General features: G+C 58.8%; 105 protein-coding genes, 19 pseudogenes and 1 riboswitch (2 of these 125 only partly in view). Of the genes and pseudogenes, 77 read left to right on the top strand and 47 right to left on the bottom strand.

What is annotated here, in order from left to right; genetic code table 11:
• The 3 genes in view from LPU83_RS66500 to LPU83_RS66490 are tightly spaced (at most 14 nt apart) and all read right to left on the bottom strand, a layout consistent with a single transcriptional unit that may run on beyond the window.
• Positions 1–345, bottom strand: partial view of a response regulator gene (locus LPU83_RS66500; protein WP_024319028.1) — the 5' portion only. The gene continues 21 nt to the left of window position 1, outside the view; only the first 345 of its 366 coding nucleotides appear in the window; it begins with the start codon at positions 343–345; its stop codon lies off the left edge, out of view.
• Positions 346–359: 14 nt separating this feature from the next.
• On the bottom strand, positions 360–3,074 hold the full coding sequence (locus tag LPU83_RS66495) for a response regulator (RefSeq protein WP_024319027.1): 2,715 nt from the start codon (positions 3,072–3,074) through the stop codon (positions 360–362).
• On the bottom strand, positions 3,071–3,817 hold the full coding sequence (locus LPU83_RS66490; RefSeq protein WP_024319026.1) for a Tll0287-like domain-containing protein: 747 nt from the start codon (positions 3,815–3,817) through the stop codon (positions 3,071–3,073). The genes LPU83_RS66495 and LPU83_RS66490 overlap by 4 nt, the downstream gene beginning before the upstream one ends.
• 161 nt (positions 3,818–3,978) lie before the next feature.
• On the opposite strand from LPU83_RS66490, the pseudogene LPU83_RS74785 reads away from it, so the two are divergent.
• Positions 3,979–4,099 (top strand): annotated as a pseudogene (locus LPU83_RS74785) (IS6 family transposase); the annotation flags it as partial.
• A 197-nt stretch (positions 4,100–4,296) separates the two neighbouring features.
• On the opposite strand, the gene LPU83_RS66485 reads toward LPU83_RS74785, so the two are convergent.
• The gene (locus LPU83_RS66485) at positions 4,297–5,220 is read right to left on the bottom strand and encodes an ArdC family protein (protein ID WP_040680907.1); all 924 of its coding nucleotides are present in this window, start codon (positions 5,218–5,220) and stop codon (positions 4,297–4,299) included.
• A 295-nt stretch (positions 5,221–5,515) separates the two neighbouring features.
• Here LPU83_RS66485 and LPU83_RS74780 point away from each other — a divergent pair.
• Positions 5,516–5,882 (top strand): annotated as a pseudogene (locus tag LPU83_RS74780) (helix-turn-helix domain-containing protein).
• A pseudogene (locus LPU83_RS75490) lies at positions 5,879–6,075 on the top strand (mobile mystery protein B); the annotation flags it as partial. The pseudogenes LPU83_RS74780 and LPU83_RS75490, both read left to right, overlap by 4 nt.
• A gap of 714 nt (positions 6,076–6,789) precedes the next feature.
• On the opposite strand, the gene LPU83_RS66475 reads toward LPU83_RS75490, so the two are convergent.
• The gene (locus tag LPU83_RS66475) at positions 6,790–7,689 is read right to left on the bottom strand and encodes a LysR family transcriptional regulator (RefSeq protein ID WP_024318481.1); all 900 of its coding nucleotides are present in this window, start codon (positions 7,687–7,689) and stop codon (positions 6,790–6,792) included.
• A 120-nt stretch (positions 7,690–7,809) separates the two neighbouring features.
• Between LPU83_RS66475 and LPU83_RS66470 the strand changes: the two genes are divergently transcribed.
• The 7 genes and pseudogenes from LPU83_RS66470 to LPU83_RS66440 form a co-directional block, all read left to right on the top strand.
• A complete protein-coding gene (locus LPU83_RS66470; RefSeq protein ID WP_024318482.1) occupies positions 7,810–8,742 on the top strand; it encodes a VOC family protein in 933 nt (310 codons plus the stop codon).
• A gap of 95 nt (positions 8,743–8,837) precedes the next feature.
• Positions 8,838–9,527, top strand: a complete 690-nt coding sequence (locus LPU83_RS66465) for a hydrolase (protein WP_024318483.1) — start codon at positions 8,838–8,840, stop codon at positions 9,525–9,527.
• Positions 9,528–9,596: 69 nt separating this feature from the next.
• The gene (locus LPU83_RS66460) at positions 9,597–9,887 is read left to right on the top strand and encodes a XapX domain-containing protein (RefSeq protein WP_024318484.1); all 291 of its coding nucleotides are present in this window, start codon (positions 9,597–9,599) and stop codon (positions 9,885–9,887) included.
• On the top strand, positions 9,887–11,869 hold the full coding sequence (locus tag LPU83_RS66455; protein ID WP_024318485.1) for an amidohydrolase: 1,983 nt from the start codon (positions 9,887–9,889) through the stop codon (positions 11,867–11,869). The genes LPU83_RS66460 and LPU83_RS66455 overlap by 1 nt, the downstream gene beginning before the upstream one ends.
• 10 nt (positions 11,870–11,879) lie before the next feature.
• A complete protein-coding gene (locus LPU83_RS66450) occupies positions 11,880–12,311 on the top strand; it encodes a DoxX family protein (protein ID WP_024318486.1) in 432 nt (143 codons plus the stop codon).
• Complete coding sequence (locus LPU83_RS66445; RefSeq protein WP_024318487.1) at positions 12,308–13,909, top strand: MFS transporter; 1,602 nt, start codon at positions 12,308–12,310, stop codon at positions 13,907–13,909. Before LPU83_RS66450 ends, LPU83_RS66445 begins: the two co-directional genes overlap by 4 nt.
• Before the next feature lie 23 nt (positions 13,910–13,932).
• A pseudogene (locus LPU83_RS66440) lies at positions 13,933–14,139 on the top strand (aldolase); the annotation flags it as partial.
• 27 nt (positions 14,140–14,166) lie between these two features.
• Here LPU83_RS66440 and LPU83_RS66435 read toward each other — a convergent pair.
• The 8 genes from LPU83_RS66435 to LPU83_RS66400 form a co-directional block, all read right to left on the bottom strand.
• Positions 14,167–15,066: a carbohydrate ABC transporter permease gene (locus tag LPU83_RS66435; RefSeq protein WP_024318489.1), complete on the bottom strand. Its 900-nt coding sequence runs from the start codon at positions 15,064–15,066 to the stop codon at positions 14,167–14,169.
• Between the two features lie 16 nt (positions 15,067–15,082).
• A complete protein-coding gene (locus LPU83_RS66430) occupies positions 15,083–16,015 on the bottom strand; it encodes a carbohydrate ABC transporter permease (RefSeq protein ID WP_024318490.1) in 933 nt (310 codons plus the stop codon).
• A gap of 93 nt (positions 16,016–16,108) precedes the next feature.
• Entirely contained in the window at positions 16,109–17,425 is a 1,317-nt protein-coding gene (locus LPU83_RS66425) for an ABC transporter substrate-binding protein (RefSeq protein WP_024318491.1), read from the bottom strand.
• Positions 17,426–17,584: 159 nt separating this feature from the next.
• A complete protein-coding gene (locus tag LPU83_RS66420) occupies positions 17,585–18,652 on the bottom strand; it encodes an ABC transporter ATP-binding protein (protein ID WP_024318492.1) in 1,068 nt (355 codons plus the stop codon).
• A gap of 98 nt (positions 18,653–18,750) precedes the next feature.
• Positions 18,751–19,527: an SDR family oxidoreductase gene (locus LPU83_RS66415; RefSeq protein WP_024318493.1), complete on the bottom strand. Its 777-nt coding sequence runs from the start codon at positions 19,525–19,527 to the stop codon at positions 18,751–18,753.
• A 1-nt stretch (position 19,528) separates the two neighbouring features.
• Positions 19,529–20,512, bottom strand: a complete 984-nt coding sequence (denD, locus tag LPU83_RS66410) for a D-erythronate dehydrogenase (RefSeq protein ID WP_024318494.1) — start codon at positions 20,510–20,512, stop codon at positions 19,529–19,531.
• A 40-nt stretch (positions 20,513–20,552) separates the two neighbouring features.
• Entirely contained in the window at positions 20,553–21,329 is a 777-nt protein-coding gene (locus LPU83_RS66405) for a FadR/GntR family transcriptional regulator (RefSeq protein ID WP_024318495.1), read from the bottom strand.
• Positions 21,330–22,732: 1,403 nt separating this feature from the next.
• Positions 22,733–22,879, bottom strand: a complete 147-nt coding sequence (locus tag LPU83_RS66400; protein WP_003552150.1) for a DUF1127 domain-containing protein — start codon at positions 22,877–22,879, stop codon at positions 22,733–22,735.
• Positions 22,880–23,384: 505 nt separating this feature from the next.
• Here LPU83_RS66400 and LPU83_RS66395 point away from each other — a divergent pair.
• The 13 genes and pseudogenes from LPU83_RS66395 to LPU83_RS72870 form a co-directional block, all read left to right on the top strand.
• Positions 23,385–23,795: pseudogene (locus tag LPU83_RS66395) on the top strand (GSU2403 family nucleotidyltransferase fold protein); the annotation flags it as partial.
• A gap of 14 nt (positions 23,796–23,809) precedes the next feature.
• The gene (locus tag LPU83_RS75995; RefSeq protein WP_112334139.1) at positions 23,810–24,172 is read left to right on the top strand and encodes a helix-turn-helix domain-containing protein; all 363 of its coding nucleotides are present in this window, start codon (positions 23,810–23,812) and stop codon (positions 24,170–24,172) included.
• 246 nt (positions 24,173–24,418) lie between these two features.
• A complete protein-coding gene (locus tag LPU83_RS66385; protein WP_024316055.1) occupies positions 24,419–25,564 on the top strand; it encodes a M24 family metallopeptidase in 1,146 nt (381 codons plus the stop codon).
• 159 nt (positions 25,565–25,723) lie between these two features.
• Positions 25,724–26,236, top strand: coding sequence for a GrpB family protein (locus tag LPU83_RS66380; RefSeq protein WP_024316054.1), 513 nt, complete (start codon positions 25,724–25,726; stop codon positions 26,234–26,236).
• A gap of 782 nt (positions 26,237–27,018) precedes the next feature.
• Positions 27,019–27,127, top strand: a riboswitch (guanidine-I (ykkC/yxkD leader).
• Positions 27,128–27,203: 76 nt separating this feature from the next.
• Positions 27,204–28,277 (top strand): putative urea ABC transporter substrate-binding protein, encoded by a 1,074-nt coding sequence (locus LPU83_RS66375; protein ID WP_024316053.1) that lies wholly within the window; start codon positions 27,204–27,206, stop codon positions 28,275–28,277.
• A gap of 63 nt (positions 28,278–28,340) precedes the next feature.
• On the top strand, positions 28,341–29,159 hold the full coding sequence (locus LPU83_RS66370) for an ABC transporter permease (RefSeq protein ID WP_024316052.1): 819 nt from the start codon (positions 28,341–28,343) through the stop codon (positions 29,157–29,159).
• Positions 29,156–29,983 carry an ABC transporter ATP-binding protein gene (locus tag LPU83_RS66365; RefSeq protein ID WP_024316051.1) on the top strand — a complete coding sequence of 276 codons (828 nt, stop codon included), beginning with the start codon at positions 29,156–29,158 and terminating at the stop codon, positions 29,981–29,983. Before LPU83_RS66370 ends, LPU83_RS66365 begins: the two co-directional genes overlap by 4 nt.
• Positions 29,980–30,798: an urea amidolyase associated protein UAAP1 gene (locus LPU83_RS66360; protein ID WP_024316050.1), complete on the top strand. Its 819-nt coding sequence runs from the start codon at positions 29,980–29,982 to the stop codon at positions 30,796–30,798. Before LPU83_RS66365 ends, LPU83_RS66360 begins: the two co-directional genes overlap by 4 nt.
• Positions 30,799–30,811: 13 nt before the next feature.
• Positions 30,812–31,462 (top strand): urea amidolyase associated protein UAAP2, encoded by a 651-nt coding sequence (locus tag LPU83_RS66355; protein ID WP_024316049.1) that lies wholly within the window; start codon positions 30,812–30,814, stop codon positions 31,460–31,462.
• 1 nt (position 31,463) lies between these two features.
• The gene (gene uca / locus LPU83_RS66350) at positions 31,464–35,003 is read left to right on the top strand and encodes an urea carboxylase (protein WP_024316048.1); all 3,540 of its coding nucleotides are present in this window, start codon (positions 31,464–31,466) and stop codon (positions 35,001–35,003) included.
• Entirely contained in the window at positions 35,003–36,820 is a 1,818-nt protein-coding gene (atzF, locus tag LPU83_RS66345; protein ID WP_024316047.1) for an allophanate hydrolase, read from the top strand. Before uca ends, atzF begins: the two co-directional genes overlap by 1 nt.
• 466 nt (positions 36,821–37,286) lie before the next feature.
• Positions 37,287–38,819 carry an FAD-dependent oxidoreductase gene (locus LPU83_RS66340; RefSeq protein ID WP_024316046.1) on the top strand — a complete coding sequence of 511 codons (1,533 nt, stop codon included), beginning with the start codon at positions 37,287–37,289 and terminating at the stop codon, positions 38,817–38,819.
• Positions 38,820–39,186: 367 nt separating this feature from the next.
• On the top strand, positions 39,187–39,429 hold the full coding sequence (locus LPU83_RS72870; RefSeq protein WP_162392088.1) for a hypothetical protein: 243 nt from the start codon (positions 39,187–39,189) through the stop codon (positions 39,427–39,429).
• A gap of 210 nt (positions 39,430–39,639) precedes the next feature.
• Here the strand turns inward: LPU83_RS72870 and LPU83_RS66325 are convergent, their stop codons facing one another.
• Positions 39,640–39,810 carry a hypothetical protein gene (locus LPU83_RS66325; RefSeq protein ID WP_176703589.1) on the bottom strand — a complete coding sequence of 57 codons (171 nt, stop codon included), beginning with the start codon at positions 39,808–39,810 and terminating at the stop codon, positions 39,640–39,642.
• Positions 39,811–39,844: 34 nt separating this feature from the next.
• Entirely contained in the window at positions 39,845–41,173 is a 1,329-nt protein-coding gene (locus tag LPU83_RS66320) for an aminotransferase-like domain-containing protein (RefSeq protein ID WP_024316044.1), read from the bottom strand.
• Between the two features lie 100 nt (positions 41,174–41,273).
• Between LPU83_RS66320 and LPU83_RS66315 the strand changes: the two genes are divergently transcribed.
• The 6 genes and pseudogenes from LPU83_RS66315 to LPU83_RS74770 form a co-directional block, all read left to right on the top strand.
• Positions 41,274–42,245: a substrate-binding domain-containing protein gene (locus LPU83_RS66315; protein WP_024316043.1), complete on the top strand. Its 972-nt coding sequence runs from the start codon at positions 41,274–41,276 to the stop codon at positions 42,243–42,245.
• Between the two features lie 47 nt (positions 42,246–42,292).
• Positions 42,293–43,184, top strand: a pseudogene (locus tag LPU83_RS66310) (ABC transporter substrate-binding protein).
• A complete protein-coding gene (locus tag LPU83_RS66305) occupies positions 43,181–44,122 on the top strand; it encodes an amino acid ABC transporter permease (RefSeq protein WP_024316042.1) in 942 nt (313 codons plus the stop codon). The pseudogene LPU83_RS66310 and the gene LPU83_RS66305 overlap by 4 nt, the downstream one beginning before the upstream one ends.
• The gene (locus LPU83_RS66300; RefSeq protein ID WP_024316041.1) at positions 44,119–44,898 is read left to right on the top strand and encodes an amino acid ABC transporter ATP-binding protein; all 780 of its coding nucleotides are present in this window, start codon (positions 44,119–44,121) and stop codon (positions 44,896–44,898) included. Before LPU83_RS66305 ends, LPU83_RS66300 begins: the two co-directional genes overlap by 4 nt.
• Before the next feature lie 86 nt (positions 44,899–44,984).
• Positions 44,985–46,167 (top strand): annotated as a pseudogene (locus LPU83_RS66295) (M20 aminoacylase family protein).
• Positions 46,168–46,297: 130 nt separating this feature from the next.
• A pseudogene (locus LPU83_RS74770) lies at positions 46,298–46,458 on the top strand (hypothetical protein); the annotation flags it as partial.
• On the opposite strand, the gene LPU83_RS66290 reads toward LPU83_RS74770, so the two are convergent.
• Positions 46,454–46,693: a ribbon-helix-helix domain-containing protein gene (locus tag LPU83_RS66290; protein WP_029710161.1), complete on the bottom strand. Its 240-nt coding sequence runs from the start codon at positions 46,691–46,693 to the stop codon at positions 46,454–46,456. The pseudogene LPU83_RS74770 and the gene LPU83_RS66290 overlap by 5 nt on opposite strands.
• Positions 46,694–46,971: 278 nt before the next feature.
• Here LPU83_RS66290 and LPU83_RS66285 point away from each other — a divergent pair.
• The 6 genes and pseudogenes from LPU83_RS66285 to LPU83_RS66265 all read left to right on the top strand — a co-directional run.
• A pseudogene (locus tag LPU83_RS66285) lies at positions 46,972–47,780 on the top strand (MmgE/PrpD family protein); the annotation flags it as partial.
• A gap of 72 nt (positions 47,781–47,852) precedes the next feature.
• Positions 47,853–48,485: pseudogene (locus LPU83_RS66280) on the top strand (LLM class oxidoreductase); the annotation flags it as partial.
• A gap of 573 nt (positions 48,486–49,058) precedes the next feature.
• Positions 49,059–49,313, top strand: a complete 255-nt coding sequence (locus LPU83_RS66275) for an AbrB/MazE/SpoVT family DNA-binding domain-containing protein (RefSeq protein WP_024316035.1) — start codon at positions 49,059–49,061, stop codon at positions 49,311–49,313.
• A pseudogene (locus LPU83_RS66270) lies at positions 49,307–49,628 on the top strand (type II toxin-antitoxin system PemK/MazF family toxin). The gene LPU83_RS66275 and the pseudogene LPU83_RS66270 overlap by 7 nt, the downstream one beginning before the upstream one ends.
• A gap of 71 nt (positions 49,629–49,699) precedes the next feature.
• A pseudogene (locus tag LPU83_RS74765) lies at positions 49,700–49,896 on the top strand (IS6 family transposase); the annotation flags it as partial.
• A 57-nt stretch (positions 49,897–49,953) separates the two neighbouring features.
• Positions 49,954–50,128 (top strand): annotated as a pseudogene (locus LPU83_RS66265) (chemotaxis protein CheD); the annotation flags it as partial.
• Between the two features lie 669 nt (positions 50,129–50,797).
• Here LPU83_RS66265 and LPU83_RS66260 read toward each other — a convergent pair.
• The 4 genes from LPU83_RS66260 to LPU83_RS66245 form a co-directional block, all read right to left on the bottom strand.
• Positions 50,798–51,073, bottom strand: a complete 276-nt coding sequence (locus LPU83_RS66260) for a hypothetical protein (RefSeq protein WP_024316032.1) — start codon at positions 51,071–51,073, stop codon at positions 50,798–50,800.
• An 80-nt stretch (positions 51,074–51,153) separates the two neighbouring features.
• Positions 51,154–51,534 (bottom strand): DUF6481 family protein, encoded by a 381-nt coding sequence (locus LPU83_RS66255; RefSeq protein ID WP_024316031.1) that lies wholly within the window; start codon positions 51,532–51,534, stop codon positions 51,154–51,156.
• Positions 51,535–51,568: 34 nt separating this feature from the next.
• On the bottom strand, positions 51,569–51,793 hold the full coding sequence (locus tag LPU83_RS74760; RefSeq protein ID WP_024316030.1) for a hypothetical protein: 225 nt from the start codon (positions 51,791–51,793) through the stop codon (positions 51,569–51,571).
• A 126-nt stretch (positions 51,794–51,919) separates the two neighbouring features.
• Positions 51,920–52,129: a cold-shock protein gene (locus LPU83_RS66245; protein ID WP_003567907.1), complete on the bottom strand. Its 210-nt coding sequence runs from the start codon at positions 52,127–52,129 to the stop codon at positions 51,920–51,922.
• 505 nt (positions 52,130–52,634) lie between these two features.
• Between LPU83_RS66245 and LPU83_RS66240 the strand changes: the two are divergent.
• The 3 genes and pseudogenes from LPU83_RS66240 to rsgA all read left to right on the top strand — a co-directional run.
• Positions 52,635–52,903 (top strand): annotated as a pseudogene (locus LPU83_RS66240) (IS110 family transposase); the annotation flags it as partial.
• A gap of 424 nt (positions 52,904–53,327) precedes the next feature.
• Positions 53,328–53,504, top strand: a complete 177-nt coding sequence (locus tag LPU83_RS73280; protein WP_167546229.1) for a hypothetical protein — start codon at positions 53,328–53,330, stop codon at positions 53,502–53,504.
• Positions 53,505–53,539: 35 nt separating this feature from the next.
• Positions 53,540–54,592: a ribosome small subunit-dependent GTPase A gene (rsgA, locus tag LPU83_RS66235; protein ID WP_024316028.1), complete on the top strand. Its 1,053-nt coding sequence runs from the start codon at positions 53,540–53,542 to the stop codon at positions 54,590–54,592.
• Positions 54,593–54,683: 91 nt separating this feature from the next.
• Here rsgA and LPU83_RS74755 read toward each other — a convergent pair whose 3' ends face one another.
• Entirely contained in the window at positions 54,684–54,932 is a 249-nt protein-coding gene (locus tag LPU83_RS74755; protein WP_024316027.1) for a hypothetical protein, read from the bottom strand.
• Between the two features lie 407 nt (positions 54,933–55,339).
• Here LPU83_RS74755 and LPU83_RS66225 point away from each other — a divergent pair, with 407 nt between their 5' ends.
• The 3 genes from LPU83_RS66225 (at position 55,340) to LPU83_RS66215 (ending at position 57,049) form a co-directional block, all read left to right on the top strand.
• Positions 55,340–55,648: a type II toxin-antitoxin system TacA family antitoxin gene (locus LPU83_RS66225; RefSeq protein ID WP_024316026.1), complete on the top strand. Its 309-nt coding sequence runs from the start codon at positions 55,340–55,342 to the stop codon at positions 55,646–55,648.
• Positions 55,648–56,193 (top strand): GNAT family N-acetyltransferase, encoded by a 546-nt coding sequence (locus LPU83_RS66220; RefSeq protein ID WP_024316025.1) that lies wholly within the window; start codon positions 55,648–55,650, stop codon positions 56,191–56,193. Before LPU83_RS66225 ends, LPU83_RS66220 begins: the two co-directional genes overlap by 1 nt.
• 232 nt (positions 56,194–56,425) lie before the next feature.
• On the top strand, positions 56,426–57,049 hold the full coding sequence (locus LPU83_RS66215) for a plasmid pRiA4b ORF-3 family protein (RefSeq protein ID WP_024316024.1): 624 nt from the start codon (positions 56,426–56,428) through the stop codon (positions 57,047–57,049).
• A gap of 132 nt (positions 57,050–57,181) precedes the next feature.
• Here the strand turns inward: LPU83_RS66215 and vapC are convergent, their stop codons facing one another.
• Complete coding sequence (gene vapC / locus LPU83_RS66210; protein ID WP_024316023.1) at positions 57,182–57,592, bottom strand: type II toxin-antitoxin system tRNA(fMet)-specific endonuclease VapC; 411 nt, start codon at positions 57,590–57,592, stop codon at positions 57,182–57,184.
• A complete protein-coding gene (vapB, locus tag LPU83_RS66205; protein WP_024316022.1) occupies positions 57,592–57,822 on the bottom strand; it encodes a type II toxin-antitoxin system VapB family antitoxin in 231 nt (76 codons plus the stop codon). Before vapB ends, vapC begins: the two co-directional genes overlap by 1 nt.
• Before the next feature lie 684 nt (positions 57,823–58,506).
• Between vapB and LPU83_RS66200 the strand changes: the two genes are divergently transcribed.
• Complete coding sequence (locus LPU83_RS66200; protein ID WP_210163836.1) at positions 58,507–58,653, top strand: SDR family oxidoreductase; 147 nt, start codon at positions 58,507–58,509, stop codon at positions 58,651–58,653.
• A gap of 258 nt (positions 58,654–58,911) precedes the next feature.
• Here the strand turns inward: LPU83_RS66200 and LPU83_RS66195 are convergent, their stop codons facing one another.
• Positions 58,912–61,029 carry a carboxy terminal-processing peptidase gene (locus LPU83_RS66195; protein ID WP_024316021.1) on the bottom strand — a complete coding sequence of 706 codons (2,118 nt, stop codon included), beginning with the start codon at positions 61,027–61,029 and terminating at the stop codon, positions 58,912–58,914.
• A 373-nt stretch (positions 61,030–61,402) separates the two neighbouring features.
• Here LPU83_RS66195 and LPU83_RS66190 point away from each other — a divergent pair, with 373 nt between their 5' ends.
• The 3 genes and pseudogenes from LPU83_RS66190 to LPU83_RS75990 all read left to right on the top strand — a co-directional run.
• Positions 61,403–61,552 (top strand): hypothetical protein, encoded by a 150-nt coding sequence (locus tag LPU83_RS66190; protein ID WP_157997392.1) that lies wholly within the window; start codon positions 61,403–61,405, stop codon positions 61,550–61,552.
• A 648-nt stretch (positions 61,553–62,200) separates the two neighbouring features.
• Positions 62,201–63,970 (top strand): adenylate/guanylate cyclase domain-containing protein, encoded by a 1,770-nt coding sequence (locus LPU83_RS66185; protein ID WP_024316019.1) that lies wholly within the window; start codon positions 62,201–62,203, stop codon positions 63,968–63,970.
• A gap of 160 nt (positions 63,971–64,130) precedes the next feature.
• Positions 64,131–64,284, top strand: a pseudogene (locus tag LPU83_RS75990) (IS30 family transposase); the annotation flags it as partial.
• Between the two features lie 154 nt (positions 64,285–64,438).
• Here the strand turns inward: LPU83_RS75990 and LPU83_RS66180 are convergent.
• Complete coding sequence (locus LPU83_RS66180) at positions 64,439–64,765, bottom strand: hypothetical protein (protein ID WP_024316018.1); 327 nt, start codon at positions 64,763–64,765, stop codon at positions 64,439–64,441.
• Between the two features lie 66 nt (positions 64,766–64,831).
• On the opposite strand from LPU83_RS66180, the pseudogene LPU83_RS74750 reads away from it, so the two are divergent.
• The 3 genes and pseudogenes from LPU83_RS74750 to eco all read left to right on the top strand — a co-directional run.
• Positions 64,832–64,950 (top strand): annotated as a pseudogene (locus LPU83_RS74750) (aldo/keto reductase); the annotation flags it as partial.
• A 199-nt stretch (positions 64,951–65,149) separates the two neighbouring features.
• On the top strand, positions 65,150–65,941 hold the full coding sequence (locus tag LPU83_RS66170; protein ID WP_024316017.1) for an SDR family NAD(P)-dependent oxidoreductase: 792 nt from the start codon (positions 65,150–65,152) through the stop codon (positions 65,939–65,941).
• A 244-nt stretch (positions 65,942–66,185) separates the two neighbouring features.
• Positions 66,186–66,686, top strand: a complete 501-nt coding sequence (gene eco / locus LPU83_RS66165) for a serine protease inhibitor ecotin (RefSeq protein WP_024316016.1) — start codon at positions 66,186–66,188, stop codon at positions 66,684–66,686.
• A 442-nt stretch (positions 66,687–67,128) separates the two neighbouring features.
• Here the strand turns inward: eco and LPU83_RS66160 are convergent, their stop codons facing one another.
• Positions 67,129–69,018 carry an adenylate/guanylate cyclase domain-containing protein gene (locus LPU83_RS66160; protein WP_024316015.1) on the bottom strand — a complete coding sequence of 630 codons (1,890 nt, stop codon included), beginning with the start codon at positions 69,016–69,018 and terminating at the stop codon, positions 67,129–67,131.
• Positions 69,019–69,370: 352 nt separating this feature from the next.
• Between LPU83_RS66160 and LPU83_RS66155 the strand changes: the two genes are divergently transcribed.
• On the top strand, positions 69,371–69,961 hold the full coding sequence (locus LPU83_RS66155; protein WP_210163835.1) for an IS30 family transposase: 591 nt from the start codon (positions 69,371–69,373) through the stop codon (positions 69,959–69,961).
• On the opposite strand, the gene LPU83_RS66150 is transcribed toward LPU83_RS66155, so the two are convergent.
• The gene (locus LPU83_RS66150; RefSeq protein WP_024316013.1) at positions 69,954–70,217 is read right to left on the bottom strand and encodes a hypothetical protein; all 264 of its coding nucleotides are present in this window, start codon (positions 70,215–70,217) and stop codon (positions 69,954–69,956) included. The two genes, LPU83_RS66155 and LPU83_RS66150, sit on opposite strands and share 8 nt — an antisense overlap.
• A gap of 71 nt (positions 70,218–70,288) precedes the next feature.
• Positions 70,289–70,452, bottom strand: a pseudogene (locus LPU83_RS75985) (RHE_PE00001 family protein); the annotation flags it as partial.
• Between the two features lie 107 nt (positions 70,453–70,559).
• Here LPU83_RS75985 and LPU83_RS66145 point away from each other — a divergent pair.
• On the top strand, positions 70,560–70,865 hold the full coding sequence (locus LPU83_RS66145; protein WP_024316012.1) for a hypothetical protein: 306 nt from the start codon (positions 70,560–70,562) through the stop codon (positions 70,863–70,865).
• A 129-nt stretch (positions 70,866–70,994) separates the two neighbouring features.
• Positions 70,995–71,123, top strand: a complete 129-nt coding sequence (locus LPU83_RS75230) for a hypothetical protein (protein WP_258579700.1) — start codon at positions 70,995–70,997, stop codon at positions 71,121–71,123.
• Positions 71,124–71,135: 12 nt separating this feature from the next.
• Here LPU83_RS75230 and LPU83_RS66140 read toward each other — a convergent pair whose 3' ends face one another.
• The gene (locus LPU83_RS66140; protein ID WP_258579701.1) at positions 71,136–71,537 is read right to left on the bottom strand and encodes a DUF4143 domain-containing protein; all 402 of its coding nucleotides are present in this window, start codon (positions 71,535–71,537) and stop codon (positions 71,136–71,138) included.
• Positions 71,538–71,606: 69 nt separating this feature from the next.
• Between LPU83_RS66140 and LPU83_RS66135 the strand changes: the two genes are divergently transcribed.
• Entirely contained in the window at positions 71,607–71,933 is a 327-nt protein-coding gene (locus LPU83_RS66135; protein ID WP_225039972.1) for a hypothetical protein, read from the top strand.
• Here the strand turns inward: LPU83_RS66135 and LPU83_RS76085 are convergent.
• The gene (locus LPU83_RS76085; protein ID WP_024316010.1) at positions 71,899–72,123 is read right to left on the bottom strand and encodes a hypothetical protein; all 225 of its coding nucleotides are present in this window, start codon (positions 72,121–72,123) and stop codon (positions 71,899–71,901) included. The genes LPU83_RS66135 and LPU83_RS76085 overlap by 35 nt on opposite strands.
• Before the next feature lie 64 nt (positions 72,124–72,187).
• Here LPU83_RS76085 and LPU83_RS76080 point away from each other — a divergent pair, with 64 nt between their 5' ends.
• Positions 72,188–72,655, top strand: a complete 468-nt coding sequence (locus LPU83_RS76080; protein WP_245272555.1) for a nucleotidyl transferase AbiEii/AbiGii toxin family protein — start codon at positions 72,188–72,190, stop codon at positions 72,653–72,655.
• On the opposite strand, the pseudogene LPU83_RS66125 reads toward LPU83_RS76080, so the two are convergent.
• Positions 72,546–72,850 (bottom strand): annotated as a pseudogene (locus LPU83_RS66125) (tripartite tricarboxylate transporter substrate-binding protein); the annotation flags it as partial. The gene LPU83_RS76080 and the pseudogene LPU83_RS66125 overlap by 110 nt on opposite strands.
• Positions 72,851–73,076: 226 nt before the next feature.
• Between LPU83_RS66125 and LPU83_RS66120 the strand changes: the two are divergent.
• The 6 genes and pseudogenes from LPU83_RS66120 (at position 73,077) to LPU83_RS66095 (ending at position 79,420) form a co-directional block, all read left to right on the top strand.
• Positions 73,077–74,375: an ABC transporter substrate-binding protein gene (locus LPU83_RS66120; RefSeq protein WP_024316007.1), complete on the top strand. Its 1,299-nt coding sequence runs from the start codon at positions 73,077–73,079 to the stop codon at positions 74,373–74,375.
• Between the two features lie 112 nt (positions 74,376–74,487).
• Positions 74,488–75,414, top strand: coding sequence for a carbohydrate ABC transporter permease (locus LPU83_RS66115; protein ID WP_024316006.1), 927 nt, complete (start codon positions 74,488–74,490; stop codon positions 75,412–75,414).
• Positions 75,407–76,270 (top strand): carbohydrate ABC transporter permease, encoded by an 864-nt coding sequence (locus tag LPU83_RS66110; protein ID WP_024316005.1) that lies wholly within the window; start codon positions 75,407–75,409, stop codon positions 76,268–76,270. The genes LPU83_RS66115 and LPU83_RS66110 overlap by 8 nt, the downstream gene beginning before the upstream one ends.
• 35 nt (positions 76,271–76,305) lie before the next feature.
• Positions 76,306–77,406 carry an ABC transporter ATP-binding protein gene (locus LPU83_RS66105; protein WP_024316004.1) on the top strand — a complete coding sequence of 367 codons (1,101 nt, stop codon included), beginning with the start codon at positions 76,306–76,308 and terminating at the stop codon, positions 77,404–77,406.
• Between the two features lie 78 nt (positions 77,407–77,484).
• On the top strand, positions 77,485–78,489 hold the full coding sequence (locus tag LPU83_RS66100) for a LacI family DNA-binding transcriptional regulator (RefSeq protein ID WP_024316003.1): 1,005 nt from the start codon (positions 77,485–77,487) through the stop codon (positions 78,487–78,489).
• Between the two features lie 180 nt (positions 78,490–78,669).
• Positions 78,670–79,420: pseudogene (locus LPU83_RS66095) on the top strand (IS6 family transposase).
• 139 nt (positions 79,421–79,559) lie between these two features.
• Here the strand turns inward: LPU83_RS66095 and LPU83_RS66090 are convergent.
• The 3 genes from LPU83_RS66090 to LPU83_RS66080 are packed head-to-tail and all read right to left on the bottom strand — an operon-like array spanning position 79,560 to position 81,566.
• Positions 79,560–80,402, bottom strand: a complete 843-nt coding sequence (locus LPU83_RS66090; protein WP_024316002.1) for a type 1 glutamine amidotransferase domain-containing protein — start codon at positions 80,400–80,402, stop codon at positions 79,560–79,562.
• Between the two features lie 56 nt (positions 80,403–80,458).
• Positions 80,459–80,761, bottom strand: coding sequence for a putative quinol monooxygenase (locus LPU83_RS66085; protein ID WP_024316001.1), 303 nt, complete (start codon positions 80,759–80,761; stop codon positions 80,459–80,461).
• Between the two features lie 13 nt (positions 80,762–80,774).
• The gene (locus LPU83_RS66080; protein WP_024316000.1) at positions 80,775–81,566 is read right to left on the bottom strand and encodes an SDR family NAD(P)-dependent oxidoreductase; all 792 of its coding nucleotides are present in this window, start codon (positions 81,564–81,566) and stop codon (positions 80,775–80,777) included.
• Between the two features lie 96 nt (positions 81,567–81,662).
• On the opposite strand from LPU83_RS66080, the gene LPU83_RS66075 reads away from it, so the two are divergent.
• The 3 genes from LPU83_RS66075 (at position 81,663) to LPU83_RS66065 (ending at position 84,450) form a co-directional block, all read left to right on the top strand.
• Positions 81,663–82,598 (top strand): LysR family transcriptional regulator, encoded by a 936-nt coding sequence (locus tag LPU83_RS66075; RefSeq protein ID WP_040680904.1) that lies wholly within the window; start codon positions 81,663–81,665, stop codon positions 82,596–82,598.
• A gap of 850 nt (positions 82,599–83,448) precedes the next feature.
• Complete coding sequence (locus LPU83_RS66070) at positions 83,449–83,646, top strand: hypothetical protein (RefSeq protein ID WP_024315998.1); 198 nt, start codon at positions 83,449–83,451, stop codon at positions 83,644–83,646.
• Between the two features lie 204 nt (positions 83,647–83,850).
• Positions 83,851–84,450 carry an HAD family hydrolase gene (locus LPU83_RS66065; protein WP_024315997.1) on the top strand — a complete coding sequence of 200 codons (600 nt, stop codon included), beginning with the start codon at positions 83,851–83,853 and terminating at the stop codon, positions 84,448–84,450.
• Between the two features lie 1,413 nt (positions 84,451–85,863).
• On the opposite strand, the gene fsa is transcribed toward LPU83_RS66065, so the two are convergent.
• Entirely contained in the window at positions 85,864–86,520 is a 657-nt protein-coding gene (gene fsa, locus LPU83_RS66055) for a fructose-6-phosphate aldolase (RefSeq protein WP_024315994.1), read from the bottom strand.
• A gap of 623 nt (positions 86,521–87,143) precedes the next feature.
• Here fsa and LPU83_RS66050 point away from each other — a divergent pair.
• Positions 87,144–87,995 (top strand): LysR family transcriptional regulator, encoded by an 852-nt coding sequence (locus LPU83_RS66050; RefSeq protein WP_024315993.1) that lies wholly within the window; start codon positions 87,144–87,146, stop codon positions 87,993–87,995.
• Here the strand turns inward: LPU83_RS66050 and LPU83_RS66045 are convergent.
• The 3 genes from LPU83_RS66045 to LPU83_RS66035 form a co-directional block, all read right to left on the bottom strand.
• Positions 87,992–88,798 carry a two-component system sensor histidine kinase NtrB gene (locus LPU83_RS66045; RefSeq protein ID WP_231052130.1) on the bottom strand — a complete coding sequence of 269 codons (807 nt, stop codon included), beginning with the start codon at positions 88,796–88,798 and terminating at the stop codon, positions 87,992–87,994. The two genes, LPU83_RS66050 and LPU83_RS66045, sit on opposite strands and share 4 nt — an antisense overlap.
• Positions 88,799–88,908: 110 nt before the next feature.
• The gene (locus tag LPU83_RS66040; RefSeq protein WP_082321381.1) at positions 88,909–89,331 is read right to left on the bottom strand and encodes a plastocyanin/azurin family copper-binding protein; all 423 of its coding nucleotides are present in this window, start codon (positions 89,329–89,331) and stop codon (positions 88,909–88,911) included.
• Positions 89,332–89,432: 101 nt separating this feature from the next.
• Positions 89,433–89,846 carry a DUF5602 domain-containing protein gene (locus tag LPU83_RS66035; RefSeq protein WP_024315990.1) on the bottom strand — a complete coding sequence of 138 codons (414 nt, stop codon included), beginning with the start codon at positions 89,844–89,846 and terminating at the stop codon, positions 89,433–89,435.
• Between the two features lie 497 nt (positions 89,847–90,343).
• On the opposite strand from LPU83_RS66035, the gene LPU83_RS66030 reads away from it, so the two are divergent.
• The 4 genes from LPU83_RS66030 (at position 90,344) to LPU83_RS66015 (ending at position 93,167) form a co-directional block, all read left to right on the top strand.
• Complete coding sequence (locus tag LPU83_RS66030; RefSeq protein ID WP_024315989.1) at positions 90,344–90,850, top strand: PTS sugar transporter subunit IIA; 507 nt, start codon at positions 90,344–90,346, stop codon at positions 90,848–90,850.
• A 25-nt stretch (positions 90,851–90,875) separates the two neighbouring features.
• Positions 90,876–91,280: a nucleoside diphosphate kinase regulator gene (rnk, locus tag LPU83_RS66025; protein ID WP_024315988.1), complete on the top strand. Its 405-nt coding sequence runs from the start codon at positions 90,876–90,878 to the stop codon at positions 91,278–91,280.
• Between the two features lie 118 nt (positions 91,281–91,398).
• Positions 91,399–91,698, top strand: coding sequence for a helix-turn-helix domain-containing protein (locus LPU83_RS66020; protein ID WP_024315987.1), 300 nt, complete (start codon positions 91,399–91,401; stop codon positions 91,696–91,698).
• A gap of 515 nt (positions 91,699–92,213) precedes the next feature.
• Complete coding sequence (locus LPU83_RS66015; RefSeq protein WP_024315986.1) at positions 92,214–93,167, top strand: ABC transporter ATP-binding protein; 954 nt, start codon at positions 92,214–92,216, stop codon at positions 93,165–93,167.
• Positions 93,168–93,601: 434 nt separating this feature from the next.
• Here LPU83_RS66015 and LPU83_RS66010 read toward each other — a convergent pair whose 3' ends face one another.
• The 3 genes from LPU83_RS66010 to LPU83_RS66000 form a co-directional block, all read right to left on the bottom strand.
• Complete coding sequence (locus LPU83_RS66010) at positions 93,602–93,892, bottom strand: hypothetical protein (RefSeq protein WP_024315984.1); 291 nt, start codon at positions 93,890–93,892, stop codon at positions 93,602–93,604.
• Between the two features lie 231 nt (positions 93,893–94,123).
• The gene (locus tag LPU83_RS66005; protein ID WP_024315983.1) at positions 94,124–94,471 is read right to left on the bottom strand and encodes a carboxymuconolactone decarboxylase family protein; all 348 of its coding nucleotides are present in this window, start codon (positions 94,469–94,471) and stop codon (positions 94,124–94,126) included.
• A 95-nt stretch (positions 94,472–94,566) separates the two neighbouring features.
• Positions 94,567–95,214 (bottom strand): BON domain-containing protein, encoded by a 648-nt coding sequence (locus LPU83_RS66000; protein ID WP_024315982.1) that lies wholly within the window; start codon positions 95,212–95,214, stop codon positions 94,567–94,569.
• 1,090 nt (positions 95,215–96,304) lie between these two features.
• Between LPU83_RS66000 and ctaD the strand changes: the two genes are divergently transcribed.
• Entirely contained in the window at positions 96,305–97,900 is a 1,596-nt protein-coding gene (ctaD, locus tag LPU83_RS65995; RefSeq protein ID WP_024315980.1) for a cytochrome c oxidase subunit I, read from the top strand.
• Positions 97,901–98,046: 146 nt separating this feature from the next.
• On the top strand, positions 98,047–98,682 hold the full coding sequence (locus tag LPU83_RS65990) for a uracil-DNA glycosylase family protein (RefSeq protein ID WP_112334170.1): 636 nt from the start codon (positions 98,047–98,049) through the stop codon (positions 98,680–98,682).
• A gap of 409 nt (positions 98,683–99,091) precedes the next feature.
• Here the strand turns inward: LPU83_RS65990 and LPU83_RS65985 are convergent, their stop codons facing one another.
• The 6 genes from LPU83_RS65985 to LPU83_RS65960 all read right to left on the bottom strand — a co-directional run bounded on the left by LPU83_RS65985 (position 99,092) and on the right by LPU83_RS65960 (position 106,317).
• Entirely contained in the window at positions 99,092–99,913 is an 822-nt protein-coding gene (locus tag LPU83_RS65985; RefSeq protein ID WP_024315979.1) for a universal stress protein, read from the bottom strand.
• Between the two features lie 437 nt (positions 99,914–100,350).
• Positions 100,351–101,886, bottom strand: a complete 1,536-nt coding sequence (locus LPU83_RS65980; protein ID WP_024315978.1) for an FAD-dependent oxidoreductase — start codon at positions 101,884–101,886, stop codon at positions 100,351–100,353.
• 264 nt (positions 101,887–102,150) lie between these two features.
• Positions 102,151–102,528, bottom strand: a complete 378-nt coding sequence (locus tag LPU83_RS65975; protein WP_024315977.1) for a DUF488 domain-containing protein — start codon at positions 102,526–102,528, stop codon at positions 102,151–102,153.
• A 31-nt stretch (positions 102,529–102,559) separates the two neighbouring features.
• On the bottom strand, positions 102,560–102,967 hold the full coding sequence (locus LPU83_RS65970; protein ID WP_024315976.1) for a c-type cytochrome: 408 nt from the start codon (positions 102,965–102,967) through the stop codon (positions 102,560–102,562).
• A 116-nt stretch (positions 102,968–103,083) separates the two neighbouring features.
• On the bottom strand, positions 103,084–104,853 hold the full coding sequence (locus LPU83_RS65965; protein WP_024315975.1) for a GMC family oxidoreductase: 1,770 nt from the start codon (positions 104,851–104,853) through the stop codon (positions 103,084–103,086).
• Positions 104,854–104,934: 81 nt separating this feature from the next.
• Positions 104,935–106,317, bottom strand: a complete 1,383-nt coding sequence (locus LPU83_RS65960; RefSeq protein ID WP_037068948.1) for an IS701 family transposase — start codon at positions 106,315–106,317, stop codon at positions 104,935–104,937.
• A gap of 200 nt (positions 106,318–106,517) precedes the next feature.
• Here LPU83_RS65960 and LPU83_RS65955 point away from each other — a divergent pair, with 200 nt between their 5' ends.
• From LPU83_RS65955 to LPU83_RS65920, 8 genes are all read left to right on the top strand, one after another.
• The gene (locus tag LPU83_RS65955; RefSeq protein WP_037070297.1) at positions 106,518–107,351 is read left to right on the top strand and encodes an IS5 family transposase; all 834 of its coding nucleotides are present in this window, start codon (positions 106,518–106,520) and stop codon (positions 107,349–107,351) included.
• Positions 107,305–107,571 carry a UTRA domain-containing protein gene (locus tag LPU83_RS65950; protein WP_425301976.1) on the top strand — a complete coding sequence of 89 codons (267 nt, stop codon included), beginning with the start codon at positions 107,305–107,307 and terminating at the stop codon, positions 107,569–107,571. Before LPU83_RS65955 ends, LPU83_RS65950 begins: the two co-directional genes overlap by 47 nt.
• A gap of 32 nt (positions 107,572–107,603) precedes the next feature.
• Positions 107,604–108,893: a hypothetical protein gene (locus LPU83_RS65945; RefSeq protein ID WP_024319079.1), complete on the top strand. Its 1,290-nt coding sequence runs from the start codon at positions 107,604–107,606 to the stop codon at positions 108,891–108,893.
• A 3-nt stretch (positions 108,894–108,896) separates the two neighbouring features.
• Positions 108,897–109,301, top strand: a complete 405-nt coding sequence (locus LPU83_RS65940; RefSeq protein ID WP_024319080.1) for an alpha-hydroxy acid oxidase — start codon at positions 108,897–108,899, stop codon at positions 109,299–109,301.
• 131 nt (positions 109,302–109,432) lie between these two features.
• Positions 109,433–110,449, top strand: a complete 1,017-nt coding sequence (locus LPU83_RS65935) for an ABC transporter substrate-binding protein (RefSeq protein WP_024319081.1) — start codon at positions 109,433–109,435, stop codon at positions 110,447–110,449.
• 24 nt (positions 110,450–110,473) lie between these two features.
• Entirely contained in the window at positions 110,474–111,334 is an 861-nt protein-coding gene (locus tag LPU83_RS65930; RefSeq protein WP_024319082.1) for an ABC transporter permease, read from the top strand.
• Position 111,335: 1 nt separating this feature from the next.
• Positions 111,336–112,118 carry an ABC transporter ATP-binding protein gene (locus tag LPU83_RS65925; protein WP_040680901.1) on the top strand — a complete coding sequence of 261 codons (783 nt, stop codon included), beginning with the start codon at positions 111,336–111,338 and terminating at the stop codon, positions 112,116–112,118.
• 61 nt (positions 112,119–112,179) lie between these two features.
• Positions 112,180–112,232 carry the 5' portion of an amino acid aminotransferase gene (locus LPU83_RS65920; protein WP_040680899.1) on the top strand. Its footprint extends 1,129 nt past the window's final position, so 53 of the gene's 1,182 nt are visible here — the first part of the coding sequence; the start codon lies at positions 112,180–112,182; its stop codon lies beyond the right edge, outside the window.

Here is a 112,232-nt window from a genome sequence, read left to right as displayed (position 1 = left end):
GATCTTATCGAGCAGACCCGGTAGTTCGATCGGTTTGGTGTCGTAGTCGTCACAACCGGCCTCGATTGCCTTTTCACGATCGCCGGCCATAGCATGAGCGGTAAGTGCGATCACCGGTATGGCAGCGGTGATGGGATTTCTTTTGATCCGCTTCGTTGCTTCCCAGCCGTCGATGACAGGAAGGCTCATATCCATCAAAACCAAGTCCGGCTTCGTGGTCACGGCCGCCTCGACCCCGGCGAGCCCGTCCGTTGCGCTGACAACTTCGTAACCACGTTTCTCCAAGCGGCGGGAAAGCATATCGCGGTTCATCTCATTGTCCTCGACGAGGAGAATCTTGACCATCCGAACCTCTCCCCTCACGCCTCTTCCTTTTGCGGAAGATGCCGCTTTAAAGCTGCAATCAGATCGGTGCGGCCTTCGGTTCCTTTTCTGACGACTTCATTCGCGCGAACGCCCAACCAATCCATCTCTTCTCGCGTCAAATCTTTCGACGTGACGATAACGACTGGGATATCTGCCAAGTCGCGCCTGTCTTTGATCGCCTGAAGGAGCGTGAAACCGTCCATGTTCGGCATCATCAGGTCGAGAACCATAATCGTCGGCCGTGCGGCCTCGAGTTGATCAAGACCATGGCGACCGTCGGCTGCCTCCCGCACCCGCCAACCCTCGCGGACAAGCACCCTGCGGAAAAGATCGCGGGTTGCGGGGTCGTCGTCAACGATAAGCACATCATGACGTGCTTCGCCGGCGACTGCATTTAGGGTATCGACGAGTTGCCGGGGGTCGATCGGCTTGATCAGATGGTCCACGGCACCGAAGGCCAGGCCCATCTCGCGATCGGCGACAACCGTTGCGAGGATGACGGGAATATCGCAGATCGCCTTGTCCGACTTGATTTCACGCAGGACGGACCAACCGTCTTGACCCGGCATGATCACGTCAAGGACGATTGCGTCCGGGTGCAATCGACGGATTTTTGCCAAGCCCTCTTCTCCACCCGTCGCCTCGATGACGCTAAAGCCTGCGCCGCGAACGGCGTCGGAGACGAAATTGCGAGCCCGCGCCTCATCATCAATCACGAGAACCGTTGGATGCGCGCTCGCACCTTCCAGGATATCGCTTTGCGGCGTATTTCCCTGGAGAATATCTGTTTTCGTGATCGCAGGGATTGTGAAGCGGAAGGTCGAGCCCTTTCCGAATTCGCTCTCGACGGCAATGGCACCACCCATCATCTTGACGAAATGTTGCGTGATGGTCAGCCCGAGGCCGGTGCCGCCGTAATTCCGCGTCGTCGACGAATCCACCTGTACGAATGCTTGGAAGAGCTTTTGCTGCTGCTCCTTCGTCATGCCGATTCCACTATCACTGACGGCAAATTCGAGCCATTCACCAACTCCGTCCTCGTAACGTCGCACCGCAAGCTTGATCTCGCCGTTCTCCGTAAATTTGGCGGCATTGGAGAGAAGATTAAACAGATTTTGCCGCAGCTTGGTCTTATCGGTCTCGATCTGGTCCTGCTCGACGGAGACACTCACCATCAGACGGTTGCCCTTCTTGGCGATCAGCGGCGCTACGGTATTTTGAACGTCGGCAAGAAGCTGTCTTAGACTGAGGCGCTCGACGTAGAGCTCCATCTTGCCCGCCTCGATCTTGGAGAGATCGAGAACGTCGTTGATGAGCGCCAGGAGATGGCGTCCCGAGCCCATAATCTTGTTGAGATCCGCAATGAACCCGGTCTGTCCGAGATCGCCGGCATCCTCGATGAGCATTTCGCTATAACCGATGATCGCATTCAAAGGAGTGCGCAGCTCGTGGCTCATGGAGGCGAGGAAACGGCTCTTTTCTTCGCTGGCGACCTCTGCGCCACGCCTTGCCTCCTCCAGCTCCGCCTGTCGGTTCTTCAAATCCGATATATCCGTGTAGACCGCCACGGTGGCGCCCTCCGGCGTCTTTCGCTTGGCGATGCGCAGCCATGTTCCATTGGCGAATTGCCGCTCGATCATGCCCTGCGGATCACGGTGACGCTGCATGGCCTCAGCGACCCAACTCTCTATCCCGCCGCTTCCGATATCGGTCGTGCCGCGTTCTGCCTGCGCACGTACAATATCTTCAAAGGCCCTTCCAGGCGTCATCAGGTCCGCAGTCTCCGGAAACAGTTGAAGATAGCGTTGGTTGACCAAAACCAGCCGGTCGCTCGCGTCAAAAAACGCGAACCCATCGGGAATGGTCTCGATTGCTGTCATCACCGTATTGCGCTGGCGCTCGGCAATCGCTTCTAGCTCTCGACGCTCAGCCTGGCTGTCACGCAGCAATCGCAACGTCTTTGAAACTTTTCCGAATTCATCGCTGCCTTCTGGCGGCAGTTCGACATCCTCCTGCCCCCTCGTCAACTGCGTCATCGCCCTGTCGATCCGGCCGAGTGGCACGAGGATGGAGCGCAGCACCAGCCAGGTCATCAGAATACAGGCCAGCGTCGTCACGCCGGCTGCGATCAGAGCTCGCATATAGGTGTTGCGCGCCGTCGCATCGGCAGCGTCGCGCGCCAGATCGGCTTCGTTCTCGAGGCGTTGTTCGAGCGACATGAGAACGGAATCGATTTGATCGCTATAGCTTCTGGCGGCCGCCAGCCGGGAGTTGCCTATGACCCTGTTGTCATTGGTGTAGGCGTCAACGGCCTCCATCGCCTTTTCAAAGTAGGCGTTCGAACCCTGTAGGATCGTGTTCGCTTCATCGGGCGCGAAGACCTTGATGCGGGCCAGATCTTGTTCCAGCGCTTGGCGGGCTTCTTGCGCGCGCCGTTCCGAGAGGGTCAACAGGCTGACCGACAGATCCGTCAGCCAATAGCGGACCTCGCCAAAATGGCGATGCGCCTTGGCAGCATCGTCGAACATATGAAAGCGCCCATTCGCCTCCTCAACACGCCGCTGATTTTCACGCAGATCATGCGCCATGAAGGCGACGCTGAGGAGCAACGCGCCCAAAAGCGCGGCCGAAAGACAGATAAGGCGAAGCGGTATCTTTCGATCCGTCAGGCGGCCGATCCGCATTGGAATGGTGACGAAGGCGCTCATTTGAACAGCGTAATGCTGATCGCACCTGCCAAATCGCCTTCAGCTTTACCCTCCTTTGGGTAGCCTGTCACGTCGACCTCGCCTTTGGGTCCGCCGTGACACGTCAGGCAGGATGCCGAGTAATATTCAGGGATCAGCATGCGAAAAGACTGGCGGCCGTTTACCCCCACCTCCTCGGTGAAGGATTTGCCTTTTGGCCAATCGGGAGACAGAAAATTGTTCTCTATGACGTGCTGCTCCCAATCATCCGGGCGCGCCTTGCGATTGCGGATCAGCTCCTCCGGCGCCGTCACCTTCATCTTCGCCTTATCGCCGACCTTTTCCTCGAAACGTTCATTGACCAATCGGGCGAAGGTCGAGGGAATGAACCCCTTGAAGCCCACACCCTTCATATCGATCATGCTTTGATGTTCGTCGACAACTTCCTTTATCGCGGCGACCTGCGCATCGAACAATTGCTTATCGAGAAGGCTGAAATTCTGATCCGATACGGCATCGCCCTTGCGCTGGGCAAAGATCTGCAGCGCTTCGTTGACGACACGTTGACCCGTGAGATCCTTTTTTCCTAGAGATTCGTCGTTGATGAGCTTTTGATGACCCGAGATGACAGTCCGGCCGGCGCGCAACAATGCAGAGAGCCGTTCACCTGTGGTCATGTCATCTTCGTCGGCAACAACAAAGCCCGCCAAAATACAAATCGCGGCCCATCCCAAAAAGACACCAGATATCGCGCCGAGCCGCATGTTGAGCCTCGTAGTATAGTACCCGCGCCGCGATAGTATCAGCTTGCGCTAATTTACAAAAGCATTAGTAACAGTCGGCGACGCCTAGGGCCCCTTTGGCCCTGTTGCAAAACGCGATTGTTGGGCCATCTGGCTCAGATGTATTCGCAGCAGGTTTTTCGATGAGCGATTTCAAGTGTCGGCATTTTCGCGGAGATGTGACCCTGGGCGGTTTTCTGGTACTGCAAATACGGTATCAGCTATCTTGAAACGATGCTGTGCGAACGCGGCGTCAATCTTGATCAGAGGATGATGTCGACGGTTCCTAACGAGGAACCTTAAAGGCGCAGAGACTGAAATGGCGCTCTCGGTCCTGGCATCCAGCATCATGCGCGCCCTCAGTATCAAGGCATGCCACGCACAGCTCTGAAAAACCAAAGAGAGGGCCCCGGTCAAACCAGGTCAAACCAGGGCCCGAAGGCGTTTTCACACAGGCGGCTTTACGCCGCCTCCCCGTCGTCTATCTGATCGGGCTGCAGGTAGTGCAGGTAGCTGACAGCGCGCTGCTCATGGCCGGCGGCGACAAAGATTGCCCGCTTGTCGCCGGAGAGAACCTTGAGCCAGGCGGCAAGGTAGCTTGCATGATCGGGCCGCGGGGCGAGTTCGGGAACGATGCCGAGATCGGCGCAGAGGAAGCAGCTGCCGAGTTCGGCGATCAGTTCCTCGCGGGCGCGCTCGCTTTGGTCCTTGGCATAGCGGCTGAGATCACGATCCAGTCGGTGTGGCGCCGCCGTCCAGTGGGTCAGTTCATGACTGAGGATCGCAACATAGGAGGCAGCGTCGCGGAAGGCTTCGAAGGCGGGCATCTGGATGTGATCGCGGACCGGGGCATAGTAGGCCGTCGATCCACCATGGCGGATCAGGGCGCCGGTGTTGGCAAAGAAGCGGTCGGCATGGCCGATACGCACCAGCGGATCCTGAACGGCGGCGAGCTGATGGAAGCGCGCGTCCAGTCCGGCAATCTGCTCGGCATTGAAGACCGTGTAGGCCTTGAGAAACGGGATATCGTGCTCGACCGCTTCGCCGGTGTCGCTGGTTTCGGTGCGGATGAAGGAACTGGCAAAGACGACCGTGGTGCCGGTCTCGCCCTTGCGCACCGCCGCCCCCAGTTGAAGGGCCTGGCGAAACGTCATCCAGGTTGGCGCCGTGAAGCCGCGGGCGATCGCTTCGGACCATAAAAGCAGAACGTTGATGCCGGAATAGGGTTGGCCGTTGTGGCGCAAGGGCCGGGTGATCCGGTCGGTCGCCTGGGCTGAGCTCCACGGCTGCATCCAGGGCCGCACGCCCTGCTCGAGCTCGGCGATGATCTTGTCGGTGATGCGGCTATAGAGATCGGCTCGTTGGTGGGTTTGTTGCCGGCTCATGTTGAAACCTCCGTTTTGAGGTCGCGACCATCGCGACCTGCTACGGCGGTCCGAATGCCGGGCTGCAAGGGCCGGCCCGCACCCGATAGGGCCGCAACGCAGGTGGAGGACGGCAACGCCGTTGCGGGGCGGCGCGGGGCCCGGCAGGACCTGAAGCCGGGGCAGGACGCAATGGTCGCTGGCAAGGCGGGGATTGTTCGACGGCTGGCGGGCACCACTAACCGCAGCGCTCAACAGCGGAGCCGGTGACGGGTTAGCAGCGCCCTCGCCGCCTCGGCCTTGCCAGCGACCAGGGATGAAGAGCGACAGTCGAAAGAGGGGGCGCTTGCGCCTCGATGAAGGATTGCAGGGGCTCCAACCGATTTTGACCGGTTCACAGCACCGCCAAAGGGATAGGTGCGGGCACTGCGCGACGCGCTCGCGATGACAGGCGCGCAGCGCAGGCGCTGGATTGTGCGCTCGTCTACGCCCTCGTCCCAAACAGTTCACTCGAGGATGTCATCGATGCCCGCGCACGGAAACTCGCAAAGCGCGGGCTTCGACGCGTCACGCATACGATGCGCCTCGAAGCGCAGGGCACGGACGATGTGGATTTCGAATCCCATGTCCAGGCATACATTCGCGACAAACTCTCTGAGAGCGACCTCTGGAACGAGACATGACGGACCTATTTCAGGAGCCTGAGGGACGCAACACTCCTTGAGCGGCAAGAGCGAGATGGACTGCTTCAGACATGGATCTCGCACCGCCGTGACCTTAACGAGGGGAAGAGGAAAACATTGTCGAGGACACCGCATGGGCGCGCGCCGCCGGCGTGTTTCGCTTGAGCGGATGCTCAGCGATGACTTCGAGCGGATGCATGTCCCGACCAATTTAAAGTGAAGATGCGTCCAATCTTAATTCATGGCCCGTCGATTTAAACCAAACGTTCGATTCTGAGGTGGTCGCCTCCATCACCGAGTCGCCTTTCCATTGACCTTACTGTCTCTAGGCCCAGTACAGTGGACAGAGAAACCACAAGTAGGAGCGACTGCAGCACTGCAGTCGCAATCAATTGCCCCACCGGAAACGCGAGAAAAATCGGTTCGTAGGTCCCGGCCTTCTCGGCACCTCCGGCCGCATCCTCATGCTCTGCCCTCTGTCTCGTCGCCAACATCATCAGCTTGTTACGCGACGGAAACCGAATAATTGAAGAAGGGGACACCGAGAACGAGGATGTCAGCGGCGAGGAATTCAGCCAGCGCCTTCCTGCTCTCGACGATATCATCTAGCGCGGTCTGGTCGTGGTCCGAAACGTCCGCGCTTGGGCATGTGCCGAAAAGACGGACGCTGAAATGGGCGACAGCGGCTCCACCGCGAAATCCTTGTACTGAACTTCAATGCCTGCGATGCCCTTCTTGAGCCGCTCGACCGCAGCGAGACATCTCGCGGGTCAGCGAACCGACCGTTTGAATGTTTGTGTCGATGTGCAACAACCTCATTTCATTCCCCTCCTTTGCGCCCAGGGTGCTGTGATATCGTCTTCGCAGACGTTGTAACGGCAGCGGCACCTCCTCTATCGGCGATAGTTCATTCGATCGCTGATATAAACGCCGGGATTTGTTGTTCGAAGAACTTCGAGAACGAGGCGATACGCGGCGGCAGCGCCTGGTACGGGGGGTAGTACAGGGTCAGCCATAAGTCCGGCGGCGACCAGTCCCGCAGGACGTGAACGAGCCGTCCGGTACGCAGATACTCGGCCACATGGAACTTGGGCAGCATGGCGACCCCGACTCCGTCGGCAGCCATGCTCGCCAGTACCTCCCCACTATTGGCGCTGAATGCGCGGCCCGCAGAAATCGTAGCGCTGCCACTGCCGTCCGATAGCGTCCAGGTCTCCCGTTTGCTGTCGCCGCTGTAGGCCAGGCAATCGTCAGGAATGAGTTCATTGGCGTGCTTCATGTCGGAAAACCGGCTGCCCGGCGCGGCGACGAGAATACGGCGAACGATGCTGATCTTGCGCCAGATCGTGAACTTGTCTGAGGGGGCCGCGGAAATACGGATCGCCAGATCATAGTCGTCATCGATGATGTTCACGAGCCCATCCGCGAGCGAGATTTCGAAGCTGATCTTCGGGTAGCGTTCCTTGAATGCGGAGAGGATGGGTGGCAGGACCTGCTGCCCGAACCAGGTCGGCGCGCTGATCCGCAGGCGGCCATGATCCGCCTTGTGGGTATTCATCACATCCTTGCGTGCGTTGTCGAGCACCTGCACCGCCGGCTGTATCTGAGCGGCGAAGATCGCGCCATCGGTCGTCAGCGACACCTGACGCGTGGTCCGCACAAAGAGTTGCACACCAAGGTCTTCTTCCAAGGCAGCGATCGCCCGCGTGACGGCTGCTGGAGTCATATCGAGCTCGCGCGCGACCTGCGCGAAATTCCGCTTCTCGGCGGCCAGCAGAAAGGTTCGAAGCAGCTTGTAGTCGTTCATTTATTATTTCACCCAGAGCAATTCACTGAGAATTATTATTGCAATTCCGGCCGCCGATCAACGGGCGTAAGTTTCCAATCACACCAGACAAACGAAAGCAGCCGCGGAAGGGCAAACGTCATGATCAAGGATATCAAAGGACTGCATCACATCACGTCGATGGCATCGGATGCCCGCCAGAACAACGCGTTTTTCACGGACACACTTGGCCTGCGCCGCGTGAAGAAGACCGTGAATTTCGACGACCCCAACGTCTACCACCTCTACTACGGTGATGAGGCCGGCACCCCCGGCTCCGTCATGACCTACTTCCCTTTTCCCGACGTGATGCGCGGCCGCCCCGGCGTCGGCGAAGTCAGCGAAACGCAGTTCGCAGTTCCCAAGGGCTCACTCTCCTACTGGCAGGATCGCCTGTCAGCAAAGGGAGCCAGCAACCTGCATGCCGACATTGCCTTCGGTGCTGACCGCCTCCTGTTCAAAGGGACGGACGGCGAAGCGTTCGCCCTTGTCGAATCAGACGACGATGGCCGCAAAGCCTGGAACGGTGCCGGCATCGACGAAAGCGTCGGTATCCGCGGCTTTTCCGGTGCCAAGTTCCGCCTGCATGACACCGCCGCCACTTCCGAACTGCTAGGCTTCATGGGCTACCAGCGCGCCGAGACTGATGGGGATGTTACCCGCTTCATCATCCCAGGCGGCAACGGCGCTGATACCATAGACCTCGAGGTGCTTTCGAAAACGCCTTTCGCAAGGCAGGGCGCAGGTTCGGTGCATCACATCGCTTTCGCTGTCGACAACCGCGCAAAGCAGCTCGAAGTTCGCAAGGCCCTGATGGATACGGGATACCAGGTGACTCCGGTGATCGACCGCGATTACTTCTGGGCCATCTACTTCAGGACACCCGGCGGCGTACTGTTCGAAATCGCCACGAACGAACCCGGTTTCGACCGCGACGAAGACACGGCACACCTCGGCGAGGTTTTGAAACTGCCAACACGCTACGAGCCTTATCGTGACCAGATCGAGGCCGGGCTGACACCACTGGCGGCCTGACGTCGCTTTCCAACAATAGGGCGGCATAACGTTCAAGACGTGCCGCTTTGCCTGCCCCATTACCTTGCTTCAACCCAACCAAAGGAAGACACGAGATGTCCAGCAAGCTTCAGGTCCTCACCCCGCAGAACAGCCAGATCATCTTCATCGACCAGCAACCGCAGATGGCTTTCGGCGTTCAGTCGATCGACCGCCAGGTCTTGAAGAACAACGTCGTCGGCCTTGCCAAGGCGGCCAGGATCTTCAACGTCCCGACCACCATCACCACTGTCGAGACCGATAGCTTCTCGGGCAACACTTTCCCGGAACTGCTCGCCGTCGTCCCCGACAATGATATCCTCGAGCGCACATCGATGAATTCCTGGGACGACCAGAACGTCCGCGACGCGCTTGCCAAAAATGCTGTTGACGGCCGCAAGAAGGTCGTCGTCGCCGGCCTGTGGACCGAGGTTTGCAACACGACCTTCGCCCTCTCCTGCATGAACGACACCGACTACGAAATTTACATGGTTGCGGATGCTTCCGGTGGCACGTCCGCCGATGCGCACAAATATGCGATGGACCGCATGGTGCAGGCGGGTGTCGTTCCGGTCACCTGGCAGCAGGTCCTGCTCGAATGGCAGCGCGACTGGGCCCGCAAGGAAACCTATGACGCGGTCACGTCGCTGGTGAAGGAGCATTCCGGCGCCTACGGCATGGGCATCGACTATGCCGTCACCCACGTTCACGGCGGCGCCGAGCGGGTCAGCCATGGCAAGCGGATCGGCCCGAACCCCGCGAAGTAAAACCGTCATCGCTCCGGCAGGCCGCCATCTGCCGGAGTGAATGCTTCCCCCAAGCGAAGGTCATCCTCGATGAAAATCTATCTCCTGTCACTCGGTGCCGGCCTGCTGGTGGGCGTGATCTACAGCCTGCTCAATGTCCGTTCGCCCGCCCCGCCCGTTGTCGCTCTTATCGGTCTGCTTGGAATCCTTGTCGGCGAGCAGCTGGTGCCGCTGGCAAAAAGCATCTGGGCTCGCGAGCCTGCTGCCGCCTCCTGGCTTCATCAGGTAAAGCCTCACATGTTCGGGCACCTCCCGAAAGGCGCGACAAACGTGGTGGAGGTGAGCCCGCCCCATGAAGATCCGACATCGGGGAAAAGCTGATGACCACGCGCCGCACATTCCTGGGCGCAGCATCGACCTTCGCCTTTTCAAATCTTTTTTCTCCGGCCAATGCCGGCGATCCCACCAAGACCGGAGCCGCTTCCATGCGCGCAGACATCGTTTTTCACAACGGATTAATCACGACGCTTGATCGCGCAAATCCAAACGCCACCGCGGTCGCCATCAAGGACGGCCTGTTCATGGATGTGGGAACCGACAGCGAAATAATGGCGCTCGCCGGACCGGATACGACGATCATCGACCTGAAGGGCAAGCGGATGTTGCCGGGCCTCATCGACAACCACACCCACGTCGTGCGCGGTGGCCTCAACTTCAACATGGAGCTTCGCTGGGATGGCATTCGGTCACTCGCCGATGCGATGGACATGCTGAAGCGACAGGTGGCGATCACGCCGGCCCCGCAATGGGTCCGCGTGGTCGGCGGTTTCACCGAGCACCAGTTTGCCGAAAAACGCCTGCCGACGATCGACGAAATCAACGCTATTGCACCCGATACCCCTGTCTTCCTGCTCCACCTTTATGACCGCGCGCTGCTGAACGGCGCAGCCCTTCGCGCCGTCGGCTATACCAAGGACACTCCAAACCCTCCGGGCGGAGAGATCACCCGCGATTCCAACGGCAATCCGACAGGCCTTCTGCTCGCCAAGCCGAATGCGGGCATTCTCTATTCGACTTTGTCGAAGGGGCCTAAGCTTCCGTTTGAATACCAGGTCAATTCCACCCGCCACTTCATGCGCGAGCTCAACCGGCTGGGCATCACCGGCGTGATCGACGCTGGCGGCGGCTTTCAGAACTACCCGGACGACTATGCCGTAATCCAGAAATTGTCGGATGAGGATCAGCTCACTGTGCGCCTGGCCTACAATCTGTTCACGCAGAAGCCGAAGGAAGAAAAACAGGACTTCCTCAACTGGACGCAGTCGGTCAAATACAAGCAGGGAAACGATTACTTCCGGCACAACGGCGCTGGCGAAATGCTCGTCTTCTCGGCGGCAGACTTTGAGGATTTCCGTCAGCCAAGGCCCGAGATGGCGCCGGAGATGGAAGGCGAGCTCGAGGAGGTGGTTCGCGTGCTTGCCGAAAACCGCTGGCCCTGGCGGATGCACGCCACCTATGACGAGACCATCTCTCGTTCCCTCGATGTCTTCGAAAAGGTCAACAAGGACATCCCGCTCGAGGGTCTCAACTGGTTCTTCGACCATGCCGAGACTATCTCGGATCGTTCGATCGACCGGATCGCGGCGCTCGGCGGCGGCATCGCGACACAGCACCGAATGGCCTATCAGGGCGAATATTTTGTCGAGCGCTACGGTCATGGTGTCGCTGAAGCAACGCCCCCGATCAAGCGCATGCTTGAGAAGGGCGTCAACGTATCGGCAGGTACGGATGCGACACGCGTCGCTTCCTACAATCCATGGGTTTCTCTCGCCTGGATGGTGACCGGAAAGACGGTTGGCGGCATGCAGCTCTACCCGCGCGCCAACTGCCTCGACCGCGAGACGGCGCTGCGCATGTGGACAGAGAAGGTCACCTGGTTCTCCAATGAGGAAGGCAAGAAAGGTCGGATCGAAAAAGGCCAGTTCGCCGACCTCGTCGTGCCGGACAAGGACTTCTTTGCCTGCGCCGAAGACGAGATCTCGTTCCTGTCCTCGCAGTTGACCATGGTCGGCGGCAAGATCGTCTATGGTGCGGGCGACTTCTCAGCGCTCGACGACAACGACGTACCGCCCGCCATGCCGGACTGGTCTCCCGTTCGCACGTTCGGCGGCTATGCGGCATGGGGTGAACCGCAAGGCGCAGGCATGAACTCTCTGCGCCGGACCGCGATCTCGACCTGCAGCTGCACCAGCTCCTGCAACGTCCACGGCCACGACCACGCCGGAGCCTGGACATCGAACCTGCCGATCGCCGATCTCAAGGGCTTTTTCGGCGCGCTCGGTTGCGCATGCTGGGCCGTGTGAGGACAAGATCATGATTTCCGTAACCCAACGCCGTAACGGCCTCGCTTCGCTCGCCGCCTCCCCCGTGGTCGCTTTCGTGGCGCTCCTTGGCCTGTGCGCGGCCTATATCCAGGGACCGCTTGCCAAGCTTTTCGATTTCCAGAGTGCGATTGGTGAGATGGAGCATTTCGGTCTTCATCCGGCCGCCCTCTTCGCGGTCGCCGTCATCGTGTTCGAACTGGCAGCTTCGGCAATGATCCTGTCTGGCTTCCTTCGATGGCTTGGCGCACTGGCGCTCGCCGTCTTCACGCTTCTTGCGACGTTCGTCGCCGTCCGGTTCTGGGAGATGCCCTCCGGCATGGAACGGATGATGGCGACCAACGCCTTCTTTGAGCATCTTGGTCTTGTCGGCGCCTTCGTCATTGTCGCCATCACCGACCTCACTAAGGGAGCGGGCAAATGAGCGCCGCAAAATCTTCAGGCGGCAGTTTCGCGCCGCTACGCCAGCCTGTCTTCGCTGTCCTCTGGACGGCAACGGTCCTGGGCAACACCGGCAGCTTCATGCGCGATGTGGCCAGTTCCTGGCTGATGACCGATCTCTCGGCGGCACCCGCGACCGTCGCCATGGTTCAGGCAGCCGGCACCCTGCCGATCTTCCTTCTGGCGATCCCGGCGGGCGTGCTCTCGGACATCCTCGACCGACGCAAGTTCCTGATCGCTGTCCAGCTCCTGCTCGCCACCGTCAGCATATCGCTGATGGTACTGTCCTACATGGGTATGCTTTCGGTCAGCGCTTTGATCGGGTTGACCTTTCTGGGCGGTATCGGAGCCGCCCTGATGGGCCCGACATGGCAGGCGATCGTGCCTGAACTGGTAGCGCGCGAGGACGTGAAGAGCGCGGTTGCCCTGAACTCGCTTGGGATCAACATCGCACGCTCGATCGGCCCCGCTGCCGGTGGCCTGCTGCTCGCCGCGTTCGGAGCTGCCTTGACCTACGGCGCAGACGTTGCAAGTTACATCGTCGTCATCGCGGCGCTCGTCTGGTGGCCGCGTGCCAAAGACGCCGATGACGCATTGTCGGAGAACTTCTTCGGCGGGTTCCGTGCCGGACTGCGCTACACCCGAGCCAGCAAGCCGCTTCACGTCGTGCTTTTGCGGGCGGCGATTTTCTTCGCCTTTGCCAGCGCGGTCTGGGCGCTTCTTCCGCTGGTCGCCCGTCAGCTTCTGGGCGGGGATGCAGGCTTCTACGGACTTCTGCTCGGTTCGGTCGGTGCAGGCGCCATCGGTGGGGCTCTGGTGATGCCGCGTTTGCGTCAGCGCTTCGATTCCGACGGTCTTCTTCTGGGCTCGGCACTCGTGACGGCTCTCGTCATGGCCGCACTCTCGCTCGCTCCGCCGCAATGGCTGGCAGTCGTCGTCCTTCTTTTCCTTGGTGCTGCCTGGATTACCGCCCTTACCACCCTGAACGGGGCGGCGCAGGCTGTCCTGCCGAATTGGGTACGGGGCCGTGGCCTTGCCGTCTATCTGACCGTGTTCAACGGTGCGATGACGGCCGGCAGTCTCGGATGGGGTGCCGTCGGGGAAGCGGCCGGCGTGCCTGGCACGCTGTTAGTCGGTGCCGCCGGATTGCTCGTCGCAGGCTTCATCATGCACCGGATCAAGCTTCCGTCCGGCGAGGCCGATCTGGTATCGTCCAACCATTGGCCGGAGCCTCTCGTTGCCCAGCCGGTCGCAAACGACCGCGGCCCCGTGCTCATCCTGATCGACTACCGCGTCGAGAAACACAACCGCGCCAAATTCCTGCATGCTCTCGACGACATGTCCTCGGAGCGTCGACGGGACGGAGCTTATGGCTGGGGCGTGACGGAAGACTCTGCCGATCCTGAAAAAATCACGGAGTGGTTCATGGTCGAATCCTGGGCTGAACACCTTAGGCAGCACAAGCGCGTCTCGAATGCGGATGCCGACCTGCAGAGCAAGGTCCTGGCTTTCCACAGCGGCCCTGACAAGCCTGTCGTTCGACATCTGCTGTCGATCAACAAGCCTGGAATGGCGGTCTGAAGCTGGACATGACGGGATATCCATCCAATCACGGACCGGTCGTCGCCGGTGACAGCCTGGAGGCTGGGTTTTTCGTAACCGAGGAGTTGGAGGAGACGGCGAAGCTCTATCTGCTGCTGCGCAACCTCAACCCCCGTTGTCTCAGCCCGGCGCAGGTAAATGATCTCATCAAGATCGTCGGCCTCGACCTTCCATCTCATCACGACCACGACCACGACCATCACGATTGAGTGCGGCGCTGCCCGCGCAACGGACATTTATTCCTTCACCGCACCGGTCATGGATGACACGTAATAATCGACGAAGAAGGAATAGAGGATCACCACCGGCAGCGAGCCGAACAGCGCGCCCGCCATCAGTGCGCCCCATTCGAACACGTCGCCGCGGACCAGTTCCGTCAGAACGCCAACCGGCACGGTCTTGTTTTCCGAAGACTGGATGAAGGTCAGCGCATAGATGAACTCGTTCCAGGATAGCGTGAAGGCAAAGATGCCGGCTGATATCAGTCCGGGAACGGCAAGCGGCAGGATGATCTTGATCAGAATCTGCCAGCGCGTCGCGCCATCCACCAGCGCGCTCTCCTCGAGCTCGAACGGGATCGACCGGAAATAGCCCATCAGCAGCCAGGTGCAGAAGGGAATGAGGAACGTCGGATAGGTGAAGATCAGCGCCAGCCTGGAATCGTAGATGCCGAACTTGAAGACGATGAAGGCGAGCGGAATGAACAGGATTGACGGCGGCACGAGGTAGGCGAGAAAGATCATCAGCCCCACCGGCCGCGAGCCCGAGAACCGCACGCGCTCGATCGCGTAGGCCGCAAAGACCGATGCCGCCAGCGACAGGAACGTCGCGCAGGTGGCCACCAGCATCGTGTTCCACAGCCAGCCCGGATAGGAGGTCTCAAACAGCAGGTACTTGATATGATCGAGCGTCGGGCCGACCACCCAGAAGGGGCTGTAGTTCGTATAGTCGGTCAGCTGCGAATTTGGCTTTATCGCCGTGATCGCCATCCAGTAGAACGGAAAGAGCAGCACGAAGACGAACACCGCCATCGGCAGATAAACCATCACGATCCGGCGCGGCAGGCGATTGAGATAGCTCATGCCCTGTACATCGTCGGTCAGAACGGCGTTTTCGGATTTCGCGGTCGTGGTCATCGTCATTTTCCCCTCATCAATCCTGGCCGCCCTGCTGCCATTTGCGGCGTTGCAGGCCGAAGAAGCTGAACATGATGGCGGCAAGCAGGAAGGGGATCATCGCCACGGCGATCGCCGCCCCCTCGCCCAGTTGTCCGCCGGGAATGCCGCGCTGGAAGGAGAGCGTCGCCATCAGATGCGTCGCATTCACCGGCCCGCCCTTGGTGAGCACATAGATCAGCTGGAAGTCCGTGAACGTGAACAGCACCGAGAAGGTCATGACGACGGCGATGATCGGTGTCAGCATCGGCAACGTCACATAGCGAAAGCGCTGCCAGCTCGTCGCGCCGTCTAGCGACGCCGCCTCGTGCAGTGAGGCCGGAATGGTCTGGAGACCAGCCAGCAACGAAATGGCGACGAAGGGAATGCCGCGCCAGACATTGGCGGCGATCACCGAGGCGCGGGCATTTGTTGGATCGCCGAGGAAATTAATCGGGCTGTCGATCACGCCGAGCTGCATCAGCGACCAGGAGATGATCGAGAACTGTGCATCGTAGATCCACCAGAAGGCCAGCGCCGAAAGCACCGTCGGAACGACCCAGGGCAAAAGCACGATCGCCCGGAAGAAGGATTTGAACGGCAGGTTCTCGTTCAACAGCAGCGCCAGCCAGAGCCCGAAGACGAATTTCAGGATTGATGCGACGATCGTGTAGAGAAGCGTGTTGAAGACCGAGAGCCAGAAGACCGAGTCCTCGGAAAGGAAGATGTAATTTTCGAGCCCGATGAATACTCCGTCACGGCCGATGCGCGTATCGGTGAAGCCGAGCCAGACGCCGAGGCCGAGCGGATAGGTCAGGAAGCAGACAAGGAAGACGGCGGCCGGCAGCATGAAGAGGAAGCCGATCATATTCCTGTTCTGCATGAGCGAAGCCATCGCCGAAGGCGGCTTCCTGGACGATACTGTGGGCATCGGTCATCTCCCGTATGACGAATTGGGGAATGGGGACCGGCGGGAGCAATTCCGCCGATACCCTATCTGGGCGGCCATGCGGCTGCCGCCGGTTCAGACCCGGTAATAGCGGTTTGCCCGGCGCTCAGCCTCGGCTATCGCCTCTTCCGGTGTCTTCTGCCCCGTGACGGCGGTCGCGAACATGTCGACCAGCACATAGTCGGCCATCACACCGGCGGAGGCATAGCCGAGCGGCCCGGCATAGCCGTTGGGACGCAGCGTTTCGGAAGCGCGCGCATAGGGCGCGTGGATCGGGTCGGACGTCCAGACGGGATTGCTGGCGAAGGCCTTGAGCGGCTGGCAGCAATAGGCGCTGGAACCTGTGATCCAGGCATTCATCTGGTCGGCCTCCATCATGAACTTGATGTAGGCCTTGGCCGCCTCGGGATATTTCGTGTGGTTGAACAAAAGCAGCGAGCTCGTCTGATGCAGTTCGACGCTCTGGCCGACCGGACCGACGGGGAAGTTCGTGGTACGGATGTCGGCGGAGAGTTCCGCCATTGCCGGATCCTTCTTCGACGCATAGTAGAGCGAGACGCCGTTGGCCGTCAGCGATACCTGGCCTGCGAGGAAAGCGCGGTTGTTGTTGATGTCGAGCCAGCTCTCGGTGCCGGGAATGAAGGTCTCGTAAAGCGCCTTGGCGTAGTTGACCGCCTTCACCGTTTCGGGACTGTTGATAACGACCTTGCCGCCCTCGTCGACCATCTTGCCGCCATGGCTCCAGAGCAGCCAATGGGCATAATTGTTGCCGTCGCCGACGGCCTTGCCGTGCGGAAATCCGGCGGGCGTTCCCTTGGCCTTCATGGCCTTGCAGAGTTCGAGGAAGCCATCGGTATCCTTCGGGAAGTCGCTGAAGCCGGCCGCCTTCATATGACTGTCGCGGTAGCACACCGCGTTGCCGATGGCCGTCAGCGGCATGGCGATGAACTTGTCGCCGCGTGAAGCATAGCCCTTCACGCCATCGTACCATCCGCCATATTTGCCGCCGAGATAGTTGGCGAGCTCGGTCAGATCGACAAGTTTATCCGGGTATTGGTGGGCGTCGTCAAACCAGCACATCACCAGATCCGGCCCGGACCCGACATTCGCGGCGACCGCGGCCTTCGGGCGAATGTCCTCCCAGCTTTCCTTGTCGATGCGGACCGCAACCCCGGTCGTTTCCGTGAATTTCGCGGTATTGGCAAGCCATGCATCCTCGTCGCCCTTGACGAAGGGCGTCCAGCGCAACAGCCTCAGGCTTGCGCCTTCCTCCGGCTTGTAAGCCGGTTCCGCCCCTTGAGCGAAAGACGGACGGATGCCGAAAGGCGAAAGACCGGCCATGCCCGCGACCGCGGCGGATGCGGTAAGAAAATCACGTCTCTTGAAAGTCATCATGCTCCTCCTTCGTGGCACGGGACATGTCCGTACCGGCACCCGCCGTCCCGTTTGGCGAATGCGGCGGCAATGGCTTCCGGCACTGCCGGAAACGCCGGCCCCGAAACCGGATGCGTCAGGGCTCCTCTTCCCTCGCGCAGCGGAAACGGGGCGGTATCAGTCGATCAGCCGGGCTCCGGTTTCGGCATCGAACAGGTGAACGTGATTGGCATCGATCGACAGGTGGATTGCCTCTCCCGGCCGCACGTTCACGCGTTCGCGGAAAATACAGGTGACGTCGGTTCCGCCGAAGCGCACGATCATCTGCGTTTCGTAGCCGGTGGGCTCGATAACCGCGACACTGGCGGCAAACCCGTTCGGGTCGAGCGACATATATTCCGGCCGCAGGCCGTAAATGAGATCGCGCCCTCGTCCCGCCGAGGGCGGCCGCGCGACCGGCAGCGCCGTGCCATCGGTTGCGATGAAGCTGTTTGGATTTTGCGGATCGAGCCGGCCCTTGATCATGTTCATCGCCGGCGAGCCAATAAAACCGGCGACGAAAAGATTGGCGGGGCTGTCATAGAGATCAAGCGGGGAACCGATCTGCTCGACAATGCCGTCATGCATGACGACGATCTTGTCGGCCATGGTCATCGCCTCGATCTGGTCATGCGTGACGTAGACGGTCGTCGTTTTCAGCCGCTGGTGCAGTTCCTTGATCTCGGCGCGCATTGCTACGCGCAGTTTCGCATCGAGGTTGGACAGCGGTTCGTCGAAGAGAAACACCTGCGGATCACGCACGATCGCCCTGCCCATGGCCACGCGCTGGCGCTGGCCGCCGGAGAGCTGGCGCGGATAGCGGTCGAGCAGCTTGGAAAGTCCCAAAATTCCGGCCGCGGTACCGACGCGCTTCTCGATCTCGGCTTTCGGCGAGCCGTTCAGCATCAGGGAGAAAGCCATATTGTCGGCGACCGTCATATGCGGGTAGAGCGCATAGTTCTGGAACACCATGGCGATATCCCGATTTTTGGGCGGCAGGGCGTTGACCACCTTGTCGCCGATGAGGATCTCGCCTGCCGAAATGTTTTCAAGCCCGGCCAGCATTCGCAGAAGCGTCGATTTCCCGCAGCCCGAGGGGCCGACAAGGATGACGAATTCGCCATCCTCGATTTCGATGTTCACGCCCTTGATGACGGGAATGGCTCCGAATGATTTTCTGACATCGACGAAGTCAACGCCTGCCATATGCTTTCCTCCCTGTGAATTTCATCTGCAATCGGCGGATTGTCCGGCGGCTTCCTCATGCCGTTCTCAGACACCGTCCGGTTCCCTCTCGACTGCCCTTACCCTCGCCCCACCAACGGCATCTTCGTCGCCATGACCGTCATCGTCAGCACATTCGCTTCGAGCGGCAGGCTTGCCATGTAGACAACGGCCTCGGCGATATGCGCGACCGGGATCGTCGGCTCACTGGCGGTCTCGCCATTGGCCTGCAACACCCCGGAATTCATCTTCGACGTCATGTCGGTTGCGGCATTGCCGATATCGATCTGGCCGCAGGCGATGTCATATTTGCGCCCGTCGAGTGCGGTCGACTTGGTCAGCCCGGTGATCGCATGTTTGGTTGCGGTGTAAGGCGCGGAGTTCGGCCGTGGCGTCTGGGCCGAAATCGAGCCGTTATTGATAATCCGCCCGCCGCGCGGCGCCTGCGCCTTCATCAGCCGGAACGCCTGCTGTGTGCAGAGAAAGGCACCCGTGAGGTTGGCGGCAAGAATACCGCTCCATTGCTCGAAGGTCACATCTTCCAGCGACACTGGCGGCACGGTGGAACCGGCATTGTTGACCAAGAGGTCGAGCCGGCCGAACTGCGTGCGGATCGCTTCGAAAAGGCGAGCGACCGCAGCCGGGTCGCCGATATCTGCGACTATCGCCTGCACGGCTCCTCCCGTTTGCGCTGCTATGTCGCCAGCGGCTTTATCGAGCACGTCGGCGCGCCGGCCGGTGATGACGACGGTATACCCCTCCGCGCTTAAGGCCTCGGCGATGCCGCGTCCCACGCCCGTGCCGCCGCCCGTCACCAATGCGATCTTGCCTTCGCCGGATTTCAAAGCGCGGACCATCTCAGATATCTCCTGCGAGTTCGTCTTCGATATGTATCCTGATGATCTCGTCGAAGTTGGTTTCGGCTTTGAAACCCAGTTCGCAAGCACGCCGCGCGTCGAAATCGGTCGCCCAGCCTGAAACAATCGAGCGGATAACCGGGTCGGGCTCACGGCGGATGAGCTTGACCGCCTTCTCACCGGCCACACGCCGGAGCGCCTCGATCTCTTCACCAACAAGGGCAGAAAGGCCAGGCATAGTCAGATTGCGTCTCGGGCCGATCGCGGACGTATCCATCCGCGCGGCATGAATGAAGAAATCGACCGCCGAACGCGGGCTTGCAAACCAGTGGCGCACGTTCTCGTCCACCGGCAATACCGCCTCCTGACCTGCCAGCGGCTCGCGGAGAATATTGGAAAAGAAGCCGGACGCCGCCTTGTTGGGTTTGCCGGGGCGGATGCAGATCGTCGGCAGGCGGATGCCGACGCCATCGAAAATGCCGCGCCTCGAATAGTCGGCGAGAAGCAGTTCGCAGATCGCCTTTTGCGTGCCGTAGCTCGTCAGTGGCGTGGTAAAGAACTCGTCGCCGATCTTTTCAGGGAAAGGCTTTCCGAAAACGGCGATCGACGAGGCGAAGATGACGCGCGGAACATAGGGCTCTCGCAAACCCTCATGGCGGATCGCCTCGAAGAGCGCCCGCGTTCCGTCAAGATTGACCTTGTAGCCCTTGTCGAAATCAGCCTCGGCCTCACCGGAAACGATCGCCGCGAGATGGAAGATCACGTCGGGGCGCAAAGCGACCAGTTTCCCGGCGGCGTCCTCGGTTGAAAGATCAAGCGCGAGTGCCTTCGCGACCGGCGACAGCCCTTGAGGCACTGGCGGCTCGATCACATCCACCAGCGTTAGCCTGGAAATATCGTAGCCAAGCGCGCCTTCCTCTGAGGCGAACTTCTCCACCAGCTTGCGGCCGACCATCCCGGCCGCTCCAATCACCATCACATGCATTTCCGGCGAACCTCCCCGTCTGCTGCCCGGCTCAGCCGCATCAGCCTGCCGTCCCGCTCTTGTTCTTTTCCCGTTTTTTCTGCGCACTGCCGCCAACCAGTTCCTTCGTCGTGTCGTAGATCCGGGTGAGATGCTGGCGAAATGCGGCGATCACCGTCTCCCGGTCGCGCCGCTCCAGTGCCTTCACGATCTCGGCGTGGTCGTCATAGCTGGCATCGATAGCGCCCGGCCGTGACATCGCGCTGCGCCGGTAGTCCATCATGTACGTGTAGAGATCGGTGACGAAATCGGAGAGCAGCGGGTTTCCGCAAGCCCGATAGATCCCGATGTGGAATTCGCGGTCGCAGATCAGGAAGCGCATGGCGTCATCGCCACAAAGCTTCTGCGCTTCGAGCAGGCTTTTGAGCTTGCCCAGCGTCTCTTCATCAATCCGATCGGCCGCATCGCCGACGACCTTCAGCTCGATATGCAGCCGGGCCGCATGAACATCGTCGAGATCATAGCTGTCGATGGCGTTGGGCGAAGCGATGGTAACGGTCAGATGGCTCAGATCGACATCGCAGACCCGCGTGCGGCTGCCCTGAGACACCTCGACGAAGCCGCGCGCGGCGAGCGTCTGGATGGCACCGCGCACAGTCTCGCGGCTGACATGAAGCACATTGGCGAGTTCCCGTTCACCCGGCAAGACGTCGCCGGGGCGCAGCATGTTGGTGGCGATTAGCACCATCAGCTTGTCGGCGATGAGGTCACGAGCCGTGCGCCGGTCGAGACTCTGCCCGACCTTTGGCATCTGCGTGAGTATCGGGCTGTCGTCCATCACCGTCTTCACCCCCAACTGACCCACTGGTTGGTCCAGCAGATCAGTTCTCATGGAGCCGCGAAAAATATGACCAGTCAAGACAGGTTCGTTGCTGCACCGCATCAAAAATCGGCCCTGGAACGGCGCCGCTGCCCGTCACCTTGCGCTTCGGTGGTCGACGGGAGCGGCAGCGATGACGATCGGGCGCGGCGTAGCAATGGCTGATTCAAAAATGACCGAGCATCGGCGGATCGCCCCTCGATGCGCTCAAGGCAGAATCGATGAAGTCATTGAGGCTGCTCCGCGGGATTTCGATCAGTCGTGAAGCTCGATCCGAAGATCGTCAACGCACTCGCCCTCCAGTTCCAGCCGCAATCTTATCTTCGCGCAATGCCCCTTGCTTATATGGCGAGTCCGCTGGGCATGGGCTTCGGAAACACGCGATTTCAAGTCCCGATCGCAAATTTCGACTCAATTACGCTCTCCTTTCGCTATTAGGGAAGTCGATCCTTGATGATCTTGCCAGAAGGACTAGCCAACCAGCGCAGCTTCAAACGCGTAGTCGAAAAGAGCACCGCGCTCCTCCGCCGAATGTCCCGACTCTCGGTACAACGGCTTAACGTTTCCAGATTGCTTCAATGGTCTCTCCGCTGAAGGTTCTTGCGACGGCCGAGCCGGCGACATGATGCAAAGCCATGAGGGTGTTTGATGACCGATCATATCATCACGTAAATGGATTATAGCGATCTGCTGCGCTGACAAGGCTTGAGCGGCCAGGCCCGTCGCTGGGCAAGCGCAATCCCTCGATTTATTGAACAGCGCTTGGCAGGGCAAACGGCCGCTTGCTTTTGACGGCTCCCGAAAATAGCGCTTTCCGATTGGCCTTGAGTGAAAGGTTTGGAAAGCCTCACGAGATAACGATCGGCTCCGGGTGGCCGATCGGCATAGCCGGGACCCAGAATAATCTGCAGATCCGAATGCGCTTTCCGAACACACAACCTCAGCCCGCGACGCGACGCAGGAACAGCGACAACTCGATCGCAACCTAGTGCGGGAACCAAGGCTCCGAAAACGAAAAAGCCTGCCGCGGGAGGAGGTGCGGCAGGCTTTTCGAAAAGAACCGAACAGCGACTGGGAGGAGGAGTGCCGCCGTTCCTACAGACGCCCTTGGGAGGAGGAGTGGGCCGTCTGAAACTCGAAGCTTTGCGGGAGGAGGTGCATCGCTTCGATGGCTGTCATCATACACCGACCATAAACCGTGCCAATGCCTTATGCTGCACTGCAGCTATGCAAAAAATACAAGTCGGAAAGGCTGACGAACAGAGCAAGGATCCAACCGATCTTAGACGCGGACGATCAACGCAAAAACGCCCGCGTCATCAGCGGGCGTCGAGCAGTCTTAAAGACCAAATGCTGTGCGGTTAGCGCGCGATCGATGCGCGGGCAACGCTGCGGATGTCGGCGCGGTCAATACCGAGGTCCTGCAGTTCGCGGCTGGACATGCGGCCAAGTTCGGTAACGGTCTGACGGAACTTGCGCCAGTTGTTGAAAGAGCGTGCTACGTTCATGATGATCCCCTTTCCTGAGGCTTGTCTGACGCCAGCAACCTTGCTTGGTTCCGGCGTCGTTTCGATGATTCGAATATAGATGTTTCAATCGGTTCAAAACAGCGACAATCCCTCACCCCACCTATGCGCACAACGCATAGGATCTTCCTTTTTCGCGGGGAAATGCCTGTTTTTAAGCCCGGAGCGATCAAAAGCTGGCGGGCGCGCAGTTGTTGGCATCTGCGCCCAGCATGGAAACGCGATCCGCGACGACCTGCGTGCCGGCCTCGCCGCGTTGCCCATCTGGATGCAGAAGTTTTTACGAGGCTTGCTTGGACAAGCCGATAGGAGCGCTCAATCAATGACCACACTCGCCTACACCTCTACCAGTGCTGGAGCGGCAGGCGGAAAGTATTCCACGAGCGGCAATTCCCAACCCGTCATACGACGCCAGCCTCCTATGACCGCCTCGTTGTACGGTGCAGTCCGTCAAGCAGATCTCCGCACGATGCTCGACTTCGACAACATGCCCACCCTCGGCGGGGCGTCGGCGGAAAACCTCCGGTTCCTCGATTACCTGATCTACGAGCCTGTGAGGACCGTCCTGCTGCACAGGGAAGGCGTGAGCGTAATTGTCCCGGCTCCCGAACGGTATGCCGTCCACGAGCTCATCGTGGCCTCCAGACGGCTCCCAGACGCGCTCGGGCGGGCAAAGCGGGAAAAGGACCTCCTGCAAGCCTCGCTGCTCACACAGGCGCTCGCAGAGACGCGGCAAAGCGGCCTCCTTGCCGATGCCTACAAAGAGGCATGGGATCGCGGGAAAGCGTGGCAGGAGGCCATTATCGCCGGACGGTCGGCCATGCCCGACCATGGCAAGGCGGCACTGGCGGCGGCCATGAGCGTTCCGGTAGAAGAACTCGGCAAGGTCAAGGCGTAGCACGCGTGTGAGACATGAATGACCGTGGAATCAGGAAAACGAAGGGTGGGGCAATCCATCCCCAGATCGAACGCGTCATGCGGAAGATCGGGGAGGACATCTCCGTTGCCCGTCGCATCAGGAGGATCGCGGCCGACGACTTTGCACGACGTATCGGAATCTCTCGGGCCACCTTGCACCGATTGGAGAACGGGGACCCCAGGTATCGCGTTCAACACTCTGGCGATGGCGCTGCGCGCGCTTGGCCGACTGGATGCCTTGGCGAACATCGCAGATGCGGCGAACGATCATGTTACGATGATGCAGATGAAAGACGCTGCCCCCAAGCGGATCACCAAGCCACGCCCCTTGCGGCCGCCCCCCGAAGAGTCCGGTGACACGAACAAGGCCGACAACGCAGCTCAGAAAGCCCCGAGCAAATGCGTTGGTTTCTGACCGAATTTCGCCTGATAGCCGCGTTCGAAGTCGGTTCTCGTCTGGCTACCGATAAGGACACCGGGGATGGTGTATTGGCCGATGAGGATGTTGCAACCCGGGATAAGCTTGTCGACAATTTGCCTACAATTGACCTATGCTTGGAATCGAGTGTCTCATTTCGGCATTGATTGCAGGTAGATAATAGCGTGTTACATTCGGTCTGGTCTCATCCCGTCGCAGCAATTAAGGAAGGCGAGCGTCACAGTCGCCTGTCGCGCCTTCGTGACCGCATGCAGGCGAATGGCGTTGCGGCTACCTTCCTTGGGCCAGGTGAGAGCCTGCGTTACTTCACCGGCCTCGTCTGGCATCTTAGCGAGAGGCTGCTCGGTGCAGTTGTGACGGACGAGAAACTCACCTACATCGTCCCCGGCTTCGAACGTAGTCGCGTTGAAGCACTGCCCCACCTGCCCGGCGACATCCTCAGTTGGGAAGAGGAAGAAAATAGCGTTGGGCTCGTTGCGCGATTGGTCGGCCCATCCGGCAAGCTTTCACTCGACGACGCACTCCCCTTGGCCTTCTATCACGCATTCGCCGAAGAGATGGGTGCAGCACGGCTTATCGACGGCGGGCCCATCCTGCGCACGCTACGGGCGGTCAAGTCGCCGGGCGAGATTGCGCTGATACAGTATGCGATGAACATTACTTTGGGCGTCCACCGTGAAGTCCGCGACACAATCACGCCCGGCATTGCCGCGTCGGAAGTCGCCCGCTTCATCGACCAAAAGCATCGCGATGCGGGTGCCGACAATGGCTCCAATTTCTGCATAGTGTCATTTGGATCGGCGACATCGCTGCCGCATGGCGCCGATGGTGAGCAGATCTTGGAGCCGGGAGACGTCATCCTCGTCGATACAGGCTGCCGCATTGACGGATATCACTCCGATCTGACGCGCACTTACATGCTTGACGGCGGCGATGGCGAATTCGAGCGTGCCTGGGCAATAGAGCGTGAGGGGCAGGAGGCTGTGTTCGAGGCAGCAAAGCTGGAGGCACCCTGCGAAAGCCTTGACGCTGCCGCTCGCAACGCATTTGCCCAGCATGGCCTTGGCCCGGATTATCGCCTGCCCGGCTTGCCGCACCGCGCCGGTCATGGCCTTGGCCTCGAAATCCATGAGGCTCCGTTCATCGTCCGCGGTAACAGAACACCACTTGCTCCCGGCATGTGCTTTTCGAACGAGCCAATGATCGTCTTTCCCGGTGCATTCGGCATTCGACTAGAGGATCACATCTATATGACCGAAGACGGTCCACATTGGTTCACGACGCCGGCAAAAGGTCCAACGGAGATCTGAGGTGGCACTTGCGGCCGTACGAACTCCTCCTCGCAGTGCCGACCTTTGCCGATAGGTCGGCGCGCCATCTTCCATTGGCGGCATTGCATCAACCAGTATCAAGGCGGCGGTGGTTAAGGACGCTCACAATCGCACTTTCGCCGGAAAAGGGAAGCGGATATGCCCGAATTGGTCGAACTGGTACCTTACGACGCCAGCTGGCCTGATCATTTCTTGAGGATCGCGGACGCTCTGAAGAGCCTGTTGGGGAGTGCTGTTATCGCTATCGAGCACATCGGCAGCACGGCAATCCCTGGCTTATCAGCCAAGCCCATGATCGACGTCGATGTTATCTTGCCAACGGTTGGCGATGTGCTTCAAGCGAACAGCCTAATGGTCATTGCAGGATATGAGCCTCGAGGCAACCGCTACGACAAGGATGTATTCGCGTTCATGAAGCGAGCCACCGTCCCGAAACAGCGCATCTATCTATGCCCTGAAGGAAGCGAGACGCACCGCCGTCGAATCGTGTTTCGAAATTACTTGATCGCGCATCCGGAAACGTCAGCCGCCTACGAAGCGCTGAAACTTAGTCTGGCCAAGGAGTTCGCCTATGACGGCGATGGTTACACGGCAGCGAAAGCCTCGTTTGTTAGCAATGTCGTGGACACTGCCCGCGCGGTTAAACAGTGAGCCCGCATCCCTTTGCTCGAGCTTTCAAGCAACCGAGAGTTACGCCATAGCTCCTTGTCCTTTCGTTCGCAAACAGCACTTCAAATCAGAGCAGGCAGGCATACCGATTCTATGAACGGGCCTCATTGTGCAACGAACCTCGCCTCCTGCCCCGACTTTTATGTCCTGATCTCGCCGTCCTTGAGCTCGGCGAGCGTCCTGGCCGGGACGATCTGGCAGTCGGTAGCATCGAATTGCAAGGGCATTGTTCGCGATCCTCACGCAGGCTTGATCATTTCGCGGGCATAGTCGAGGCCGATGCCATAGCCACCCGCCGTGGTCTACGACGATGCCGCAGGCGGCCTCTTATTCTTCGGACCAACGATATTGTGGAGTCCCTTAAAATGGTGACGGGCCAGTTAGTGGCACGAAGGCCGCGCTTCGAGTTTACGCTCTCCACTTTGGCCCCCGATAGTACCCTGCGGAGTTTAGTCAACGACCTTAAGAATCCCGAGGAATGTCGCCATCCCGGTGTCGGGGTCGCTTAAAGCGCATAGCCGCGTCCATTCCCCGATGTCACCTCCGCGAGGCGGAGAGCGGCCTTGCATCAATTCGGGATATATTGATCTGAACCCTTCAAACTGGACCGTTTTTGGTTAGAGTTTTCCGGTTACATCCTCGCCGATCAGTGCTCAAACATTGAGCAGATGCTATCAACTGTAGACAGTCCTAGATTCTTGCGCGAACAGAAATGATAGAAATCAATAGTTTATAATTTGGCACGCCTCTTGCTTCGAAATTGCTGAGTTGGTGGCTAGGGTTCCGGCGCTTCAAAAAGCGTGCTGGTCCGAGAGCTGCCGCTGGTGGGGAGAAATCCCACTGGATGCACGGCGGGACAAAAGCCCGGGAGACCTCGTAAGCCAAGGGATTGGCGGCGCGATGGTCTTTGCCGATCCCTTTTTGAAAAAAAGCAAAAGGGGAATTTCAAATGCAGACTTTTTCGAAGCTTCTTTCCATCACCGCCCTGTCAGCTTCCCTGATGCTTGGCTTTGGCACCTCCGCCGATGCCGCGCAGAAGACCGAGTTCAAGGTTGCCTGGTCGATCTATGTCGGATGGATGCCCTGGGGTTATGCGGCCGATCACGGCATCGTCAAGAAATGGGCCGATAAATACGGCATCAAGATCGAGGTCACGCAGTTCAACGACTACGTCGAATCGATGAACCAGTATACGGCCGGCGCCTTCGATGCTGTGACGCTCACCAATATGGACGGTCTCTCGATCCCGGCCGCCGGCGGCGTCGATACGACGGCCGTCATTGTCGGCGACTTCTCGAACGGCAATGATGCCGTCATTCTCAAGGACAAGAGCGCGCTTGCCGACATCAAGGGCCAGAACGTCAATCTCGTCGAATTTTCCGTCTCGCACTATCTGCTTGCCCGCGCGCTCGAGAGCAGCAAGATGACCGAGCGCGACGTGAAGGTGGTCAACACCTCCGATGCCGACATGGTCGCCGCCTATAAGACAGCTGACGTGACCGCAGTCGTTACCTGGAACCCGCTGGTCTCGACCATTCTCGAGGACCCCTCCGCCAAGAAGGTGTTCGATAGTTCGCAGGTGCCGGGCGAGATCATCGACCTGATGGCCGCCAATACGGGCGTGCTGAAGGACAATCCGAATTTCGGCAAGGCGCTTGCCGGTATCTGGTATGAGACCGCAGCCCTCCTGACTGCCGACAGCGCCGACGGCAAAGCCGCGCGCGAGGCGATGGGTTCGGCATCGGGCACCGATCTCAAGGGTTTCGAGTCCCAGCTTGCGGCCACCAAACTGTTTGCCAAGCCGGCCGATGCTGTCGCTTTTACCGCATCTGGGAGCCTGCCGAAGACGATGGATCTCGTCCGCAACTTCCTGTTCGAGAAGGGCTTGCTTGGCAATGGCGCGCCGTCCGCGGACGTGATCGGCATCGAAATGCCGGACGGCAAGATTCTCGGCGACAGTGGCAACGTCAAGCTGCGCTTCACCGAGACCTACATGAAAGCAGCCGCCGACGGTTCGCTCTGAGCGACGTTTAAGCAACGGCGTGGCCTTGCCCGCGCCGCCATTCTTCATCTGCGGAGCTTCCCTATGCGTTGGATCAACACGAGGCCGAGCCGAGGTGCGCAGCTTGCCTTGATGCTGCTGCCCTTCTTGCTGCTGATCGTCAGCTACACTTTTGGCTCGGCGGCGCGGCTGGCGGAAAACGCCAATGACAAGCTGCTGCCCGGTCTTACAGGTTTTGCCGAGGCGATCGATCGCCTGGCCTTCGTCGCTGATCCGCGCACAGGCGAATACCTGCTCTGGTCCGATACGGGGGCGAGCCTGGTGCGCCTGTTTGCAGGCCTCGGCATTTCGACCGTCACTGCGCTCGTCATTGGCATGCTGATCGGCATGCTGCCTTATCTGCGAGCGCTGCTTTCGCCTTTCATCGCCGTGATCTCCATGGTGCCGCCGCTGGCGCTGCTGCCGATCCTCTTCATCGCCATGGGGCTTGGGGAAGCCTCCAAGATCGCGCTCATCGTCATCGGCGTTGCGCCGACGATGATCCGCGACCTTGCGCTGAAGGCGCTGGAACTGCCGCGCGAACAGATCGTCAAGGCTGAATCGCTCGGCGGCTCTTCCTGGCAGATCGGCCTTCGCGTCGTTCTGCCGCAGATCCTTCCGCGACTGATCACCTGCCTCAGACTTCAGCTCGGTCCCGCCTGGCTATTCCTGATTGCAGCCGAGGCAATCTCGTCGGATTCCGGCCTCGGCTACCGTATCTTCCTCGTGCGCCGTTATCTCTCGATGGACATCATCTTTCCCTATGTCGTCTGGATCACGCTGCTCGCCGTGGTCATGAATTATATCCTCGATCGCATCCGGATCGCTCTCTTCCCTTGGTCGGAGTTGGAGAAGCAGGCATGAGCGAACTTGTGATCGAAAAGGTCTGGAAGGAATATGGCGACCAGATCGTGCTTGAGGATGTGTCGCTGACAGTTGCCTCGCGTGCCTTCGTCGCCCTCGTCGGTCCGTCCGGCTGTGGGAAGACGACGTTCCTGCGCATGCTGCTCGGCCAGGAGCGGCCGACCCGGGGCGCAATCCTGCTCGACGGCGAACCGCTGCCGCCCGAGCCCGGGCCGGACCGCGGCGTTGTCTTCCAGCGCTACTCGGTGTTTCCGCATCTGAGCGTACTCGGCAACGTACTGCTCGGTCGCGAATTCTCCGCTTCCCGCTATAAGGCTAAGCTTTTCGGTACTGCCCGTAGCCGCGCGGTCGACGAAGCCCGGCGGCTGATCGGCGAAGTCGGCCTTTCCGGCGCCGAGGACAAATATCCGGCGCAGCTTTCGGGCGGCATGCAGCAGCGCCTGGCGCTGGCGCAGGCCCTTATCATGAAGCCGAAGGTGTTGCTACTCGACGAGCCTTTCGGCGCGCTTGATCCGGGCATCCGCGCCGAAATCCACGCACTGATGAAGCGGCTCTGGCACGAAACGCAGATGACCGTCGTCATGGTGACGCACGACATGCGCGAGGCCTTCACGCTTGCGACGCGCGTCGTCGCCTTCGAGCGTCGCCGCGACCGTCCAGAGGAAAAGGAGCGCTACGGCGCAACCATCACCAAGGACATTTCCATCTGGCCGCCACGCCTTGCCGGCACGCCATCGATCTTCAGCCCCGACCGGGACGGCCCGGTCGCTTCCCTGGGGCATTGCCGGGACGACCTGGCTTCGTCAGGAGAAATCCAACTGTGACACATGTCAGACGTTCGCCGGAAGAAATAGCCGCCAACCGCGCGCGCTACGAGGAACATCAAAGGAAGGGGCTCGAATTCGCGCCGAAGGCCTTACCGGGAGCAAGCCGATTGCCTGCGCCCGAGATCGCGCCCGACAAGATCGTCCACCGCGAAGTGATCCCCGGGGGCTGGTACTGGTCGACCCGTGTCAAGAAGAACGAAGTGTTACGCGTCAGCCTCGATCACGGCTTCTCGACGATCTCCCTCGTCGCCTGGAGCGCTGCCGATACGAGCGAGCGGCTGAATCTGCCTGACACGGTGAAGGTGCAGTGGACGACTGCTCTCGGCAAGGGCCGGGTGATCTTCTCCGACATGGGCCGGGTGATGTTTTCGGTGACGGAAGACTCCTGCGGCGCCCATGATGGACTGATGGGCGGCTCGACCTCTGCGTCGAACGCGGCAAAATACGCAGACGGCACGCGCAATACCCGTGACAACTTGATCCTGCTTGCGACCAAGGCCGGGTTCGACAAGCGTGACATTCCGCCGGCGCTGGCGCTCTTTGCCCCCGTCCGCGTCGATCAGGACGGCGCCTTCCTGTGGAAGCCGGAACTTCTGCATGGAGGCGATTATGTCGAGCTGCGCGCCGAGATGGATATGATCGTCGGCTTTTCCAACTGCCCTCACCCGTTCGATCCGGACAAGGTTTACCGGCCGAATCCGGTGACCGTCACCCGCGTCGCAGCGGTCGAGCCTCCTGCCGACGACCTTTGCCGGACCGCGACTGCTGAAGCCGTACGCGGTTTTGAAAACAACACGCTGGCGGCATTGTGAGGGGAGCAAGACCATGACCGATTTCATCCAGACAGCACCCTTCCGCACGCTCGAGAACGCCGTGCAGGATCACTTCATTGCCGCCGAAGCACCGTTCTCGACGGTTATCCGCAAGGGCCAGATGTTGCGCATCGAGGACACATACGGCCAGCAGGCGATCGACACGCTCTTCTATAGCGCGGAAGACTATTGCGAGCGCTATTCCAACCAGGACACGATGCGCGAACAGGGCGCGGCCTATATCTCGACCGGCACCAAAATCATCTCCAATGAAGGCCGGGTGATGCTGACCATGGCCGCCGACAGTTGCGGTCGCCACGATACCTCAGCCGGCGCCTGCTCCTGCGAGAGTAATACAGTCCGCTTCGGCAATGGCACCAAATATCTCCATGCCTGCCGGGACAATTTCGTTCTCGAAGTATGCAGGCACGGCATGAGCAAGCGCGATGTCGTCCCCAACATCAATTTCTTCATGAACGTACCCATCGAGCCGAGCGGCGAGATGACGATCGTCGACGGGATTTCCGCACCGGGCGACTATGTGGAGCTGAAAGCGGAAATGGATGTCCTGCTCGTCATCTCCAATTGCCCGCAGATCAACAATCCTTGCAACGGTTTTGATCCGACACCGATCCGAGTGCTGGTCTGGGACAGCGAGGTCTGACATGTTCAAGAAGGTTCTGATCGCAAACCGGGGCGAAATCGCTGTCCGGATCATCAAGACGTTGCAGCGCATGGGTATTGCCTCCGTCGCCGTCTATTCGGATGCCGACCGCTTTTCCAAGGCTGTACTGATGGCGGACGAGGCGGTACGGCTCGGTCCGGCACCGGCGTCCGAAAGCTACCTCGACGTCGACGCCGTCATCGCTGCCTGCAAGGCGACCGGTGCCGAAGCCGTGCATCCGGGCTACGGCTTCCTGTCGGAGAATATCGGCTTTGCCGAGCGGCTGGCGAAGGAAGGCATTGCCTTCATCGGCCCGACGCCCGGCAATATCGCCGCCTTCGGGCTGAAACATACTGCCCGCGAGCTGGCGCGCGAAAGCGGTGTGCCGCTACTTCGCGGCAGCACACTGTTGGAGACGAGCGACGACGCGCTCACGGCCGCGACCGACATCGGCTATCCGCTGATGCTGAAATCGACCGCCGGCGGCGGTGGCATCGGCATGCAGCTTTGCGACAACCCCGAAAGCCTGAAGGCAGCCTTCGAGAGCGTGCAGCGTACCGCGCGCGCAAGCTTCGGCGATGCCCGCGTCTATCTTGAACGCTTTGTCGCCAGGGCCCGCCATGTCGAAGTGCAGATTTTCGGCGACGGCAATGGCCGGGTGATCGCGCTTGGCGAACGCGACTGCTCTTTGCAGCGCCGGAACCAGAAGGTGATCGAGGAGACGCCAGCGCCGGGGTTGTCCGACGCCGTTCGAACCCGCCTGCATGCAGCGGCCGTCGCCCTCGGCGCCTCCGCCCACTACCGGTCGGCGGGAACGGTCGAATTCATCTATGATCCGGCTGGCGAGGAATTTTATTTCCTTGAGGTCAACACCCGGCTGCAGGTCGAGCATCCGGTCACCGAAGCGGTCTTCGGCATCGATCTCGTCGAGTGGATGATCCGCCAGGCCGCGGGCGAAGACGTGCTCGCCGGCAAGGAGAATCTCGTTCCCAAGGGTGCTGCCATCGAGGCGCGCATCTATGCCGAAATGCCGCATGCCGGGTTCAGGCCAAGTGCTGGACTTCTGACCGAGGTTGTCTTTCCCGAAAACGTGCGTGTCGACGGTTGGATCGAGACGGGCACAGAGGTAAGCTCCTATTACGATCCCATGCTCGCCAAGGTGATCGTGAAGGCTAAGGATCGCCCCGCCGCAATCGAGGCACTCGGCAAGGCGCTCGAGGACAGCGCGATTTCCGGGATCGAGACCAATCTCGATTATCTGAAAGCGATCGCGGCTTCCGATCTGCTGGCGAGCGGCAATGTGGCAACGACGGCACTCAAGGATTTTGTCTTCGTGCCGGATGTCGTCGAAGTAATAGCGCCGGGCGCTCAATCGAGCCTGCAGGAACTGCCCGGACGGCTGGGTCTCTGGCATGTCGGGGTGCCGCCAAGCGGACCGATGGACGAACGATCCTTCCGCCATGCCAACCGGGTGCTCGGAAACGCCGACGAAACGGCGGCACTCGAGATTACCGTCTCCGGCCCTGTGCTCAAATTCTTCTCGGATGTCACGGTCGCACTGGCCGGCGCACAAATGCCGATGACACTCGACGGCACGCCGGTTCAGCACGGCATGGCAATCCTCGTAAAGGCGGGCCAAACGCTTGCGATCGGGGCGATCGCCGGTGCCGGGCAGCGCTCCTATCTCGCCGTCGCGGGCGGGTTCGCGGCCCCGGAAGTGCTCGGTTCGCGCGCAACCTTCGGCCTGGGCAAGTTCGGTGGTCATGCCACGGGAACGCTTCGCGCCGGACATGTGCTGCGGCTGGCGCGTGTTCCGCAGTCAGTATCAAAGCCGGCTAATGAGCCAGTCCGGCTCACGCGCGACTGGGAGGTCGGCGTGCTCTACGGTCCCCATGGCGCTCCCGATTTCTTTCTGGAGGAAGATATCGAAACGCTGTTTGCCACCGAATACGAGGTTCATTTCAACAGCGCCCGCACCGGCGTGCGCCTGATCGGCCCCGCGCCAAAATGGGCGCGCGCCGACGGCGGCGAAGCGGGACTTCATCCATCCAACCTGCACGATAATGCCTATGCGGTGGGCGCAATCGACTTCACCGGCGACATGCCGATCATTCTCGGCCCCGACGGCCCAAGCCTCGGCGGCTTCGTCTGCCCGGCGGTGATTGCTCGCGACGAGCAATGGAAGATGGGTCAGTTCAAACCGGGCGACAAGATCCGCTTCCGTGCTCTAAAACGCGCCGAGGACCCGATCGCCGGGCCGATGGTGAAGCGCATCGGCGACGATGCCGGTGCCGCGATCATCGGACGCAACGAGGTGGGACCGGTCCCCGTGGTCTATCGCCGCCAGGGCGACGACAATCTGCTGGTCGAGTACGGACCGATGCAGCTCGATATCGCGCTGCGCCTGCGCGTGCATCTGCTGATGCAGGCGATCACGGACGCGAAGCTTCCGGGGCTCGTCGATCTCACGCCCGGCATACGGTCGCTGCAGATCCACTATGATGGAACCGGTCTTACCCGCACGCGCCTCGTTGGCCTCTTGACCGAGATCGAGGCTTGCCTGCCGCCGGCGCAGGCGGTGAAGGTCCCGAGCCGGGTCGTGCATCTGCCGCTCTCCTGGAACGATCCCGACGCCGAACTTGCGATGCGCAAATACCAGGAGCTTGTCCGCCCCAATGCGCCATGGTGCCCGTCGAATATCGAGTTCATCCGCCGCATCAACGGCCTGGCCGACGAACAGGCGGTGCGCAACATCGTCTTCGACGCCAGCTATATCGTCCTCGGGCTCGGCGACGTCTATCTCGGCGCGCCGGTGGCCACACCGATGGACCCGCGCCATCGTCTGGTGACGACCAAATATAATCCGGCCCGAACCTGGACGCCGGAAAACGCCGTCGGCATCGGCGGCGCCTATATGTGTATCTACGGCATGGAAGGTCCGGGCGGCTATCAGCTTTTCGGCCGCACGATCCAGGTCTGGAACACCTGGCACCAGACGCCAGTCTTTTCCAAGGAAAAGCCCTGGCTGCTCGACTTCTTCGATCAGATCCGCTTCTTCCCCGTGAGCCATGAGGAACTGACCGAGGCGCGCGCCGCCTTCCCTCACGGCGGCTATCCGATCCGCATCGAGGAGACCGAATTCAGCTATGCGGCCTATGAAGCGGAGCTTGCCGTCAACGCGCAGGCCATCGGCGCCTTTAAGGCCAACCAGCAATTGGCCTTCGAGGCCGAACGCCAGCGCTGGAAGGATTTCGGCCTCGACAGTTTTGTCGTCGACGAGGCCGGCACCGGTCCTGGGCTTGGGGGCGATATTCCAGAAGGCTGCTTCGGCATCGAAAGCGCCGTGCCCGGCAACGTCTGGAAGATCCTCGTCGAAGAAGGCCAGCCGGTCGCCTCCGGCGAGACGCTTGCCATCATCGAATCCATGAAGATGGAAATCAATGTGACCGCCCATGCCGCCGGGCGCGTCCGCGATCTGCGCGCGGGCCCCGGCCGCAACGTGAAAGCCGGCGATGTCCTCGTCGTCTTGGAGGAAATCTGATGCTCCCTGCTATTCTCGATCTCGCTTCGCTCAAATCCACCTATGCATCGGGATTGTCACCTCTCGATCTCGTCGAGGAAGTGATCATCCGCCGCAATGCTTCCGACGATCCGGCGATCTTCATCATGCCGACGCCGGACGATATGCTGCGCGACGCCGCCAAGGCGCTGATGGCCCGCGCGCCCAATCCCAACAGTCTTCCGCTCTGGGGCATCCCTTTTGCGGTCAAGGACAATATCGATGTGGCCGGGCTTCCGACGACGGCCGCCTGCCCGGCCTTCGCCTATCATCCCGACATGGACGCAACGGTGGTGGCACGGCTCAAAGCCGCCGGCGCGCTGGTGATCGGCAAGACCAATCTCGACCAGTTCGCCACCGGCCTCAACGGCACGCGCTCGCCCCACGGCGCGCCGCGCTCGGTTTTCGACAAGGACTATGTGTCGGGCGGCTCGAGTTCCGGCTCGGCGGTTGCCGTCGCTTCGGGCCTGGCGAGCTTCGCGCTCGGCACCGACACGGCCGGTTCCGGCCGCGTGCCGGCGGCCTTCAACAATCTCGTTGGCATCAAGCCGACGCCTGGGCTGGTGCCGAACGTCGGCGTCGTGCCTGCCTGCCGCAGCGTCGACGTCGTCACCATTTTTGCCGCGACGGTTGGCGATGGCGTTGCGATCCGCAAGGTGATGGAAGGCTATGACGCCGCCGATCCGTTCTCGCGCAAAGCGGCTCCCGCCAGCCTGCCCGCCTCGGGCCTCCGGATCGGCGTGCTTGACGGGGCCGAGCGGGAATTCTTCGGCAACAGGCAGGTCGAAGCCCTCTATGACGCCGCAATCGAAAGAGCACGCGTGCTCGGCGCCACCATCGTTGCCTTCGACTATGCGCCGTTCCGGCAGGCGGCCGAACTGCTCTACAACGGCCCCTGGGTCGCCGAACGGCTGGCGGCCGTGAAGGATTTTCTCGCAACGAACGCCGGCGACTTCGATCCCACCGTGCACACCATCATCGAGGGCGCCAAAGCCTACGACGCCGTTGACGCCTTCGAGGGCCGATACAAGCTCGAAGCGCTACGCCAGAAGACCAGGGAAGAGTGGGGGAAGGCGGATATCCTGATGCTGCCGACCTCGCCGACCACCTACACGGTCGAAGAGATGAAGGCGGATCCAATCGTGAAAAACGGTCATTTCGGGCGATACACCAACTTCGTCAATCTGCTCGATTGCGCGGCAATCGCCGTTCCGGCCGGTTTTGACGCGCACGGCCACCTGCCGGCCGGTGTGACACTGATCGGCCCGGCGTTTACCGACGATGCCCTTGCCTCATTCGCCGACGCCATGCACCGGACGTTGAATGCGGGAATGGGCAAGGATCGTGTGGCCAAAATACCCGAGGCAAGTCGTGTGCCGCAAGCCGATGACGGCTCGGTGCCGATTGTCGTCGTCGGGGCACATCTGAGCGGCATGCCGCTCAACCACGAACTCGCCTCTTCGGGCGGATACCGGCTGAAAACTTGCCGAACGGCGGGCGACTACCGTCTCTTCGCGCTGTCTGGAACCGTCCCCCCCAAACCAGGATTGGTGCGCGATCCAAGCTTTGCGGGCAAGGGTGTGGAGGTCGAGGTCTGGGCACTGTCACCCGAAGCCTTCGGTCGCTTCGTCCAGAAAATCCCTGCACCGCTTGGCATCGGCAAGATCTCACTGGATGACGGCACCGCGGTCTCGGGCTTCCTGTGCGAAGCCCATGCCATTGTTGATGCGCTGGATATCACCGACTTCGGCGGTTGGCGAAACTATCTCCGTGCCAAGGCCAAAACAACAGCTTCCTGAGACAAGAGCGGTAAAATGAAGGCATTTCTACTGACGACGTTCCATGTGATCCGCGATGGTGTCGTTGCCCGAAAGCTCGCTATCGGGCTGCCTCCTTTGGCCGCCTCCGACAGCCGTAAGGGGGACGAAAGATGCTGTCGCGGTAATTGGTGATCTTGATTGGACGGGTGGCGGTGCGATGGCACAAACATTGCGACCACCGACCATTTCGCCGAGCCTACACTTTTCGCGGCGTTGTCGCTGGATCGCGGCAGTGTAGGGACGGCTCCCTCAGCCCGAAATCGATGCCGTTCATTTGTACTGCGAGAGCGACCGCACCTGACTTCATCAGGAAAATTCCACTCAACTGCACACCAAATTCATTTGCCTAAGAGTTGGAATAGCGGAAAATTGAAGGGAAGCTTGCTTCTGGGCAGCCGAGTGTCGCAAGGGACGACACCGGCAGCCGCCTTTGAGGGAGAAGAATATGGCGGATAACCGTTCAGACCCGAGCGGGCCCGATCTTGCCCTCGGCATTGCGCTCACCGATCTTCCTGATGGCGGCAAGCTGGTCGGCCATCGCGACGGCGAGCCCGTGCTTCTGGTGCGTCGCGGCGCAGAGATATTCGCCGTCGCTGCCACCTGTTCGCACTATGGCGGGCCGCTGGTCGACGGTCTCGTGGCCGAGTACGGCGTCCGCTGCCCCTGGCATCACGCCTGCTTCGACTTGCGCACCGGAGAGGCCCTGGGTGCGCCTGCGCTATCACCGCTCGCTTGCTGGCCCGTCGAGCAGCGCGGCGAAAGGATTCTCGTTGGCGAGAAGCGAAAGAAACAGTCGCCCGCCCCGCGCCAAAACAATGCCGGGCTGCTCCCAGAAAGGATCGTCCTCGTCGGCGGTGGCGCGGCAGGCTTTGCCGCAGCCGAGAGATTGCGGCGTGTACAATATCAGGGCGCCATCGTCATGATTAGCGACGACGAGGCACTGCCCGTCGACCGCCCAAACCTTTCGAAGGACTATCTCGCGGGCAAGGCGCCCGAAGACTGGATCCCGCTGCGCAAGGAAGGCTTTTATGCCAGGAACGGCATCGACCTGCGCCTCGGAACCAAGGTTGCCGCCATCGATGTCCGTGCCAGCGAGGTCGTGCTCGCCGATGGAGCTCGGGTCGCCTTCGACAAATTGCTGCTCGCGACCGGCGCCGAACCGGTGCGCCTGACCATCCCCGGCGCCGGCCAGCCTCATGTCCACACGTTGCGCTCGCTTGCCGACAGCCGCAGGATTATCGCGCAGACCGGCGCGGCGCGGCACGCTGTCGTGCTCGGCGCCAGCTTCATCGGCCTCGAGGTTGCCGCCGCTCTTCGGACCCGCGGTGTTAAAGTGCATGTGGTGGCGCCCGACGAACGCCCGATGGGACGGGTTCTGGGCCCCCAGATGGGCGACTTCATCCGCGCCCTGCATGAGGAAAATGGCGTCGTCTTCCACCTCGGGGATACTGCGGCGAGCATCGACGCGAGCGAGGTCCGGCTGAGCAGCGGCGGCACCCTGGCCGCCGACATCGTCGTTGCTGGTATCGGCGTGCGGCCGCGGGTCGATCTCGCCAAAGCAGCCGGTCTCGCCACCGATCGGGGCGTCCTGGTCGATGCCTATCTCGAGACCAGCGTGCCAGGGATATATGCGGCCGGCGATATCGCGCGGTGGCCCGACCCTCACAGCGGCGAGAACATCAGGGTGGAGCACTGGGTGGTGGCGCAGCGGCAGGGGGCTGCCGCGGCCCTCAATATGCTCGGACGCCGGAAGAAGTTCACGGATGTGCCGTTCTTCTGGAGCCAGCATTACGACATTCCGATCAACTATGTCGGCCATGCCGAGGAATGGGACGCGATCGAGGTCGAGGGGGACGTTGCCGCGAGGGACTGCCTCCTGCGCTTCAAGCGCGGCGGACGCGTTCTGGCGGTTGCCACGATCTTCCGCGATACCGAAAGCCTCCAGGCAGAACTGGCGATGGAGCAGAACAAAGCCTAGAGTGATGGGATCATGCAGCATGACCTCTGATCAGGGGCCGGTCGGACGGCTGCTCCCCTGAATGTGCCACACGAGAATGCCGGCAAGCCCCATGAGGTTGATCAGGACGAGCGGTAGGAAATGATCTTCGCCGAACATAGCAGAGCTCACCAGCAGTGACTTTCAACGATCAGGAAAAGGGCCGGATGCCGCAGGCGGCAGCTGGCCCTTTCGCCTACTTCTTGATCGGGAAGGTCAGGTCCATCAGATCGGAATCGACGACGAGACCGCCGGTAGCTTCGCCGGTTCGGTCTCGCTGGCATTCTCGCTGACGCCGTGGCGGTCTCCCGGTATTTCAGAGAAGCTTTCGCCCGATGGCGTTATGTTGATGCCCTGGCTGGTTTTTGTCGACCGTCCCGCTCTAGGTCTGGTCGCAGGCGAAGTTGTCGATGAAGTTGCTCCACTCGCTGCTCGTTCCGCTACCCTGCCAGTAGGAATGAAATACCTGCAACGGAGCGACAGGTTCGGCGTAGCTTGGCAAATTCGCGGTTTTGTAGCCCTTCCTTTTGTCGCGATCCTTGCTCGCGACAATATGGCGATAAAAGGCAATTTCATCGACATTTCAGCATGACATGTCGACAAATCTGCGGAACGCGGACATGTCATTGGATCCTAAACGGCCCTATCGCTGGTGATGCAATTTTGGCCTCTCGGCGAATGTAGATCACCGCTGGGATTGGAAGTGTGCTGCGTCCAGGTTCAGCCTGTCAGGCTCGGCTGCTCGCGCTTGCCAATGGAGCCACGATCAGTCTCGCTGGCTCCATCCGCACGACAACGCTTGTCAGAGATTTGGCGATAAAAAGGCGTCGTCGCAGCTATAGCCGATGTTTTTCGTCAGATCGTGTCCCTCGAACTTCTCGGCGAAATAGCGCTCGCTGTAGGAGAGGTTGTGGCGGGACGATGAGATGATCTCTTCCGAGCGCAGATTCTGGATATCGATCTCGCTCTTCAAGGACAGTCGACTCCTTCGCAGGACGATCACGAAGCTAACCTGGTTTGGCCGCCAGGGCGATCGATTCCGCCACGTCGTTTACCCGATCAGACAACATGGCCGTCGCTACGCGAAGATGTGCGCTTGGAAGAATAGAAAATTTGGCGCCGGGATGAACCGCAATGCCTCGCGCCGCCAGGGTGACCATCCCAAAAGGTTCCGATGCGACCGGGACCCAGGCGCACAGGCCGCTGCCGTGCTGCGCTTCGATCCCACGCTCTACCAGGGCATCAACCAGATCGGCCCGACGCTGGAAGTAGATGTCGCGAGAGCGTTGCAGCGAGGTTTGCGTCGCGGGATCCCGCAGAAGCCACGCGGTGGCCGCCTGAAGGATGCGGCTTGTCCAGCCGGCGCTGAAGCTACGGTAAGACTGGATCTGTTCAACGATCGCACGCGAGCTCGACATGACGGCAAGTCTGAGATCCGGACCATGCGTCTTTGAATAGGAGAGAATGTGAATTGTCCGGTCGGCAAACCGGCCGCCGAGCGAGTGACGTGGAGCCGTGGAAATATCGGCTATGCCGTCATCCTCGACGATCAACGTGTCCGTGCCCTCGAGAATGTCTCCGAGACGTTGCAACCGCTCGCTGCTGAGGCTCTGACCGGTCACCGAGTGAAGCCTCGGCTGAAAAATGAAGGCGACAGGCCGCAGCTTCATTGCAGCTTCCAGCGACGAAGGCAGCGGTCCTTCCCGATCGCACTGGACCGGAATGATCCGCACGCCGCGGTCTTCCAGAATATCAAGAAGGCGCATGGCGGTCGGATCTTCGATTGCAACAGATGCACCGGGCATGACGAGCGCCTGGATGAGTGTGTAGACCGCGTTATACCCCCCGTTCGTCGCCAGGTATGCCTCAGGCTCGTATGGCCACGTCTTTCGGACAGCCTCTTCGAGTTCCGGAAGTATGCGGCTTCGCTCGTAGCTGTTGAGATTTTCCGCTGAGGCTCCATAGGCCATGGCTTCCGCAAGTTTCGGCAAAAGCCGAACATCCGGCACTGCCGATGTGAGGTCGAGGACATCGGCTCCATAACGGCCGGAACTGCCGAGCCGTTCAGGCTTCGCCACGAAACGGTCGCCGCTCACCCAAGTGCCATTCCGTCCCCTGCCGGTAATGATTTTCTGACGTCTTAGCTCGCTCCAGGCCTCGGAGATCGTCGCCGGACTGATCCCCAGCGCAAAGGCGAGATCGCGGATCGGCGGCAGCTTCGTTCCGACGGGAAGTGCCCCGGCCCGGATTAAGGCACTGGTTTCAATCGCAATTCCTCGAATTGTCCGATCGGTCAATGTTTGAGCAAACCAAGCCGCATCAACAGTATCGCTCATTTAATCGCCACTTTTAATGTTCAATAACATAATAACATTTGATCGGAGAAATTTGAACATTTAATTATTCAGAAAACAAGGTCTTTGCGAGTGACTGCCAATGCCCCTTAGTCTCCGACTTGCCCTCCGCGACTGGGATTACATGACGCCCCTGGTTCTCGGCGATGTCTCCTCTCCCAAGCTTGACATCAAGGTCGACCGGGTCGGCACATTGCTCACGCATCTCGGCAAGAGCGAAGACTACGATGTCGCCGAAATGTCCTTCAGCCGCTATACGCAGCTGCGCATTGACGGCGACGTGAGCATCGTCGGCATTCCGAACTTCATCATGCGCGGCTTCCGTCACCGCTGCATCATTACCCGCAAGGACGGCCCCATCACCGAACTCGGCCAGCTGGCCGGAAAGCGCATCGGCGTGACCGGATGGCGCGACTCCGGAAATACCTGGACCAGAGCGGCTCTGCGTCGCGAGGGCGTCGGCGTCGAGGATGCCATGTGGTATGCAGGCCGCCTGACAGAAGCGCATCCAATCGTCGATCGCCTCGACGGCTTCGGCCGGCCCGGCCGTATCGAAGCGGCTCCTGGCGAGCGTCCCATGGTCGATCTGCTCAAGGAAGGCTCCCTCGATGCGATCTTCACCCCTTTCATGCCAGACGGCTACTTCGGTGGAGGACTGCCGTTCCGGCAAGTCATTTCCGATTTCAGAGGCGCCGAACGTCGATATTTCGATGATGTGGGCTATGTTCCCGGCATGCATCTGATCGGCATCAAAGCGGGCATCGTCGCGCAGAACCCGTGGGTGATCGAGGAACTCAGCAAGCTGATCGATGAATCGCAGCGCCTATGGCTGAGCAAACGCCGCAAATATGCGGACACCTCGCCCTTCATGATGGACGAGCTGTTGAAGTCGGCGGCCGAGCTTCCAGTCGGCTGGGAGGCCAGCGGCTTTGCGGTCAATCGCAAGATGATCGCTGACTTCGCCAACGAGCTTCACGTCCAGGGCATCCTGCCGCAGCTGATCACCCCGGAAGACCTCTTCTCCTTCGATGTGGACGGTAGCCGCATCGGGTGAGCGCAACACGAAACGCATCAGTCGAACCAAACAGGGGAAATGGAAAAATGTCGATCAGGAAAATTGCATGCCTTGCTCTGACGAGCGTGGTGATCTCGGGAACGGTCTTCGCTGAAGATGCGGCCCTGCCCAAGCTTTCCGTCAACGACGCGCTTCATGCGCAATTGCCCGAAGCGATCCGCACGTCCGGCAAGATGATCTCCGTCAACAACGGCTCATTTCCCCCTTATGAAATCGTCACAGGCACCGAGATGAGCGGCGCCAGCGCCGATCTGACCGACGCACTCGGCCAGGTTCTCGGCGTCAAGATCGAGCATGAGACTGTGGGTGGTCTGCCGGCGCTGCTGGCCGGCGTCAACTCCGGCCGTTACCAGTTTGCCTTCGGTCCCGTCGGCGATTTCAAGAGCCGAGAAGAATCCAACGACTTCGTCGACTGGGTGCAGGAATTTGTTGTCTTTTCGGTGCAAAAGGGCAATCCCAAGGGCATCACCTCGCTCGACACCGCCTGCGGCAACCGCCTCGCGGTCATGGCTGGAGGCTCGGCTGAAAAGGTCATCCAGGTGCAGGCCGAAAAGTGCAAGGCCGACGGCAAGGGCGCGATCGAGGTGCAGTCCTTCACCGACCAGCCGAGCTCGATCCTTGCCGTCCGCTCCAAGCGTTCGGATGCCTTCTTCTCCTCCCAGGCGCCGCTCACCTATTTCGTTTCGCAGGCTAACGGCCAGCTGGAACTGACCGGCGTCGGGCAGAAGAACGGCTTCGAGGATCTCTATCAGGGCGCCGTCGTGGCGAAGGGCTCTCGGCTTGGCCCGGTCCTGCGCGATGCGATCAAGGTGTTGATGGACAACGGCACCTATGCCGCGATCATGAAGAAGTGGGGCCTTTGAGAACAACATGATCAAGGAGCCCGGCATCAACCTCGGTGGGACGCTTCCGAAATGAGCACACAAACGCAAATACTCGCATCGCCCTCCGGCGATGTGAGAAGCCGGGACGTGGCCCACGCCCACAAGCCCTTCCCCAAGGGTCGCGTCGCGGCTTGGGTCATCACGCTCGCGATCGCCGCCTACTGGGCCTTTTCGGTCGCGCATAACGAGAATTTCGGCTGGCCGGTCGTCGCTCAATATTTCTTCGACCCGACCGTCATCAGCGGCCTTTATGTCTCGCTCGGCCTGACGGTCGTCGCGATGATCATCGGCATCGCGCTCGGCCTCGTGCTGGCCATCGCGAGAATGTCTAGCGATCGGCTGGCGAGTTCGCTCGCCTCGCTGTTCATCTGGTTCTTCCGCGGAACGCCGCTCTTGGTGCAGCTGATCTTTTGGTACAATCTTTCCACTCTGTTTCCGACGCTGTCGGTCGGCATTCCCTTCGGCCCAACCTTCATGAGTTGGGATACAAACTCTGTGATCAGCCCGATGACGGCCGCGATCGCCGGTCTTGCGCTCAATGAGTCCGCCTACATGGCGGAAATCATCCGCGGTGGCCTGCTTTCGGTGGACAAGGGCCAGTTCGAGACGGCGGAGGCCTTCGGCATGACGCGCATCCGCGCGCTTCGCCGCATCATCATTCCGCAGGCCATGCGCTCGATCGTTCCGCCGACCGGGAACCAGCTGATCAGCATGATCAAGGCGACCTCGCTTGTCAGCGTCATCGCCATGGCCGATCTGCTCTATTCGGTTCAGTCGATCTACAACCGCACCTTCGAGATCGTGCCGATGCTGCTCGTCGCGGTCCTCTGGTACCTGCTCATCACGTCGGTCCTGAACGTCGGCCAGGCCTATATCGAGCGCTACTACAGCCGCGGCGATCGCCGCACGGGCGCCGCCAAGGCTGCAAAGGAAGCGGCTGTCATGGCACAGGCAACGGAGGCAGGCGCATGAACGAGATCTCCACCATCGAGCCTCTCGTCAAGGCACGCAATGTCCATAAGTCCTTCGCAGACCTGGAAGTGCTGAGGGGCATCGATCTCGACGTCGCGCCTGGTGAGGTCGTCGTCGTCCTTGGACCCTCCGGCTCCGGCAAGTCGACGTTCCTGCGCTGTATCAACCACCTCGAATCCATCAACCAGGGTTCGATCGAAGTGGATGGCGAGCAGATCGGCTACCGCCTGCACAAGGACCGGCTGCTGCAGCTGTCGAACCAAGCGATCGCCCTGCAGCGCCGCAAGATCGGCATGGTCTTTCAGCAGTTCAACCTCTACCCGCATATGACAGCGCTGCAGAACATCATCGAGGCGCCGGTCGGTGTCCATGGCGAAAGCCGCAAGGCGGCGACCGAAAATGCGCTGAGGCTTTTGGAACGGGTTGGCCTTTCGATCAAGGCCGACAACTACCCGCGCCAGCTTTCCGGCGGCCAGCAACAGCGCGTGGCGATTGCCCGCGCGCTGGCCATCAAGCCGAAGCTGATGCTCTTCGACGAGCCGACCTCGGCACTCGACCCCGAGCTGGTCGGCGAGGTACTCGCCACCATGCGGGATCTTGCAAATCAGGGTTTGACGATGATCGTCGTCACCCACGAGATCGGATTTGCTCGGGAAGCGGCCGACCGCGTCGTCTTCATGGATGGCGGCAAGGTCGTGGAACAGGGCAAGCCGGAGGACGTAATCGGCAACCCGCAGCACCCTCGCACCAGAAGCTTCCTGTCGCGCTACATCTAGCGCGGCGGTCCCCCTGCCCTTGCCCCTGCGGGCTGGCTTTACCGTAAGCCGGCCGGCGATACCGCGCCCGTAAAACTGGAACTGCCATGCCCCTCGACAATGATTTTGCCCGCCTCTCCGATTTCGAACCGATGGAAGCAGAGTTGACGGCCATCCGCCGGCATCTCCACGCCCATCCCGAGCTCTCCTTCGAAGAGGCCGAGACCGCGCGTTTCGTTGCCGAAAAGCTCGAATCCTGGGGCTATGAGGTGACCCGCAACGTCGGCGGCCATGGCGTGGTTGCGCGTATGACGGTCGGCGCCGGAAAAAAGAGCATTGCCATCCGCGCAGACATGGACGCCCTGCCGATCACCGAGGAGACCGGCCGCCCCTATGCCAGCACGGTTACCGGCAAGATGCATGCGTGCGGACAATGACGGCCACACGACGATACTTCTCGGTGCGGCCGAATATCTGGCCCGCACGCGCCGCTTCAATGGTACCGTCAGTCTCATTTTCCAACCGGCCGAAGAAGCGGGTGCGCTGAGTGGCGCGCCCGCGATGATCGCCGACGGGCTGTTCGAACGCTTTCCCTTCGACGTTATCTTCGGTCTGCACAATCATCCCGGCGCGCCCGAGGGCACCTGGCTGATACGCTCGGGACCGCTGATGGCAGCTGCCGACAGCGCCGAGATCATCATCAAGGGCAAAGGTGGCCACGCCTCGCGGCCGCATCTCACCGTGGATCCGGTGGTCGTTGCGTGCAACCTCGTCGTCAGCCTGCAATCGGTCGTCTCCCGCAGCATCGATCCGACGCAGACCGCCGTCGTCACGGTCGGGGCGATCCATGCCGGCGAAGCCGCAAACGTCATCCCCGAAAGCGCAAAACTACTGCTCAGCATCCGATCATTCGACCCAAAGGTGCGCGAGACGTTAGAGGCCAGGATCCGCAGGCTCGCCGAAACGATTGCCGATGGTTACGGCGCAACCACGGAAATCGAATACGCCCACGGACACCCCGTGGTTGTCAATTCGGAAGCGGAAACCGAATTCGCTCGCACGGTCGCCGAGGAACTCGTCGGTCCAGAGAAGGTGGCCTTGTGCAACCTCATCCCCGGCAGTGAGGACTTCTCGCATTTCCTCGAGCACAAGCCCGGCAGCTTCCTGCGGCTCGGCAACGGTGTGGAATCCGCGATCCTGCACAGTGCGAAATACGACTTTGCCGACAAATCCCTGACGGTCGGTGCTGCGATGTGGGCACGCTTGACCGAACGCTATCTCGACGGCTGAGCCACCACAAAGCCTCAATAACGTAGTCGGCACGAGAAGCGGAACCGAATGGCCCACGGCCGCGTGTTCCGCTTCTCGTGCTGTCTCGGCCGAGTCGCCAACCTCTCGGTCGACGGACGACAGGCTCCCTGATCGGGCCGCTTTTTTTGTTAAGACCGTAAAGGCTACGAGCAAAGACGCCGCATATGACCAGACGACTTTTACGAGACGTGGAATTTACAATCCGATCGTGGAGCCATCGTTGGACTTCTACCTCATGGTTCCCATAACGTTCGAGACGTTCTTGCTACGTTTCCGCGCGCGCGACTGCCGCGGCAAAGGGTTCGTCCGTCGACCGGCCGCCAGCACCACTTTTGAGACCGTCATCGTCGAAACGTTGCATGGCGGGAATCTTATCACTGCGCGCTTGGTCGCTCCCAATCAGGTCGCGCACATAGTCACCAGCATTGGAATATAGCCCGGTCATCGCTTGCGCCTCGACCCACTCTTTCATTGGGTCCGGTAAAGATGCGTTCATCATAGCCATTCGAGCTCCATATTGCGCGGAAGTTGGCTCAACTTGGCAAAGTTTGTCAAACTCGATCACTTTGGACACGGAGGTACGGCCCGGGCAGGTTTATTCACCACACATGACGCACCACGCACTCGATCGCGTAGATCGTGGTCGAGTAGCTATGCCATTCGGCTTCGCCCTCACAGATCCGGGCGGGCGGATTTCCCGCACCCGGCTCTTCCCGAGAGTAACCCGCGTCATCTCCCTGGCCTGCGCCCAAGTTCGAGTAACACGTGGGACTGGCAGCGCGAAGCGTCGCGCTCGGCCTGGCGGCGACGCAATCGTCGGGTCTGCGGTTGCAGTTCGGTTATGACGCCAAACCCTATCATGCCGGCATGGCGGCGCGATCCGGGTTCCTCTCTGCTCGGCTGGCGGCGGCGGACTTTGGCGGCGCACCGGATTTCCTCGGCAATCAGATCGGCTTCCACGCGGCTTATGCTTTTGGCGCGGAACGTCTCTCTGCCGTAACGCAAGACTGGGGCGTACCGTGGCAGATCGTTTCGCCCGGCCTGACGCTGAAGGCTTACCCCTGTTGCACAGCCGGCCATCCCGTCGCTTCACTCGGCATCGACTACACCGGGCCGGTCTTCGCGCGGATGAGATCGAAACGATCACATTCACCTATCCACCCGGCGCCGATGCCGCACTGGTGGTGAGCACGTCGAACAATGGCATCGAGGCCCGCTTCAGCCCGGAATACGTCTTTTCCGCTGCCCTGATCGATGGCGGGCTTCGGCTCGACCATTTTGACGAGCGGCCGGTGGAGCCGCGCTTGATGGCGACCGCCGAACGCGCCAGCCGTCGCCACGACGATAGCGCGCCGCGCATGTCGAGCGACCCAAAGACCCGTTTCGTGATCCTCGATATTGCGCTACGCGACGGCAGCGCGATCACGCGGCGCTTCGATGGTCTGCCCGGCGTTACGGATCCGACCGAGAAGTTTCGCGACGCAACCAACCGCAATCCTGCCTGTGCCGATATTCCTCTACTCATCCGCCGCATGAGCAGCGCCGACGATCTTCGCCAGCTTCTGGCGCTGTTGAACCAGAACGTGGTTTAAACCGAATTGACGAAAGATCCTTGCCATGAGCACTAAAAGACAAATCCACCTGGGCCTGTTCCTGCAGGGTGGGAGGCGCGGGCCTTTTATAAGAGCCTGAAGGAACGCGTCGTACGTGCTGGTCGGCGGGCTGACGACGTCGCGGTGATGCCAGGTTTCCTGCCGGTGATCGGGCGCACGGTCAAGGAAGCTGCGGACAAGCTGGCCGAACTCGACCAGTGGACGGAACTGAAGAGCGCCATGCCGCTGCTGGAAGAACGGATCGGTCATCCCCTTGCCGACTACGACCTAGATGGCCCGCTCCCGCACCTGCCGATTTCCGACCAGTTGCGTAGCCGCGCCGACCTTCTGACAGCGCTCGCGCGGCGCGAGAACCTGACCATCCGCCAGCTGGCATTGCGTGTTGCGGCCGGCCGCGGCCATCACATCATGCTCGGCACGCCGGTTGAGATTGCCGATCGAATGGAGCAATGGTTCGAGGGACGTGCCGCCGACGGTTTCAACGTCATGCCGCCGTTCTTCCCGGACGGCCTCGAAGACTTCACGCATTTGGTCGTACCGGTCCTGCAGGAACGCGGCCTATTCCGCACTGAATACAGCGACTCAACCTTGCGTGACCATCTTGGCCTGATACGTCCTGCTATGCTAGATGTAGCCTTGGCATGGTCGGGTGCGGCGAACCGGCCGACCCATCATCGCTCGTGAATGCTTCAGCAACAAAACGCCCTCGTCGATGCGCCCGTTTTTCAAGCATGGACAGGGCCGGGAAGGCGATCTCAGCGCGATAGGGCCGATTGTCAGGCGTTTGGGATTGCCGTTGCTGAAATCTTTTGTTTCTCTCTGATTGCTCGGACTGTCAGAAAGCGCGCGATAACGACAACTTTTGTTCTCTTCATCCAGACCACGCTCTATTTCGCTGGCTTGCTAAGCGTCCGGAACCCTGACCGGTTTCCGCGCACTTGCGTGACCATCCTTCCGCAACCGGGAGATATGCTCGCCTTGAAGGCGATCTGAACCGGCGGCGCCTTAACTCAGATAAGCTAAGTGCCTGATAAACCCAAATTCACGGCATAACGCCTGTTTATGCCATTTTGTTGTTGCGATCTCTGGTCCAAGTAGCTCGATGGCATTGGGCAAATCCACCTTATAACGTGGACGGCCCCTGATGTTGCTTCTTCAAAGCGCTATTTGCGTGAGATGAGCGCCCTCAGATTGTACTAACATTGTTGTAACGCTTCTGCCGATACTTATAGGTTGATCATCCTGAAGGAGTCGCTGATGTTGAGCGCAGTCAAGAAGTTCGGCAATTCTGCCGGCGTGATAATTCCCAAGCCTTTGCTTTCCGAGCTAGGCGCGCAAGCCGGCGACGATGTCGATCTGCGCGTCGAAAACGGCAGGATCGTGATCGAGCGCGTGGCACGACCTATGCGGAAAGGCTGGGCCGCGGACGCGCAGCGTCTTGCTGCTGAGCGCGACGATGGTCTGGTCTGGCCCGAGTTCGGCAATGACGAGGACGAGACGATCGCATGGTAAAGCGCGGTGATGTGTGGCTTGCCGCGCTTGATCCAACGGTTGGCATGTGAGATCCAGAAGACCAGGCCCTGCCTGATCGTTTCGCCCCCTGAGATCCATGATCATCTGCGTACCGTCATCGCCGCGCCGATGACATCAGGAAGCCGTCCGGCCGGTTTCAGAGTCTCTGTGTCGTTTCAGGGGGTGGCCGGCCTCATCCTGCTAGAGCAGACGCGCGCCCTTGAGAAGCGCCGCCTGGTGAAGCATCTCCGGCAGGTGCCTGATGCCGTTTTGAAGGATGCGCTAAGGGTTCTACGGGAGCTCTCTGAGGAATGAAGACAATGGGACCTACACGCCGGAATTGATCGACAATCGTCGATTTCAATCGACGCCCCCCGCGCGAGGGAATACCCAATCGACGACGAGAGCGAGGCAGGATGCGTTCAAGTCGGCACGACAATGCCAGCGCTTCGTCTCCATCCATGGCCCGATCGCCAACCTTTTCCATCTTCTTCGCAGCCCGAAGAGCACTACTGAACATCGCAAACTGCGAAACGCCGCCATGAACACGTGGCGCGAAATCACCCTGTCGACCGCAGCATAAACCGGCCCCATCGTGGCCATCCTGTGTCCGACCCAAGTTAAGGCGACGCTACCGCAAATACCCATCATTGGCGCAAGCATCGGTGGCGACCATGGTCGTAAACTTGAGTACTGGCCCGTGTCTGGCCGCGCCCGTCAATATGACCCGTGACGAGACTCGACGACCGGTTACTTTGGAGCAGCGTCCCTGTCCCGGCCTGAGACCGGCTGCAAACAGCACCGAGTTCTTTTAATCGGCCGGGGAGACGCGGCGGGCGGCTCCTTCCGGTTTCGACGCAGCAGGTGCTAACGTACAAGGCAGAGCGACTTGCTGGTAATAGTGAAAACTCCGGCGACGATCACCAGCATGATCACCTACGTCCGCGGCCCGCACATTTTCGGGAGAAAAGCGGCGAGGCGCTTTGGCTGGCAATCAATGGCGCCCGATGACGTCCACGGCAGAGGTCAGCTTGGAGGCCGACATGCGCGCTCTCCGCGCTGCGACACGCGAGGAGTAGAAAAATGCCCGGGATTCAGACACAGGTTTTCGCAAGCGCGAATGGCGGCATATGGCGCGGCGATCAGGATAAGACGAATCTCACCTTGATTGTCGCCGCGCAGGCGGCAGATGATTTCTCGAGCAGGATGAGGCTACCGGGGAACACATCGTCATGCACCGCGCCAACCCCGAACCTGGAGGAACGGAGCGAGGTGGGCAATCGCCAGTTTTCTTAAGATCGCCGGCGATCACCCCCAGGACAGGCTCTTCGCGATGTTCTGCACCGCCGTCTGCCTATCGAAGACGCGTCAAAGAGCGACAATCCACCTGTTGATCTCACGCCGTTGAACCCGTTTCCGTGGTCCATCAGACGCGAGGGCGCTGAGAACTGAGTGAGGTTGTTCAGTCCCGCTCGACAGCAGGGTCAAGCTCGGTCGTAGGTGAATGACGTCAGCAGCGTGGTCACGAAATTGCTCGCCCTTTCCTTGACGAGCACTTCCGTCCATTCATCCGTGCCCCGGAGCCTCAGGTCCGTATAGATGCTATCGACGGCTGCTTCTTCGATGCGTTTGATATGCGCCTTGAAGGTAGCCTCGCCGCCGGCATGGTACATGTCACGGATGACCATGCGCAGGATTTCCTGGATCGCGATTTGCCAGGACGTGTTGATCGACTGGAGTTCGTTCGTATCCGGTGCCATGGAGGCTCCTAGGTGTAAGCGAACCTCAGCATGACGTTGTCACGCTGCGGAATCGGGGTGCCGACAACCGATGCCGGAGGCTAAGCTTGTCGCGCCTTGCGGTTGGCGTAGCGCCGGTCGCGCTCGGCCTTTCGCGCCGCCTCATCTTCGATCACGCGCGCTATACGGGCCTTTTCGGCGCCCTCGCGGGCTTCAGTTTCGGCCAGCGCTTCGGCCTCCGCGGCTGCTCGCTGCTCTGCCGCCTGGGTCTCAACGCGCACGCGCTCCCCGTGCTTCAGGCGCTCGCGTTCAACGCGTCGTTCCTCGCGAGCCGAGACAATAGCCGTGCGTTCTGCCTGCCTTGCCATTCTAGCAGGTTCCGCCCCGGTTTTTGCTGCACGGTAGGCGTTGAGCAGAGAAGTCTTGGCGTCTGCGGATGCGGCTCGTCGGTCAGAGAGCTGATTGTTTCTAGCGTTCTTCAAATCTTTATCCTGATAATCGGTGTTGGCGCAGTGATCAGCGCGTTTTGGCCCGTTTGGCGAGGAGGGCAGAAGTTGCTGAGGTTCGGTCGGCCAGTTCCTTCGCCAGACGAGCCTCTCGCAGCCTGGCCGTCTTGGCATCTCGGCGCTCGGCCTCAGATTCGAGCTCTTCAACTGCGTTATTCTTCGCAAAGAACTGCATCTGGACGTTGCCGAATGCGATTTCAGCCTGTTGGCGGGATCTACTATATGTTTCAGTCATTGAAACTCCTGACGGCTTCGACCGGTGACCCGGAACGAAAAAAGCCAGGCAAGATGCCTGGCCTCGATTGAATATGCGCTTCCGGCAGTGCCAGTACATCCGTGGTCAAAGGGAAGCAGATATCAATTAAGCGGACTGCAGATTGCAGGCCGACATTTTGCCCGACTTCATGTCGCGCTCAAGGTCGTAGCCGATCTTCTGGCCTTCGACGATTTCGCGCATACCAGCGCGTTCGACAGCCGAGATATGCACGAAAGCGTCTGCGCCGCCGTTATCAGGCTGGATAAAGCCGAAGCCTTTGGTGGAATTGAACCATTTTACTGTGCCAGTGGTCATGATGAACCCTTTCAAAGCATAGAGTGAAGAACCGCGGAAGCGACGCTTTGCGGACGGTGGTAACGACTATTTTGAAAGGAAGTTCGTTTAGAGCGCGGTGCCAATCGCGCGGTAGACAAAGCTCGGCAAGCAAAAGATCGATAAACCATCAATAGCGACATGGGCGAGGAAGTCAACCGATAGTTTTGGCTGCGCAGGTTCGCCGTCTTCGACCGCGTGACCATCTCCATCGTCTGGGCTGCGTCTTGGAGCTTCGACCGTAGCCGGGAATGCGCCGGCTCGTGTCCGATGGTGCCAGACCATCTGCAAAGGTGTCGGCGGTGACGCCCACCGCAGCTCCGAACGGCAGCCGACCCGCCCTCGCGAATACGTCCGCCAGTCGTCCCGGAGCAATCGCCGTGGCATGGATGCCGGCAGGCAGCGTAAGAAGCGTTGAGACAACCTGCGCGAGATCGAGCAAGACATTGAGAGGGCAGCGCTCCGAAAGAGCGTGTGAGTAATCGCTTGGCAAAGCGGCAACATCAATCGCGAGCCAGGTGTCTCGAGGGCGGGCAATCCGGACTGCGAGCGACATGGTCGAACTCGCCTGGCGATGGTTGCGCGGCATCAACCGAAATCGACGTTAACGTAATGGTTCAAAGAGCGCGGCGCACGCAACGCCGGCCGTCCAAAAGACCGATGATCGTGGCGCTGGCCCGCAAGCTGCTCGTCGCACTCTGGAAGTATGTGAACTCCGGCGTCGTGATCGAAGGCGCAATCATGAGAGTCGCCTGAGCCAACAACCGCTGAGAAACACAGTTTCTAAAGGGCCTGATCAGTCCTGACGGATCCAGGTGAACGGACTGGGAATCCTTTTGCCTTTAGCTGCCGATCTTGAGTTTGGTCCCGTTCTCTTGAACCCGTTCCCGTCGAAAGCGGGTTAGTGGTGCAGCCGTAACAAGCGGCGACCGGATGTGAGATTGTACAGGCCCGGGACGGGCCGGTAAATGCTATGGGCTCAGACCGTGGATCCACTTACGAAGGAGCAATTCGATACCACGTGAATGAACCATTGACAAAAATCCTGATGTGAACGGGATCGAACCGGCGTTGGCTAATCGCATTTTGCGTAAGCAAGTGATAGATCACAGCCTGCTGAGTATGAGCTGTCGAGCATCATCTTCAGAGAGAAACCTCGGACCGGACTGGAGAGCTTTTGATGGGCTGGAAAACACCGAAGATCGAATACGTGAATGGTTATAAGATCGTTGAAGTTGATGGGCCTACCTTCAAAGTCTACGATGGTGACCGTCAGCGCGGGGATAATTTCTCCTATCCCGGCGAGGCTGCTGCTTACGCCACCTCATTGCCAAAGCGGGATCCTTCACGCCGCTAGGCGAGAAGCCGCGAAAAATCATTGAGAAACCCGTTATGGCAACCTTACCGGATGCGGATCAAGATTTGACCAGCTCCCCCCTTTTTTCACCGCTGGAACTGCTTGGGTGGTCTGAATTCTTCGCGGACCAGGTCCAACCCGGCGAAGCGGACCTGATCCCCAGACGCGTCGCTTCAGTTCACCGGGCACGCATCGAGGCGATCGATGTTACCGGGCCGGTCGGACTGGAACTTCCAGCCAATCCCAATACTGCTGACTTCGCGGTGGGCGACTGGGTTCTTGCGGATCCGCTGACCGACATGCTTATGAGCCGTCTCGACCGAAAAAGCGTCTTTCAACGACGCACGGAAGGGGGGCGTGGCCAGCAACTTGTTGCCGCCAACGTCGACACCCTGTTGATCGTGACCTCGTGCAACGCCGATTTTAATCTTGCTCGGCTGGAACGTTACCTGATCATGGCCAACCAGGCCGGAAGCAATCCCGTAATTGTGCTGACGAAGGCTGACACCGCCGAAGATGCTGGCCTGTTCCAGGGGCAAGCTGAGGCTTTGCAACGGGACCTGCCTGTCATTGCCTTGAATGGGCGTTCCGCGGACGCCGTGTCCCTGTTGAGGCCCTGGTGCGGCATCGGCCAGACGGTTGCGCTGGTGGGATCCTCCGGTGTCGGAAAATCGACGCTTGTGAACACAATGACCGGGCCTGAATCTGACACAAAGCAAAAAACAGGCACCATCCGCCAATACGACGCGCAAGGCCGACACACAACCACGGCGCGATCGCTGCATGCAATTTCAGGCGGCGGCTGGGTCATCGATACACCGGGAATAAGAACGCTTTACGTGAGTGATGTTGTCGACGGCATAGACACCCTCTTTGCTGAAATAATCGAACTGGCGCCGCTATGCCGCTTTCGCGATTGCACCCACGCCCATGAACCGGGCTGCGCCGTCCAGGCAGCTGTCGCAAGCGGTGCCCTGGTTGCCGATCGCGTGGAACGCTGGCGGAACCTGCTCGCAGAAAACCGCGACCGAACACCGGTCGTGAGTGGACCACGTGGCAACAAGATCGTTCGCAAGAAGAAATATTGAAAGTTTTGAGCGCTTGCGACGGTGCTCATCGGCGTTAGCCACGATCCGCCGCCTTGGTGAACTGGCTGGGCTGCGGTCACCGCGTCAGAACTCAATGATTGGGATTGCGGTCAAGAAGAAGACCCTGCAAGCGGCCGCTCCCGCTTGTGAGGGATATGTCTTTGAACAACCGCGATACGAGGCGCGGTCGCAATCCTTGCCTCTCATCGATGAGGAGGAATGACATCCTCTTTATCTCGATGGTGATCACGCCTGTATTGTCATGGCGACGATAATTCCGCGAATCGATCGCATGAAATCCGTTCTCCACCGCCCAGGCGGCTATCATATCCGCGTTCATCAAGGTCCTGCTTCAGGAGATGCGGACCTGCTTTCCTAGCGGTCCCGCTCGTGCAAATCGCTTTGCAGTCCTACGATACCGTAACTGAAAAGCTCTAATCCAGCCAAATCCGTCGAAGATTACGGTTCCCGCTCAGGTGTTGCGAGAAAGACTCGCAGCAATCGGTACGCATGGCCCCACCCGTCTGGTGCTCTTGATGGGGATCGAACCGTCGACCCACGCGTGTTAGCAAAAGGTTGATGTTTCAAATGCACCAAGGGCGGACCTCCATTCGCGCTGCAAGGTCTTCTCGCCGCACCTCATGGTTCCCACCGTGTACGTCGCACCGACGTACGCATACGATTAAACTTGACGTGTACGTCGATGAGGCGTACAAAGCTGTCTAATTTCTAGTGCAGGAGGCGACTATGCTTGCTTTCAAAGACATCACTCTCGATATCGATGAGCCGAGCAACGCGCGGATGAATTTCCGTACGAAGCCTCGTATCAAGGATGCCATTCACCGGGCGGCTGCGCTTTCTGGCATGGACGATTCCGCCTTTACGATCAATGCAGCCTACAAGTCTGCAATCGAAACAATCGCGGCCCACGAAGCGACCGGTCTTAATGCTGTTGATCACACGGCATTTTTCAAGGCTCTCGACAATCCGCCTGCGCCGACGAACAGCCTGAAGGACGCTTTCAGGCGTCATCGCGAGACTGTCGTTTCCAAGTAATGGCAGAAGACGTAAAGCCAAAACTCCTCATCGAGCCGCTCGATCCTTCCAAACACGATCGGGCGGCTTTTTCGTGTGGCGTTAGACAAGTCGATAACTTTATCAAGAAGACGGCCAACAAGCTCACGAAGGCAGATAATCTTCGTGTTTGGGTGCTGACGGCGGAGGACGAGAAGTCGATCATCGGCTTCTACGCGATCAACGCTCATTCGATCAATTACGACGAACTACCGGAAAAATTCGCCCGCAATCGTCCGGAGCACGGCGCGATCCCTGCCGCGTACATCTCCATGATCGGTCACGACGAGCGATTTAGAGGCGGTGGATACGGCGGCATTCTTCTTGCCGATTGCCTCCAACGGATAGCCCGGATTGCGGAGCAGATCGGCACGGCCGTCGGCGTCCTGGATGTACCCGATTGCGGAGACCCCGGAAAAACGCAGCAGCGCAAGGAGCTCTACATCGGATACGGGTTTCAGCCCTTTCCCTCTATGCCGATGCGAATGTTCCTGCCTATTGCAACGATCAAGGATCTCGTCGGTTGAGGTCGCTTGCCATCCGAGCTTGAATCTCAGTCGCGGTATAGGACAGCTTGGGAGAACTGCCGGGTTGTCAGAGGTTGGCCATCAGCCACCGTATTCGGGTGCCCCCAAGTTCGTTTGATATTGCTGGACGAAGCTCTTGATGTGAGACGAACACACGACGCCGCAAAATATCCTGGCATGTTGCGCGAGCGACCGCCTTGACGATCTTCCACCAACCCAGTTCATTCGGACAATGTTCAAAGCCGCAAACGCTGTACAGATCAGAGTTTCCATCGATGAGATCAAGCCGGACGTCTGGCGCCGTCTGGTCCTGCCGGTCCAATGGAATCTGGAGCATCTGCATCTCGGAATTCAGGCCGCATTCAACTGGTGGAACTATCATCTCTATGAGTTCCGGATCGGTGGCCTGCGGTATGGGGACGTCGAGATCCTGACGGAGGATGCGACCGACGACGATCCTCGGGTCTTCGATCAGAGAGAGGTTCGCTTGCTGGACTTCGAGCAAGGTGCTGTCTTCAGCTACCACTATGATTTCGGGGATGGCTGGCGGCACACCGTCACGGTCGAGGAGTTCTTAACGCTCACTGCTTCGCCCAAACACGGGACCTGCGTCGCTGGCGAGAGAGCCCGACCGCCCGAGGATGTCGGCGGCGTGTCGGGTTATGAGCGGTTTCTGGAGATCATCGCCAACCAGGAAGATCCCGAATATGCCGAAACCATTCGGTGGTGCGGTGGCTACTTTGAGGGGGAATGGTTTGACCTTTCTACTGCAGACAAGGATCTTCACAATGCTCTGCGATCGAACGTCAAACGGCGATTGTATCAACCGAAGCCGAAAGCCGTTCCGAAGAAATGAGTTCGCTAGGATTTAAGGTGAACGCCTTGATGAGATGTGAAGCTATGACCACGTTATTCAGGCCACTCGATAGCGACAATTTATGGAGCTGGCCATTGCTTGTCGCGTGCGCAACTGAGTGTGGCGGCCAATTCAAGGCGCCGAAACTGTCCAGTCTTCGACGCGTAGGCCAGGTACTCGATCGAACTCACGTCGGTTGTTTGTGACCAATATCAGCCCCCTCGAGCGGGCGTGACCGGCAATCAGCTGGTCGTATGGTCCGATCGGAGTTCCGCCGCGCGCGAGCTCGGCACGCAATTGGCCCGTATGGCTCGCTGCCATTTGATCGTAGGCAAGCACCTCAAGCCGTGCGGCAAAGCCCTCGACTACGGAGAGGTTTCGTTCTGGATTGGCCGACTTTTCCGCACCGTAGACCAGCTCCATCAAGGTGACTGAGCTGATGCACAGTTGACCATGGTGGCGGTTGAATGCTTCGCGGACCTGCGGCGGACGACTCTTCACGGTGAAAATGCAGATGTTCGTGTCGAGCATGTACTTTAGCACTAGAACGCCTCGCGCTCCTGCAAGGTCGGCTGATCGCGTTCGTTCATGAAGTCGGACGTCGCACCTTCACCATCGAACCAGCTGTCCCAGACTTCACCCGCGGGTGCTATAATCCTCGTGCGCCCGACTGCAACGATATCAACCCGCTTTACATCCTCGGGAAGCGCGACGGCCTTCGGTAGTCGAACGGCTTGGCTACGATTGCTCTGAAACACGGCTCCTTGCTCCATCTTAGTCCCTCCAAGCTACGTGTGAATGACATTCTCCTATCGCGGCAGACGGGATATGTCAATGGGATATACATCGCACTCTGCCTGCGCGCCTCGTGGCGGGCTCAACCTGACAGAATGCCTGCTCTTGATGGGATACGAACCGCCGACTCTGGGGGACTTTCATTCCTGTGACTTGCTACATATTGCTGAACAAGCGCCTCCATACCCCGGATACGCTTTGAAAAACGGGCCAGACCGGGTCTAACGAATACGCGGGATCCGATGTCCCATATATTTGTCGCTCACAAGCTCGACACGTGTGCAGAGGTATCTGACCTGCCACTGCGACTAATCGGTCAGCCCGTCCGAAGGCGTCGTAGAACACCGAAACAAAACAAAACAAAATCGAATGCCACTCCTAATTTTCCGATCTTATGATTGCGGAAATGAAGGAGCCTCTCGATGTTAACCTCGTTGGCTTGTCGTCGCTGCGGCGAATTTGTATCTACCTGCCGGATACACAGACCATCAATTTGCTCGAAACCGCTTTAACCGCAGAGGGTCTTGCGGCCGCAACCGTCACTAGCCTTGCGCAGTTCGAGACGACGATAAGCCGTGGTCACTACACTGCAATCATCACGATATCCTCCTGCATTGACGGAATTCGGGAGTTTTCGGACCTAATGGCCGCGGACGTTGCCGGTGAGCTTCCGGACCGTGAACATGCATCCGATCCGTCGCATTGCAACCCTCGAAGAAGTGGCGGAAACCATCTGCTTCCTTGCCGGACCACATGCGGGCTACATCAACGGAGAGACCGTGAATATAGCCGCTGGTCTCGGAATCTGAGCGTCGAGGCCAAAGCGCCCGAAACACAATCCGGATCAGACCACCTGTGCAAGATCCTGAGCTTCAAAAGAAGCTCAGGATCTTTCTTTCGACGCCGACGGCCGCCTCGGGCTCCAAAGGAGTCATCCAGCTCTTGATGGGAATCGAACCGAAGACTTTTTGCCGGGTTCAGCGTTGGTTGAAATCTCGTTTTGAACGAACATCCCACCAGAAGGGCTCTTCAAGTCTGATGTAAGCCACAGCGCCGGTCGGGCATGACTATTTTCCGTCTGTGTTTCCCGATTGTTTTGTGGCTGCCTTTAGCACGCCTTCCTGCAAAACCGCCTCATCGGCAAGAATGGTGGCGGCCTCGTCCAGCAAGACGTCTTTTGCCTTCTTGCGGGCATTTTCAATGGCAATATCAGCACTCAGGCTGCGCTCGTTTGCCTGCAGGCCATCATCTCCACCAGGATCTTCGGCATCGCTTACTTGCGCTCGAGACTTGAGTCGATCTTCTCGAGCAGTCGCTTCTTTACGACGTTCGGCTTCATTGAGGGAGACAACCCCTTTCTGGCGCTGCGCCTTCAGGTCGGCAATGTCCTCTAAAATGCGTTGGAAGTCCGGATCTCTCTGCACCCGAGCATCATGGCGGCTTTGCAGAGTCGGCAGCAACGTCATCATATTACCGGTGGGCGCATAGTTCGCAGGCTCGACCTGCGTCCACGGCAGGGCATTGTCATAACTCATCTCACCAAAGCTCGTCGGATCCGCAAATCCCGGCAAGCTGATATCAGGCGTCACGCCGCGCAGCTGTGTCGTACCGCCATTGACGCGAAAAAACTGGGCAATCGTCACTTTCAGCTCACCGAATTCGGGTTTGCTGTTGCGAACCATCTGGTCAAGATTGACAACAGTTTGAACGGTACCCTTACCGAAACTGGGTTCGCCGACGATCACGCCTCGACCGTAATCTTGGATAGCCGCGGCAAAAATCTCCGAAGCCGACGCCGACCCGCGATTGATCAGGACACCCACCGGGCCTGTCCAGACAGGCGCGGGAAAATCAGCGCTTTTTACCGCGACCTTACCGTCGCTACCGCGTTGCTGAACGACCGGGCCATTGCCGATGAACAGACCGGTCAAATCAATCGCCTCGTTCAATGAACCGCCGCCATTGTTGCGCACGTCAATGAGAACGCTGTCGACCTTTTCTTGCTTCAGTTCGCCGAGAATCTTGGCGACATCGCGGCTTGCGCTTCTGTAGTCCTTGTCTCCTTTGCGCCGGGCTTCAAAATCCTCATAAAATGCCGGCAGAGTAATCACCCCGATTTTGCGCGTGGCTTCGCCCACTTTCACGGACAGCACGGCCTTCCTGGCAGCCTGCTTTTCGAGGTTGATTTTATCGCGCACCAGGCTGACAACGCGATGGGTGCCGTCTGCTCCGGCATCTGCCGGCAGGATATCCAAGCGCACGACGGAGCCTTTTTTCCCTCGTATCATTTGCACGACTTCATCAAGGCGTGTGCCCATCACATCTTTTATCGCCCCATCCCTGCCTTGACCAACGCCGGTAACGCGATCTCCGACCGAGAGCTTGCCGGACAACTGCGCCGGCCCGCCAGGCACGAACTCACGGACCGTCGTGTAGTCGTCGCGTTCCTGCAGTACCGCACCGATACCAACCAGCGAAAGCTTCATCGAGATATCGAAGTCGGCCGAAGCGGTCGCGCCGAAATAGTCCGTGTGCGGGTCGATAGACGCTGTATAGGCGTCCATGAACGACTGGAAAACGTCGTCGCTTTTATACTTATAAGCGCGCTCGAGAGCGCTTGCATAACGTTTGTCGAGCGTTTCGCGAACAGCCGCGTCGGTTTTGCCGCCCAGTTTCAACCGCAGCCAGTCGCTTTTGGCGCGCTTGCGCCAAAGTTCATTGCTCTCGGATTCCGACTGCGGCCAAGGCGCTTTATCGCGCAGCGCGGAATAATCTTCCTGCGCACCGAAATCGAAGTCCTGCTTAAGCAAGTTGCGCGCGTAATTCATGCGGTCGACAACGCGCCGTTCATATAGGTTGAAGATCTCAAACGGGATCCTCAAGTCCTCCCGTTCGATGGCATCGTCGATCTCGCTGCGGTGAGACATGAACCTGTCGATGTCCGCTTGCAGGAAGAGCACGCGGTCCGGATCGAGCGATTTGATGAACCGGTTCATGATCCTGGCCGACAAGGCGTCGTCAAGTGGAACGGGCCTGTAGCTAAAGCGCGCCAGAAAGTTTGCACTCAACTGAGCGGCTTGTGCCTGTTGCTTTAGCGGCGCCAAAACAGGTGGTGATGCGACTTCAGCATTTGCGGACTGTACGATTGCAAGAAGTGCACCAAGGAAAACGTATGGTATGCGCATTCAGCGTTGATCCAATTCTTAATGCCGAGCGTCGATGTGCGATCTAGGTGGAGCAATTATGGTTTTTTGGCAACCAGGTGCATCGTCCCCGCGAATTCTTACGGCCGAAAAATCCGTTCAAACGACAGACTGGAAGAATCCGCGCCGGCGAGATCTTCGTGATCATGGGCCTCTCGGGCTCGGGCAAAGGGCTGCTCAGAGTTCACTCCTTGCCCATTTTCGCATCGACGCTGAGGGGCCGCCCCTGAGGTCACAAAGTACAGGAAGACAAAGCAAAACACGGCCGCTGCGTAACCGCCATCTTCTGTCGAACCGTCTTGTCATCGAGGCGGAGTTGACCGCCGAGCTTCGAGACGTTCGTGAGTTGACTTGCATGGCTGGCGAAAGCTCGCGACAACTGCGGCATCTGTTCAAGCTTGTCGACCTCGATGAGGTCTCGAACGTCTCGTTCGACGATCGCCGGTATTCTCTCGTCCTTGCCCGCCCGACGCCGGCTGTCGCGGCGGGCAAAACCTCTGGGTAACCTCGCGTTACGACAACGTCGCCCGCGCAAGCTGGTCGAGGGTCTGGGAAAAGCCGTTGCCGATCTGGCCGAGCCTGGCGTCGTCTTCGCCAAATCCAGTCTCGCGGGCGAAAGTTTGGGCACATTGCGCAGTTGAGATCGGACGCCCAGCCTCGCGCAGCGTGCGCAGGATGAAACCACGTCGGTCGAAATCCTTCAAAAGCTCAAAAATGGCATCGGGGTCGCCTCCGTCACGTTTGCGGCGACGACGGACGGCATGCGGCGCAGCCGCTGGGGGTAGTTTGGATCGTAGGCCTTGATGACCACATCGAAAGCGGCGCCCCTATACCTGGGCAAGGAACTCACGTCATGAACAAACGCAGAATGTAGTTAAACCTGTGCGAACGGGATAAGCCATAAACTTAATGTCTTAGTATTCCGATCGCCACGCTGAATTGGTCTCCTGCCATCGCAAAATGTCATAACCCATCCGAGGCTCCGAAAATCGAAGCGCGAAGCGACAGCGGCCATTACCGGCTATGAAGCCGCTTTTCCCCGTGCGGCACCCAGCTTCCTTCGAAAGAAGGTGCCAACTTAAAGATAGGCGATTGCATTGGGGTGCGCTAGAATCGCTCCGGACCGCTGATCTGCCAGTCCGGTGGCAACTTAATGAAACAAAGACTCGCCGCAATCCTGGCGTCCGATATGGCAGGCTATAGTCGGCTGATGGAGGCCGACGAAGCAGGCACGATCGCCCGCCTCAAAACGCACCGAATCGAATTGATCGATCCCGCCATCGCAAAGAACGGGGGCCGGATCATCAAGACGACGGGCGACGGCATGCTGGTGGAATTCCAGAGCGTCACCGACGCGGTGAAATGCGCCGTAGAAATCCAGCAGCGCATGAGGCGGCGCAATTCGGATGTGCCTCAGGATCGGCGGATCGAATTCAGGATTGGCATCAATCTCGGCGATATCATTTTCGACGACGACGACATCTTTGGCGATGGCGTGAATATCGCCGCCCGGATCGAGCAACTGGCCGATGTGGGGGGCATCTGCGTCACGGCTGCGGTGGCGACACAGATTGCTGACCGTCTCGATGTCCCGATCGAGGACCTGGGCGAGAAAACGCTGAAGAACATCAGCCGTCCCGTGCATCTTTATCGGTTGGGGCTAGAGGGCTCCGTCCTGCCGGCCTCGCCGGAGGAAAAGGACGCGAAGCGAGCCGTCTCCAAGCCCTCGATCGCCGTACTGCCGTTCGACAACATGAGCGGCGATCCCGAGCAGGAGTTTTTTGCGGACGGCTTGACCGAGGACATCATCACCGAGCTGTCGCGCCGCCACGAACTCTTCGTCATCTCGCGCAATTCCAGTTTCGTCTACAAGAATCAGCCCGTGAACGCGCGCGAAGTGGCCGAGAAGCTTGGGGCCCAGTATCTGGTGGAAGGCAGCGTCCGGAAGATCGGCGACAGGGTGCGGGTGACGGTCCAGCTCATCGACGCGGCCAACGATGCCCATGTCTGGGCCGATAGATACGACCGAAGGCTGGACGACATTTTCGCCATTCAGGACGAGGTGACGGCAGCGATAGCGGCCACTCTGCCAGGGCGTCTCGAGGCCGCCCAACGAGACCACCTCGCCCGCACGAAGCCGGCGAACATGGCCGCCTACGAATGTGCTCTCACAGCCAAGGTGCTGCATCACCGGGCCACCGTCGCTGACAATAAGCAGGCCCAGGCCCTGATAGACAGGGCGCTCGCACTCGACCCCGGATATGCGCATGCCCATGCCTGGCGGGCCTGCATCCTCGGGCAGGCGTGGGTGCTCGGCTGGTGCGAGGACAAGGATGCTGTCTGGGCCGAGATCGTTGCCGAGCTGGAACGGGCGCTGGGGCTCGACGACAACGATGCCGACGTACATCGCATCCTCGCCGCCGTGAACGTGAACAACAACGAGCTGATGACGGCCCGCTATCACCAGGAGCGTGCCCTTTCGCTCAATCCCAATTACGACCTGGTGGTGGTCCAGCAGGGCGAGCTCTTGACGTGGCTTGGTCGGCCGGAAGAAGGGGTAGAGTGGATTCGCAAGGCGATGCGGCTCAATCCCCATCACCCGGAACGATTCTGGAGTCATCTCGGGAAGGCGTATTTCGCCGCGCGGCAATACGGTGAAGCAATCGAGGCATTCATGCACCTTTCGGTGATGGATCACGTCCAGCACGCCTTCGTCGCCGCCTGCTACGGTTGGCTCGGCGACGACGTTGCTGGTTCTGCGCATTTGAAGAAGGTCAGAGCGATCGCCCCCGACTTCGGCCTCGAGTCCTTCCTCGCCACGTTGCACTACGCTCGAGAATCCGACACGCAGCACATTCGCGACGGGCTTGTCAAAGCGGGCGCGGACGACGCGCTTGCCAGCGAACGACACCGGGTGCAATAGAGCTCCCTCCGGATGTACCGAATAGGGCGCCTCGAAGTTTGGCCCGATTGGGTTCGCAACTGCCCGTGCGATGTGTACTTCGTCTCGGCAATGACCGTTATTGGCGATGGGCTCACGGGATGAATGCAACACACTATTCTTTTGTCAAAGAGGAGTGTGCATGAAGCGACGGCGTCGCATGTATTTTTTCTGCTTCTCAGCGATCGGAGATCTGGGACCGATGGCAGGCTGGCGAGTCTATGAAGTCGATCGGACGCCTTTTTGATCGGGGATCTTCATCGATCTTCTCCGTGATCTCCCCCGCTGGGGGCATCGCCGCACGCCGCTTGACGATATCGTTGACGGATTTTGGCTCATCAGCGGGTCAGGGTGAAATGCTTTAACGTCAGGTATTTTTTGGACGTCGGTCTGGGCTATCGCTTCAAATGGATCCATTTTGCGGTCGTATGGGGTCACGTGCAGGGCAACTCAGGCAAATACGGCAATACAGACGGCCATCCAGATTAGGGCCGTCCCCAGTGCCATCGCTCGCCTGGCGTCGACGACTTTGTCTGCATCCTCCTCCGCTACAGGTGTGGTCACAATCCAAGGCACGGAACCAAGTACTGCAAATCCGATGATAGCGACAACCATCACAAGATAATCGATTGTATGCCAGCGCCCTTGTTCATACACTCCCCAGTAACCCAGAAACGCCATTCCCACTGCAAACATGGTGGCGGACGCAGAGCAAAGCCCCGTAACGGACCCGGTAGGTGCGCGCGTGTTGCTTTTTCCAGGTGTTTGCAAGTTCATGACGCGATATCCATGACGGTTGGGTCTCTTCGCAAATATGTCAGGAATTGAGCGCGGCGTGAAGCGCTGGTGACTCTCTGGGGCGGCCGCGAAATTCCCCGCCTCGGTATGGGAGGCTGGGCGATCGGCGGCCCGTTTTATGCCGGCAACGTACCGCTTGGCTGAGCGAAGTCGATGACGATGAACGATCCGCTCTATCGAGGAGTTTGTGTCTCCTATCGGGCCCAAAGCCGCCATCCGTAGAGCGAGTACTAGAAGCGTGTGACTGTACCAGGTGTAGAGCCTGGAAGTCGTGTGAAGATCGCTGAACCTCTCGGCGGTCGAACGTTGCGAACCGCAAAACTGACTATAGGTTTCGTCATCCAACCTCGACAGGAGCAGAAAATGCAAATTGATCTCACTGGTAAGAGGGCCTTGGTCACCGGATCAACGGAAGGCATCGGCTACGCAATTGCCCGCCAGCTTTCAAGGGCTGGAGCGGATGTCGTGGTCAACGGCCGGTCAGAGGACAAGACTGCAAAGGCCGCCGAACGGCTCAAGGGCGAAGGTGCAAGGAGCAGCGTCAAGTCTGCTGCCGCGGACCTCTCAACCGCGCAGGGGTGCGCAGCACTTGTCGCCAAAATTCCTCAGGTGGACATCCTGATCAACAACGCGGGCATCTTCCAGCCGATCGACTTTTTCGACGCCGGCGACGAGGTCTGGGATCGGCACTGGCAGGTCAACGTCATGTCCGCCGTTAGGCTCTCCCGTGCCTATCTCCCAGGCATGCAGAAGTTAAACTGGGGCCGCGTGATATTCCTGGCCTCCGAATCCGGTTTCAACATTCCGGTCGAGATGATCCACTACGGCGTCAGCAAGACTGCCGATATCGCGGTTGCCCGCGGTCTCGCCAAGCGCATGGCAGGCACGGGCGTCACCGTCAACTCAGTACTCCCTGGCCCCACGCTTTCCGACGGCGTGGAAGCGATGCTTGCCGACGAGCAAGCCAAGACCGGGTTGCCGCTGGAGGAGATCGCTTCCGCCTTCGTCAAGCAGCATCGCGGCAGCTCGATCATTCAACGTGCCGCCAGTGTCGAGGAAGTCGCAAACTTGGTGACCTATCTTGCCTCGCCGTTCGCTTCCGCAACCACTGGCGCGTCCGTTCGCGTTGACGGTGGGGTTATCGACACTCTCTAGCCGCAGGCTCACTCATTGACATGGCGGCACAGACCCCACTACTCAGGCAGCAGCGGCAGTCCGGCCCAAACGAACATTGCTTTTCCATCTCAAGACGCTGAAATACAACCCGACGCTAACATGACCGTTCTGGATGATCTACGGGTACGCGATCTGGGCACGCAAGCTGGGCGGGCGTCAAGTCAAAGCGATAGCAGTATCGGCAACCCAACCTCGGCCACTATTGAGGACAAAAGGGTGAAAAATGGCAACTTCATTTTGGGCGGGTAAAGCTGCGGAATACTCGATTCGAGTCTTGGTTTTCCTTTCGCTCGCGGTCAGTGGGGTTGCTGCGGCGGAGTCCAAGGCGCGGGACGAGTTGAAGGCATTTCCCGAGGCACCCGCGGGCCAGCAACGACACGTTATCTTCCTGCCAAAGCGTACCGACGAAGATGCGCGGCGGGTTGGAGTGATAGTAGGTCGAACCGAGTTGGTGGACTGCAATCGGCATACCTTCAGTTCCCGCTTGGAGAAGCGTACGGTTGATGGCTGGGGATATGACTACTACGTCGTTACCGGGGTTGGCGTGGTCGCGAGTACGAGAATGGCTTGCCCGGATAACACCAAGAAAAAAACGCTCGTGCGTAGCTCAGACGAGCCGCTCTTGCGATACAACAGCAGGCTTCCCCTCGTGGTGTTTGCGCCTGTCGAGGTGGAAATCCGGTACCGGGTTTGGAAAGCCGGCCCAGAGAGACCGACGGACTAACGACACTTCGTTCGGTGGCAAGACGCGCGATCCAGGAACGCAAAAATTCACGGGAAATGGGTTTCTCACACGCTTGCGGTTCACGCGCTATTGGGGGTTTTTACGGTGCCTCAATCCACTGTGAGACCGACAGATCAGGGCTGTGACGAAAGTGGCCTACCCTCGCTCGACGAGTCCGTGTGGCATTGCCGAATTGGGGTCCGCTTGTGGGGCGCGAAGCGGCCACTACAGCTGCTCGCGAACGCGTTGCAAAGGACCGTTCTATCGCTGCCCGAGAGGCGTTGTTCTCTGCCTCGCATTCCGGCAGTCGCACAGGTTTGGCGAGCTTCGCCAGCGCCTCGGGCTTGGCGCACGACGGGAAGCCAGCTGGGCTTTCGCGGTCAGTGAAACGAAGGTCGCGTTTCGGACCCCTTCGAGACGTTTGTCATCCGTGGCCGCCATTTTACGGCGAAGCACACTCCGGCAGGCGCAGCGGCTTCTCGATCTTCGCGAGCTCTTCAGCCTTGGCGCAATCCGGGAAGCCGGCGAGCCGCATGGTTTCGATCAACCGCTGGCGCTCCGCGTCATTGAATCCGGGCTGATTGACAAATCCCTCGACCGTCAAATTGGGAAACCGTTTGGTTGCGTTCGTTAATGAAGCCTTCGCCTCTTCGCTTCGACCAAGAGCGGCGAGCGCGCCGGAACGCATCACCCACTGCCCCCTTCCATAGCTTTCCGGCGTCACGCGGTCGAGCATTCGAATCGCATTCTCATACCGGCCCGCCATGAAGTAGGCGTAAGTGAAAATCCTGGCGCTCCACATCGGAAAACCGGGGTTGAGACTGACCGCCTTGTCGACCAGTTGCGCGCCGCGCTCAGGCTCGCCGAAGGTCGAGGCCCAACCGATGTAAAAAGTCAGAACTTCGAATTGGCCGGGAGCAAGGCGCAGCGCTGTGTCGAACTCTGCCTTGGCGTGCTCGAATTCGCCTCTGTCACCTAGAGTGATGGCATAAACAGCATGCGCCTCGGCATCACTTGGATCGAGCTGGACGGCGCGCTCGGCAGCCTCGGTAGAGAGAGCCCGGTTCTTTTCGGGTTCGACGCCGAGGTTGGACAAGAATCCATGGGAATGGCTAAGTTCGACCCAGGCGCGGGCAAGGCCGGGGTCCAGTTCGACCGCGCGGGTGAGCAGCCTAACAGCCTCCTCGACATCCGCCTGATTGACTTGCTCGAGTTTTTCGCTGCCGAGCAGATAAAGTTCGTAGGCATTGAGATTCTCGGGCGGCTTTCGGTGGGCGGTGATGCGGCCCGCCTCTTGGACCAAGCCTGCGCCGCCGCCGAGGCGGTTCGAAATCTGCTCGGAAATTTCGATCTGGATTGCGAACAAGTCCTCGTCCGGCCGGTCCCAGCGCTGCGACCAAAGATGTTTGCCCGTTTTGGCGTCGATGAGCTGCGCGGTAATTCTTACGCGGTCAGACTGACGCTGGATGGAACCCTCGACCACAAATCCTGCGCCAAGCGCCTTGCCCACTTCACTCGGCCTGGCTGGTTTGTCCCGGTATTGTTCTGTCGAGTTGCGGGCGATCACCTGGAATTCAGGGAAGCCCGCCAAATCGGTGATTATGTCCTCGGTGAGGCCGTCGGCGAGGCGTCCGGTCGCCTCGTCGCCGCCATAGTTGTCGAACGGCAGCACCGCTACCGACGGTTTGCCACTTACTGTCGCAGTCGGCCACAATTGCCAGACCGTCCCGGCCAAAACCAGAATAAGGACTGGCACGGCTGCTGCTGCCCAAACCCAGCGCGGAGGCAATGACCGCGCTGGTTGGCGTGGGGCTTGTCCCTCAAGGATGACGCGGAAGGCCTGCACCGGTTCGGCGATATTCTTCACCTTCTGCTCGCCCATCGGCTCGAAGCCGAAAGCCAGCTTCTTCTCAACCTCCCTGGCGACCTTTCCCGAAACACAGATGCCGCCCGGGTCGGCCAGCTGCTGAAGCCTGGCCGCGACATTGACGCCCTCGCCATACCGGTCCTCGCCCTCAACGATCACCTCGCCGAGATTGATCCCGATCCTGACCCGGATCCGCTGGTCCTCGGGAACGGCGGCATTCCGTTCCACCAGCCCGCGCTGCAGCGAGACTGCGCATTCCACGGCGTCCACCACGCTGCCAAATTCGGCGAGCATCCCGTCGCCCATAAGCTTGAAAATCTGGCCGCGATGGCGAGCAATCTCCGGCTCAAACAGTTCCTTGCGTCCCGCACGAAGGCGCTCGAATGTGCCAGCCTCGTCGCGTTCCATCAGCGCGGAATAGCCCACGACATCTGCAGCGAGGATCGCGGAAAGCTTGCGGTCCATTGGTTCGGCCTCACCCCCACCGGATTATAGGACTGATCGCACTTAAATGAAACGACAGACCTCAACAGCGCTTCTGAGGAACCCGCGTTTCATCCAACAGTTCTACTGAACGCCGCAGGCAGCCTCCAGTGTGGAATGCCCATGTGAGTTCGGGTGCGCCTATCGCAAGTCGCTTGCTATGTTTCCCTGGTCCGCACAGTATCTGCCAAGCTACAGCGGAAATGGTCGCCAGAGCAGATTGCTGGCTGGCTCAAGCGTCCTTATCCAGCGGAGCCACTCAAACAGGTGTCGCACGAAACGATCTATCGCAGCCTGTACATTCAGGCCCGCGGGGTGCTGAAAAAGGAATTGCTTGAACACCTTAGGGCAGAAGAACAATCCGTCGTTCCCGGCACGCCAGCATCAAACGGAGTGGATTGGGCCAGATCAAGGATGCGATATCCATCAGCGAGAGACCTCCGTCTGTCGAAGATCGTGCCGTTCCCGTCATTGGGAAGGTGACCTTATCGGTGGATCCAGGAACAGCTACATAGCAACGCTGGTTGAGCGTCACTCGCGCTATATGATGCTGATCAAGGTCGCCAATAAGGATACCGAAAGCGTGGTCTCTGCCTTGATCAGGCAGTCGCAGAAACTACCGGCCGAACTCTATCCATCACTGACCTGGGATCGGGGAAAGGAACTGGCCGACCACCAGCGACTGGCAATCGCCGCGGACGTTGAGATCTACTTCTGCGATCCTCGATCACTCTGGCAGCGCGGTTCGAATGAAAACACCAATCGGTTGCTGCGCCAATATCTCCCACGCGGCACCGACCTGTCCGTCCATAGCCAAGCCAAGCTCAGTGCTATCGCAAGGCAGCTCAACGAACGTCCAAGAAAGACCTTGCTTTATCAGACGCCCGCAGAGAGGTTTGCAGAGTGTGTTGCAGCGATCAGCTGAACCCACCGCGCTGCTTTGCGGAAGAAGCCCCGCCTTTTCCGGCGACCGGCCGACAGCAATGGTCATTCCCCTTGGCCATCCTGATCATCTGAGCGGTATCCGTAACGTAGTGGAACTTGACAACCTTGCCGGCAGCGATGAACTGCCAGAGGTAACTATCAATGGGGAACGAATAGCTCTTGCCCCGCGCTGCCGCCTCGAAATCAATCCACGAGACCTTGTCACCGCCGTTGAAGAACGGATGCAGTTGTTCCACGCGATTGGCGCGTCCCCGTTAATCGGAGTGGCTCTGTCCGGGTTGTGGTGGATATGCCATTTGGCGCAGTGATCGACGGGGATGGATTTCAGGCCGAGGTTGAAGGCGGCTAGGTGCGTGGCGGACATGACGCCGGCCTGGTGGAGGATCGATGCAACCGGCCGAGCCAGGGCGCATGCTGCACCACCGGTGGTAGATTTTCCGCCTGCCGCCGCACGGCACGCCATTCCTCGAGCGACCGGTTTCCAGCGGAATACACAGGATGGGTTGTGCAAAGTTTGAGTTGACCGTTTTCGATGGCGAGGCGACACTTGCAACCGACAGCAAGGCAGGAGGAAAAAGATGGACGAGCCAGACCGCTGGCGCCACATGGCAAGCGCGCCGAAAGACGGCAGTCGCATCCTCGTCACGATCCGCCCGTCCGAGCAGGGGCAGGCAGAGGTTGACCTCGCCTATTGGTCGCATGGCGATCAGTTCGGTGCCGAAGGCTGGCGCGCCTCTGATTCCTCGCCCGGCCGCATCATCGAATACGCCGAGCCGGAATTGAAATGCTGGATGCCGATGCCCTCGGCCAATCTCAATCGCACCTCGATGCCCTCACCCTGGGAAGGCGACGCCGCCCAAGAGCTCGACGGGTCAGGAATCTAAGAACTCGCGCCGCCATGTGCGAAGAGATCCGCTGCGAATGGCAAAATCCAGTTGAGCTATCCGCAACCATCATTCGCGATGAAAATACAAGCGCAATTGAGCGAGTTGCATGCCGAGCTTGGAGTGGCAATGATCTACGTTACCCGCGATCACGTCGACGGAATGACCCGCCGTTCGCAGAGCCGGCTCAACCAGGATGGACACGACTGCGAGGCCGTTTCTGTCGAACGGTTTGACATAAGCGTGGGCGCCACCTGACGAGTTATGCTCTTACATCGACCAAAGAATGGACAGCGGGGCCGCGTGCAGTTTCTCTCCGAAGGGAGTGACACGATCATGATTGTGAAGCACCAGACCTCGAACAAAACGATCTCCGACTGCCTCTTGCAACTGCCTCAATCCCTTGAAATCCTCTGATTTGACCGTCGCTGACGCCTTAACGTCAATTCCGATGATCCGGCCGCGACGGTCTTCGATGACAAGATCAACCTCATCCTGGTCCTTGGTGCAATAATGCGAGAAGGAAAAACGCCGCTCCGACCAAGAGGCGAGTTTCAAAAGCTCGGAAACAACGAAACTTTCCAGAAGTGCGCCAAACCTAGTTCTGTCACGTCTTAGCGTTTCAAGATCATCTTCCCCCTGACGGCGTTCGGGAAGGCCCCGGCCGAAGATAACGCCCTCGTCGAGGCTTTCCTAAAAGACGACCGCTATCTCGTCACTTCGCCCAATGCCTATCACAGTTTGGGTGTCGGAGCGACGCAGCTCTATATCAAGACGGTCGTTTACAACCATAAGCGCCACGGCAACTTCACGCTTGGCGGGCGAGAGTTCGAGTTCCGCAAGAAACCGGCGTTCCCCAAAACCCTGACCAAGGAGTTTTTGCTGGTCGACCTAGTCAATAATCTCGACCATCTGGCCGAGGACGACCGTGAACAGGTACTGGCCCGCGTGAAGGAGCGTGCGCTACAAGGCAACCGCAGCGTCCTCAACCGTGCCGCCAAGGAATACCGTATGGTGCGCACACGGAAGTTCTTCAACGGACTCGCAGCAGATACGCATGCCGGTTGATTTCCTGCATAACCAAAAGGATTTCGCGTCCCTGCTGCGCATCGTCGCCGAGGAGATTAAGGTGCAACCCGTGCTGGTCGAGAAGGACTATTGGATCATGCACTGCCTTTATGGCCTGCAGCAGCTGGGCACGGCTTTCGAGCTGAAAGGGCACATCGCTCTCCAAAGGAACCGGATCATCAACCGACATCAGTTCCTGGGCTTACGATTTTGCGTCATCGCGCGTCGAGTTGATCGACAATCGCGCGCTGGCCGTGCCCTGCTACGAACCCGGCTATACCTTGGTGGAAAAGCTCCAGACCATTTCCACGAAATATCGCAAGCAGCAGGAAACCGGACAGTTCCCCGCCAATTTCCTCCGGCACTATTACGATGTCTACTGCCTGCTGTACCAACCGGACGTGCAAGCGTTCATCGGCACGGAAGCCTATCTCACCCATAAGGCCCGGCGCTTTCCGAAGCTCGACAATCCGGATATCGCCAATAATCCGGCGTTCGGCCTTTCCGACCCCGAGATATTCGCTTTCTACGAAAGCGCTTATGAACGGACCGCGACGATCGGTCCCGCTGGCTCCATCCGCACGACAACGTTCGTCAGAGATTTGGCAGTGCCTATTCGAGTTCAATCTTGGCGTCGCGCACGACAGGGGTCCACTTGGCGATCTGCGCCTTTACATGTGCGCCGAGCTGCTCGGGCGTCGAACCCACGACAACGGCACTGAATTCGGCCATGCGCTTGCTGACGCCTGGATCGGCGAGCGCCTTGTTGGCCGCCAGGTTCAGACGAGCAACGACGTCTGCCGGGGTGCCGGCGGGAGCAAACAGCGCGTTCCAGGTATAGGTTTCGTAGCCCGGAACGGTCTCGGCAACCGTTTGCACATCGGGGGGAAGGACGGCGCGCGCTCCGTGGTGGTGATAGTCTCCCAATTGTGGGGCGATCTTCGAGGAAAGCGCTTGCGCAAGCGCTTTTTTCGTACTAGCCTCTCAATATCAGCTCCTGCTCAGCCACCTGAACCGTCGAAAATTGCGGCGGATTCAGCTTGTGAACGGCATGGCTGATACGCCGCTGTGGAGAGGTGGCGAAGTGAGGACGTGCCCTGCGCGCGCAAACTGTCGCGATTCCGGGCCTTGGAGGAAAATAAAATGAGAATGACATTGTTTTCGCGGCGCGCGATTGCGCGCTGTGCGGTAGCGGCTGCCCTATTGTCGAGTGTTGCGGGTCTCGCAGTCCCCGCCTTTGCCGCCGGTCCTGTCGAATTGCGATACTTCTATCGCGCCCCGTGGCCTTCGTCGGAGATCTACGCAAACTGGCTCATCGACGAATGGAACAAAAAGAACGGTGACCGCATCCATGTGACCGGAGCGAGCGTCGACGGCGAGACTTACAAGACCAAGCAGACAATCGAGCTGGCCTCGAGCAATCCGCCGGATGTTTTCTATTCCTGGGAAGGCGGCCGCGCGCTGGAAGTCATCAAGAACGGTTTTGCTGCCGATCTGACGACCTATTATCAAAAATACGGCTGGGACAAGTTCCTGGTGCCGGCGTCCGTGTCATTGGCGACCTTCGGCGACAAGAAATACTTTGTTCCCACCGAAATCGGCGCATCCGTCGTCTGGTATCGCAAGGACCTCTACGAGAAACTCGGCCTGAAGGTTCCGACCACATGGGACGAACTGATGGCCAATGCGGAAGCAGGCAAGAAGGCGGGCCTGTGGCCGTTCCTGCTGGCGAACCAGAAAAAATGGCCGTCGCAGTTCATGTGGTCGGCCATTCTAGTCAACAAGTTCGGGCTCGACACCTATCAGGGCCTCGTGAACAACACGATCCCGTGGACCGATCCCCGTGCCGTCGAAACCACCAAGATCATGGCCGACCTGGCGAAGAACGACATGTTCGAGCCGTCTTTCAATTCGATCGACGTCGGTCCGGCCATGGTGCCGTGGTCGCAGGGCAAGGCGCTGCACTGGTATCAGGGTTCGTTCAACCTCGGACGCTTCCGCGGCGATCAGGCCAAATGCTGCGTCGTGCCGATGGACTTCTTCCCGATGCCCTCCATCGACGGCAAGAAACCCGTGATGTCCGTCTTTGCCGAGGACACCATCATGATCCATGCCAAGAGCCCGCATAAGGACGAGGCCGCCGAATTCGTCGACTGGATGATCTCGAAGCCGGCGATGACCGAAAAGCTTGCGATCGACAAGCCTTACCCCTCCTCGACGCAGGGCGATCTTTCGAGCCTTTCGGAGATGGAACAGCGCCTGGGCAAGGAAATGGCCAGCGCCGGCCAGTTCACCTTCATGCATGTGGACCATGCCACGCCGCCTGCAATCTCCGACAGGTTCCTCGACAGCCTGCAGGGCGTGCTTGCCGGTGCGATCACGCCTGAGGATGCCATGCAGCAGACAGAGGACGAAGCCGTACGCACCCGCGGCAAGCTCTGAAGACTAGTGGTCGCTTAGACGGCCGCGATGGCGCCCTTCCCAGCCATGACCGGCCGCGACCGTGGGTATTATGCCCACGGTCTTCCGATCCAGCAGAAACGGATACTCGTCCATGAGCACATCACACAGATCCGGTGAAAGTCCGGGATTTTTTGCCTTTGCGCGTGAGCACACATTCGTGACGATTTTCGGCATTGTCACGCCCCTTGCAGTCTTTGCCGTTTTCGTCGGCTATCCGATCCTGTTCACCATCTATCTCAGCCTGTTCGAATGGAACGGCATGACACCTGATAAAACCTTCGTCGGGTTGGAAAACTACCGGCACATGATCGGCGACAGCCATTTCCAGATTGCGCTGATCAACAATTTCAAATGGCTGGCCGTTACTCTCGCATTCCCCGTTCTCGCCGGCCTGCTGATCGCCTATGCGCTGCGCAACAGGATCCTGCCTGCGCCGGCCCTGGTGCGGACCATCATCTTCTTTCCTGTGACGATGTCGCTGATCTCCGTCGGCCTGATGTTTCTGCTGATCCTCAACCCGCTGTTCGGCGCTTTCGATACCGTTCTGCGTTCCGTCGGACTCGGCTTCCTGGTGACGGAATGGTTCGGAAACTACAAGGTCGCGATCTATACGCTGGCGATCGTGTCCGGCTGGGCTTTTACCGGTATGCCGATGATCTTCTATTATGCCGGTCTCGGCGATGTGCCGAAGGAGACATTCGATGCCGCCCGCATCGAAGGGGCAGGACACTGGCGGATGTTGACCAAGGTGGCTATTCCGCAATTGCGGCCCGTCACCGCCGTCGTCGTGATGCTGACGCTGTTTGAATCGCTGCGCGCCTTCGACCTAGTCGCCGTCATGACCAAGGGTGCGCCCTTCGGCTATACCAATGTCCTCGGTTACATCGTCTATCTCGAAAGCTTCTGGAACACGCGCTTCGGCTACGGCGCCGCCATCTCCGTGGCGATCCTCGCCGTCTCTGCGCTGATGGCCCTGATCATCCTGAAGAAGCTGATGAAGGGAGCCTTCGATGTCTGACACGCTCGTTCTGGTACATCGGCGCGATCTCTTCCGCTTCACGGCACGGTTTCTCGGCTATACCCTGCTTGCTGTCCTCCTTGCCGTCTGGTCCGGCCCGATCGTGCTGGTGCTGATTACCTCGATCAAGTCGAACCAGGACTTTCTCGCAGGTCCCTTTTCCATTCCGTCGCACCCTACCTTCCAGCCCTATATCGATGTCTGGAATTCGCTGGGTTTCAGCGGCCTGCTCGCCAACAGCTTCCTCTATGCGACCGCCGGTTCGGCGCTGGCGGTTCTCCTGGCGCTGGTTCCGGCCTTCGCCCTGTCGCGCATGGAGGTGCCCGGCAAGACGTTCATCTTCGGGCTGATCCTGACCGGTCTCATGCTGCCGCAGCAGACCGTGCTCATCCCGCTCTACGACACGCTGCGCACGCTGCATCTGCTCGACACCAAGATCGGCTTGATCATCGTTCATGCCGCCTATGGCATGCCGGCCCAGATTCTTATCCTGCGCGGTTTCATGACCAGCATCCCGCGGGAAATCGAGAAGGCGGCCTATGTCGAAGGGGCGACCGATTTCCAAGTGTTCTACAAGATCATCCTGCCGCTGTCCCTACCGGGCATCGTCGTGGGCTTCACGCTGAATTTCATCGCTATCTGGAAGGAGTTCGTCTTCGGCCTGGTGCTTTTGAATTCCGAGCAGAATTTTCCGGTCACGGTCGGCATGCTGAAGCTGAACAGCGATCGCTACATGGCCGTGTTCAACCTGCCGGCCGCCGGCCTCGTCATCTCCCAGCTTCCCATCATCGTCCTGTTCATCCTGACCTACCGCAAGATTGCCTCGGGCAATTTCGCCGGCGCCGTCAAGGGTTGAGCAACGTTATTCCAGCATAAGGAAATTGCATTCACATGGCTGAAGTTTCTCTCACCCACATCGAAAAAAGATACGGCGCCCATACTATCATTCCAAGCCTGGACCTGACCATTCCGGACGGCGAATTCACAGTGCTTGTCGGCCCGTCCGGTTGCGGCAAGTCCACCACGCTGCAGATGATCGCCGGCCTGGAATCCATTTCCGCCGGGCGGTTGATGATCGGCGGCGTCGATGTCACACATCTGCCGCCGAAGGACCGCAACATCTCGATGGTCTTCCAGTCCTATGCGCTGTTTCCGCATATGAATGTCCGCGACAATATCAGCTTCGGCCTGAAGACCCGCCGTGTGCCGACCGCAGAAGCCGATCAACTGGTGGCGGTCGTATCGAAAAGACTGAAGCTGGAGAGCTATCTCGACCGGTTCCCGCGGGAACTTTCCGGCGGACAGCGCCAGCGAGTGGCGCTCGGTCGTGCGCTGGTGCGCCGGCCCGGCGTCTTTTTGATGGATGAGCCCCTGTCCAATCTGGACGCAAAACTGCGTGTCGAAGCCCGAAGCTTTCTCAGCAAGATGCATCAGGAACTGGGGATCACCACCGTCTACGTCACGCATGATCAGTCGGAAGCCATGACGATGGGCTCCCGCATCGTGGTGATGAACGGCGGCACGATCCAGCAGGCAGCGGCGCCGATGGAGGTGTACCGCCGCCCGGCAAACCGCTTCGTCGCCGGCTTTATCGGCTCACCGTCGATGAATTTCGTCGATCTCGACGTCGCCTCGCCCGCCGAACTGGTGGATGCGAAGAATGACATCCGCATTTCGGTTCCGCAACACCGGCAAGTCGAACTGGCGAAGTCCGGCCTTCGCTCCGTCACTCTCGGGCTCCGGCCGGAACATATCAGGCTGCTGGCCGCTGGAGACACACGCACGGGAGCAACGAGCTTCAAGATCGAGGTGTGCCAGTTTCTGGGCTCGGAGACGCTTCTCGACATCACGCACGGGGCCTGCCGGGTCATTGCCAGAGTGGGGCCGGAGGAAACCGCAAGGCAGGGCGAGGAGCGCATCTTCGCGTTCGATATGGCTCACGCCCATTTCTTCGACCCCGATTCGGGGAATAATGTAGCGTTGGATAGATGACGGGCTTGTCTGGTCGAGGCCGCGCCGACTCGATAGACGAGGTGTTTAGAAACACGATTTGACTGAGAAGCAAGGTAAATGGCCACGATTGCCGATGTTGCAAGGATTGCCGGAGTTTCGCAATCCACCGTATCCCACGTCATCAATGGGACGCGATTTGTCAAGCCGGAAACGGAACAAGCGGTGCGTGATGCTGTTGCGCGCACCGGATATACCCCCAACACGCTTGCCCGCGCGTTGGCCCGCTCATCGAGCAACAGCGTCGGCATCGCCATATCAGCGATATCAAATCCCTACTTTGCCGATATCATCCGTGCCGTGGAAAGCGAATGCGCCGCCTGCGGCATGACCGTTTTCCTCGCCGATACGCATGACACACCCGAAAAGGAGCTGGAGGTCGTTCAGGCGCTGCACCAGTTGCGCGTCGACGGGATTATCATCGCGCCCTGCTCGACGGACGGATCTGGCGCGCTTCGCTATCTCGAAGATCATGGCATCCCGACCGTTCTCGTCGACCGGCTGGCTTCCACGAAATTCGATCAGGTCGGCGTGCAGAATGCCAAATCGATGGAGGTTTTGGTCGAGCATCTCGTTGAGCTGGGCCATACCCGGATTGGCATGATCCCGGGGCACACCGGTTTCGCCACGACCTCGGAGCGCATCGATGGTTTCGTGAACGCCGTGCGCCGCGCGAAATTGCAAGCTAGCGAATGCACTGTCGCGCCGGGTTCGAACGATGTGGACAGCGCGGCAAGAGCCACGATTGAGATGATGAGCCGTGCGGTATGTCCGACAGCACTCGTTGCCGGCAACAACATGACGACGATCGGCATTATGCGAGGACTGAAATCGCTTGGCAAACATGTTCCGGACGATATCGCACTCGTTGGATTTGACGATTTCGAATGGGCCGATTGCTTCGAACCGCGCCTGACTGTCATCGCTCAACCCTGTATCGAACTCGGCCGTAGGTCGGCCAAGCTCCTGCTCGACCGGATAAAGGATCCGGGCAAGGCGCCGAAGACAGTGAGGGTCAAAACAAGCCTTATCGTTCGCAACTCGTGCGGATCGGCAAATCGCTGATGTCACGAACGTCGCCTGCCGGACGGAAACATATTGCCGGCAGAACGTGGACACCTAGTCCACGGTCCAAGAGTTTCCGGCTGTACATGGAGGAAAATCCTCAGATCGAGTTGCGATGCAAGCAAATCTTCGAGGAGGCCTACTGTAGCCGCTCTTTGACCTATAGGTAGCCGTTGGGTGATGTCACGTTGTCTGTGGCTTAAAGGTTGGCGGATAATTTGGCGGGGATGAGCGAACCGACCATCAGCTACAAGAACCACCGCTTTCCACCGCAGATTATCGCCCGTGCGGTCTGGCTGTACTTCCGGTTCCCTTTGAGCCTGCGGCTGGTCGAGGAAATGCTGTTGGAGCGTGGCATTGTCGTGTCCTACGAAACGATACGGCGATGCGGCCGCAAATTCGGCGCGGCTTACGCGAAGCAGTTGCGCAGAAAGAAGCCGTCGCGAAAGGATATCTGGCATCTGGACGAGGTCGTGATTTCCATCGGCGGCCGCAAACATTGGCTTTGGCGTGCCGTTGACCAGGACGGTTACGTTCTCGACGAGATCGTCCAGGCGCGGCGCGATACCAAGGCTGCCAAGCGATTGCTGGTCAGGCTGCTGAAGAAGCAAGGCTTGGCGCCGAAGCGGATCGTCACCGACAAGCTGCGCTCATATGGAGCGGCAAGACGCGACGTGATGTCGGCTGTCGGACATCGCTCGCACAAGGGGCTGAACAATCGCGCGGAGAATTCTCACGGCCACTTCGAAAACGAGAACGAATGATGCAGGGATTTCGATCTGCCGGCGGCTTGCAATGTTTCATCTCAGTCTTTTCGGCAGTCCGAAATCTCTTCGTCCCGCCGCACCAGAAACGCTCAGCCCTCGCCATCCACATTCATCGGATCCGCGCGATGGCGCAGTGGAATGCCGTGGCCGGCGCAACAGTCTGAGGTCAGACAAAAAGCCCTGTCCGGGCGTTGATGAAACAACGTGACATCGCCCTCGGGTGAGCCGAACAGACAGCGCGCCGTTAGATATCACTCCCTTTATGATCCGGCGGTTTAGCCCGTGACTGACCGCGTACGAGAATTATTTCAGTCGGCTTAACAACTCCTGAGCCACGGCCGGAGCAGACGCGGGGTTCTGACCGGTGATCAGCTCACGATCCACGACGACGTGTACGTCGAAAGGAGCCTCGGCCTGACTGAATTCGCCCCCTGCCGTTGTGAGCGCGTCTTGCGGATAGAACTTCATCTCGCCGCCGTTCAGCAGCCCCTTCGCCATTTCCTCTTCCCGATTGCTGAAGACGGTGAATTTGTAGCCGGCATAAATCCAGCCGGCGTTGGCTTTTGCCGTTCCCGTCGTCTCGAATTGACCGACAAAGCCTTTTGCATCGGCCATCGTCGACAGCAGCGCGATTGGGCCGTGGCAGGCAAGAGCGGTTATCTTGCCTTTCTCGTGGAAATACGTGAGCAGGCTTCCGAGTTCTGAACTTACCAGCAGATCCTGCATTGGCGCGTAGCCACCCGGAACATAGACGGCATCGAAATCGTCGTAGCCGATTTGCTCGACGCGAGCGAGGCTAACGACCGGCGACTTCTCGCTGGACAGCAGACCGAGCTCCGCCAGTTGCTTCTCGCTGTCGTTCATCGCGGCTTCGTCGCCCCCGAAATACATCTTGTCGATGGACGTCTTGTCGACCGAAGGCGCTGTTCCCTTCGGCGTGGCGAAGGTGATTTCATGGCCGGCATCGAGCAGGGCTTTGACGGGCTGCATGAGCTCATTGAGGTAGAAGCCGGTCTCGAACACTTTGCCGTCTTTCAGGTCGAGATGGTCGGAATCGGACAGGACGATAAGCACGTTCCCGGCATGAGCGCTCGCGGCGCTGGCACCGAGAGCAAGGGTGATGGCAAGACTGCGCAGAAGCTTCATGGGTTTATCTCCGAATGGATGAATGTCTGTCTGGGAAACGAGGGCATGCAGTTTGATCAGCCGGCCACTTTCGTCAGGCGATGCAGGGCGAAATCGGCGAAATAGTCGCCGACGCCGCTTGCCTGAAAACGCTGCATGGCGGTGCCTTCCATATGGGCGCGCCACTGCACCTCGCTTTGCCAGGTCTCGACGAAGATGCGGACGCGGCCGTCATCGAGCGACTGGTGCAGTTCGTAGCGAAGGCAACCGTCTTCGGCCAACGTCTCGGTGACGAGCTTTTCCTGGGCGGCGCCGAGGGCTGCCTCCTTGCCCGGCTTGGCGGTGGTGATGGCGATGATCGTGAGGGGGCCGTTTGACATAGGAAAACCTTTCTCAGGCGATGGTGTTGACGAGGCCGCCTTCGGCACGCAGAGCGGCGCCATTGGTGGCGGATGAACGGGGGCTGGCGAGGTAGGCGACGAGGTTTGCCACCTCCTCCGCTTCAACCATGCGCTGGAGGATCGAAGCCGAGCGCGCAGTGGCGAAGAACTCCGCCTCGATCTGCGTGATGGGCGCGGACGGGTCGCTCGCCTGGCTGCGCAGGAAGCCTTCGATGCCTTCGGAGCGGGTCGGTCCCGGCAGCACCGCATTGACAGTCACATTGGTACCCCGGGTCAGTTGCGCCAATCCGCGTGAGATCGAAAGCTGCGCCGTTTTCGTCGTCGCGTAGTGGATCATGTCCTGCGGAATGGCGAGGCCGGACTCGCTGGAGATGAAGACAATACGACCCCAGTTGCGCTCCAGCATGCCAGGCAGATACGCCCGCGACAGGCGAACGCCGCTCATGACGTTGACGTCAAACAGATGGCTCCAATCGGCGTCTGTGATGTCCCCGAAGGCCTTACTCTCATAGATGCCGAGATTGTTGACGAGGATATCGACCAAAGGCTCGGCCTTGGCGATGAGTGCGGCGCCTTCGGCTTTGGCGGCGTCTGCCAGAATGCCGCTGACGTTGGATTCGTCTGAAGCCTTGACTGAACTGATGGCGTTGTCGAGCTTCGTGCGATCGCGGCCCGTAATGATGACGCGTGCACCTTCAGCCGCGAGCGTGCGTGCGATTTCGAGGCCGATGCCAGCCGTGGCACCCGTGACCAAGGCGGTCTTACCTGCAAGTTGCAAATCCATGTGTTGTCTCCAGTTGTTGCTGAAGACAATTTATGATCTACGACGCAGGCGAACTATTGCCTACGGAAGACATGCACCTGTGAATGAGGATCATCAATGCCGCGTGTTCTGATGGAGCGATCCGGCGAAATGGAGGTTTTTGCGCGCGTTGTCCAAGACGGAGGTTTTTCAGCGGCGGCGCGCAACCTCGATCTGACCCCATCCGCCGTCAGTAAACTAATCGCTCGCCTTGAAGCCAGGCTCGGCACGCGCCTTCTGGTGCGAACAACCCGCGCTCTGACGCTTACGGAGGAAGGCGAAGCTTATCATCATGCGGCACTGAAGATTCTTCAGGATTTGAATGATGCCGACCAGGAGGCCGCGGGAGGGGCTGTTAGGGGACGGCTGCGGATCAACACAACAATTCCATTCGGGACGATGTTCGTCGCGCCGGCCATGCCGGAGTTCATAGTGCGCAATCCCTATCTGATCGTCGATCTTAGTTTCACCGACGGCATCGTCGATCTGGTCGCGGAGAAGACCGACGTCGCCATCCGCATGGGTAATCTCCCAGACAGCGGCCTGATCGCCCGCAGGCTGGGTCAGAGCCGGCGCGTGGTGTGCGCGTCGCCGGACTATCTGGCGCGCCGGGGCTCGCCGCAAACGCCGGGAGATCTTGAGCATCACGACTGCCTCACCTTCAATTTCCGGCGCGCAAGACCGTCCTGGCCCTTTCGTTTTGAGGGGCGGGACATCGCACAACCGGTCAAGGGCAGCATCGCCGTGAACAACGGCGAGACAATGAAGCAAATGGCGCTGGCAGGCGCTGGCATTGCCCGCCTGGGCCTCTTTCATGTGGCAGACGAAATTGCGGCCGGACGGCTCATTCCACTGCTCGAAGAGCATAATCCAGGCGATCTGGAACTGGTTCATGCGGTTTACGTCGGCGGCGGTCCGTTGCCACACCGCGTCCGTGCTTTCATTGAACATATGGTTTTGGTGTTAGGCCAATCGCCATTGCTGAATGGCTCGACGCCGCACTCGGAAAAATGACGCAAGAGAAGAAGCATGACGTGATCGGCCGATTGGACCGCCTTTGTTCCTCCAGAGGTCGTGCCGTCGCTTGAATAGCAGCTATGCGATCAATGGACTGGTGGCCCGTTGTCAATTCCTCTATCTTTGCTGCGGTGCAACATCGACCGAACCGAAGAGGAGAAGTAGATGCGATTTCCGATTAATCCTCGGTATACAGCACGACAGGTTCAAGGGGACCGTTGGTCTGTCTTCGACATGCATACGGGAAAGACGGCACACCTGAATGGTAACGTCCTTGGCAGGCTCGACCATGGCAGCGCCGTGGACATAGCGAATGCCTTGAACCCGAAGGCTCCATCGATCAGTCGCTTCTGATTTGCTTCAGCAGAGATAGCTTAAGCCGACAGGACGATTAGGTGCATCGATTCGCGGTATAGACTATGTCGGCGTGACGGCTCGGCATTTGGAGGCAGCAGCTGCGTTCTTTGTCGAACCCCTCGGTGCGTTTCTGAATGTTCTTCCGATCGGCGAAAATACCATTCTACCGTTGAAAGGCAGCCGGGCCTGCTGACGGCGGCGAAATCGCCGTTAAAAAGATCGGCTATGGCGCCGACAACCATCGCTGATCACGGCCCGACGCAAGGGGGCCTACGTCGACGATATCGACGCGGCTGGCGAGCTGGAGATTGATAGAACGGTCGGTCCGCAATTCACGGGCGTGGGCCGAGGCGGCATAGGAAACGAGACCGTCTTGGTTCGGGCGCCGTGGGTGATCGTGGATCTATGACCTACTCCGCTGGAAAGAGGGAACCGGCCAACGCGACGACTACAAGGTGGACACCTCCGGCGAGCCAAAGGAGAAATGAGGATGGTACTTCCGAAAATCCCGCAGTACGCACCCAAGCTCGAAGATGACGGTACCTGGTCGATTACCGATCCGGAGACCGGTGATATCGCCGTCGTCAGCTCCGGAATTGTCCTCAGGAGGCTGGATCAGGGGACCTGTCTCGATCTTGTCGATACCCTCAATAGGTTTCTGCCTCATGCGCCTGAGCGGGAAGATTAACTTGGTCAGGCGTGGTCACTGCCGAACGCTGGGATGCCGTTTAAATTACGCGATGTCGCCGGGCAGCTCTGCGCTTGCCGTATAGCCAAGTTCAACCATCTTGCTATCTCGCGGCCAAGGAGGGCTGCTCGAAACTCATTGAGCATGTTCCGGCGGTCGCCCCCTTGACGATGAACAGCGACACAGCAGCGAGGGAATAAAACAATGCGCATAGAACACGCGTTCCTTTTCGATCTCGACGGCACGCTGGTGGATAGCGTGTACCAACATGTACTGGCTTGGAAAGAGGCACTGGATGCGGAAAATATCGATCTTTCAATCTGGCGTATCCATAGAAAGATCGGCATGAGCGGCGGCCTGTTTACCAATCAGCTGCTTCGCGAAACCGGTATCGAGATTACCGATGAAAAAAGTGAACAGTTACGGCAACTGCATGCATCCGCCTATCGTCGGCTGGGCGGACAGATACGGCCACTCCCGGGTGCAAGCGAACTCCTTCAATGGCTTTCCAAGGAGAAAATTCCCTTCGCAATTGCGACGAGCGGTCGCATGGAGACCGCTGCAGTCAATATCGCGGCGTTGGGCGTCGAACCAGCATCGCTCCCCGTGATTACCCGGGACCAGGTGAAGTACGCGAAACCGGATCCAGATCTGTTTCTCGCGGCGGCCGACGCGCTTGGGGTCGCGATTGAACATGCTCTGCCACTAGAAAGTCGGGCAATACTGATATGCCGTCACCCCGCTCGCAGCTCTTGCGCCGGCATGGCTCGGTGGCCGCATCGAGCTGCAGGCACGGATCGATGATGTCGCCGTATCGCGGTCGTGCCTAGTGGCACGGATGCGCGGCTTCCGTCATCATTGGTGCACACGTGCCCGAGTCCAGGAAACGGAAGTTTCGCACCTCCGATCGTCCCGCTGATGGGGCGCAGGAGCTTGGCTATCGAGCCTTATCACATTTAACTTTTGTGAGCCGCCCCTTTCCGTTTCCACGACAATCGTCCCACCCGTTCTCATGCCGAGAAGCCCCAATCCCATGAGCGATCTTACCGAGACCGTGTAGATAGGAAAGTCAAGGCTCTCATTCCGGACCACATTGGCCGTTCTTGGAGCACCTGCATCTACGCAGAAGGTCACGCGACTGTTTATCGTCACGACATCACCGGGAACATTCCTCGGGGAGTAAATCTCAGCCTGCGACAGCTTCCTTCTGAGCAATCGGCTGTAGGCCTTGTCGCGAGGATCCTGATCAAGAATTTCTCTGAGGATCGCATGGTCATTGGTCGTTAGGTAACACAGAAGCGGCGTGGTCATGGCATTACTCCTCGGAGCGCATCAGCTCCGGCAAATTAACTGGATCAATTCAAGCTCTGAATTCGTCGAGAGAGGATGATCCGGGTCTTTTACAGCCAAACCGCGTCCGCTCTTGGAACAGCAGCATCTTGACTTCGGACAACGCGGACATTTATTCGCTCCCTCACGGGTGGAAGAGACTGCGCTCGGGCACTATCAGCATGAGCCGTCTCTTTAGCTTGTTACGTTCATGGCAAATTGCGGGACGTAGCATCAGCTTGATCCTTACTGCACACCCCCCTCCCGCGTTTCGTGATCATCGTCCTCTCCGGTTTTCTCAAAGACGAGCCAGGCGGTGCCCTTTGCTGCAATTCGAGTCCTGCGTACGTCTTGAATCCGCTCTGCCTGTCGTTTGGTGTAAGGACCCATTGGCTGCGTCTTTTGTCCGCCCCGGCAAACCTGGCAGTACCACTCGTTGCCATCGTTCGAGAAGATATCAACTGAGGTAGATGACTTCTCGGGCTCATGGTTGGCAATCTCGTCGATGAACCTAATTAATCTTGAGTAGTGCCAAGCGGGCGCAATTGGGTTCATACCAGAACCGAGATTGGGCGAGGACAACGTTGACATAGTTCAGCTCCTTTTCTTTCGCTGCTGCGCCGGCCGATCAGTTTGCTGCCGTCGGGAAGATGGGCAGGTTCGAGCCTCACGCCAGATCAGGCGAGGTGTGGCGTGCGTCAGGAGCCATTCACTCCTTGACTATCGAAATGGTGTCGGCCTCTGGGGGCGAAGGGCGAGTTCTACGGGTCGCCAGCATGTGATCAGTCGGCAGTCTGTTGCACTTGAGATGATTAAGCAAACGAATCTAATCGCTTGTTGTGTGCAATTTTACTGCTCGATTGCTCCATTCAAACGGCGTCAGCAAGTCTAAACAATCTCTTGCCCCGTCTTGCCCCAGTCGGCGAGGAAGGACGCCAATCCTTTGTCGGTGAGCGGGTGTTTGGCAAGATTTCGGAGCACCCCCGGTGGTACGGTCGCAATATCGGCACCTGCCATCGCGGCCTGCTTGACGTGCAGAGGCGTGCGAATTGAGGATGCGAGGATTTCCGTGTTGAAGGATGGATCGTTGTTGGAAATCGCCCGGATTTCTCGGACGACTTCCATACCATCCAGGCCGAGATCGTCCAGCCTGCCGACGAAGGGCGAGATATAGGCCGCACCGGCTTTGGCCGCGAGCAATGCCTGATTGGCTGAAAAGCAGAGGGTGACATTGACCTTCAGCCCGCGCTCGCTGAGTGCCCGGCAAGCCCTGAATCCATCCCAGGTGGATGGCACCTTGACGGCCACATTAGCCGCAATGCTGGCCAATCGCTCTCCCTCGACAAGCATGCGGTCGAATTCGATTGCGGTGACCTCTGCCGAGACGGGACCCTCGATCGCATCGCAAATCTCCTTGATCACGTCGCGGATCGGTCGGCCGGTCTTTGCGATCAGCGAGGGGTTTGTGGTCACTCCGTCGATAACTCCTGCAGCTGCAAGCTCCCGGATTTCGGCGATGTCGGCTGTATCCACAAAGAACTTCATTGTTTCTCTCCTTAGGAAATCGCCTCAAAGGATGGCGACGCGTTTCTTTTGATTGGTTGGTTCAAGACGGCTAAATTGTCGCAGCCCTGAGCGCGCCATATGTCGTTGAATATAGAGCAGCAGAGGACGGACGCCGGTGAGCGAAAAATCTCTGAGGATGAAACGAACCTATGAGAGCGACGGCTCGCGACGAGAGACACACCGATGCCGCTGTTTTCAGGGGGATCTTGCGGGCGCATCGATAAAAACCTCCAGTTGACAGTGTGAGGATCTCCGGCGACTGTCGTGGTGTCGGTCGCGCCCACTTATCGGTTGTCGCAACCGTCCAACTGGCTCGTCCGAAAACTCCGCCGCCGCGGCGAGAGGCGAAGTGCCTGCTGCCCCCACCGCGAAAAGCCTTGTGATGAAGTCGCGAAGACCAATGTCGCCTGGCTCTGTTCTCTGATCGACGCGGGTTGTCCGATCGCGCTGCTAGGAAATGCGGCGGGCGAGAAGACGAGTCAGAGTAAGACAACTGACTGCGCAGAGCGAGCATCTGAACATTCACCAAAGTTTACCGCGAAACCAGTATTTGGCAAACGAATTTGATTGACATTTAAGCGCAATTTTTATGCTATACCTCGATGGACATTGAACTCGCTCGTACGTTCTTGGAGATAGTTTCAACGGGAAGTTTTATTCGCGCCGCCGAGCGCTTGAACGTTGCTCAGACGACCGTCAGCGCGCGGATTCGTAACCTCGAGCAATTGCTTGGCCGACCGCTCTTCATTCGGAATAAAAGCGGAGCGTCTCTCACGCCGGCTGGCGAGCAGTTCCTGCGCCACGCGCCAACGTTCGTCCAGTTATGGCAGCGCACTCGTCAACAGGTCGCGGTGCCGGCGGGCCGCCGAGCGGTCGTGACGGTCGGCAGCGAGGTCACGCTTGCGCAACCACTCCTGCTGAACTGGGTCAGCTGGATTCGTCAGTCCCTTCCTGATATCGCGCTGCGCGTACATGTCGACGTGCCTCAGGACCTGATCAATCAGGTCGCTTCCGGGATAGTCGATGTGGCGATCATGTATGCGCCACAACATCGCCCCGGCCTCAAAATCGATTTGCTAATGGAAGAAAAGCTCGTGCTTGTGACAACCGAACCCGGTGCGGAGCGCCTTGAGGAGACGAACTACGTCTATATGGATTGGGGGCCGGATTTCGTGCTGCACCACGACATGAGTTTCCCGGATGTCACACCGGACCTCTCATTTGATCTCGGCCCTCTAGCACTCAGCTATGTTCTTGCGAACGGTGGCTCCGGGTATTTCAGGATGGGCGCGGTGGAGCCGTACATAGCGGCGGGGCAGCTTCACCTCGTTCCTGAAATGCCGCAATTCTCCTACCCGGTTTACACAGTGAGGTCTGCAACTGCTGACGAGAGCGTAGTAGGCCCTGCCCTGGCGGGGCTACGCGCCATCTCCCAGGCCAACATGGAGGCCTAAGCGGTCGCTTCGATCGATGGAAACAGAAGATCGACCGTGGTTCCGGTTCCTCGCTCACTGGCAATGCGTAGATGGCCCCCAACCATCTGCATCGTTGCATGCACCTGCCCTAATCCCATTCCGGTTCCGTTCTCGCCCTTCGTCGTGAAGAACGGGTCCAGCACTTTTTGCAAGATTTCCGACGGCATGCCACAGCCGCGGTCCATGACGCGAAGGCGCGCATAGGTTCGTGGCGGCTCCTGGCCGGGCGGAGAAGCGGTCTCGACAAATCGATCTGTTTTGATCCAAATCTCGCCGCCGTTTGGCATGGAATCCCGAGCGTTAAGGACAAGATTAAGCACGGCGGCGTCGAACAACGACGGATCGATTAGACATCTTGGGATGCCGGAGCCGATTTCGATCATAACGCGGGTGCGTGGCCCAGCGCCATATTTGAGGAAAGCCTCGAAAGACTTGACGAGTTCATTCAGATCCGATGCCTGAACTTCGAGTTCCTTGAAGTTCGCAAACGTGAGCAACTGGGATGTCAGCTCGACACCTCGGTCGACCCCTTCCCGGGCCGCGGCGATATAGGCGCGCACGCTCTCCGGTTGGTGGGCTTTTTGCTCGGCGAGCCTCAGGCCGGATTCGATGATTGCTAGGAGATTTCTGAAATCGTGAGTAATACCGCTGGTCATCTCGCCCAAGGACGCAAGCCGATTCATCGCGCGCTCGCGCTGTTGGGCTGCCTCATCGCGACCGCTGTGCTCCGCCTTCGATTGCAGCAAAATCTCTTTCTGAAACGCCATGTTTGTCATGGTCATCCACCCCCTATTCACCGACGGGCGTCAGGAAACTCCGGTCCCCCGTACGCACCGTCTTGTTTTATTCGCCTTTGTCGGTAGACAACAGCCGAACCCGTCGACGCCACTCTCTAAGCCTGACGGACTAGCCGCTTCGCCATTATCTCTTCTACCGTTGGGAACGCTTTGAGGGCCTCATCCGGGAGGCCGCGGCTTGCAGCAACCTGCTCCATCCAGCCGCCATGTGCTTCTGGTTTGCCGACGATAATGCGACCGACCATTCCAGCGTGCTCGTGGGGAACGCAATAATAGTCGTAAACCCCTTGCTCAGTGAAGGTCACGGAAAAGCTCTCGTCAGGCAGAAGGTAGTCTGAATCCCAGGATTTTGCCGTTTCAGGAACGCGGAGCGGTCTCCCGAAGTTTGCTGGGTGATAGGCGGTCGTCGTATGCGAATTGCCGGGGTTGAGGTTGATCCAACGGACCATCTGACCGGGTTTGATGAGAACACCGATAGGATCGAACCAAACATGCGAGCCATCGGCACGCCCCTGCATCCTAATCTCCACCACCTCTTCGGCCCATACATCTCGCCTGGACAGGGAAAGGGCGGCGAGTAGCCCACCGCCCAAGCCCAGCACGTCACGCCGCACGACCGTCATTTGGCGACACTTTCTTCGCCGGCCGCTGCGACATGCCACAGCACCACATGAACATGCGGTTCTTCGACACCTGGATGGCCGGCATTGTAGTAGACATCGACGTGGTCGACGTTCCCGCCGGGCGCTGCAAGGTTATCGAATGACTTGTCCGGATTAAGATCCTTGGTCGGCAACATATAGATCGTGCTGACCAGCTTTCCGTCGTGATCGTATGCGAGGAACGGACCGGCCGGCAATGTCGTTGGATCGACGAAGAGCTGGCCCATTCCTGGCAGGAAGTCAGGTAATTTCACCAGCTTGCTAACCTGCTGATAAGGGGCGGCCGGTGGCGATTTTGCGACGTCATCCGCCGCCATAGCACAAAGCGAACTGGCCAGTGTCAGAACAGGTACGAGGAGAAGTTTTTTCATCGAGAGACATCCTTTTTTCGTTCAAACTGGCGACCGCCTACATTCCCGCAGCTCGGCTGCCTGCACGACCTGTCGGGTATAGCCATTCAAGAGCCAGGAGTAACATTAGTCCAACGAAATAAACTGGCATTTCAGTGCAGTATTTGTGCATTTGAATTGGTTCGGCCCACAACCGCTATTGCATAATGGAAGGATATTCCTATCCGCCGGGCCGCTAACCGAAAGTAAACTTAACGCGCGATCGCGAACTCAACTGTGATCCTAGATTTTTTACACTCACTTGATTTCAAAAAATCTCTCACCATCTTTTAGTTACTATGATTATTTACATGCACCAGCGAGACCCAGGACGCCTCAAAGCAGGCCTCTAGCCCGGACGCGAACTCTTCTGACTTCACGTCCGGGTCCGCCAGCACCTCAATTCAATGTGACACCGCTGCAGACGGAGTGCCAAACGCACTTTGATTGCACTTGCGCGGCTCGGCTTAGGGGCGACCATGATGATTTTCAGAAACCTATCGAAGGAAGTTATTTTCCTTGACCTTATGACAAAGGGAAAGCGCTCGGCACTGTCGAAGATTGCTGTCAAGATTGCGCAAAGAACTGGGCTCGATGATCGGGCTGTCTTTCGGCGCCTCTGGAAGCGCGAAAGTAGCGGCGCAACAGGTATTGGCCACGGTATCGCCGTCCCGCATGCTGTGTTCCAATCGATCTCGTGTCCTGTCGCGTCGTTCACGCGATTAGCGACTCCTATTCATTTCGGAAGCCCCGACGGCGACCCCGTCGACCTTGTGTTCACCCTGCTTTGGCCTCGCGTTGCCGCTGCCACCTTCCTGCCTGCGCTTGCCCAACTATGCCGGGTAGTTCGAGCACCTCGAATTAGGAAGGGATTGCGACTGGCACGGTCCTCCGACGAGGTAATGGCAATCCTGGACGGTGACCAAAGAGCGACTAACGAGCGCTCCATCTCCGACCGAGCCGCTACCTGGGTGTCGCTTAGTTGAACCAAAAAAGAGGCGTAAGCAAAAAATGAAGAAACACGTCAAGAACCCACGAATGCCGTCAATCGTGATTGGCGAGACAGATCACGAGCGATTGAACAATCTTGTGTTTGGCGGCGCTGGCCGCCTTCCCGAGATTTCCGATGGTCTTTTACGTGAGCTCGAACGTGCACGCGTGGTTGCCGACGTCTCGGTGCCCTGGAATGTCGTGCGCATGGGATCGACGGTAGAGTATGAGACTGACACCGGAGATGCGCGGAGAGTCACCCTTGTTTTCCCGAAAGACGCTGATATTTCCGAAGGAAAGATATCCATCCTCACTCCCATCGGGACTGCCCTTCTCGGTCTGGCAGCGGGCCAGACGATGCACTGGACCGCACGAGATGATCGGCAGCATAAGCTGACGGTTTTAGCAGTTACCGGAATGTCATAGCGCATTTAAAGGTGAGTTCGCGTTTGCAATCAGACCGAGCGATAGTTGCAGCGAGCGTTCGTCAGGCCACCTTACGGTGCCCACTTGGGCGATCGTGTTCTTCAACGGAGAGTAAATTATGATCACTGGCTCCCAATGTCGTGCAGCACGGGCACTTATCGACTTCTCGCGCGAGCGTCTCGCAATATCTGCCGGCGTTAGCATCGAAACCATCGTGCATTTTGAGCGCAAACTCGCGAAACCAAGTGAGGATGATGTGTTTGCCCTGCAATCAGCTTTGGAAACCGCCGGCGCTGTCTTCATTTCTGATAACGGCCGCGGCATCGGTGTGCGCCTGAAATTCACAAAATCTGAAGCTAAACGTATCTCCATACTGGAAAACGAAGGCGGCATAGTTGCATCCGACCGAGTTCCGTAAGTGACGTCGTCAGGTTAAGGTATTCGCTGTTGCCCGGCCTTGTTGACTTCACTTGGGCGGGCGCCGCGTTTCGGTATCCGAGCTCGCGTCCCGGGTCGCTGGCCACACAGCGGTTGTGTTCCTTTCCATCTCCAGACTCTGGGCCGGGATGAGGAGAAATTTTCAGCGGAGACGCTTTGAAAGTTCACTTACCCAAACACTCGTCTCTTGGGCTGCAGCCGGAAAAGTTCGAAACAGGCTGTGGGATATAGTAGCCTTCTGTGAAGGCTCTTTCCGATAGCGAAAGGCCCCATCTTCATCGACAGACGGTTGGGTCGAATCGGGACGGTTGGCCTCGATCCGTCAGTTCGCCTTCGACGGCGATCGCAGTTGCAATAGGTCAATGAAATGCTCTGTGAGGGCTAATTTGACCTCGCCGCTTGGAGAGTGTCAGGATGAGAGCCGAGAGCACGTTGCAAGCCCAGCCAGCCACAGACGCAAGGGAACCGCACACTGGATCCCGGACGGAAAGTGCCATGCCGCGCACGCTCACCGGCTTCATCTTCACGATGGGTAGCGTCCATCAGACAATGCTGCTCCTGCTTTCGATCTTCCTCTTTACCGTCAGTATCCTGCCGCTCGAGGTTCAGAGAAGGATCATCAACGGCGCAGCGGAAGGCTCTGGCGTCAATAGTATCCTGGTGTTGGCATTGGCCTACCTCGCACTCGTTCTGACCGAAGGGGGTGTGAAGCTGGTTCTTAACATCTATCGTGGCTGGATTGGCGAAGTGGCCATCCGCTGGCTGCGGATGGCGGTTCTTGACGCGCGAAAGCAGCGCGTGGATGAACAGACGACGCTGGCGGAAGGCGTTGAAATATCCATCGTGCTCGCCGAGGCCGAGCCGGTCGGCGGATTTATCGGCACCAGCATCTCCGAGCCTGTCCTTCAAGTGGGTGTTCTTGCGGCCGTCGGCAGCTACATGATCTATCTGCAGCCGTTCCTGGCGCTGGCTGTCGCAGCGGTATTCATTCCCCAGGTTATCCTCGTCCCTATTCTGCAGAGCCTCATCAATCAACGTGCCAAGACGAAGATAACGGTCATGCGACACCTCAGCGAAGAAATGGTGGAGCACGATTCCTCACCGAAAGCATCGAACAACCAGGCGGCCCATGTTCAAAGGCTGTTCTCAACGAACATGAGCATTTACAAGCTCAAATATTCATTGAATTTCCTGATCAACCTAATGCTTCACCTCGGATTCGCCGGAATATTCGCGCTTGGCGGCTACTACGTCATCACTGGCAAAACAGAGATTGGAACTGTCGTGGCCTTCATTGTCGGCCTCAACAGGATCTCTGACCCTTGGGGAGCATTGGTGGATTGGTATCGTGACCTCAAAGTCACGCAGGTCAAGTATGGGCTCATCCGGGACGCCAGCGTCGTCGAAACATCGGACGAGCCGCGGTCTGATGCCGTCGTACCGACGTGATTTCGTCGGAGCGACGCTGCCTACATCACAGGGTCAGTATTCCCCCGCGTCCCGATATCGGCCACTTTGTCACGGCAAGCCGCGCCTCATTCCAGCCTCGAACTGACCCTTGATGTTGCGTGGGAGTAGATATGAGCCAGACGCGAGCTTCGCCTTCAAATACCTTTCAGAACTTGGCTTGAGATCGACACCTCGCCGCATGGAATCGTAAGCTTGATCAAGCTCCATCTGCCCATCTCTCTCACAGCTTTCGATAGCTTTCACGGTTGGAGCCCGCGGCTCAGGCAGCATTTCTGACAACCGCGTGAAGCTCTGGTCACGAGGTTTTCCGGCTAGCCCGCGATGGTTAAGGGGACGTCTGGTTATTGCGCCCTTCCGATCTTCATAATCGATGGCCGGCATTCCTTGATGAGCGACCTCCTTTGGCTGAAACACTACCGGGAGCACGCTGCTGCCACAGCCGCGTCGAGCACGCCCAATGCATAGTCGATCGTAGCCTTCTCGTCCTCCGCACGTAACTTGAGCGGCCGGCATCTTTCCTTAAGATCGTGCAAGACCCGCCGTCGGACTTTGGAAATCGTATGCGTGTGCTCGTGTTTCAGAAGTTCTTCCAAACAAGCGACGGCAACCACTTCGAACACCAGCAGCTTTCCTTCAATTTCGCCTTGCGTGGGGATGGCCATGTGTTCACCGCCTCGCTTGAAATCCCGCTCCGTCGACAGCATGGTCGTTCCTCCTTTGCCTTCGGGTTATCTTCGTCAAGCTCCAGCGCACGCCCGAACATGCGAGGAAGATAGCCCGGCCTTTTCGATCGACCGATTTATTCAAGCGCGCCGGCATTTAAGAGTTGAGGTCGGCGAGAGCCAATGCGGCGGGCGATGTCGGCAAGGCGATCGTCCCCGTTAGCGTCGATGCCGTTATCGCCGCTAACGCACCGACTTCTCTTGATGTTGTGCTCACGTATTCTTTGGCGACGCTGATGTCTCCATTTCCGCTATTGCAAGGGTTGCATGAGCGTAGGCGCCGCCGGCCCGCATCTCGGCTGCGACCCAGATCGCCTCCATCAATTCCTCGCGCGAGGCTCCCTGTCGAAGGGCCGCTTTAGTATGACCTCGAATGCAATAGGGACATTGCGTGACATGCGCGACGGCGACGGCAATGAGCTGCTTGACCTTTGTAGGCAAGGCGCCCTCGGCAAAGACCTTCTGGCTAAACGCCTGGAAGGCGGCCTCAGTCTCAGGCGCCAGTTCGCGACGCTTCTGTGCAAACTCCCGGGTGGACGATGGATACATCGTTTCGGACATCAATCTCTCCGTACTCAAGGTACCGTGGGAATTTTTGCAGAGCTGACCAAAAAGGGAAACGGACAGATCCGCTCCCCACGGCATCAAGCTTGGCCTCAGGCTACGGCAATTCGGTCCACCACTAGCTTCACACCCGGAGCTGACCACGCCGCACGTTCAGCAGCACTGCGTTCCGACCATAGGCTGACACGACCTTCAAGCGTGACCTCGCCGTCGAGCACGTTTACCTTGACGGCGGCCGCTTCAACTTCAGCATTGCGCTTTAGCGCATCTTCGATGCGCTTCTTGACATCAAAGGCCGAGGCATGCGGCTTGACGGCGATGTTGTTCGCAACGCCGAACACACCCGCCAGGCCTTTGACCGCATCAGAAGCGGCGTTCTTCTGATACTGCCACTCCACGTCACCGGTGAGAGTGACCCAGCCTCTCTGGACCTTAACCTGGACAACATCCACCGGGATGGCGGTGTTCCAGTTAATCATGTCCAGCGCTCGTTTGGCGATCTCGTCGTCTGCTGTTTTATTAGAGCCGAACGGACGAACTTCGATCTCCTCGGCAATCCCCTTGACGCCCTTGACCCAGCACACGGCGTCCTCGACTTTGGTCTTTTGGAAGTAGGTGGGAACGTGCCCGGTCAGCGTGACGATGCCGTTCTCGACGGCCACGCCGATATTCGCCGCATCGACGCTCGGTTCGAAGTTAAGCTCGTCGACGATATCCTGCCTCAATGTGTTGTCATTCATGACAGTAGCCTTTCTGTTTAGTCGGAAGATTTCACCTTGTCTGCATCGGATTCCGCCGTGACGATTGGCGATCGCCGGTTGCGACGAACGCGTTTAGACAGGCTTACCAACTAGCACCCAGATGCACTTCCGCATCCAGTGGCCCGACTATACGGCGCCGTGCATCTATCTGACAAATGAATAGGATTACCATTTGAATACAATATTTATGATAGGTGCCGCGAGCTAAACGGCCGACCGCGACCAACACAAGAACCTGACTCATTGCCCGGTTCATTTCGATAACGCAGCGCTAGGCCTTCCGGAAATACACCGGGCTTCGCGCCAAACCTGCTGCGGGGCGTCTGTCGCAGCAGGTCCTAATTCCCCACACTTCTATCGCATTGTCTGTAGTGGACAGGGAGCGAAGATGGTAACCGGAACAACCTAAGGCGATGTTGGTCGTCGACGGCCTCCCCGCTCTGTCCAAGGGATGGCGGATGCGCAAAATGGTGCGGTGCTCTCACGGACCTCGGTATTTTCCACGCAATCACGTCGCGCGCAAGCCATCGACCTGACATTTCGATGCGAGCTTGATTGGTTTTTCCGACCGTAACCATTCCGCGGCCGATCTACTTCGTCCCGCCGTCATCCTCCGGAGGGTCAGGGGGCTTGACCCTCAGAAAGCTGCCGAAATGAACGATTCCAAAACATGCGGACGCGGTCGATATCCATCAGAGCATTCGATTTCAGTGCAATTATCCTGCATCAATACTGCATTTAATTCCGTTTGCTTTGTTATTTTATACAGCTCAACGTTCAATGCACGGCCGGTTTGACGGATTTGGAGCGTGCAATGGATGATCAGGAAGATATTCCCGTTTGAGTGGCAGCGATGTGAAGCGCCCCGACGTCGTCGGTGTCGGCTACGGCCGCAGCAGGGCCTAGAACATCTATCCACAGCCGGACGACGTTCCAATGGATGCGATAGGCGCTGAGGAATGGATGAGCGCAGGCAAGGTCTGATGCCCTTGTGACGGCGGGTGGAAAATGTCTGTCGTCCATCGTTGAATCGGCCCGCCTGCCGGCAGTGAAGAGCAGGAAGCACATCATGTCTAATCCAGCCACAGTCTTGGATGATTACAAGCCCCGGTTTCTCGTCAGGTGGTTTTTCTCGACCAACCACAAGGATATCGGGACGCTCTACCTGCTGTTCTCGATCATGGCCGGAGTTCTCGGTACCGCGCTTTCCGTGTTGATCCGCATGGAGCTGCAGGAACCAGGTTTGCAGTTATTCGACGATCCCAGTGTCTACAATGTTGTCGTTAGTGCCCATGGTCTGGTGATGATCTTTTTCGTCCTCATGCCGGCACTGATAGGTGGCTTCGGCAATTGGATGGTGCCAATCATGATCGGCGCGCCCGATATGGCTTTTCCGCGCTTGAACAATCTCTCGTTCTGGCTGCTGGTGATATCGTTTCTGCTGTTCATCACCTCAATATTTGTTCCAGGAGCGCCCGGTACGCTCGGTCATGGCGGCGGCTGGACGCTCTATCCACCCTATTCGACGGACGGCCAGCCAGGGCCGGCGGTCGACCTCGTCATCCTGTCGATTCACATGTCGGGGGCCTCCTCGATTCTCGGCGCGATTAATTTCATCACCACGATCCTCAATATGCGTGCGCCCGGCATGACGCTGCATAAGATGCCTCTGTTCGCCTGGTCAATGCTGGTCACCGCCTTCATGCTGCTCATGTCACTGCCAGTGCTCGCCGGTGCGATCACAATGCTCTTAACGGACCGCAATTTCGGGACGGCCTTTTTCGCGCCGTCCGGCGGCGGAGATCCGATCCTCTACCAGCATCTGTTCTGGTTCTTCGGCCATCCCGAAGTATACATCATGATCCTGCCTGGTTTCGGGATCATCAGCCACGTCATCTCGACCTTCGCCAAGAAACCGATCTTCGGCTATCTCGGCATGGCCTATGCAATGGTAGCGATCGGCGCGATTGGCTTTGTCGTCTGGGCGCATCATATGTATACCTCCGGCCTGTCTGCGGACACCCAGCGCTATTTCGCCTTCGCGTCAATGGTCATCGCCGTTCCAACCGGCGTTAAGGTATTTTCATGGCTGGCGACCATGTGGGGCGGATCGATCGATTTCAAAACGCCATTGCTCTGGGCTCTCGGCTTCGTCCTGCTCTTCACCATTGGCGGCGTCACCGGGATCGTGGTTGCCAGCCCCGGCATCGATCGCGTGTTACACGACACTTATTTTGTAGTCGCGCACTTTCACTATGTACTGTCGCTGGGTGCCGTCTTCGCCATCTTTGCCGGTTTTTATTATTGGTTTCCGAAGATGACTGGTTATATGTACAGTGAGACGCTCGGCCAGGTGCATTTCTGGGTTACGTTGATAGGCGTCAATCTCGTCTTCTTCCCTCAGCATTTCCTTGGCATGGCTGGCATGCCGCGACGCTATGCCGACTATCCCGACGCTTTCGCGGGCTGGAATTTCGTCTCCTCGATCGGGTCCTACATTTCGACGGCCGGGCTTATGGTCTTCTTTGTAACGGTGGTGGAGGCTTTCAGCCGCAAACGTAAAGCCGGCGCCAATCCATGGGGCGAAGGGGCGACCACGCTCGAATGGCAATTGCCGTCGCCGCCACCCTTCCATCAATGGCAACAGCTGCCGCGCATTCTCTGACGTGCGCCCTCCAGTTCCACATTTGGTCGGGAGAACGTCGTGAAAGAGACTACAGATCCAGACAAACAAATCTGTTGAATTGATCATAAGGTAGGCAACAATAGGATTGGAACGACTTGGTGGACGTTGCTGCATCTAGCTTCGACTTGGGGAGCCCCGAAGCAACCGCTAGTTCTGAACGGTCGCAACTTGACACGTTGCTTTCGAGCATTCGTGCCTGTCGCGCATGTGCTAGGGAATTCAGCCATGAACCCCGCCCCGTGATCCAAGTAACCTCTGAGACCCGTCTCTTGATCTGTGGCCAGGCCCCAGGCCGACGCGCGCATGAGAGTGGACTGCCATTCGATGATCCCTCAGGCGATCGTCTGCGCGAGTGGCTTGGGCTAGATCGCGACACCTTCTATGCAGACTCGCGAATTGGCGTGGTCCCTATGGCGTTCTGCGTTCCAGGCACCAATCCTAAAGGCGGCGACTATCCGCCACCGCCCCGCTGCTCCGCTTTCTGGCGACGGTCTCTCCTGGCGTGCCTTCCGAGGGTGGAACTGACGCTTATGGTCGGCAGTTGCGCTCAACAGTGGGCTTTGCAGCATACTTCAGGGCGGTCGATGACCGCGACCGTCGCCGCATGGCGCGACTATGGTCCCGCAGTGATCCCGCTGCCTCATCCCTCGTGGCGCAGTACAGTCTGGCTGCGTCGCAACCCATGGTTTGAGAACGAGTTGGTGCCTCATCTGCACACCCGGGTTGCTGCCATGCTAGGCAACGCGGCTACACCTCTTTAACCGTCATGATAAATCTGATTGTCTCGATCAATTCGGCCAAGGTCAGGTCCGATTGCCGTAACCGCCTGGCCTGGCGCTGAGTCCCGCCAAGTCGCGATGGACAAAAGCCGCCGCGCACCACCTTCGATTTCCGCCTCGTCCAATCCTTAGGCGCGACCAACGTAGGGCACGCTGAAATCGTACTGTTCGATCCGCGAAAAATGTCACGCAATCGAGCGGCTCGCGACGGACAAGCATGTTGCGTGCCGTGGTCTGACGCTGGCGCTCAGCGACCTCACGCGCGAATGTACGCGCACGTGAGACGGTCGGGCCAGTGGGCGAGGTCCCCGCACCGAAGATCCCCGGAATTCCATATCGGTGTCCGCCGTGAACCCACGGTTCACGAACCCGGCCTGTTTGGACAATGTGATCAATTCGACATGACCCGGTTCAATCGATCATTCTCAAGCAGCGAGCGGGTTGCGCCGCCGAAGATCCACTCCCTGAATCTGCTGTGGCCGTAGGCGCCGGATATGGTCAAGTCCGCATTCATCGCATCGGCCACATCGGCGATGCTTCGACCGTCGGATTTTTCGGAAAACACGTCCGCCTTCGCCTTTACGTCATGAAGGGAAAGAAAGGCGACAATATCGTTCAAGCTTGTCCAGGTTTCATTCGTCGCGTCATCGTCGATCGTGATCACATGAACCTCTTGAGCCAGTTGCAGAAACGGCATGGCGTCGACAATTGCGCGCCTGGCTTCACGCGTGTCCTTCCACCCGACAAGAACCTTATTGAATCGGGAACTCTGCTGATTGGTCGAAGCGACGAATACAGGTCGCCCTGCCTGAAGGATTAGGTTACCTAGATCAGCGGAACGATGAACGTCGCCAGAAGAGACCACCTCTGGCGGCGCCGTGACGATGAGATCGGCCATACACGCCGAGTCGATCAGCAAACCGGTCGGACTGCCTACCGCGCCACGCCATTCCGTCTCAACCGTTGTGCCAGTAAGATCCTTGAATTCCGCGCGACGGTCCTCTAGGCGTCGCTCGATGTTCTTCAACTGACGTATCACGCTCTCACTTTCAAAGCCCACTCCTGCGTCCATCACGACGGGCGGCGGAACATCGGCAGCCGAAAGGCCGATAAGGCGCGCATCGAACCGCCGAGACAGATCGACACCGAGCTCGATGACAGGCGCGACCATACCGTCGATGTTGAGATTGAGTAAGATTGACTTGTAGGACATTTGATCTTCCTTCCATGAACCGGTAATGAGCCGCTTGGGATAAACGAGTGCTGGACCGCGGGCTTGCCTGAGGAGCGCTTTGACAAAAGCGCAGCCCCCTTGGGACGTTAAAAAACGCGACGATACTCGACCATCTCACGAAGAACTCTCAGGTTCGGCCAACCGTCGCTGTTGTCCCTACTCGAACATGTCCAAGCAGTTCGCCTTTTGTGGCCAATCTTTTCCGGGTATCTTGAATCCGCCAGGCCTTAGGGCCTATCGGCCGGGTCGTTTCGTTTGGGAGTCCCACTGACCACCGTTCATTTCAACCAAAATCGGCGCGGCGCAATACGGGTGATGCAATGTCCTACTACGTTGTGTCTCCTCGCAGTCACCGGCATTCTGCTCAGCGATTTCTGATTGCGTTCTTCCTCTGATTGCTGTGCCCGAGCGCTTTGCTAACTCGCCATCTGTTGCTCTATTTCCGCCTCGGCCTCCAGGCTCTCAAGGTCGCGGAAGATCGAAGCGACAGCCAGCGTACGCCCCGCGCGCTTGAAGCGCAGCAGGCAATCCTTAGCGATGAGGTCTCCATCGACCGCGATCTCGTCCCATTGCGCGGCATGGCCGACATAGTTGATGGGAACATCGTAATGCTGGCTCCAAAAGAACGGCACAGCGATGAATTCCTCGCGATGGCCAAGCATATTGAGGGCCGCGGTCCTCCCCTGCCTCTCTGCGACCACCCAATGCTCGACCCGAATGTTCTCGCCACTGTGGGGATCGGGCCACCGCGCAATATCGCCAGCCGCGAAGATCCCTCGTGCACTCGTCTCGAGAAACGCGTTCACGACTACACCGTTGTCAACACGCAGGCCCGCTTTTTCCGCGAGCTCAGTCCGCGGTCGCACGCCAACGCCGGCGACGACGAAATCCGCAGTCAAGATATCGTTACTGCTGAGCTTCATCTTCGTGCCGTCGATGCTGCTGACGGTATTCTCGAGATGGAATACGACACCATTCTCCTCATGGAGGGTGCGGATGAAGTCGCCCATTTGCGGGCCCAGGACCCGCTCCATGGGTCGTTTATCGGGCGCCACGACATGAACTTCGATATTGCGCGTGCGCAGGGCCGCGGCAACCTCCAGACCGATGAAACTGGCGCCGAGCACGACGGCGCGCCGTGCTGTCACGGCCCGCTCAATGATAGCCTTGCAATCTGCGAACGAGCGCAGCGTGTAAACGTGTGGCTGGTCGGCACCGGGAATGGTAAGGCGGACCGGTTCAGCTCCGGTCGCAAGCAACAGCCTGTCATACGGAATCCGGACCCCGCCCGCGAGAACAACCTCGCTAGAACCCATATCGATGCTGGCCACGTTCGCATTGAGACGGAGATCAATATCGTTCTTTGCGTAAAAGCTTTCGCCGCGGAGTAGGATCCAATCCTCCGGTGCTTTACCGGCGAGGTAGTCTTTAGAAAGATTGGGCCGATCAACGGGAGGCGCGTCGTCATTGCTAAGCATGACGATGCTGCCTTGATAATGTTCGCGCCGCAATGTCTCGACTGCTGCGAACCCTGCAGCGCCGCCTCCCACTATGACGATCCTAGCCGGAACCTCGCGGGAGCGTCCATCGCGCCGCTTCGGTACCGCCCGCTTGCGCTTTTCTTTCACAACTATCCGACCATCGCGCTGTTCTACACCCCAGCAAGCGAGTGGACTAAAGGCGGGCGCATGCAGGGCCTCGCCCGTACGCAAATCGAAGCAGGCGTGATGCCATGGACACCGGATGGTATCCTCAACTACAAGTCCGTCGACGAGCGGCCCGCCGTAATGGGTGCATGTTGCCCCGATCGCGAAGATCGCGTCTCCGCAGCGTACCAACAACACCTGCTCGTCGCCGCAATGGCCAAGAAGCTTTCCTCCATCGGGAAGATCGGCAAGCGCGATGCCCTCGACAAGATCCGGCCCGTTTAGTTTTGTATGGACTTCAGCCATATCCTTCTCCTTGGCGATCCGGTGGCAAAATGGTCGATACAGCGAAGCGGGAACTCGGAGGTCACCTAGCCAGAATCTTCATCTGTTTAGCGCGCTTCACGTTTCAGTCGGTCGAGCGTTTCGGTCTACACTGAAGACGGAAATTATAGTCGACGCAGTTTCCCTCCTTCTTAGGTGTCGTGCAAACGAATTTAATCGGCAATTCAGTACAAGTTTTATGTAGATAAAACAGGCCCTCGTCGGGGACGACATTTTCTTGTGTTCTTAGTTGGGCGGCAAATCGGACAACAATATCTCTCTGAGGACGACAGCATCGTTGTGCGTCTCGTCATGGGCTGAGTAGACGAGCGTGACCGTGCCGTCCGCTATCAGGCCGCGCAATCGGTCGAGTTCATCGCGATTTTCATGGATTTCCGCCGCGTACCGCTTGCGGAATTCGTCCCAGCGGGCCGGATCATGTCCAAACCATTTCCGAAGCTCGGTGCTTGGCGCGAGTTCCTTCATCCAATGATCGATCGCTGCTTCTGTTTTCTTGACCCCGCGCGGCCAAAGCCGGTCAACCAAAACGCGGATGCCGTCGTCAGTCACGGGGGTTTCATATGCCCGTTTCAATTTCACTCGCTCGGAGATTTTTTTACTCATCGACCTCGATCCTTACTGTCCACTGCCTGGCTCAGGGCACCGACTTTTCGCCCTGAGTATTGAACTGTTTCAGATAGGCAATTACGTCGGCGATCTCTTGGTCCTTGTTAAGACCGGCAAATGTCATCTTTGTCCCGGGGACCAGTTTGCGCGGTGCGCGCAGATACGCCGTCAGCGTCGCTTCATCCCAGGTAAGACCAGAATTCTTGTTGGCCGGGGAATAACTGTAATCCGGAAATGCACCAGCCACTCGGCCGACGACACCATTCAAGACTGGACCTACTCCGTTCTTGGCGTCGGAGCCGACCTTATGGCAGGCCATGCACTTCCTGAAGACGAGGGCGCCGGCTTCGGCATTGCCGGAAGATGTTTCTTGTGCATCGGCGGAGCCGATTGCGGTCAGAATTGCAGTCGTCAATCCAAGCATGGTCGATTTCATGTTTTGCCTCTTTCAATGGGCATCAGCGGCCTGAAAGACGGAACTGCACCCGGAATGTCGGAGATACAATCGCTTACTGGAACCGCATCCTTTGTCCGGCTTGGGCAGTCATTGTCTCAGGCGTGAACTAGAGGGCCCGGGTTCTTCAGATACTGATTCTTGATCGCGTCCACTGCCCAATAGGCAAGAGCGCCTACCGGGCCAGTCGGGTTCTTCCCGGCGTTCTGCGGAAACACGCACGCGCCAGTGACGAATAAGTTTGGAACATCCCACACCTGAAGATACTTGTTCAGTACGCTCGTGCTTGGGTCAGCCCCGAAGACTGCCCCGCCTGTATTGTGCGTGCTTTGATAGGGCACAATCGAATAAGGAATGGGAGGGACGTTTCGATCGATCTTGGTCGCACCCATCTCCTTGGCGATTGTTACGCAGATGTCGGCCTGAGCGTTCATCTGCCTTATTTCGTTGTCTTGGAAATTGAATGTCATCCTCATCAGCGGACGTCCAAAAACGTCGGTGTAGGTCGGATCAAGGCTCAGGTAGTTCTGCCGGTAGGCCATCACCGCGCCTTGATTGCCGATGCTGGCCGCGTGGTCATAATTGTCGACCATTGCCCTCTTCCAGTCGGAGCCCCAACGCGGCGTGCCGCGTGGTGTTGGATGCGACTGGATAGGCCGAGCGCCCGAGTTGCTGCAGCTGATACCGCCGCCGCCGATATAGCCCGCCTTCACGAAATCGTAGTTATCGCCGTTGAAATCATCCATGCAGGTGCCGAGCGCGCCTGCGCCCATGAAACGATTCAGGATGGTCCTCTTGTCGAAGAAGGCAGTAGCCTGGCCACCGCATTGATAAGCATAGTTGCGCCCAACTACGCCCTTTCCCGTTTTAGGGTCATAGGGCACGCCAATCCCCGAATGCAGCAGCAGGTTGACGTTGCCGAGCGCGTAAGCCGAAAGGATAATGAGATCGGCAGGCTGTTCGAATTCGCGCCCGCGTGCATCGAGATATGTGACGCCGACCGCCTTCTTGCGGGTCGAATCGAGAGTGACCTTCAGCACGATCGAGTTGGTGCGCAGCTCGAAATTCGGGTTCTTCAACGCCAGTGGAATGACCGTGAAATGCGGGCTCGCCTTGGCATTCGCCTCGCAGCCGAAGCGTTCGCAGAACCCGCAGTAGTGACACTGGCCGAAGGCCACCCCATCGGGGTTCACATAATCCCGCGAGGCGTTTGACGCCGGGTTGGGGAAAGGGTGGTAGCCCAGATTGCGGGCCGCCTTTTCGAACATCACCATGCTTTGCGCAGCAATCATCGGCGGGTTCGGGTACTCGTCCTTTCGCGATCCCTCGAAGATATTGCCACCATCGATCTTCCGGCCGTTAATGTTACCTGCCTTGCCGGAGGTGCCGCATGTCTTTTCGAACTTGTCGTAATAGGGCTCCAGATCGTCATAGGTGATCGGCCAGTCCTGCAGGTGCATATCAGAAGGGATGATCTTTTCGCCGTATTCGTCGATTGTCCGGGTGCGCGCCTGATGATCCCACTCGAGCCAGCGCCAGGTCACACCGTTCCAGTGTACGCCGGCGCCGCCGACGCCTTGGCCGGGCAGGAACGAGCCGAGTTGACGCATCGGCAGCGCCGTTTGCGATTCATCGTTGCGGAATGTGATGGTTTCCCGTCGCACATTCTGCATGAGGTCGTGGCGGGCGGCGTAGCGCAATTCGTCATGGATCTGTGGGTCGATAAAGTCTGGATTGGTGTCACGCGGGCCTCCCCGCTCAAGGGCGACGATTTTCAGCTTGGTCGATGCAAGCTCCTTGGCAATGATGCCGCCTGTCCACCCAAGACCGACAATGAGGACATCAACCGCGTTGAGTTTGGTGGCCATTTTGCACTGTCCTTCTTTTTCCGTCGATTAAATGAGATCCTGGATGCCTTTCGGTTCAGCCCTATAGCTCGACTTTGTACATTATGCAGCGAAGCAAAGTGCTTGTGTCATCCGCTTGAGGCGGCTTGGTTGAGTTTCAGGAATGTCCGGGTCTGGCGGGTGCTGTCGATAAATATCCTGATCCCACAGGATCATGCGAACCGCACCGATGGCATCGGAGAAGGTGAACTCTGTTTTCTTGTACCAGGCGGCGGCATAGGGAAGGACGCCATGACCGAGCAGATCGCATGCCCAGAGTGTGACGAGGCTGTAGAGCGCCAGCAGCGACGGGGTCGTGCGCATGATGGCTTTGTCGTTCCACTGCCGTTGGGTTTCCACGCCAAGATGCGCTCGCGTTTCGGCGAAGGTGACCTCGATCTGCCAGCGCCGAACGAAATAGGCAATGATCTGAGCGGGCTCAAGGTTGACGTTGGTGCTCATGAACGCCTGGGGTTCACGACGGCCTGATGGATCGCGAACGAGAACCCAGCGAATTGGTCTTGGGGGCGTTCCACGCCGATACCAGAGGCCGGTTCCTGATGTGACATCAAGGGTTTTGTCGGTTTGCTTGCCGTACCAGGACGATGCGACGATGCGCTGCCACTCGGTCTTTGCGTCTTTGAGGAGCGTTTTCAGTTTCGGCAATGGCCTGCCTTTTTGCGCCGGTCGCCCGAGCGTATGTTCGTGCCGTTGATCTGGTGGAGCAAAGAGACTGGCATCCAGACGCAACCGCGTGATGAGAGTGGCCGTGTCGGGAAGAGCCGCAGCCAGTGTATGAACGGCAAAGCTGCTATCGCCGACAAAGATGATTTCGCGGCCCGGCAGCCAGCGGCAAAGCTGCAAGACGCCTTGCCTTGCCCAATCAGTCAGCAGCTTGTGCTTTCGGCCCTTCTTCTGATCATGGCGCTCAGAGGGACACAGGATCGTCAGCACCGGCAGGGCTTTAATACATTTTGCCCATGGGACAGGTGAAAGAACCATGAAGCTCAACCATCTCAAGCCGCTGGCTTTGACAAAGTGGCCATGGCTGGAGCGCACCGGGTCACGATAAATTCCACGCGCGGCGATGCGTTGGCCCCAACGCCGTTCGATTGTATCATCCATGCCAATCACGACAGGGCCCTCGGGCACGAGCCGGGCAACAATGATGGACAGCAGACGGGCCGCCAACGTGCGAGGGTTCCAGCGGGCTCGGTTGAGGAGTTGATGATAGGCGGCAAAATTACTTACCTCCGCGCGTCCGGTGATGCGCAGGCAGGCCGTCACCGTTCGCTTGCCAGGCGAAAGGAGCGCACCCATCACCAGGACCAGCAGATGCTCCCAGCTTGGCGCGGTAAACCAGAAACGAAACGGCGACAGCCATTTGCGAAGGATGTGGGGGACCGCGTCTCCCGGCTCACGGCTACAATCATGTTGTTCGCTCATCCATTCGTTCGAATCCGATCAAACGAATGGCGCAAGGCCGGGACCCTGCGGCGAATTGATTCACCCAGGGCTGCTCAGATGCCCCCGAAATCACCACCGATTTTGTACAAAGTCGAGCTAAGAGGCTGCCTCAAAAAGAAGTGGGTGATTTCAACAGGTTGTGATTCCTTCGGATTTGCGAAGATTCGATGGAGTTCACGATGGCCTGGACCGAAACCACCCGTCGGCAATATGCCCGGCGAGCAGCACGCTATGCAAGCGATATGACGGATAGAGAATGGCGAATTGTCGAGCCGCTCCTACCTGCGCCCCGTCGACTTGGGCGACCGCGAACAACGGTGCTGCGTGAGGTCATGAATGCGCTTTTGTATATCGCCTCGACCGGCTGCCAATGGCGGATGCTGCCAAAGGACTTTCCGCCGTGCTCGACGGTTCAGCGATACTTCTATGCGTGGCGGGGTATTGGGCTTTGGGCCCGCATCAACCACCATCTAGTGATGGCGGCGCGCGAACTGGAAGGCAAAGAGGCCAGTCCTACGGCAGGCGTGATCGACAGCCAAAGCGTCAAAACCACCGAAAGCGGCGGCATTCGAGGTTACGACGCCGGCAAAAAGATCAAGGGCCGCAAGCGCCATATCGTCGTCGACACACTCGGCCTGCTGGTTGGCCTCATGGTTCACAGCGCCGATATCCAGGACCGCGATGGCGCTCCCGATTTACTGAAATCCATTTGTCACAGATGGCCATGGTTGCTGCATGTTTTCGCCGACGGTGGCTATGCGGGCGACAAATTGAAACGGAAGCTGAAGAAGGTCGGTCGCTTCACGGTCGAAATCATCAAGCGCAGCGACAAGACCAAAGGCTTCGAAGTGCTACCACGCCGTTGGGTCGTCGAGCGAACATTTGCATGGCTTGGAAGGTGCCGGAGATTGGCGAAGGACGTCGAAAAATCCATCGCTTCAGCCGAGGCATGGATCATGATCGCCCATATCCGCCTCATCACTAGACGTCTCGCAAGGTATTGTTACCATTGAACTCTTTTCGAGTCCGACTCTAACCGAAGTCGAGCATCTCATCAGCGCCATCCCGGCGACTGAGAGACATGCACGCCTCCTGCACATTCGTGAGCGCGACAGCTGCCTGGTCCTCAACCGAAAAACGTGGACGGGGCAGGCGATCGCAACGGTCAATACCTTCACCTATGTCGGCAGCCGCTACTCGCTCGGCAGCAGATACTTGCCGCCCAAAAAATGAAAACCTTCGCGTCATTCCAGGAGTGAGAGATCATGGGGCAGCCCAACAGTCGGACCGCAGCCATCCGGGAAAAAGCCAACAAGCGCGACGGCAGTGCCGAAGCTCTTCTTGCCGACCTGTTGCGAGATCTGTTTGGGATCGAAGCACGTGATCTGGCGATCAACCACGACCAATACAGCCTCAATTCGCTGAATGGCTTCTTTGAGGCCGACGGAAAGCCGTACTTCTTCAAATTCCATCAGGAGGAAAATGAGGAGGAGATGAGCGGCGAGTACTATCGCGCCGATATCCTTGCCAAAGCCGGCCTGCCGGTAGACCAGCCGATCATGATGTCGACTCTTCCGGGCGAACAGATCCTCGTCTACAGACGCAGGACGGATCCGCGCTTTTCTGATGTTCTGCGCGCGCTCGACGAGCTTCATGATAAGGAAATGGCAAGCCAGGCCGTGGATGCGGAGCGCCGGCTCAATGAGGCCGTCCTGTCTGTCTACCTGAAGACACTGCATCCGGTCACGCTTGAGCAGGTCGCAAAGGAGCCGGTCCACCGGCTGTTCTACGACAGGCTGGTCACTGCGCCCGACGGGACGTATCCCGGTGGTCGGCTGGCGAGCTTTTATGTCGGTAAGGCATTTGAATTTCCCGGCGTCACGCTTTCCTGGGATGCGCTCTCGAAAGCCCGCTTTGTCATCAATGGCATCGAATACCGCAACACGCTTGGGGAGCTGTTCGACGCCGCGCATGAAAGACTGAACCCTGTCCGCCTGGCAGACAGTGGCGGGGTGACGGCACATGGCGATGCCCATAACGCTAATGTCTGGTTCGAACGGCAGGAAGGGCGCGCGAGCCTATCATTCTTTGATCCGGCCTTTGCCGGCGAGCACATGCCGACGCTTCTTGCAGAGGTGAAGACGACCTTCCACAATATCCTTGCCCATCCTTACTGGCTCTATGATCCGGCTCTTGCCGAACAGAAATTCAACGCGACAGCCAAGTACGAGAATGGCCGTCTCTTTGCGGGTTTCGACTGGACACTAAGCCCGGTTCGAGCCGCGCTTCTGGAAACGAAGGCCGAGGCAATGTGGAAGCCGTTGCTTGCAGGCCTCAAGCAGCGGGACATGCTTCCCTCCGACTGGCGAGAGGTCGTCCGACTCGGGCTTTTTCTCTGCCCGACACTCGTCATGAACCTGCGGGCCGGTGCTACAAGCCACAATCCGACATCCTCCCTGATCGGTCTTTCTGTGGCTATGATGGTAGGCTCGGAGCCTGACGATGGCGCGGACCTGGTAACCCGCTTCCTCGCAACGATAGATCCGGAGGGGTAGATTGTGACGATCGTCAATATCGATGACCTCCGGCTGGCCGCTCGCCGGCGATTGCCTAAGCTCTTCTTCGATTACATCGACGGTGGCTCCTTTGCGGAGGAAACCTATCGTCGAAACAAGGACGATTTCTCGCTTTTGCGGCTGCGTCAGCACGTTCTCGTCGACTATGCCGAGCCTGATCTGTCGACCGAATACCTCGGACGGCGACATTCTCTTCCCTTTATGCTGGGACCGGTCGGTCTCCTGGGTCGAGCCCATGCGTACGCTCTTGCAACTGCAGGCCAGGCTCGCGTCGACCGTGCGATCGAGACATTGCGTCGCGTGTTCTCGATTATCTTGGCTTTGATGGGTGTGAGCTCGATCGCCGACCTAAAGGAACGTGGCTCGCACCTTATATTCAAGCAATGACCACTAACGCCGGTGAAAGGAAATAAGCACCCACACGCGATATCCGCCCACCATGACCTTCATGGTTGGGCGTAAAGCTTCAGAAAATGCAAGCTATGTGATCCATGAAATCATCAAAAGAGGGGTTCCCAATGAACTACAAATCCATCAGCAAGCAGTTTTCCCGCGCAGCGATCGCGCTCGGGATTGTTGGCGTCCTCGCTACCGGGCAGGCCGGCGCTCAGGATCAAATCCCATCGAAACCGGAGCCGGGCACCTTCAAGATCGGCATCGAGCCATGGCTCGGTTACGGTCAGTGGCACGTCGCCGCCAGCAAAGACCTGTTCAAGAAAGCCGGCCTTGAGGATGTCGAGCTTGTCAACTTCAGCGAAGACAAAGACATCAACGCAGCACTTGCCAGCGGTCAGCTCGACGCTGCCAATATCGCCACGCACACGGCCATGGGCATGGTCGCCGCCGGCCTGCCGGTGAAGATCGTCTCACTTCTCGATTTCAGCCTGAAGGCGGACGCAATCCTTGCCGGAAGCGACATCAAGAGCGTCGCTGACCTCAAGGGTAAGAACATCGCCTTCGAGGAAGGCACGACAAGCGACATCCTGCTGAACTACGCGCTTGCAAGCAACGGCATGACGATCAACGATATCGTCCGTGTGCCAATGCCCGCAGCTGATGCCGGAACGGCATTGATTGCAGGCCGTGTTCCCGTCGCTGTCACCTACGAGCCTTACATTTCAACGGCGCTGGCCCAGGACAAGAATATCAAGCTGCTTTTTGAAGCCGGCAAGGATCCGGGCCTTGTCTCCGACGTCCTCGTCGTTCGCGAGGAGGTGCTGAAGCAGAAGCCTGGGCAGGTTCTGGCCATGATCAAGGCCTGGGATGCGGCTCTGGCCGACTACAAGGCCAATACCGAGGAGGACCGCGCCATCATCTCGAAGGCCGTGGGCGCCTCCCCGGATGATCTGAAAACGGCCTTCGACGGTGTCCAATACTATACCTCTGCTGAAGCAGCCAAGGCCTTTGCCGGTGACTTCAAGACCAAGACCTTCGCCGACGTTCTGAAGGCGGCCAAAACAGCCGGCCTCGTGACCCAGGACGTTTCCGCCGACAGCATGATCGACACATCGTTTGTCGATGCAGCGAACAAGTGACCTCTGGCCACCAACGGGACCGTAATGTCTAGCTCAGAATTGTCGTCGACACCGAAGGAAAGGCCCCGCGCGCAATCGCGCGCGGGCGTCGGTAGACCACCCAGTGCCTTTCGGATCGGGGATCCGATCAGTGGTCAGTCGTTTTTCCTGATTGCGGTTGCTGTTTTTGCCCTGCTCTTCGCCGTGTGGTGGGTTGCTACCGTCACCGGTTGGGTGAAACCGATTTTCCTGCCCTCGCCTGGAGCGGTGTGGGTAAAGATGGTAGAACTGGCGATGGATGGCACGCTGTGGACCGATGCGGGGATCAGCATCTATCGCATGCTCGTCGGTTTTCTTATTGCATCGGCCCTGGCGATCCCGATCGGGATCATGATCGGCTGTTTCAAGACCTGGGAAGCGGCCATCGAGCCCTTCGTGGACTTCGTCCGCTATATGCCTGTCGTCGCCTTTGTTCCGCTGACCATTCTGTGGGCCGGAACAAGCGATATCCAAAAGTTCGTCATCATCTTTATCGGAACCTTCTTCCAGCAGGTGCTGATGGTCATGGACAGCGTCAAGCGTGTGCCAACCGACTTCGTCGGACTAGGCCGCACGCTCGGCATGTCGGAGACCAAGATCCTGCGCCGCATCGTCCTGCCGTCCGCCCTCCCCGGCATCTGGGACACGCTGCGCATCAGCCTTGGTTGGGCCTGGACCTGGCTTGTGCTGGCAGAACTTGTCGCGGCGACATCCGGCCTCGGCTATCGCATCGTCGTCTCTCAGCGATATTTCCAGACGCAGACGATCATTGGTTACATCTTGCTCCTTGGCTTGTTCGGTCTGATCACAGACCAGAGCATGAAGGCCCTCGAGCGTGTCTTCTTCCGTTACGCTTCGAGGCATTGAGATGAGCGAATCCAAACTTAAGATTGAGGGTCTCGACAAGTGGTATGGTGGCAGGAAAAACCGCGTTCATGCCCTCAGCAGTATCGACCTGGAACTCGCCGACAACGAGTTCGTCTCCCTGGTCGGCGCATCCGGCTGCGGCAAGAGTACGCTGCTGTCTATCGTCGCCGGACTTCAGGGCTTCGACAATGGCGTTCTTCTGACGGACGGTGCGCCGATCGTCGGCCCAGGGCTCGATCGCGGCGTTGTCTTCCAATCCTACACACTGCTGCCGTGGCTGACTGCACAACAGAATGTGGAATTTGCCCTGCAGGCGGCCGGACTACCGACAGCTGAGTGCCGGGATGTCGCCCGTCATCACATTGAACTGGTAAAGCTCGCCAAGTTCGCCGATGCATTTCCATCTCTACTGTCGGGCGGGATGAAACAGCGTGTCGCCATTGCGCGTGCCCTATCCTACCGCCCAAAAATGTTGTTGATGGATGAGCCGTTTGGCGCCCTCGACGCTCTGACCCGTCACCAGATGCAGGAGCTCCTGACCCAAATCTGGGAAGAGCATCGGCTGACCGTTCTTTTTGTCACCCACGATGTCGAAGAAGCCGTCTATCTATCCGACCGTATCGTGGCGATGAGCATCAATCCAGGACGCATCAACGCGACCTTCCATGTCGGCCTCGCCCGCCCACGCAGCCAGGATATGATCGCCTCGTCAGAATTCGTTGCGCTTCAAAAGAAGGTGCTTGCTGCAATCCGCGCCGGCTCGCAAAGCGAATTGGAACATTGATTCCGCCAATGGGGGACCGCTGAAGCAGCTCCGCACTTGATCTCAATCCAAAGGAAAAGCCATGTTCGAGACCCTCTCCGCCGCCCCGCCGGACAAGATCCTCAACCTCTCGAT

It is taken from the genome of Rhizobium favelukesii (assembly GCF_000577275.2).
GTDB lineage: Bacteria > Pseudomonadota > Alphaproteobacteria > Rhizobiales > Rhizobiaceae > Rhizobium > Rhizobium favelukesii.
Note: the sequence above shows the minus strand (reverse complement) of the source record. Positions and strands in the feature narration are given on the sequence as shown.

Excerpts from the sequence above, each read along its gene's own strand:
- LPU83_RS66495 (WP_024319027.1), bottom strand. The coding sequence starts at position 3,074 with ATGAGCGCCTTCGTCACCATTCCAATGCGGATCGGCCGCCTGACGGAT.
- LPU83_RS66490 (WP_024319026.1), bottom strand. The coding sequence starts at position 3,817 with ATGCGGCTCGGCGCGATATCTGGTGTCTTTTTGGGATGGGCCGCGATT.
- LPU83_RS66485 (WP_040680907.1), bottom strand. The coding sequence starts at position 5,220 with ATGAGCCGGCAACAAACCCACCAACGAGCCGATCTCTATAGCCGCATC.
- LPU83_RS66475 (WP_024318481.1), bottom strand. The coding sequence starts at position 7,689 with ATGAACGACTACAAGCTGCTTCGAACCTTTCTGCTGGCCGCCGAGAAG.
- LPU83_RS66470 (WP_024318482.1), top strand. The coding sequence starts at position 7,810 with ATGATCAAGGATATCAAAGGACTGCATCACATCACGTCGATGGCATCG.
- LPU83_RS66465 (WP_024318483.1), top strand. The coding sequence starts at position 8,838 with ATGTCCAGCAAGCTTCAGGTCCTCACCCCGCAGAACAGCCAGATCATC.
- LPU83_RS66460 (WP_024318484.1), top strand. The coding sequence starts at position 9,597 with ATGAAAATCTATCTCCTGTCACTCGGTGCCGGCCTGCTGGTGGGCGTG.
- LPU83_RS66455 (WP_024318485.1), top strand. The coding sequence starts at position 9,887 with ATGACCACGCGCCGCACATTCCTGGGCGCAGCATCGACCTTCGCCTTT.
- LPU83_RS66450 (WP_024318486.1), top strand. The coding sequence starts at position 11,880 with ATGATTTCCGTAACCCAACGCCGTAACGGCCTCGCTTCGCTCGCCGCC.
- LPU83_RS66445 (WP_024318487.1), top strand. The coding sequence starts at position 12,308 with ATGAGCGCCGCAAAATCTTCAGGCGGCAGTTTCGCGCCGCTACGCCAG.
- LPU83_RS66435 (WP_024318489.1), bottom strand. The coding sequence starts at position 15,066 with ATGACCACGACCGCGAAATCCGAAAACGCCGTTCTGACCGACGATGTA.
- LPU83_RS66430 (WP_024318490.1), bottom strand. The coding sequence starts at position 16,015 with ATGCCCACAGTATCGTCCAGGAAGCCGCCTTCGGCGATGGCTTCGCTC.
- LPU83_RS66425 (WP_024318491.1), bottom strand. The coding sequence starts at position 17,425 with ATGACTTTCAAGAGACGTGATTTTCTTACCGCATCCGCCGCGGTCGCG.
- LPU83_RS66420 (WP_024318492.1), bottom strand. The coding sequence starts at position 18,652 with ATGGCAGGCGTTGACTTCGTCGATGTCAGAAAATCATTCGGAGCCATT.
- LPU83_RS66415 (WP_024318493.1), bottom strand. The coding sequence starts at position 19,527 with ATGGTCCGCGCTTTGAAATCCGGCGAAGGCAAGATCGCATTGGTGACG.
- denD (WP_024318494.1), bottom strand. The coding sequence starts at position 20,512 with ATGCATGTGATGGTGATTGGAGCGGCCGGGATGGTCGGCCGCAAGCTG.
- LPU83_RS66405 (WP_024318495.1), bottom strand. The coding sequence starts at position 21,329 with ATGGACGACAGCCCGATACTCACGCAGATGCCAAAGGTCGGGCAGAGT.
- LPU83_RS66400 (WP_003552150.1), bottom strand. The coding sequence starts at position 22,879 with ATGAACGTAGCACGCTCTTTCAACAACTGGCGCAAGTTCCGTCAGACC.
- LPU83_RS75995 (WP_112334139.1), top strand. The coding sequence starts at position 23,810 with ATGAATGACCGTGGAATCAGGAAAACGAAGGGTGGGGCAATCCATCCC.
- LPU83_RS66380 (WP_024316054.1), top strand. The coding sequence starts at position 25,724 with ATGCCCGAATTGGTCGAACTGGTACCTTACGACGCCAGCTGGCCTGAT.
- LPU83_RS66375 (WP_024316053.1), top strand. The coding sequence starts at position 27,204 with ATGCAGACTTTTTCGAAGCTTCTTTCCATCACCGCCCTGTCAGCTTCC.
- LPU83_RS66370 (WP_024316052.1), top strand. The coding sequence starts at position 28,341 with ATGCGTTGGATCAACACGAGGCCGAGCCGAGGTGCGCAGCTTGCCTTG.
- LPU83_RS66365 (WP_024316051.1), top strand. The coding sequence starts at position 29,156 with ATGAGCGAACTTGTGATCGAAAAGGTCTGGAAGGAATATGGCGACCAG.
- LPU83_RS66355 (WP_024316049.1), top strand. The coding sequence starts at position 30,812 with ATGACCGATTTCATCCAGACAGCACCCTTCCGCACGCTCGAGAACGCC.
- uca (WP_024316048.1), top strand. The coding sequence starts at position 31,464 with ATGTTCAAGAAGGTTCTGATCGCAAACCGGGGCGAAATCGCTGTCCGG.
- atzF (WP_024316047.1), top strand. The coding sequence starts at position 35,003 with ATGCTCCCTGCTATTCTCGATCTCGCTTCGCTCAAATCCACCTATGCA.
- LPU83_RS66340 (WP_024316046.1), top strand. The coding sequence starts at position 37,287 with ATGGCGGATAACCGTTCAGACCCGAGCGGGCCCGATCTTGCCCTCGGC.
- LPU83_RS72870 (WP_162392088.1), top strand. The coding sequence starts at position 39,187 with ATGCCCTGGCTGGTTTTTGTCGACCGTCCCGCTCTAGGTCTGGTCGCA.
- LPU83_RS66320 (WP_024316044.1), bottom strand. The coding sequence starts at position 41,173 with ATGAGCGATACTGTTGATGCGGCTTGGTTTGCTCAAACATTGACCGAT.
- LPU83_RS66315 (WP_024316043.1), top strand. The coding sequence starts at position 41,274 with ATGCCCCTTAGTCTCCGACTTGCCCTCCGCGACTGGGATTACATGACG.
- LPU83_RS66305 (WP_024316042.1), top strand. The coding sequence starts at position 43,181 with ATGAGCACACAAACGCAAATACTCGCATCGCCCTCCGGCGATGTGAGA.
- LPU83_RS66300 (WP_024316041.1), top strand. The coding sequence starts at position 44,119 with ATGAACGAGATCTCCACCATCGAGCCTCTCGTCAAGGCACGCAATGTC.
- LPU83_RS66290 (WP_029710161.1), bottom strand. The coding sequence starts at position 46,693 with ATGGCTATGATGAACGCATCTTTACCGGACCCAATGAAAGAGTGGGTC.
- LPU83_RS66275 (WP_024316035.1), top strand. The coding sequence starts at position 49,059 with ATGTTGAGCGCAGTCAAGAAGTTCGGCAATTCTGCCGGCGTGATAATT.
- LPU83_RS66260 (WP_024316032.1), bottom strand. The coding sequence starts at position 51,073 with ATGGCACCGGATACGAACGAACTCCAGTCGATCAACACGTCCTGGCAA.
- LPU83_RS74760 (WP_024316030.1), bottom strand. The coding sequence starts at position 51,793 with ATGACTGAAACATATAGTAGATCCCGCCAACAGGCTGAAATCGCATTC.
- LPU83_RS66245 (WP_003567907.1), bottom strand. The coding sequence starts at position 52,129 with ATGACCACTGGCACAGTAAAATGGTTCAATTCCACCAAAGGCTTCGGC.
- LPU83_RS73280 (WP_167546229.1), top strand. The coding sequence starts at position 53,328 with ATGGGCTGGAAAACACCGAAGATCGAATACGTGAATGGTTATAAGATC.
- rsgA (WP_024316028.1), top strand. The coding sequence starts at position 53,540 with ATGGCAACCTTACCGGATGCGGATCAAGATTTGACCAGCTCCCCCCTT.
- LPU83_RS74755 (WP_024316027.1), bottom strand. The coding sequence starts at position 54,932 with ATGAACGCGGATATGATAGCCGCCTGGGCGGTGGAGAACGGATTTCAT.
- LPU83_RS66225 (WP_024316026.1), top strand. The coding sequence starts at position 55,340 with ATGCTTGCTTTCAAAGACATCACTCTCGATATCGATGAGCCGAGCAAC.
- LPU83_RS66220 (WP_024316025.1), top strand. The coding sequence starts at position 55,648 with ATGGCAGAAGACGTAAAGCCAAAACTCCTCATCGAGCCGCTCGATCCT.
- LPU83_RS66215 (WP_024316024.1), top strand. The coding sequence starts at position 56,426 with ATGTTCAAAGCCGCAAACGCTGTACAGATCAGAGTTTCCATCGATGAG.
- vapB (WP_024316022.1), bottom strand. The coding sequence starts at position 57,822 with ATGGAGCAAGGAGCCGTGTTTCAGAGCAATCGTAGCCAAGCCGTTCGA.
- LPU83_RS66195 (WP_024316021.1), bottom strand. The coding sequence starts at position 61,029 with ATGCGCATACCATACGTTTTCCTTGGTGCACTTCTTGCAATCGTACAG.
- LPU83_RS66190 (WP_157997392.1), top strand. The coding sequence starts at position 61,403 with ATGGCTGGCGAAAGCTCGCGACAACTGCGGCATCTGTTCAAGCTTGTC.
- LPU83_RS66185 (WP_024316019.1), top strand. The coding sequence starts at position 62,201 with ATGAAACAAAGACTCGCCGCAATCCTGGCGTCCGATATGGCAGGCTAT.
- LPU83_RS66180 (WP_024316018.1), bottom strand. The coding sequence starts at position 64,765 with ATGAACTTGCAAACACCTGGAAAAAGCAACACGCGCGCACCTACCGGG.
- LPU83_RS66170 (WP_024316017.1), top strand. The coding sequence starts at position 65,150 with ATGCAAATTGATCTCACTGGTAAGAGGGCCTTGGTCACCGGATCAACG.
- eco (WP_024316016.1), top strand. The coding sequence starts at position 66,186 with ATGGCAACTTCATTTTGGGCGGGTAAAGCTGCGGAATACTCGATTCGA.
- LPU83_RS66160 (WP_024316015.1), bottom strand. The coding sequence starts at position 69,018 with ATGGACCGCAAGCTTTCCGCGATCCTCGCTGCAGATGTCGTGGGCTAT.
- LPU83_RS66145 (WP_024316012.1), top strand. The coding sequence starts at position 70,560 with ATGGACGAGCCAGACCGCTGGCGCCACATGGCAAGCGCGCCGAAAGAC.
- LPU83_RS75230 (WP_258579700.1), top strand. The coding sequence starts at position 70,995 with ATGATCTACGTTACCCGCGATCACGTCGACGGAATGACCCGCCGTTCG.
- LPU83_RS76085 (WP_024316010.1), bottom strand. The coding sequence starts at position 72,123 with ATGTCGGTTGATGATCCGGTTCCTTTGGAGAGCGATGTGCCCTTTCAG.
- LPU83_RS66120 (WP_024316007.1), top strand. The coding sequence starts at position 73,077 with ATGAGAATGACATTGTTTTCGCGGCGCGCGATTGCGCGCTGTGCGGTA.
- LPU83_RS66115 (WP_024316006.1), top strand. The coding sequence starts at position 74,488 with ATGAGCACATCACACAGATCCGGTGAAAGTCCGGGATTTTTTGCCTTT.
- LPU83_RS66110 (WP_024316005.1), top strand. The coding sequence starts at position 75,407 with ATGTCTGACACGCTCGTTCTGGTACATCGGCGCGATCTCTTCCGCTTC.
- LPU83_RS66105 (WP_024316004.1), top strand. The coding sequence starts at position 76,306 with ATGGCTGAAGTTTCTCTCACCCACATCGAAAAAAGATACGGCGCCCAT.
- LPU83_RS66100 (WP_024316003.1), top strand. The coding sequence starts at position 77,485 with ATGGCCACGATTGCCGATGTTGCAAGGATTGCCGGAGTTTCGCAATCC.
- LPU83_RS66090 (WP_024316002.1), bottom strand. The coding sequence starts at position 80,402 with ATGAAGCTTCTGCGCAGTCTTGCCATCACCCTTGCTCTCGGTGCCAGC.
- LPU83_RS66085 (WP_024316001.1), bottom strand. The coding sequence starts at position 80,761 with ATGTCAAACGGCCCCCTCACGATCATCGCCATCACCACCGCCAAGCCG.
- LPU83_RS66080 (WP_024316000.1), bottom strand. The coding sequence starts at position 81,566 with ATGGATTTGCAACTTGCAGGTAAGACCGCCTTGGTCACGGGTGCCACG.
- LPU83_RS66075 (WP_040680904.1), top strand. The coding sequence starts at position 81,663 with ATGCCGCGTGTTCTGATGGAGCGATCCGGCGAAATGGAGGTTTTTGCG.
- LPU83_RS66070 (WP_024315998.1), top strand. The coding sequence starts at position 83,449 with ATGGTACTTCCGAAAATCCCGCAGTACGCACCCAAGCTCGAAGATGAC.
- LPU83_RS66065 (WP_024315997.1), top strand. The coding sequence starts at position 83,851 with ATGCGCATAGAACACGCGTTCCTTTTCGATCTCGACGGCACGCTGGTG.
- fsa (WP_024315994.1), bottom strand. The coding sequence starts at position 86,520 with ATGAAGTTCTTTGTGGATACAGCCGACATCGCCGAAATCCGGGAGCTT.
- LPU83_RS66050 (WP_024315993.1), top strand. The coding sequence starts at position 87,144 with ATGGACATTGAACTCGCTCGTACGTTCTTGGAGATAGTTTCAACGGGA.
- LPU83_RS66045 (WP_231052130.1), bottom strand. The coding sequence starts at position 88,798 with ATGACCATGACAAACATGGCGTTTCAGAAAGAGATTTTGCTGCAATCG.
- LPU83_RS66040 (WP_082321381.1), bottom strand. The coding sequence starts at position 89,331 with ATGCAGGGGCGTGCCGATGGCTCGCATGTTTGGTTCGATCCTATCGGT.
- LPU83_RS66035 (WP_024315990.1), bottom strand. The coding sequence starts at position 89,846 with ATGAAAAAACTTCTCCTCGTACCTGTTCTGACACTGGCCAGTTCGCTT.
- LPU83_RS66030 (WP_024315989.1), top strand. The coding sequence starts at position 90,344 with ATGATGATTTTCAGAAACCTATCGAAGGAAGTTATTTTCCTTGACCTT.
- rnk (WP_024315988.1), top strand. The coding sequence starts at position 90,876 with ATGAAGAAACACGTCAAGAACCCACGAATGCCGTCAATCGTGATTGGC.
- LPU83_RS66020 (WP_024315987.1), top strand. The coding sequence starts at position 91,399 with ATGATCACTGGCTCCCAATGTCGTGCAGCACGGGCACTTATCGACTTC.
- LPU83_RS66015 (WP_024315986.1), top strand. The coding sequence starts at position 92,214 with ATGCCGCGCACGCTCACCGGCTTCATCTTCACGATGGGTAGCGTCCAT.
- LPU83_RS66010 (WP_024315984.1), bottom strand. The coding sequence starts at position 93,892 with ATGCTGTCGACGGAGCGGGATTTCAAGCGAGGCGGTGAACACATGGCC.
- LPU83_RS66005 (WP_024315983.1), bottom strand. The coding sequence starts at position 94,471 with ATGTCCGAAACGATGTATCCATCGTCCACCCGGGAGTTTGCACAGAAG.
- LPU83_RS66000 (WP_024315982.1), bottom strand. The coding sequence starts at position 95,214 with ATGAATGACAACACATTGAGGCAGGATATCGTCGACGAGCTTAACTTC.
- ctaD (WP_024315980.1), top strand. The coding sequence starts at position 96,305 with ATGTCTAATCCAGCCACAGTCTTGGATGATTACAAGCCCCGGTTTCTC.
- LPU83_RS65985 (WP_024315979.1), bottom strand. The coding sequence starts at position 99,913 with ATGTCCTACAAGTCAATCTTACTCAATCTCAACATCGACGGTATGGTC.
- LPU83_RS65980 (WP_024315978.1), bottom strand. The coding sequence starts at position 101,886 with ATGGCTGAAGTCCATACAAAACTAAACGGGCCGGATCTTGTCGAGGGC.
- LPU83_RS65975 (WP_024315977.1), bottom strand. The coding sequence starts at position 102,528 with ATGAGTAAAAAAATCTCCGAGCGAGTGAAATTGAAACGGGCATATGAA.
- LPU83_RS65970 (WP_024315976.1), bottom strand. The coding sequence starts at position 102,967 with ATGAAATCGACCATGCTTGGATTGACGACTGCAATTCTGACCGCAATC.
- LPU83_RS65965 (WP_024315975.1), bottom strand. The coding sequence starts at position 104,853 with ATGGCCACCAAACTCAACGCGGTTGATGTCCTCATTGTCGGTCTTGGG.
- LPU83_RS65960 (WP_037068948.1), bottom strand. The coding sequence starts at position 106,317 with ATGAGCGAACAACATGATTGTAGCCGTGAGCCGGGAGACGCGGTCCCC.
- LPU83_RS65955 (WP_037070297.1), top strand. The coding sequence starts at position 106,518 with ATGGCCTGGACCGAAACCACCCGTCGGCAATATGCCCGGCGAGCAGCA.
- LPU83_RS65945 (WP_024319079.1), top strand. The coding sequence starts at position 107,604 with ATGGGGCAGCCCAACAGTCGGACCGCAGCCATCCGGGAAAAAGCCAAC.
- LPU83_RS65935 (WP_024319081.1), top strand. The coding sequence starts at position 109,433 with ATGAACTACAAATCCATCAGCAAGCAGTTTTCCCGCGCAGCGATCGCG.
- LPU83_RS65930 (WP_024319082.1), top strand. The coding sequence starts at position 110,474 with ATGTCTAGCTCAGAATTGTCGTCGACACCGAAGGAAAGGCCCCGCGCG.
- LPU83_RS65925 (WP_040680901.1), top strand. The coding sequence starts at position 111,336 with ATGAGCGAATCCAAACTTAAGATTGAGGGTCTCGACAAGTGGTATGGT.